General features: G+C 62.0%; 77 protein-coding genes, 2 rRNA genes and 2 pseudogenes (2 of these 81 running past the window's edge). 51 read left to right on the top strand and 30 right to left on the bottom strand.

Going from position 1 to position 115,343, the window contains the following annotated elements; genetic code table 11:
* The 3 genes in view from ACUN0G_RS23575 to lpdA are tightly spaced (at most 3 nt apart) and all read left to right on the top strand, a layout consistent with a single transcriptional unit that may run on beyond the window.
* Positions 1–916: the 3' portion of an alpha-ketoacid dehydrogenase subunit beta gene (locus tag ACUN0G_RS23575; protein ID WP_010166768.1), read on the top strand. It extends 143 nt beyond the left edge of the window; 916 of the gene's 1,059 nt are visible here — the last part of the coding sequence; its start codon lies beyond the left edge, outside the window; its stop codon occupies positions 914–916.
* Positions 917–2,200, top strand: coding sequence for a dihydrolipoamide acetyltransferase family protein (locus ACUN0G_RS23570; RefSeq protein ID WP_445574405.1), 1,284 nt, complete (start codon positions 917–919; stop codon positions 2,198–2,200).
* Between the two features lie 3 nt (positions 2,201–2,203).
* A complete protein-coding gene (gene lpdA, locus ACUN0G_RS23565; RefSeq protein ID WP_445574404.1) occupies positions 2,204–3,583 on the top strand; it encodes a dihydrolipoyl dehydrogenase in 1,380 nt (459 codons plus the stop codon).
* Between the two features lie 9 nt (positions 3,584–3,592).
* On the opposite strand, the pseudogene ACUN0G_RS23560 reads toward lpdA, so the two are convergent.
* Positions 3,593–3,688: pseudogene (locus tag ACUN0G_RS23560) on the bottom strand (outer membrane lipoprotein carrier protein LolA); the annotation flags it as partial.
* Positions 3,689–3,803: 115 nt separating this feature from the next.
* On the opposite strand from ACUN0G_RS23560, the gene ACUN0G_RS23555 reads away from it, so the two are divergent.
* Positions 3,804–4,823: a branched-chain amino acid aminotransferase gene (locus ACUN0G_RS23555; RefSeq protein ID WP_093207909.1), complete on the top strand. Its 1,020-nt coding sequence runs from the start codon at positions 3,804–3,806 to the stop codon at positions 4,821–4,823.
* Positions 4,824–4,975: 152 nt separating this feature from the next.
* Here ACUN0G_RS23555 and ACUN0G_RS23550 read toward each other — a convergent pair whose 3' ends face one another.
* Positions 4,976–5,872 carry a GNAT family acetyltransferase gene (locus ACUN0G_RS23550; protein WP_445574403.1) on the bottom strand — a complete coding sequence of 299 codons (897 nt, stop codon included), beginning with the start codon at positions 5,870–5,872 and terminating at the stop codon, positions 4,976–4,978.
* 285 nt (positions 5,873–6,157) lie between these two features.
* Between ACUN0G_RS23550 and ctlX the strand changes: the two genes are divergently transcribed.
* From ctlX to ACUN0G_RS23515, 7 genes are all read left to right on the top strand, one after another.
* Positions 6,158–7,084, top strand: a complete 927-nt coding sequence (ctlX, locus tag ACUN0G_RS23545; protein ID WP_445574402.1) for a citrulline utilization hydrolase CtlX — start codon at positions 6,158–6,160, stop codon at positions 7,082–7,084.
* A gap of 11 nt (positions 7,085–7,095) precedes the next feature.
* Positions 7,096–8,142, top strand: a complete 1,047-nt coding sequence (locus ACUN0G_RS23540) for an ornithine cyclodeaminase (protein ID WP_445574401.1) — start codon at positions 7,096–7,098, stop codon at positions 8,140–8,142.
* 356 nt (positions 8,143–8,498) lie between these two features.
* Positions 8,499–9,278 (top strand): ABC transporter substrate-binding protein, encoded by a 780-nt coding sequence (locus tag ACUN0G_RS23535; protein ID WP_167663064.1) that lies wholly within the window; start codon positions 8,499–8,501, stop codon positions 9,276–9,278.
* A gap of 172 nt (positions 9,279–9,450) precedes the next feature.
* Entirely contained in the window at positions 9,451–10,152 is a 702-nt protein-coding gene (locus tag ACUN0G_RS23530) for an ABC transporter permease (protein WP_076014275.1), read from the top strand.
* Positions 10,149–10,862 (top strand): ABC transporter permease, encoded by a 714-nt coding sequence (locus tag ACUN0G_RS23525; RefSeq protein WP_063028534.1) that lies wholly within the window; start codon positions 10,149–10,151, stop codon positions 10,860–10,862. Before ACUN0G_RS23530 ends, ACUN0G_RS23525 begins: the two co-directional genes overlap by 4 nt.
* 3 nt (positions 10,863–10,865) lie before the next feature.
* The gene (locus ACUN0G_RS23520) at positions 10,866–11,711 is read left to right on the top strand and encodes an ABC transporter ATP-binding protein (protein WP_445574400.1); all 846 of its coding nucleotides are present in this window, start codon (positions 10,866–10,868) and stop codon (positions 11,709–11,711) included.
* 12 nt (positions 11,712–11,723) lie between these two features.
* Positions 11,724–12,221: an Lrp/AsnC family transcriptional regulator gene (locus ACUN0G_RS23515; protein ID WP_003208571.1), complete on the top strand. Its 498-nt coding sequence runs from the start codon at positions 11,724–11,726 to the stop codon at positions 12,219–12,221.
* 117 nt (positions 12,222–12,338) lie between these two features.
* Here ACUN0G_RS23515 and ACUN0G_RS23510 read toward each other — a convergent pair whose 3' ends face one another.
* The 4 genes from ACUN0G_RS23510 to ACUN0G_RS23495 form a co-directional block, all read right to left on the bottom strand.
* Entirely contained in the window at positions 12,339–13,172 is an 834-nt protein-coding gene (locus ACUN0G_RS23510) for a TIGR03915 family putative DNA repair protein (RefSeq protein ID WP_445574399.1), read from the bottom strand.
* Complete coding sequence (locus ACUN0G_RS23505) at positions 13,169–14,389, bottom strand: putative DNA modification/repair radical SAM protein (protein ID WP_017476886.1); 1,221 nt, start codon at positions 14,387–14,389, stop codon at positions 13,169–13,171. Before ACUN0G_RS23505 ends, ACUN0G_RS23510 begins: the two co-directional genes overlap by 4 nt.
* 184 nt (positions 14,390–14,573) lie before the next feature.
* Positions 14,574–15,911: a lysine N(6)-hydroxylase/L-ornithine N(5)-oxygenase family protein gene (locus tag ACUN0G_RS23500; RefSeq protein ID WP_421553217.1), complete on the bottom strand. Its 1,338-nt coding sequence runs from the start codon at positions 15,909–15,911 to the stop codon at positions 14,574–14,576.
* Positions 15,912–16,039: 128 nt separating this feature from the next.
* Entirely contained in the window at positions 16,040–16,522 is a 483-nt protein-coding gene (locus ACUN0G_RS23495) for a sigma-70 family RNA polymerase sigma factor (protein WP_258346933.1), read from the bottom strand.
* 270 nt (positions 16,523–16,792) lie between these two features.
* Here ACUN0G_RS23495 and ACUN0G_RS23490 point away from each other — a divergent pair, with 270 nt between their 5' ends.
* From ACUN0G_RS23490 to ACUN0G_RS23480, 3 genes are read left to right on the top strand one after another with little or no spacing between them, the layout of a single operon-like run.
* Entirely contained in the window at positions 16,793–17,965 is a 1,173-nt protein-coding gene (locus ACUN0G_RS23490) for an efflux RND transporter periplasmic adaptor subunit (protein ID WP_258346934.1), read from the top strand.
* Positions 17,966–19,933, top strand: a complete 1,968-nt coding sequence (locus tag ACUN0G_RS23485; RefSeq protein WP_445574398.1) for a MacB family efflux pump subunit — start codon at positions 17,966–17,968, stop codon at positions 19,931–19,933. It begins immediately after the preceding gene.
* Positions 19,934–19,940: 7 nt separating this feature from the next.
* Positions 19,941–21,335 (top strand): efflux transporter outer membrane subunit, encoded by a 1,395-nt coding sequence (locus ACUN0G_RS23480; protein ID WP_445574397.1) that lies wholly within the window; start codon positions 19,941–19,943, stop codon positions 21,333–21,335.
* A 27-nt stretch (positions 21,336–21,362) separates the two neighbouring features.
* On the opposite strand, the gene pvdP is transcribed toward ACUN0G_RS23480, so the two are convergent.
* Positions 21,363–22,991, bottom strand: a complete 1,629-nt coding sequence (gene pvdP / locus ACUN0G_RS23475; protein WP_258346937.1) for a pyoverdine maturation tyrosinase PvdP — start codon at positions 22,989–22,991, stop codon at positions 21,363–21,365.
* A 172-nt stretch (positions 22,992–23,163) separates the two neighbouring features.
* On the opposite strand from pvdP, the gene pvdM reads away from it, so the two are divergent.
* The 5 genes from pvdM (at position 23,164) to ACUN0G_RS23450 (ending at position 31,153) form a co-directional block, all read left to right on the top strand.
* Positions 23,164–24,510 carry a pyoverdine-tailoring dipeptidase-like protein PvdM gene (gene pvdM / locus ACUN0G_RS23470; protein ID WP_445574396.1) on the top strand — a complete coding sequence of 449 codons (1,347 nt, stop codon included), beginning with the start codon at positions 23,164–23,166 and terminating at the stop codon, positions 24,508–24,510.
* A gap of 9 nt (positions 24,511–24,519) precedes the next feature.
* Positions 24,520–25,800, top strand: coding sequence for a pyoverdine-tailoring periplasmic protein PvdN (pvdN, locus tag ACUN0G_RS23465; RefSeq protein ID WP_445574395.1), 1,281 nt, complete (start codon positions 24,520–24,522; stop codon positions 25,798–25,800).
* A gap of 87 nt (positions 25,801–25,887) precedes the next feature.
* Positions 25,888–26,736 carry a dihydropyoverdine dehydrogenase gene (gene pvdO, locus ACUN0G_RS23460; protein ID WP_445575587.1) on the top strand — a complete coding sequence of 283 codons (849 nt, stop codon included), beginning with the start codon at positions 25,888–25,890 and terminating at the stop codon, positions 26,734–26,736.
* Between the two features lie 203 nt (positions 26,737–26,939).
* Positions 26,940–28,598, top strand: coding sequence for a cyclic peptide export ABC transporter (locus ACUN0G_RS23455; RefSeq protein WP_445574394.1), 1,659 nt, complete (start codon positions 26,940–26,942; stop codon positions 28,596–28,598).
* 95 nt (positions 28,599–28,693) lie between these two features.
* Positions 28,694–31,153, top strand: a complete 2,460-nt coding sequence (locus tag ACUN0G_RS23450; RefSeq protein ID WP_445574393.1) for a TonB-dependent siderophore receptor — start codon at positions 28,694–28,696, stop codon at positions 31,151–31,153.
* A gap of 75 nt (positions 31,154–31,228) precedes the next feature.
* On the opposite strand, the gene ACUN0G_RS23445 is transcribed toward ACUN0G_RS23450, so the two are convergent.
* The 5 genes from ACUN0G_RS23445 to ACUN0G_RS23425 all read right to left on the bottom strand — a co-directional run bounded on the left by ACUN0G_RS23445 (position 31,229) and on the right by ACUN0G_RS23425 (position 58,355).
* On the bottom strand, positions 31,229–32,188 hold the full coding sequence (locus tag ACUN0G_RS23445) for an alpha/beta hydrolase (protein ID WP_445574392.1): 960 nt from the start codon (positions 32,186–32,188) through the stop codon (positions 31,229–31,231).
* Positions 32,189–32,248: 60 nt separating this feature from the next.
* A complete protein-coding gene (locus ACUN0G_RS23440; RefSeq protein WP_445575586.1) occupies positions 32,249–42,631 on the bottom strand; it encodes an amino acid adenylation domain-containing protein in 10,383 nt (3,460 codons plus the stop codon).
* 138 nt (positions 42,632–42,769) lie between these two features.
* A complete protein-coding gene (locus tag ACUN0G_RS23435) occupies positions 42,770–50,686 on the bottom strand; it encodes an amino acid adenylation domain-containing protein (RefSeq protein ID WP_445574391.1) in 7,917 nt (2,638 codons plus the stop codon).
* Between the two features lie 2 nt (positions 50,687–50,688).
* Positions 50,689–57,216 carry an amino acid adenylation domain-containing protein gene (locus tag ACUN0G_RS23430; RefSeq protein ID WP_445574390.1) on the bottom strand — a complete coding sequence of 2,176 codons (6,528 nt, stop codon included), beginning with the start codon at positions 57,214–57,216 and terminating at the stop codon, positions 50,689–50,691.
* A gap of 155 nt (positions 57,217–57,371) precedes the next feature.
* Positions 57,372–58,355, bottom strand: a complete 984-nt coding sequence (locus ACUN0G_RS23425; RefSeq protein ID WP_421525071.1) for a TauD/TfdA family dioxygenase — start codon at positions 58,353–58,355, stop codon at positions 57,372–57,374.
* 189 nt (positions 58,356–58,544) lie between these two features.
* Between ACUN0G_RS23425 and ACUN0G_RS23420 the strand changes: the two genes are divergently transcribed.
* Together ACUN0G_RS23420 and ACUN0G_RS23415 are read left to right on the top strand one after the other, a co-directional pair.
* Complete coding sequence (locus tag ACUN0G_RS23420) at positions 58,545–58,796, top strand: type II toxin-antitoxin system HicA family toxin (protein ID WP_445574389.1); 252 nt, start codon at positions 58,545–58,547, stop codon at positions 58,794–58,796.
* Positions 58,793–59,149 (top strand): type II toxin-antitoxin system HicB family antitoxin, encoded by a 357-nt coding sequence (locus ACUN0G_RS23415; protein WP_258346946.1) that lies wholly within the window; start codon positions 58,793–58,795, stop codon positions 59,147–59,149. Before ACUN0G_RS23420 ends, ACUN0G_RS23415 begins: the two co-directional genes overlap by 4 nt.
* Here ACUN0G_RS23415 and ACUN0G_RS23410 read toward each other — a convergent pair whose 3' ends face one another.
* Positions 59,150–60,322: an MFS transporter gene (locus tag ACUN0G_RS23410; protein ID WP_445574388.1), complete on the bottom strand. Its 1,173-nt coding sequence runs from the start codon at positions 60,320–60,322 to the stop codon at positions 59,150–59,152.
* A 134-nt stretch (positions 60,323–60,456) separates the two neighbouring features.
* Between ACUN0G_RS23410 and ACUN0G_RS23405 the strand changes: the two genes are divergently transcribed.
* The gene (locus ACUN0G_RS23405; RefSeq protein ID WP_445574387.1) at positions 60,457–61,041 is read left to right on the top strand and encodes a TetR/AcrR family transcriptional regulator; all 585 of its coding nucleotides are present in this window, start codon (positions 60,457–60,459) and stop codon (positions 61,039–61,041) included.
* A gap of 888 nt (positions 61,042–61,929) precedes the next feature.
* On the opposite strand, the gene ACUN0G_RS23400 is transcribed toward ACUN0G_RS23405, so the two are convergent.
* The 5 genes from ACUN0G_RS23400 to ACUN0G_RS23380 form a co-directional block, all read right to left on the bottom strand.
* Positions 61,930–63,438, bottom strand: a complete 1,509-nt coding sequence (locus ACUN0G_RS23400; protein ID WP_445574386.1) for an MDR family MFS transporter — start codon at positions 63,436–63,438, stop codon at positions 61,930–61,932.
* On the bottom strand, positions 63,428–64,558 hold the full coding sequence (locus tag ACUN0G_RS23395; protein WP_445574385.1) for an HlyD family secretion protein: 1,131 nt from the start codon (positions 64,556–64,558) through the stop codon (positions 63,428–63,430). The genes ACUN0G_RS23400 and ACUN0G_RS23395 overlap by 11 nt, the downstream gene beginning before the upstream one ends.
* Complete coding sequence (locus ACUN0G_RS23390; RefSeq protein WP_445574384.1) at positions 64,555–66,003, bottom strand: efflux transporter outer membrane subunit; 1,449 nt, start codon at positions 66,001–66,003, stop codon at positions 64,555–64,557. Before ACUN0G_RS23390 ends, ACUN0G_RS23395 begins: the two co-directional genes overlap by 4 nt.
* 103 nt (positions 66,004–66,106) lie before the next feature.
* Positions 66,107–68,368, bottom strand: a complete 2,262-nt coding sequence (gene bglX, locus ACUN0G_RS23385; RefSeq protein WP_445574383.1) for a beta-glucosidase BglX — start codon at positions 68,366–68,368, stop codon at positions 66,107–66,109.
* Between the two features lie 110 nt (positions 68,369–68,478).
* Positions 68,479–69,222 (bottom strand): AraC family transcriptional regulator, encoded by a 744-nt coding sequence (locus ACUN0G_RS23380; RefSeq protein ID WP_445574382.1) that lies wholly within the window; start codon positions 69,220–69,222, stop codon positions 68,479–68,481.
* Positions 69,223–69,384: 162 nt separating this feature from the next.
* On the opposite strand from ACUN0G_RS23380, the gene ACUN0G_RS23375 reads away from it, so the two are divergent.
* The 6 genes from ACUN0G_RS23375 (at position 69,385) to ACUN0G_RS23350 (ending at position 74,851) form a co-directional block, all read left to right on the top strand.
* Positions 69,385–70,185, top strand: coding sequence for an SDR family oxidoreductase (locus ACUN0G_RS23375; protein ID WP_445574381.1), 801 nt, complete (start codon positions 69,385–69,387; stop codon positions 70,183–70,185).
* A complete protein-coding gene (locus tag ACUN0G_RS23370) occupies positions 70,178–72,004 on the top strand; it encodes a glycoside hydrolase family 15 protein (protein WP_445574380.1) in 1,827 nt (608 codons plus the stop codon). Before ACUN0G_RS23375 ends, ACUN0G_RS23370 begins: the two co-directional genes overlap by 8 nt.
* A gap of 137 nt (positions 72,005–72,141) precedes the next feature.
* Positions 72,142–72,603 carry a cysteine hydrolase family protein gene (locus ACUN0G_RS23365; protein WP_445574379.1) on the top strand — a complete coding sequence of 154 codons (462 nt, stop codon included), beginning with the start codon at positions 72,142–72,144 and terminating at the stop codon, positions 72,601–72,603.
* A gap of 265 nt (positions 72,604–72,868) precedes the next feature.
* The gene (locus ACUN0G_RS23360; RefSeq protein WP_445574378.1) at positions 72,869–73,501 is read left to right on the top strand and encodes a BRCT domain-containing protein; all 633 of its coding nucleotides are present in this window, start codon (positions 72,869–72,871) and stop codon (positions 73,499–73,501) included.
* Entirely contained in the window at positions 73,501–73,893 is a 393-nt protein-coding gene (locus ACUN0G_RS23355) for a VOC family protein (RefSeq protein WP_445574377.1), read from the top strand. The genes ACUN0G_RS23360 and ACUN0G_RS23355 overlap by 1 nt, the downstream gene beginning before the upstream one ends.
* A gap of 49 nt (positions 73,894–73,942) precedes the next feature.
* The gene (locus ACUN0G_RS23350; RefSeq protein ID WP_445574376.1) at positions 73,943–74,851 is read left to right on the top strand and encodes an alpha/beta fold hydrolase; all 909 of its coding nucleotides are present in this window, start codon (positions 73,943–73,945) and stop codon (positions 74,849–74,851) included.
* Here the strand turns inward: ACUN0G_RS23350 and ACUN0G_RS23345 are convergent.
* The 3 genes from ACUN0G_RS23345 to ACUN0G_RS23335 form a co-directional block, all read right to left on the bottom strand.
* The gene (locus ACUN0G_RS23345; RefSeq protein ID WP_445574375.1) at positions 74,829–77,024 is read right to left on the bottom strand and encodes an ATP-binding protein; all 2,196 of its coding nucleotides are present in this window, start codon (positions 77,022–77,024) and stop codon (positions 74,829–74,831) included. The two genes, ACUN0G_RS23350 and ACUN0G_RS23345, sit on opposite strands and share 23 nt — an antisense overlap.
* Positions 77,021–77,608 (bottom strand): biliverdin-producing heme oxygenase, encoded by a 588-nt coding sequence (locus tag ACUN0G_RS23340; RefSeq protein WP_445574374.1) that lies wholly within the window; start codon positions 77,606–77,608, stop codon positions 77,021–77,023. The genes ACUN0G_RS23345 and ACUN0G_RS23340 overlap by 4 nt, the downstream gene beginning before the upstream one ends.
* Before the next feature lie 131 nt (positions 77,609–77,739).
* Complete coding sequence (locus tag ACUN0G_RS23335; RefSeq protein WP_445574373.1) at positions 77,740–78,708, bottom strand: GlxA family transcriptional regulator; 969 nt, start codon at positions 78,706–78,708, stop codon at positions 77,740–77,742.
* 90 nt (positions 78,709–78,798) lie between these two features.
* Between ACUN0G_RS23335 and inhA the strand changes: the two genes are divergently transcribed.
* Positions 78,799–79,479 carry an isonitrile hydratase gene (gene inhA, locus ACUN0G_RS23330; protein WP_445574372.1) on the top strand — a complete coding sequence of 227 codons (681 nt, stop codon included), beginning with the start codon at positions 78,799–78,801 and terminating at the stop codon, positions 79,477–79,479.
* Between the two features lie 57 nt (positions 79,480–79,536).
* Here the strand turns inward: inhA and ACUN0G_RS23325 are convergent, their stop codons facing one another.
* Positions 79,537–80,166, bottom strand: a complete 630-nt coding sequence (locus ACUN0G_RS23325) for a LysE family translocator (protein WP_421553439.1) — start codon at positions 80,164–80,166, stop codon at positions 79,537–79,539.
* A gap of 441 nt (positions 80,167–80,607) precedes the next feature.
* Here ACUN0G_RS23325 and ACUN0G_RS23320 point away from each other — a divergent pair, with 441 nt between their 5' ends.
* The 14 genes and pseudogenes from ACUN0G_RS23320 (at position 80,608) to ACUN0G_RS23255 (ending at position 97,208) form a co-directional block, all read left to right on the top strand.
* Positions 80,608–80,910 carry a DUF6124 family protein gene (locus ACUN0G_RS23320; protein ID WP_445574371.1) on the top strand — a complete coding sequence of 101 codons (303 nt, stop codon included), beginning with the start codon at positions 80,608–80,610 and terminating at the stop codon, positions 80,908–80,910.
* Between the two features lie 176 nt (positions 80,911–81,086).
* Positions 81,087–81,350: pseudogene (locus ACUN0G_RS23315) on the top strand (hypothetical protein); the annotation flags it as partial.
* A 491-nt stretch (positions 81,351–81,841) separates the two neighbouring features.
* Entirely contained in the window at positions 81,842–83,281 is a 1,440-nt protein-coding gene (locus ACUN0G_RS23310) for an undecaprenyl-phosphate glucose phosphotransferase (RefSeq protein ID WP_421525433.1), read from the top strand.
* Positions 83,281–84,741 carry a mannose-1-phosphate guanylyltransferase/mannose-6-phosphate isomerase gene (locus ACUN0G_RS23305; RefSeq protein ID WP_421525432.1) on the top strand — a complete coding sequence of 487 codons (1,461 nt, stop codon included), beginning with the start codon at positions 83,281–83,283 and terminating at the stop codon, positions 84,739–84,741. The genes ACUN0G_RS23310 and ACUN0G_RS23305 overlap by 1 nt, the downstream gene beginning before the upstream one ends.
* A complete protein-coding gene (locus ACUN0G_RS23300) occupies positions 84,741–85,652 on the top strand; it encodes a glycosyltransferase family 2 protein (protein ID WP_063028458.1) in 912 nt (303 codons plus the stop codon). The genes ACUN0G_RS23305 and ACUN0G_RS23300 overlap by 1 nt, the downstream gene beginning before the upstream one ends.
* A gap of 29 nt (positions 85,653–85,681) precedes the next feature.
* On the top strand, positions 85,682–86,446 hold the full coding sequence (locus ACUN0G_RS23295) for a polysaccharide biosynthesis/export family protein (protein ID WP_258346971.1): 765 nt from the start codon (positions 85,682–85,684) through the stop codon (positions 86,444–86,446).
* 14 nt (positions 86,447–86,460) lie between these two features.
* On the top strand, positions 86,461–88,452 hold the full coding sequence (locus ACUN0G_RS23290) for a GumC family protein (RefSeq protein ID WP_258346972.1): 1,992 nt from the start codon (positions 86,461–86,463) through the stop codon (positions 88,450–88,452).
* Positions 88,452–89,642 carry a glycosyltransferase gene (locus ACUN0G_RS23285; RefSeq protein ID WP_445574370.1) on the top strand — a complete coding sequence of 397 codons (1,191 nt, stop codon included), beginning with the start codon at positions 88,452–88,454 and terminating at the stop codon, positions 89,640–89,642. Before ACUN0G_RS23290 ends, ACUN0G_RS23285 begins: the two co-directional genes overlap by 1 nt.
* Complete coding sequence (locus ACUN0G_RS23280) at positions 89,632–90,960, top strand: cellulase family glycosylhydrolase (RefSeq protein ID WP_445574369.1); 1,329 nt, start codon at positions 89,632–89,634, stop codon at positions 90,958–90,960. Before ACUN0G_RS23285 ends, ACUN0G_RS23280 begins: the two co-directional genes overlap by 11 nt.
* Positions 90,961–90,968: 8 nt before the next feature.
* Entirely contained in the window at positions 90,969–92,186 is a 1,218-nt protein-coding gene (locus tag ACUN0G_RS23275) for a glycosyltransferase family 4 protein (RefSeq protein WP_258346975.1), read from the top strand.
* Entirely contained in the window at positions 92,177–93,280 is a 1,104-nt protein-coding gene (locus ACUN0G_RS23270; RefSeq protein ID WP_258346976.1) for a glycosyltransferase family 4 protein, read from the top strand. The genes ACUN0G_RS23275 and ACUN0G_RS23270 overlap by 10 nt, the downstream gene beginning before the upstream one ends.
* Positions 93,281–93,282: 2 nt before the next feature.
* Positions 93,283–94,710 carry an O-antigen ligase family protein gene (locus ACUN0G_RS23265; protein ID WP_167665753.1) on the top strand — a complete coding sequence of 476 codons (1,428 nt, stop codon included), beginning with the start codon at positions 93,283–93,285 and terminating at the stop codon, positions 94,708–94,710.
* Positions 94,711–94,712: 2 nt separating this feature from the next.
* Positions 94,713–96,128, top strand: a complete 1,416-nt coding sequence (gene murJ / locus ACUN0G_RS23260; protein WP_445574368.1) for a murein biosynthesis integral membrane protein MurJ — start codon at positions 94,713–94,715, stop codon at positions 96,126–96,128.
* A gap of 15 nt (positions 96,129–96,143) precedes the next feature.
* Positions 96,144–97,208, top strand: coding sequence for an acyltransferase family protein (locus tag ACUN0G_RS23255; RefSeq protein WP_445574367.1), 1,065 nt, complete (start codon positions 96,144–96,146; stop codon positions 97,206–97,208).
* A gap of 113 nt (positions 97,209–97,321) precedes the next feature.
* On the opposite strand, the gene ACUN0G_RS23250 is transcribed toward ACUN0G_RS23255, so the two are convergent.
* Positions 97,322–97,903, bottom strand: a complete 582-nt coding sequence (locus ACUN0G_RS23250) for a DUF4174 domain-containing protein (protein WP_445574366.1) — start codon at positions 97,901–97,903, stop codon at positions 97,322–97,324.
* Between the two features lie 243 nt (positions 97,904–98,146).
* On the opposite strand from ACUN0G_RS23250, the gene ACUN0G_RS23245 reads away from it, so the two are divergent.
* Positions 98,147–98,362 carry an AbrB/MazE/SpoVT family DNA-binding domain-containing protein gene (locus tag ACUN0G_RS23245; protein WP_003208231.1) on the top strand — a complete coding sequence of 72 codons (216 nt, stop codon included), beginning with the start codon at positions 98,147–98,149 and terminating at the stop codon, positions 98,360–98,362.
* On the opposite strand, the gene ACUN0G_RS23240 is transcribed toward ACUN0G_RS23245, so the two are convergent.
* Positions 98,359–98,937: a GNAT family N-acetyltransferase gene (locus ACUN0G_RS23240; RefSeq protein WP_445574365.1), complete on the bottom strand. Its 579-nt coding sequence runs from the start codon at positions 98,935–98,937 to the stop codon at positions 98,359–98,361. The genes ACUN0G_RS23245 and ACUN0G_RS23240 overlap by 4 nt on opposite strands.
* Before the next feature lie 72 nt (positions 98,938–99,009).
* Positions 99,010–101,367 carry a DNA polymerase II gene (locus tag ACUN0G_RS23235; RefSeq protein WP_445574364.1) on the bottom strand — a complete coding sequence of 786 codons (2,358 nt, stop codon included), beginning with the start codon at positions 101,365–101,367 and terminating at the stop codon, positions 99,010–99,012.
* Positions 101,368–101,597: 230 nt separating this feature from the next.
* Between ACUN0G_RS23235 and ACUN0G_RS23230 the strand changes: the two genes are divergently transcribed.
* From ACUN0G_RS23230 to ACUN0G_RS23205, 6 genes are all read left to right on the top strand, one after another.
* Entirely contained in the window at positions 101,598–103,832 is a 2,235-nt protein-coding gene (locus ACUN0G_RS23230; RefSeq protein ID WP_445574363.1) for a TonB-dependent receptor, read from the top strand.
* Positions 103,833–104,027: 195 nt separating this feature from the next.
* Positions 104,028–104,909 (top strand): LysR family transcriptional regulator, encoded by an 882-nt coding sequence (locus ACUN0G_RS23225; protein WP_445574362.1) that lies wholly within the window; start codon positions 104,028–104,030, stop codon positions 104,907–104,909.
* A 122-nt stretch (positions 104,910–105,031) separates the two neighbouring features.
* On the top strand, positions 105,032–106,138 hold the full coding sequence (locus ACUN0G_RS23220) for a tartrate dehydrogenase (protein ID WP_445574361.1): 1,107 nt from the start codon (positions 105,032–105,034) through the stop codon (positions 106,136–106,138).
* Between the two features lie 2 nt (positions 106,139–106,140).
* Positions 106,141–107,589, top strand: coding sequence for an aldehyde dehydrogenase family protein (locus ACUN0G_RS23215; protein ID WP_258346987.1), 1,449 nt, complete (start codon positions 106,141–106,143; stop codon positions 107,587–107,589).
* A gap of 32 nt (positions 107,590–107,621) precedes the next feature.
* A complete protein-coding gene (locus ACUN0G_RS23210) occupies positions 107,622–108,380 on the top strand; it encodes an SDR family oxidoreductase (protein ID WP_445574360.1) in 759 nt (252 codons plus the stop codon).
* 27 nt (positions 108,381–108,407) lie between these two features.
* Positions 108,408–109,379, top strand: a complete 972-nt coding sequence (locus ACUN0G_RS23205; RefSeq protein WP_445574359.1) for a cyclase family protein — start codon at positions 108,408–108,410, stop codon at positions 109,377–109,379.
* A 49-nt stretch (positions 109,380–109,428) separates the two neighbouring features.
* Here the strand turns inward: ACUN0G_RS23205 and ACUN0G_RS23200 are convergent, their stop codons facing one another.
* The 3 genes from ACUN0G_RS23200 to ACUN0G_RS23190 form a co-directional block, all read right to left on the bottom strand.
* Entirely contained in the window at positions 109,429–109,896 is a 468-nt protein-coding gene (locus tag ACUN0G_RS23200) for an SRPBCC family protein (RefSeq protein WP_445574358.1), read from the bottom strand.
* 92 nt (positions 109,897–109,988) lie between these two features.
* A complete protein-coding gene (gene mrdA, locus ACUN0G_RS23195) occupies positions 109,989–111,881 on the bottom strand; it encodes a penicillin-binding protein 2 (protein ID WP_010166602.1) in 1,893 nt (630 codons plus the stop codon).
* 196 nt (positions 111,882–112,077) lie between these two features.
* Positions 112,078–113,493, bottom strand: coding sequence for an aldehyde dehydrogenase family protein (locus ACUN0G_RS23190; RefSeq protein WP_445574357.1), 1,416 nt, complete (start codon positions 113,491–113,493; stop codon positions 112,078–112,080).
* Positions 113,494–113,594: 101 nt separating this feature from the next.
* On the opposite strand from ACUN0G_RS23190, the gene ACUN0G_RS23185 reads away from it, so the two are divergent.
* Positions 113,595–114,485: a LysR substrate-binding domain-containing protein gene (locus tag ACUN0G_RS23185; RefSeq protein WP_445574356.1), complete on the top strand. Its 891-nt coding sequence runs from the start codon at positions 113,595–113,597 to the stop codon at positions 114,483–114,485.
* A 77-nt stretch (positions 114,486–114,562) separates the two neighbouring features.
* Here ACUN0G_RS23185 and rrf read toward each other — a convergent pair.
* Together rrf and ACUN0G_RS23175 are read right to left on the bottom strand one after the other, a co-directional pair.
* Positions 114,563–114,678: ribosomal RNA gene (rrf, locus tag ACUN0G_RS23180) — 5S ribosomal RNA — on the bottom strand.
* A 153-nt stretch (positions 114,679–114,831) separates the two neighbouring features.
* Positions 114,832–115,343, bottom strand: a 23S ribosomal RNA gene (locus tag ACUN0G_RS23175); it runs 2,382 nt beyond the window's last position.

Here is a 115,343-nt window from a genome sequence, read left to right as displayed (position 1 = left end):
CTTCGGCGGCGTGTTCCGTTGCACCGAAGGCTTGCAGAACAAATACGGCACCTCGCGGGTGTTTGACGCACCGATCTCCGAAAGCGGGATCGTCGGCGTGGCGGTCGGCATGGGCGCCTATGGCCTGCGGCCGGTGGCCGAGATTCAGTTCGCCGACTACGTATACCCCGCCACCGACCAGATCATTTCCGAAGCGGCCCGCCTGCGTTATCGCTCGGCCGGCCAGTTCACTGCACCGCTGACCATGCGCATGCCCTGCGGCGGCGGCATCTACGGCGGCCAGACCCACAGCCAGAGTATTGAAGCGGTGTTCACCCAGGTCTGCGGCCTGCGCACGGTGATGCCGTCCAACCCGTACGACGCCAAGGGCCTGCTGATCGCCTCTATCGAAAACGATGACCCGGTGATCTTCCTCGAACCCAAGCGCCTGTATAACGGCCCGTTCGACGGCCACCACGACCGCCCGGTAACCCCGTGGTCGAAGCATCCGCAAGCGCAAGTGCCGGACGGTTACTACACCGTGCCGCTGGACGTGGCCGCCATCGCCCGCCCGGGCAAGGACGTGACCATCCTCACCTACGGCACCACCGTGTATGTGTCGCAAGTCGCCGCTGAAGAAACCGGCATCGATGCCGAAGTCATCGACCTGCGCAGCCTGTGGCCGCTGGACCTGGAAACCATCGTCAATTCCGTGAAGAAAACCCGCCGTTGCGTGATCGTTCACGAAGCCACCCGTACCTGCGGGTTCGGCGCCGAGCTGGTGGCGCTGGTGCAGGAGCACTGCTTCCACTACCTGGAAGCGCCAATCGAGCGCGTCACCGGTTGGGACACCCCCTACCCGCACGCGCAAGAGTGGGCGTATTTCCCTGGCCCGACCCGAGTGGGCGCGGCTTTGCATCGGGTTATGGAGGTCTGAATGGGCACGCACGTTATCAAGATGCCGGACATTGGCGAAGGCATCGCAGAAGTTGAATTGTCGGTATGGCACGTCAAGGTCGGCGACCTGGTGGTAGAAGACCAGGTGCTGGCGGACGTGATGACCGACAAGGCCATGGTGGACATTCCTTCGCCGGTGCACGGCAAGGTGATTTCCCTCGGCGGCGAGCCGGGCGAAGTCATGGCAGTGGGCAGTATTTTGATCAGTATCGAAGTGGAAGGCGCGGGCAATACCAGGGAGTCGGCGTTGTCGGCGGTGGTTGAAGAGGTCGCGCCTGCACCGGCTCCTGCACCGAAAGTCGAAGCCAAGGCCGCGCCGGTGGTTGAACCCAAGCCGGCAGCCAAGCCTGCGGTGACGGCTGCGCAAGCGCCCGTGGCTCGCGAGGCCGATGACCGCCCGCTGGCCTCCCCGGCCGTGCGCAAACATGCGCTGGATGCTGGCATCCAGCTACGACTGGTCCAGGGTTCAGGCCCGGCCGGCCGGATTCTGCATGAAGATCTGGACGCTTACTTGCTCCAGGGTCCGGCGAAAAATTCCGGTGCCTCCAACCCGTACGCCGAACGCAACGACGAGCAGCAAATCCCGGTGATCGGCATGCGCCGCAAGATCGCCCAGCGCATGCAGGACGCCACCCGGCGTGCCGCGCATTTCAGCTACGTGGAGGAGATAGACGTCACGGCCCTCGACGAGTTGCGCGTGCACCTCAACGAGAAACACGGCGCCACCCGCGGCAAGCTGACCCTGCTGCCGTTCCTGGTGCGGGCCATGGTCGTCGCATTGCGCGACTACCCGCAAATCAATGCGCGTTATGACGACGAAGCCCAGGTCATCACCCGCCTCGGCGCGGTGCATGTGGGCGTCGCCACCCAGAGCGATGTGGGCCTGATGGTGCCGGTGGTGCGTCACGCCGAAGCCCGCAACCTGTGGGGCACGGCGCAAGAAATCAATCGGCTGGCGAATGCTGCGCGCAATGGCAAGGCCAGTCGCGATGAGCTGTCGGGTTCGAGCATTACCCTGACCAGCCTGGGCGCATTGGGCGGGATCGTCAGCACCCCGGTGCTGAACCTGCCCGAAGTGGCCATCGTCGGGGTCAACCGCATCGTCGAGCGGCCGATGGTGATCAAGGGCCAGATCGTGATCCGCAAGATGATGAACCTCTCCAGTTCCTTCGATCACCGGGTGGTCGATGGCATGGACGCGGCGCAATTCATCCAGGCCATCCGTGGCCTGCTCGAACAACCCGCCAGCCTGTTCCTGGAGTAACCCATGTCTCAAACATTGCACACCACCCTACTGATTATCGGCGGCGGGCCTGGCGGTTACGTGGCAGCGATTCGCGCCGGCCAGTTGGGCATCCCGACCATCCTGGTGGAAGGCCAATCGCTGGGCGGCACCTGCCTGAACATCGGCTGCATTCCGTCGAAGGCACTGATCCATGTTGCCGAACAGTTCCAGCAAACCGTGCACCACAGCCAGGGCTCGCCGTTGGGCATCGAAGTCGATGTGCCGACCCTGGACATCAGTAAAAGCGTGGAATGGAAAGACGGCATCGTTGACCGCCTGACCACCGGCGTTGCCGCGCTGCTGAAGAAACACAAGGTTCAGGTCATTCATGGCTGGGCCAAGGTCGTCGATGGCAAGACTGTCGATGTCGGCGACCAGCGCATTCAGTGTGAACACCTGCTGCTGGCCACCGGTTCGAAAAGCGTCAACCTGCCGATGCTGCCGATTGGCGGGCCGATCATCTCCTCCACCGAAGCCCTGGCGCCGAAACGCATCCCTAAACGCTTGATCGTGGTGGGCGGTGGCTATATCGGCCTGGAGCTGGGGATTGCCTATCGCAAGCTCGGTGCAGACGTCAGCGTGGTTGAGGCGCAAGACCGGATACTGCCGGCCTACGACGCCGAACTGACCCAGCCGGTGGCCGAATCCCTCAAGCAGTTGGGGGTGAAGGTGTTCCTGAAACACAGCGTCACTGGCTTTGAACACAACAGACTGCAAGTGCGTGACCCCAGCGGCGAGACGCTGTCGCTGGAAACCGACCAGGTGTTGGTTGCCGTTGGTCGCAAACCCAACACCCAGGGCTGGAACCTTGAAGCCTTGAACCTGGACATGAACGGCTCGGCGATCAGGATCGACAGCCGCTGCCAGACCAGCATGCGCAACGTATGGGCCATCGGCGACCTCAGCGGTGAGCCGATGCTCGCCCACCGCGCCATGGCCCAGGGCGAAATGGTGGCCGAACTGATCAGCGGTAAATCCCGCGAATTCAACCCGGCTGCGATCCCGGCGGTGTGCTTCACCGACCCGGAACTGGTGGTGGTCGGCAAGACCCCGGACGAGGCCAAGGCCGCCGGGCTGGACTGCATCGTGTCGAGCTTCCCGTTTGCCGCCAATGGCCGGGCCATGACCCTGGAGTCGAAAACCGGCTTCGTGCGGGTGGTGGCGCGCCGCGACAATCACCTGATCGTCGGCTGGCAGGCGGTAGGCGTGGGCGTCTCGGAATTGTCCACCGCCTTCGGCCTGAGCCTGGAAATGGGATCACGCCTGGAAGACGTGGCGGGCACGATTCACGCCCACCCAACCCTGGGCGAAGCGGTACAGGAAGCGGCGCTGCGGGCCCTGGGGCATGCATTGCACATGTAACGGGCGATCACACCCAACTGTAGGAGCGAGCTTGCTCGCGAAAAACCCGAGAACACCGCTGGGCACCAGGTTTCCAGCGTCATCGTTCACGACCTTCGCGAGCAAGCTCGCTCCTACAGGGGGTGCGAACGCACCGGGGAATGAAGTATTGTTGCGCCCATCCAGAAATAAACCATAAGCCTGCCTTCGACCAGGCGGTTGACAAAAGATAGAGGGTGTCATGGGTAACGAAAGCATCAATTGGGACAAGCTGGGTTTTGACTACATCAAGACCGACAAGCGTTTCCTCCAGACCTGGAAGGACGGCGCCTGGCAAGAAGGCACCCTGACCGACGACAACGTGCTGCACATCAGCGAGGGCTCCACCGCCCTGCACTACGGCCAGCAATGCTTTGAAGGCCTCAAGGCCTATCGCTGCAAGGACGGTTCGATCAACCTGTTCCGTCCGGACCAGAACGCCGCGCGCATGCAGCGCAGCTGTGGTCGCCTGCTGATGCCACAAGTGCCGACCGACGCCTTCATCGAAGCCTGCAAAGCAGTAGTCCGTGCCAACGAGCGGTTCATCCCGCCGTACGGCACCGGCGGCGCGCTGTACCTGCGCCCGTTCGTGATCGGCACCGGTGACAACATCGGCGTGCGCACCGCACCAGAGTTCATCTTCTCGATCTTCTGCATCCCGGTAGGCGCCTACTTCAAGGGCGGCCTGACCCCGCACAACTTCCTGATCTCCGGTTACGACCGTGCCGCACCGAACGGCACCGGCGCAGCCAAGGTCGGTGGCAACTACGCCGCCAGCCTGATGCCCGGTTCCCTGGCGAAAAAAGCCAACTTCGCCGACTGCATCTACCTCGACCCGGCCACCCACTCGAAAATCGAAGAAGTCGGCTCGGCCAACTTCTTCGGGATCACCCACGACAACAAGTTCGTCACCCCGAACTCGCCGTCGGTGTTGCCAGGCATCACCCGCCTGTCGCTGATCGAACTGGCCAAATCCCGCCTGGGCCTGGAAGTGGTTGAAGGCGACGTGCTGATCGACAAGCTGTCGGACTTCAAGGAAGCCGGCGCCTGCGGTACCGCTGCCGTGATCACCCCGATCGGCGGCATCGAGTACAAAGACAAGCTGCACGTGTTCTACAGCGAAAAAGAAGTCGGCCCGGTCACCCAGAAGCTCTACAAAGAGCTGACCGGCGTGCAGTCCGGCGACGTTGAAGCGCCTGCAGGCTGGATCGTCAAGGTCTAAGCAACCGGCTGCCAGCAACACCACAAAACCAATGTGGGAGCTGGCTTGCCTGCGATAGCGGAGTATCAGTCGACACGTTTATCGACTGGTCCACCGCTATCGCAGGCAAGCCAGCTCCCACATTTGGTTTCCAGTGTTTGGAAAACCGACGTTCAGGCTTTATCCGTCGGGATGTTTTCCAGGATCTTCTTGCCCATGCTGATCCGCGGCTCAGTGCCATAACCCAGCGCCTCATAAAACCCCATCACCGCATCATTGCCGCTGGTGATCTGCAGGTTGATCTTCATGCAGCCCAACGCTGTCAACGCCTGCTCCGCATGCCGCACCAGCGAAGCGCCCAGGCCCTGGCACCGATAATCGTGATGCACCGCCACCGAATACAGCCAGCCGCGATGCCCGTCGTAGCCGGCGAGAATGGTGCCGATCACCGCTTTCTTGTCGGTAGCCACAAAGAACAACCCATCGTTGACCGCCAGCTTCTTGTCGATCGCCAAGCCCGGCAGGTTGTGCGCCGCGTCATAACCAAATGCCGCCTGCCACAGCGCTACCACCTGCGCCCGATGCGCACGGTCCCGATAGGCGCCGATGGGATGACGGGATGACAACCCCTTCTCCATCACCAGCGTGCGCTCATTGCCATGGTAGACATCGCGCACCGTGTGGAACCCCAGCTTGGTGTAGAACGGCTCGGCGGTCAGGGAAGATGGCACATGCAGCGTCGTCACTCCCGCTTCCCGGGCGCGCAACTCGATTTCAATCATCAGCAAACGCCCGATGCCCTGCCCTTGCAGCGCCGGATTGACGAACACCGAACGCACCACATTGCCATCGAGAGCCGCTGTCGCGACGATGACTTTATCTTGCGTCGCCACCAGCACCGTTCGGCGAGCAAGCAGCCCCAGCACCGCCTCGGGGGTAAAGTTGCTCGCCACCCGCGCAATCACATCAGCCGGATAATCCCGGGCATTGCTGTCATGCAGGGCCGCCAGAATGACCTGGCTGATGCCCTCGGCATCGGAGGGTTGGGCGAGACGAACTTCAGTGGGCATGGTTTCTCCATCCAGACAAAAATACCTCAGGCAACACAATACCAATGTGGGAGCGGGCTTGCTCGCGAAGGCGGTGTATCAGCCACCGAATTTATTCACTGACCCACCGCTTTCGCGAGCAAGCCCGCTCCCACATTTTGATCTCCACTCACCCCTACAGCCGATTCGGCTGCTCCACCCCACTTTTCAGCTTTCCCGGCTGAGCCACCCCTTCAGTTCAGCCGGGATTCTTCCTTCACACCGCACAAAATAGCCTCACTGCCCAACCCATGGACCCGTGCACCCATGCAAACCACCAACACCGTCCTGATGATCCGCCCGGCGCACTTCGCCTTTAACCCGGACACTGCGATCAACAACCGCTTCCAGCGCGCGCCCCTCGACCCATTGGCGGCACAGCAGAAAGCGCTGGAAGAGTTCGACGGCTACGTCGACACCCTGCGCCACCACGGCGTGGAGGTGCTGGTGGTACAAGACACTCCCGCGCCCCACACCCCGGATTCGATCTTCCCCAACAACTGGTGGAGCAGCCACGCCGACGGCAGCCTGGTGCTGTACCCGATGGAAGGCCAGAACCGACGACTGGAACGCGACAAAGGCGTGCTGCAAGTACTGGAGCAGCGCTTCGCGATCCACAACACCATCGACTTCAGCCACCTCGAACAACAGAACATGTTCCTCGAAGGCACCGGCAGCATGGTCCTGGACCGCCAGCACCGCATCAGCTACGCCTGCCATTCCGGGCGTACCCATCAGGACGCCCTGCGCCAGTTCGCCGAACGTCTGGACTACCAGCTCTGCGTATTCCACGCCGTCGACCGCCACCACGCGCCGATCTACCACAGCAACGTGATGATGAGCGTCGGTCGCGACCTCTCCGTGGTGTGCCTGCAAGCCCTGCCCGATGACCTCGAGCGCCAGGCCCTGGAACGCTCCCTGCGGGACACCGGCAAAGACATCGTCGCCCTGGACTTCGATCAGTTGGAAGCCTTCGCCGGCAACATGCTGGAAGTCCACGACCGCGACGGCCAGCCGCTGCTGGTGATGTCGGCCAGCGCCTGGGGCTCGCTCAAGCCCGCCCAGCGCCAGCATGTGGAGCGCCACACCCGGCCGGTGGTGGTGAACATCGACAACATCGAACGCATCGGCGGCGGCAGTGCCCGCTGCATGTTGGCGGAAGTGCATCTGCCCGCCCGCCCCTCATTTCAATAAGGAGTCTTCCCATGACCCGCTATATCGACGTCAACGACTTGAGCTACCTGGTTTCGCAAAAAGGCCTGCAAACCTGCATCACCGAGATGGCCGAGTACATCCGCGCCGACTACCTGCGCTGGCAGGACTTTGAAAAATGCGCGCGCCTGGCCAACCACTCGCCCGAGGGCGTGATCGAGCTGATGCCGGTGTCCGATGCCTCGCTGTACGCCTTCAAATACGTGAACGGCCACCCGAAAAACACCCAGAGCGGCATGCTCACCGTCATGGCCTTCGGCGCCCTGGGCGATGTGGACACCGGCAAACCGGTCCTGCTGGCGGAAATGACCCTGACCACCGCGATCCGCACCGCCGCCACCTCGGCCCTGGTAGCACGCTACCTGGCCCGGGACAACAGCCGCAGCATGGCGTTGATCGGCAACGGCTCCCAGAGCGAGTTTCAGGCCCTGGCCTTCCACGCGATGCTGGGCATCACTGAAATCCGCCTGTTCGACATCGATGCCAAGGCCACCGCCAAACTGGCGTCCAACCTCAAAGCCTTCCCGGCGATCAAGGTGATCCTGGCAGGCAGCGTGGCCGAAGCCGTGAAAGGTGCCGACATTGTCACCACCGTCACCGCCGACAAGGCCTACGCCACCATCCTAACGAACGAGATGATCGAGCCGGGCATGCACCTTAATGCCGTCGGCGGCGACTGCCCGGGCAAGACCGAGCTGGACCGACGAATCGTCGAACGTGCCCGTGTGATCGTCGAGTACGAACCCCAAAGCCGCATCGAAGGCGAAATCCAGCACATGCCGGAAGATTCGCCGGTCACCGAACTGTGGCAAGTGATCAACGGCCAGGCCCCGGGCCGTGAAAATGCGCGCCAGGTCACCCTGTTCGACTCGGTGGGTTTTGCCATCGAAGACTACTCCGCCCTGCGCTACGTACTGGATGTGGCCAAGGCGCTGGACGTGGGCAGCGAACTGGAACTGGTGCCGGACCTGGCCGACCCCAAGGACCTGTTTGCCCGCCTGGCACAAGCACCGGCCGCACAGCAGAAAAAGCGCGCCTGAGACCGCTCTGGCCTGCTGCTTTGCGTGAGCAGCAGGCCGGAAAAACCTCACCGACAAGCCGATTTAGCGGGTGTTACAGCCGTTTCCGCTGTAGCTCGCGATTTAACAGCACATTCCGCGCGCCTCGGCGGGGGTAAACGACACAAAAAACGCACCATCTTGAAGCATTCTCTCTGGCAACAAACAGCCCAATGTGGCGAGGGAGCTTGCTCCCGCTGGAGTGCGTAGCGCTCCCAGGATTTTGAGGCCGCTACGCAACCTAGCGGGATCAACCTCCCTCACCACAAAAAGCCTCTTCACCTTAGCGTTCAGTTTTCTACTGCCCTGACATCAATTACAAAATATAGGGAATACACATGACTCCGCTCCGATCACTTTTCGCTGCGCTGCTCCTGCCATTGGCCGCCACCGCTGCCCAGGCTCAGGAATGGAAAGAAATCCGCTTTGGGGTCTTCCCCGAATACCCACCGTTTGAATCCGTCGCCGCCGACGGCAGCCTGCAAGGTTTCGACATCGACCTGGGCAACGCCATCTGCGCCAAGCTCGAAGTCAAATGCGTGTGGGTCCACAACGAATTCGACGGCATGATCCCGGCCCTGCGCGCCCGCAAGTTCGACGCCATCATGTCCTCCATGGCCGTGACCCCGGCCCGCCAGAAAGTCATCGACTTCAGCGACCGCCTGTTCCTCAGCCCGACCTCAGTGATCACCCGCAAAAGCGCCGACTTCGGCGACACCCCCGAATCCCTGAAAGGCAAACAAGTCGGCGTGCTGCAAGGCTCGCTGCAAGAGGCCTACGCCCGTGCACACCTGGCCAAGCTGGGCGCGCAGATCAAGGCTTACCAGTCCCAGGAGCAGAACTACGCCGACCTGCAAAACGGTCGCCTGGACGCTACCCTGACCGACAAGCTCGAAGCCCAGCTTAACTTCCTGTCCAAGCCTGAAGGCGCCGACTTCAAGACCGGCCCGGCCTTCAAGGACCCGACCCTGCCGCTCGACATCGCCATGGGCCTGCGCAAGAACGACAAGGAGTTGGTGGAGCTGATCAACAAGGGCATCGCCGCCGTCCAGGCCGATGGCACCTACACACAGATCCAGAAGAAATACTTCGGCGATCAGGACATCTACAACGAGTAAAAACAACGTTCCCTCCGTAGCAGCTGTCGAGCCCCTGCGAGGCTGCGTCGGCCACGCCGCCGTTCTCGAGCCAGACTAGGCACCGAGGCGCGCCTGACGCAGCCTCGCTGGGGCTCGACAGCTGCTACCGGGGGGCCGTGATGCGTTGTTTCACACCACAGAGATCTCCCCCGTGAATGAATTCCTCAACTTGCAAGGCTTCGGCCCGTTGCTGGCTCAGGGTGCCTGGATGACGGTCAAGCTGGCGTTCCTGGCGCTGCTGCTGAGCCTGTCCCTGGGCCTGATCGCCGCCGCTGCCAAGCTCTCCAGCGTCAAGCTGCTGCGGGTTCCGGCCACGCTCTACACCACGCTGATTCGCAGCGTGCCGGACCTGGTGCTGATCCTGCTGATCTTCTACAGCCTGCAGCTGTGGCTCAACGACCTGAGTGAAATGCTCGGCTGGGCCTACTTCGAAATCGACCCGTTCACCGCCGGTGTCATTACCCTCGGGTTTATCTACGGTGCGTATTTCACCGAGAACTTTCGCGGGGCAATTCTCAGCGTACCCGCCGGCCAACTCGAAGCCGCCACCGCCTACGGCCTGAGCCGCTGGCAGCGCTTTCGCCTGGTGCTGTTCCCGCAACTGATGCGCTTTGCCCTGCCGGGCCTGGGCAATAACTGGCTGGTGCTGCTCAAGTCCACGGCGCTGGTGTCGATCATCGGCCTGTCGGACCTGGTCAAGGCGGCGCAAAACGCCGGCAAGACCACCAACGACCCGCTGTATTTCCTGATCCTCGCGGGCCTGGTGTACCTGGTGATCACCACCCTCTCCAACCGCATCTTCAAACGCCTGGAACGGCGCTACAACGTGGGCATCAAGGGGATGGCGCGATGATCGAACTGATCCAGCAATACGGTCTGGCCTACCTGTTCACCGACGGCAATGGCTTCTCCGGAGTGGCCATGACCCTGTGGCTGTTCATTATCTCGGTGGTGTTGGGCTTCTTCCTGTCGATCCCGCTGGCGATCGCGCGGGTCTCGGAACACTTCTGGGTCCGCTGGCCGGTGGAGGTCTACACCTACCTGTTTCGCGGCACGCCGCTGTATATCCAGTTGCTGATTTGCTACACCGGCCTCTACGGCCTGGAGGTGGTGCAGGACAACGCCCTGCTCAACCAGTTTTTCCGCAATGCGCTGAACTGCACGCTGCTGGCGTTTGTGCTGAACACCTGCGCCTACACCGTGGAAATCTTTGCCGGGGCGATCCGCAACATTCCCCACGGCGAGATCGAAGCTGCCAAGGCGTACGGCCTGCACGGCTGGCGCCTGAACCTGTTCGTGGTAGTGCCCGCCGCACTGCGCCGTGCACTGCCGGCCTACAGCAACGAAATGATCCTGATGCTGCACGCCACTTCCCTGGCGTTCACCGCCACCATCGCCGACATCCTCAAGGTGGCCCGCGATGCCAACGCCGAGACGTTCCTGACGTTCCAGGCCTTCGGCATCGCGGCCCTGTTGTACATGCTGCTGTCCTTTGCACTGGTGGGCCTGTTTCGACTGGCCGAACGTCGCTGGATGCGTTTTCTTGTTCCTACCCGAGGCTAACCCATGAATCAGTCCGCGCAGGCCCTGGCCGCTTATCCCACCGATGTACGCCCCGCTACCCAACCGGTGGCCGTGGCAGAAAACGCCAACGTCAAACTCCAGGTCGAAGGCCTGCACAAACGCTATGGCGAGCATGAGGTGCTCAAGGGCGTCTCACTGAACGCGCGCAATGGCGACGTGATCAGCCTGATCGGTGCCAGCGGCTCCGGCAAAAGCACGATGCTGCGCTGCATCAACTTCCTCGAACAGCCGGACGCCGGGGTCATCACCCTCGACGGCATCAGCATCGAAATGCAACCAGGCCGCGCCGGCACGCGGGCGCCGCACCAGGCGCAATTGCAGAACCTGCGCACCCGCCTGGCCATGGTGTTCCAGCACTTCAACCTGTGGAGCCACATGACCGTGCTGGAAAACATCACCATGGCCCCGCGCCGGGTGCTCGGCGTAAGCGCCGTCGAGGCGGAAAAACGCGCCCGCCTGTACCTCGACAAGGTCGGCCTGCCGGGCCGGGTGGCGGATCAATACCCGGCCTTCCTCTCCGGTGGCCAGCAACAGCGCGTGGCCATCGCCCGGGCCCTGGCGATGGAACCGGAGATTATTCTGTTCGACGAACCCACCTCGGCCCTCGACCCTGAACTTGTAGGAGAAGTCCTTAAAGTCATACAGACGTTGGCGGAGGAAGGTCGTACCATGCTCATGGTCACCCACGAAATGGGCTTTGCCCGCCAGGTGTCCAGCCAAGTGCTGTTCCTGCACCAGGGCCGCGTCGAGGAACAAGGCGGAGCCGAAATCCTCGATCAGCCGAACAGCGAACGCTTGCAGCAATTTCTTTCCAACCGATTGAAGTGAACACCACACACCATGGATACCAAGGCCACCGGACCGAACGCCTCACCTGTGCTGGACCGCATCGATGAAGCCATCATCGACGTGTTACGGCACCAGGGACGCATCACCTACGAAAAACTCTCGTCGCTGGTGCACCTGACGCCCAGGCCGTGCCTGGAACGGGTGCGCAAGCTGGAGCGACGCGGGGTCATCCGGGGTTATGGGGCGATCATCGACGTGCAGATGGTTTCGCCGGGGCTGTCGTTACTGGTACTGGTGGCCCTCTCCAACCAGAGCGGGCGCTCGGCGCAGAAGGCATTCGAGGCATGCGTCAAAGCCTGCCCGCAAGTGTTCGAATGCCAACTGATCAGCGGGCCGTTCGACTACAGCCTGCGCATGCGCTGCCGGGACATGGAGCACTACCGCGTGCTGACGGAAACCTGGCTCAACAACGATGAATTGCACATTGATAAGTTGGTGGCGCATCCGGAATTGGCGGTCGTAAAAAACACCGCCACCGAACTGGCCTAATCCTCACTTCCCGAAACACTGAAGATCAAATGTGGGAGCTGGCTTGCCTGCGATAGCATCACCTTGGTGTAACTGAAACACCGAGTTGTCTGCATCGCAGGCAAGCCAGCTCCCACATTAACCATGCCCGCTTGAGATTTTTTTACCCGGCTTGGCCCCAATCATCTTCGCCTGCCCATCCCGCTGCTTGCCCGTACGCGCCTCGCTGATCAACCCTGGAATCAACTTGCCCTCCGGCAGATTCTTCCAGAACCGGCTCGGCAAATGCCCTTCCATCACCTTGGGGTTCAACCGCGCCGGGTTAAAGATATGGCTGTAATACGTCAGCCACATCGCACTGTGGGGATCCTCGACATTCTGCGCCAACGCCTGCCATTCCACCGGGCATTGCCGCCGATGAATCAACTGCTCCCCGTCGTAATAAACCCCGTCCAGCGGCGTCGCGATCATCCAGCGATGACGCCCCATGCGCCCGACAAAATGCTGACTGGCCACCTTCAAGATATCGTGGGCCGGCTCATGCCACGCCACGTACTCGGGCAACTCCGGCCCCGCCTCTGCCGGCAACGCGATAAACCGCACAAACGCATGCAGATGATGGGCCTCGCGCTGCACCTGCTTGATCCGTCGCTGCAACTCGCTGCCCAGCTTGTCCCCGGACATCATCGCCGTGCGGTCCCCATGGCTGACGCGCCACAACACCTCATACAACAAGCTCCAGCGCTGTTCACCGTGATAACACGCGGCGGACTCCAGCAGCTCCAGCAGCGCCTTGGGAATCCGTGCCTGGAACGGCCCGCACTCCGCCGGGTACTGCTCGTCCGTGGCAAACAGGTCCGCCACCTCGGCCACACCCCAACTCACATGGCTGGGGTCAATCTGATGGCTGAGCAACCAGCGCGCCTGCTCGCGCCAGGTGCTGAACAGGTTGTCGCATTCCAGGCTGATCATCCCCATAGCCCCATTTGCTGCGGCTGCGGACGGTCGCGCAGTTGTTCGCGCAGCAGCACGCTGGTGCTTTCCGCCTGTTGCGGATGGTAGTCACTGGTGATGAAAAACGGCTTGGCCTTGGCCAGCACGCAACGCATGCGCGCCAGGTCCTCGAAGCGGATCTTGCGCTGTCGGCGCAGGTCCACCAACCGTTGGGTGGTGCGCAGGCCAATCCCGGGAATGCGCGCGATCAAGGTCGGCTCGGCGCGGTTCAGGTCCAGCGGGAACACCTCGCGGTGCTCCAGGGCCCAGGCCAGTTTCGGGTCGATATCCAGGGCCAGGTCGCCCGGCCCTTCAAACAGCTCATTGGCACTGAACCCGTAGCTGCGCAACAGGAAATCCGCCTGATACAAGCGGTGCTCGCGCATCAGCGGCGGCGCAGCCAGGGGCACGCTTTTCGGGCTGTTGGGAATCGGGCTGAATGCCGAGTAATACACCCGGCGCAATTTGAAATTGCCATACAACGCCTCGGCACTGTGGAGGATGGTGCTGTCGTCGGTGTCATCGGCGCCGACGATCATCTGCGTGCTCTGCCCGGCCGGCGCGAAACGCGGCGCGCGGGGTTCGTTGAGCACGGTCTGTTCACCGGTGTAGATGGTCTGCATCGCCTGCTTGATCGAGACGATCTGCTTCTCCGGCGCCAGGGTTTGCAGGCTCTTGTCCGTCGGCAACTCGATATTCACGCTGAGGCGATCGGCATACCGCCCCGCCTCGGCAATCAGCGCCGGGTCGGCTTCGGGAATGGTCTTGAGGTGGATATAGCCACGGAAGTCATGCTCTTCCCGCAGGAGCTTGGCGACCCGCACCAACTGCTCCATGGTGTAGTCGGCCGAACGGATGATGCCGGAGCTGAGAAACAGCCCGCTCACGCAATTGCGTCGGTAGAAATCCAGGGTCAGGGTCACCACCTCCTCCGGGCTGAAGCGTGCACGGGGCACGTCGCTGGAGCGGCGGTTAACGCAGTATTGGCAGTCGTAGAGGCAGAAGTTGGTCAGCAATACCTTGAGCAAGGACACGCAGCGACCGTCGGGCGTATAGCTGTGGCAGATGCCCATGCCATCGGTGGAACCCAGCCCCGCCTTGCCTTCCGAGCTGCGCTTGGGCGCGCCACTGCTGGCGCAGGAGGCGTCGTACTTGGCGGCGTCGGCAAGGATGCTGAGTTTTTCGATCAACTGCATGGGGCTTCTACCGATACTGGTTTTTTGTACAGTATCAGCAGCAAGCCCCGGGGTTCAAGTGCCGTCTGTAGGAGCGAGCTTGCTCGCGAAAATCCTGAGAGCGTTGCGGGGTATCAGGTTTCCATCGTCATCGTTGACAACCTTCGCGAGCAAGCTCGCTCCTACAATGGGCAGCGGGCGGTCCTCAGCTGGCGGTCGCGAACAAGAGATCCTGCACTGAACGGCTCTTGCCGCGGGTGCGGTCGTGTTCGTACAGCGACGCGGCAATCTCGTCGGCACGGATCGGCAGGATCGACAGCAAGGTGTCGCTCAAGCCATGGCTGGCCTGGCTGAAACCCTGCATATAGATGCCGGCCTTGCAGCGCTCGTCAGTGACAATGCGGTAGTCGCGGCTGACTTCGAAGTCGCCCATGTATTCGGCCAACGGTGCCAGCAACTGGCGGTGCATCTGGCGCTCGTAACCGGTGGCCAGCACCACGGCGTCGTAATGATTGAGGCTGGTCTCGCCGGTGGCGTTGTTGCGCAATGCCAACTCGACGCCCAACGGCCCGGCGGTGGCTTTTTCCACGGTGGTCAGGGTACGGAACGCGTGACGGGCAATGCCGGAGACTTTCTGGCGGTAGAAAATCCCGTAGATGCGCTCGATCAGGTCCAGGTCCACCACCGAATAGTTGGTGTTGTGGTACTCGTTGACCAGGCGCTCGCGCTCACTGCCGTTCTGCTGGAACACCAGGTCGGTGAACTCCGGCGAGAACACTTCGTTGACGAACGGGCTGTCATCGGCAGGTTTTAGCGCCGAACCGCGCAGGATCATGTCCACCTGCACCGAAGGGAAACTGTCGTTGAGGTCGATAAACGCCTCGGCCGCGCTCTGGCCGCCGCCGATAATCGCGATGCGCATCGGTTTGCCGTCGACACACGGCTGCTGGGCCATGCGCGCCAGATACTGAGAGTGATGGAACACCCGCCCGTCGTCCTTGAGGGCCTTGAACGACGACGGAATACGCGGCGTACCACCGGCGCTGACCACCACCGAGCGGGTCGTACGTACGTGCTGCTCACCCTGGGCATCCCGTGAGATCACCCGCAATGCCTCGACCTGCTGCTGATGCAGGATCGGCTCGATGGCCAGCACTTCCTCGCCATAACGGCTTTGCGCCTGGAACTGCCCGGAGACCCAGCGCAGGTAGTCGTTGTACTCCATGCGGCACGGATAGAAGGTGCCCAGGTTGATGAAATCTACCAGGCGCCCGTGGGCTTTCAGGTAATTGACGAAAGAATATGGGCTGGTGGGGTTGCGCAGGGTCACCAGGTCCTTGAGGAAGGAAATCTGCAACTCACTCTGGGCCACCAGGGTGTTGCCGTGCCAGCGGTAGTCGGCCTGCTTGTCGAGAAACAGCACGTCCAGCTTGCCCTGGGCTTTCTCGCGCTCTTGCAAGGCAATGGCCAGCGCCAGATTCGAAGGGCCGAAACCGATACCGATCAGGTCGTGAACCGCGGGCGATGCAATTGCCTGTGTCATTCCAGTGTCCTCTGGATAAGCCCCGTGGCGTTGGGGGCGGGAAAGCCTCAGCGACCTGAAGGCAGTACAACAGGTCATGTGTTGATAGAAGACGAGGACAATGAAAAAAAATTTAGCTACCGCTGGAATCAGTGCGCATCCCACTCACGCATACGTGCCCGGCAATGCTTCATGGCATTGACGATATGTTTTTCCACCAGCGCGCGGGAAATACCCAGGCGTTCGGCGATTTGCAGGTGGGACATGCCTTCGAGCTTGCGCAGCAGGAAGCTGTCACGGCAGAGCGGCGGCAGTTCGGCCAGGGCGCGCTCGAGCATCTCCAGGCGCTGGCCGTGATCCAGGCTGTGGTGGGGCGAGGACAGCGAAAAACGCTCTTCGCTGTCGAGTACTTCCAGGGGTTCATCCTGATGCAGGGCGTTGCGCCGATGACCGTCAATCACCAGGTTCAGCGCCGTGCGATAAAGAAACGCCCGGGGCTGCTCGATCGGGACCTCACTGGCGCGCCCCAGCACCCGCACATAAGCGTCATGCACCACATCTTCGGCCACCTGACGGTTGCCCAGCCTGGCATTGAGGAAACACACCAGCTCGCGATAGTAGTTTTCCAACATGACTCCCAACCGCCTGGAGAGCGGCATTAGGTCCTTGAAATCGAAGATAACCGCCGTTTCGGTGACGCTGCTCGATGATGGCAGTTTGAGGCGTGTGTAATTTATAGTAATTCTCATCTAGTTTTAAAGAAGTCTTGCATCGACGGGCCATTTTTTCTTCGACAAGAGCTGTAACCACATATGTAACGGCCTAAATCTTCGGCCAATTCTCTCGTTTACCTGACAGCTTCCCGCACCTGCGGCCCGATCTTTCCTGGCTGGAACCTAAGCATGAAACGCCCTCGACCTGCCCGACGCGCCCTGCTTGTGGTCGCGTGCCTGATTCCTGTTATTGCTGTCGCTGCCTGGCAGGTCCTGCCACCGGGTCGGGACCGTCTGACGACCGTCACCGTGACCCGGGGCGATATCGAAAGCAGTGTGACCGCGCTAGGCACCCTACAGCCCCGGCGCTATGTAGACGTGGGTGCCCAGGCGTCCGGACAGATCCAGAAGATCCACGTCGAGGCGGGTGACGAGGTCAAGGAAGGCCAACTGCTGGTGGAGATCGACCCGTCCACGCAAAAAGCCAAGCTGGACGCGAGTCGCTATGCGATTGAAAACCTGCAGGCCCAGTTGCAGGAGCAGCGGGCCCAGCACGAACTGGCGCGACAGAAGTATCAACGCCAGCAACGGCTGGTGACGAGTAACGCCACGCGCGAGGAAGACGTCCAGACCGCCAAGGCCGAACTGAGCGCCACCCAGGCGCGGGTCGACATGTTCCAGGCACAGATCCGCCAGGCTCAGGCCAGCCTGCGCAGCGACGAAGCCGAACTGGGCTACACCCGCATCTACGCACCGATGTCGGGCACAGTGGTGGCCGTGGATGCTCGCGTTGGCCAGACCCTCAACGCTCAGCAACAGACGCCGCTTATCATGCGTATCGCCAAGCTTTCGCCCATGACCGTCTGGGCCGAGGTGTCGGAGGCCGATATCGGCCACGTCAAACCCGGCATGAGCGCCTACTTCACCACCTTGAGTGGTGGAGCACGGCGCTGGACCAGCACGGTGCGGCAGATTCTGCCGATCCCGCCAAAGCCACTCAACGAAACCAGCCAGGGCGGCGGCAGCCCTGCCAGTTCAAGCAAAAGCGGCAGCGGCCGGGTGGTGCTCTACACGGTGTTGCTGGATGTCGAAAACACCGACCATGCACTGATGGCCGAAATGACCACCCAGGTATTTTTTGTCGCCAGTGCGGCCCGCAATACCCTCACGGCGCCCATCGCAGCATTGCGCAGCGGCCCCACCCCAGACCGGCACATCGCCCAGGTGGTGGCGGCCAATGGCACGATCAAACGCCTCGAAGTGCGCACCGGTATCAGCGACCGGCGCCACATTCAGGTACTGGAGGGCTTGAACGAGGGCGATCACCTGCTGACCGGCACATCCGATGGCAAGGACGGCTGAATGCAAACGCCTCTGATCGAACTGCGTGATATCCGCAAATCCTACGGCGGTGACGACAGCCCCAAGGTCGACGTGCTGCGAGGCATTGACCTGTCGATTCATGCGGGCGAGTTTGTCGCGATTGTCGGCACCTCGGGCTCCGGCAAATCGACCCTGATGAATATCCTTGGCTGCCTGGACCGACCCAGTCAGGGTGACTACCTGTTCGCCGGCGAAAACGTCGCCCAACTCGACAGCGATGAGCTGGCCTGGTTGCGCAGGGAAGCTTTCGGTTTTGTATTCCAGGGCTATCACCTGATCCCGTCGGGCTCGGCCCAGGAAAACGTCGAGATGCCAGCCATCTACGCCGGCCTGCCGGCAGCCGAGCGTCACGCCCGTGCCGCTGCCCTGCTGGACCGCCTGGGCCTGGCCAGCCGCACCGGCAACCGCCCCCATCAATTGTCCGGCGGCCAACAGCAACGGGTGTCCATTGCACGGGCCTTGATGAACGGCGGGCACATCATCCTCGCCGACGAGCCCACCGGCGCCCTGGACAGCCAGAGCGGCGCGGAGGTCATGGCCCTGCTGGATGAGCTGGCAGGCCAGGGGCATGTGGTCATTCTCATTACCCACGACCGGGAAGTCGCCGCCCGCGCCAAGCGCATCATTGAAATCCGCGACGGCCAGATCATCAGCGATACCGCCCGACACGCCACCGCGGCCGATGCCCCCACAGGCGCCCTTCAGGCGGTGGACCTGCGCCAGCGCCTGGCCCTGGGCAGCGAGCACACCGGCGCCTGGAAAGGTGAACTGATGGACGCGGTCCGCGCAGCCTGGCGGGTCATGTGGATCAACCGGTTTCGCACGGCGCTGACGTTGCTGGGGATCGTCATCGGCGTGGCCTCAGTGGTGGTGATGCTGGCCGTGGGTGAAGGCAGCAAGCGCCAGGTCATGGCACAGATGGGCGCCTTCGGCTCCAACATTATTTACCTCAGCGGCCACACGCCGAACCCACGCTCGCCGCCTGGCATCATCACCCTGGATGACGTGGCCGCCCTTGCCGACTTGCCGCAGGTGCAACGCATCATGCCCGTCAACGGCGCACGGGCGACGGTACGTTTCGGCAACCTGGACCACGCAGCCTACGTGGGTGGCAACGACACCAACTTCCCGACTATTTTCAACTGGCCGGTGGTCGAAGGCAGCTACTTTACCGAGGCGGACGAACAAGCAGCCTCGGCCGTGGCGGTGATCGGCAAGAAGGTCCGGGACACCCTGCTCAAAGACGTTGCCGACCCCATCGGCCAGTACATCCTGATTGAAAACGTGCCCTTCCAGGTGGTCGGCGTACTGGCCGGCAAGGGCGCAAGCTCTGGCGACCAGGACAGCGACGACCGGATTGCCGTGCCCTATTCCGCCGCCAGCATCCGACTGTTCGGCAGCCGCAATCCCGAATACGTGGCCATCGCCGCCGCCGATGCGCGCAATGTCAAAGACGCTGAACAGGCCATCGACCAATTGATGCTGCACCTGCATGACGGCAAGCGCGATTACGAGCTGACCAACAACGCCGCGATGATTCAGGCCGAAGCCCGCACCCAGAACACCCTGTCGCTGATGCTGGGTGCGATTGCCGCCATCTCCCTGCTGGTGGGTGGCATCGGCGTGATGAACATCATGCTGATGACCGTACGGGAACGCACCCGGGAAATCGGCATTCGCATGGCCACCGGCGCCCGCCAGCGGGACATCCTGCGTCAGTTCCTGACTGAAGCCGTGATGCTTTCACTGGTGGGCGGCGTAACCGGCATTGCCCTGGCCCTGCTCATCGGCGGGGTCTTGATCCTCAGCGATATCGCCGTTGCATTTTCCTTCCCGGCGGGCCTCGGCGCGTTCGCCTGCGCGTTGGTGACGGGTGTCGTTTTCGGCTTTATGCCAGCCCGCAAAGCCGCTCGCCTTGACCCGGTCACGGCCCTTACCAGTGAATGATCGCCCCATGAAAGCGCAACTGTCCCTCCTCGCCGTCAGCCTGATGCTGGCGGCCTGCAGCAACCTGGCTCCTCCCGTCGACAGTGGTGTGCATGCGCCCGCCGCCTGGCAGTCACCCAACCCCGACACCACCCGCCAGGACACCCGAAAATGGTGGAGCAACTTCGGCAGCCCGGCCCTTGACCGGCTGGTGACCCAAGCCCAGCTTGGCAGTTACGACCTGGCGGCCGCGATTGCCCGGGTACACCAGGCGCAAGCCAGTGCCGTGATCGCCGGTGCGCCGTTGCTGCCCTCCCTGGTGGGCGGCGTGAATGCCAGCCGCCAGAAACTGCTGCGCGGCAAGGGCTACAGCCAACTGGATGTCGACGATGACAACAAGGCCGTGGACAGCTTTGGCGCGAGCCTTACCGCCAGCTACGAAATGGATTTCTGGGGTGGCCGCCGCGCCGCCCGCGACAGCGCAACACTTGGGGTGCGTGCCAGCGAATTCGATCAAGCCACAGTAGAACTGACCCTGCTCAGCGGCGTGGCCAACAGCTACACGCAAGCGCTGGCACTCCAGGAACAAAACCGGATCGCCGCGCTGAACCTGGCCAACGCGCGCAACGTGCTTGACCTGGTCCAGGCACGCTACACCGCAGGTTCGGCCACCGCCCTGGAGCTGGCCCAGCAAAAGAGCCTGGTGGCGGCACAGCAAAGGCAATTGCCGCAGGTGCAGCAACAGGCGCAGGAGGCTGTGATCACCCTGGCGGCCCTGCTCGGTGTACCGGTGCAGCAGCTCGACCTGGGACAACAACGCTTCGAACACCTCAACTGGCCGGGCATCGCCGCCGGGATTCCCAGTGAACTGCTCAGCCGCCGCCCCGACATTGCCAGTGCCGAGGCCAGACTTGCCGCCGCCCAGGCCGACGTGGTCGTGGCCCGTGCGGCCATGTTGCCCACCGTCCTGCTGGGGGCCAGCGTCGGCTCGGGCGCCAGCACCGCGTCAGACATTCTGCGCAGCCCGTTCTACAACCTCACCGCCGGGCTCACCGCGCCCATCTTCGACAACGGCCGCCTGAGGGCCGAGCGCGACAAAACCCTGGCCCGCCAGGATGAGCTCCTGCAACTCTACCGGGGCGCGATCATCAACGGGTTTGCCGACGTTGAAAAAGCCCTAAACAGCATCCACGGCCTCGACGAGCAGCGGCAGTGGCAGCGTGAAGAGCTGAACCAGGCGCAGAGCGCGTTTGAGATTGCCCAGAGTCGCTATGAAGCAGGTGCCGAGGATTTGCTGACGGTGCTGGAGACTCAACGCACACTGTATGCAGCGCAGGACCTGAACGTGCAATTACGACTGGCGCGCATGCAGGCGAGTATCGCGCTGTACAAGGCTCTGGGGGGAGGCTGGCAGGCACAGTGAAGCCCTGCCTGCCGCAAGGCTAACCGGTCAATCCCAGAAGGAACGTCCGAGGGACAGGTGCCGTGCATACCATGGGCGTTGCGGCACTCGACGGAACAGGTCTTTCATACTCTCATCCGCCTCGAAAATGATGCGCAGTGCCAGCTTCATGGTCTCCGGATCCATTTCTACCGAGGTGCCCACCTGCAGCCCGGGTGTCGTGCTGCACCCGTGCGTGGTGGGGCCGAGCCAAGGGTCACCCGCTTCGACCCAGCGCCCCGGCGCAAACCAGGGCACGCCATTGACCTCCATGCGCGTCAGTTCACCGGGATGAAAGCGCTCGTGAGCGCGAAACCAATCTTCCAGCCGATCGTCGATCCATCCGTGAAAATGCCAGAACACCGGATTCACATGGGAAGAAAAAGGATCCCCCAGGAAGTCGTTTTCGGCGATATACCAGCGCGGCGAGAAATCGGCCTGCCCCCTGGCAAAGGGTACCGGCGCGTTGTTGGACGGGTCACGCGGCACCGAGGCCCAGCGCATGTGCAACCAATCATGCAGGCCCAGCTCGATTTCGGAGCCGAACTGGCCAAGGGTCAGTTTCGACAAATAACGGGGGTCCCGGTACTGCGATTCCCAGACCTGAAAGTTGCTGTGGTAGGTCTCGGCGGACTTGATGTCACTGACCCACTGGCTATAGGTGTCGTCCCCTTCCGCCAGCCAGGTTGGCGGTAACGCGAACCCGTCATGGTTATCGAAATAGCGGGCAAACCCCAGTCGATCGCGCAACAACTCAGGCTGCGGCAAAGGAAAGTGACGCCAGGAGGGCAGCGCCTGCATCGAACGCGCCGTGGCAAGCATGTGCCGGTGCATGAAAAAAAAGTCGATTCCGGAGCCGTTTCGGTCCTTGTCCGGCCCGCGTGCGCCACGCTCCTGATCCCTGGGCCCCGGCTGCCAGCCGATACCGCGCAGGGCACCGCGCTTGTCCTCCGGCAACTTGTGCCATTTGTCCCGCGAGGCGTGCCACAACTGGTGGAACAGCCGATGCTGCGGAGCGATCAGCCAGGCGAGCAAGGTATCGTTCAGCCCGATCCGCTCACGGGCCTCGGGAAAGCGGCGTTTGACGGCCACAAAGCGCAGGTCCAGCTCGGGCAGCGCCAGGGCGCGATCCAGTCGCTGTACAGATCCGCTGAGGGTGCCGGGCCCGGCGTTGCCATAGGCTGCCCAAACTTCGTCCAGGCTCGCCTTGAACTCGTAGCCCGGTGCGCCATCGGCTGCATCGCTGCGCCCCACTCGCCAATACAGTTGGGCCGCGTTGCCCGGAGCCAGGTCGCCGACCACCTGGTAACGCGGCTCGGCATCACTGCGCAACGCCTCGGCGGTGTCGAGGACGCCTACCAGGCCACGCCCGCGCGGGGCAATATCGAGAAACAGTTCCAGCCCCTCGACCGGCAAACCCTCCAGGCCACCATCGGCGCCGATAAACTGAATGTCCCAGACCCCGCGCAGGCTATTGGCCAAATGCTGGCCGGCGGTGTCCGCCAACTCGACCGTCGCCTCTCCCGGGGTTTCGGGATGCGCCTGGCGCAATAGCTCGCGACGCCCATAGAACGCTGCCGGAACGGCTGCTCCGGTCAGCGCCAGACCCGCCATGAACCATCGTCGAGAAATCGTCATTGCCCTACCTGTGTCAGCCCTGAAGCAGGCTTTATCCAAGCTAGAACGTTCATGGCGCGAGAAAATTTAAGCCGCGCCCCTGCGGCTAAATTTTTTCGCCCGCGGCTCGTTCTTCCCAGATAGCAAAGGCCCCTGCGCCTGCATTTCGACGGTAGACCTGACTGAGATGGCGATGATTAAACCTCGTTCGAAAAAAGCCCTGTATATCGGCCTTCCACTGCTGGTAGCCGTGGCCGCCGGCGCGGCCTGGCTTGTCTGGAGCTACTCCTCCGGCTATCCCGTCAAGGTGATGAAGCAGGCGACGGAGTTGCAGGACCGCATCATTTCCTTCGACAGCCATATCACCGTGCCCTTGACGTTCGGCAGCGAGGGCAGCGAGGCCGACAAGGACGGCCCACGGCAATTCGACCTCGCCAAGGCCAACCGTGGACGCCTGTCGGGTGCTGCACTGACCATATTTGGCTGGCCCGAAATGTGGAACGGCAACAACGCCCCCCATAAGCCCACCGCCGGGTTCGTCGATGAGGCCCGCAACCAACAGGAAGTGCGCTACAAAATCATCACGGGCATGGTTCGCGACTTTCCCAACCAGGTGGGCATCGCCTACACCCCGGACGATTTCCGGCGCCTGCACGGTGAAGGCAAGTTCGCAATCTTCATCAGCATGCTCAACGCCTATCCCCTGGGCGATGACCTCGACCAACTGAACCTGTGGACGGCCCGTGGCATGCGCATGTTCGGGTTCAGCTATGTCGGCAACAACAGCTGGTCCGACTCATCCCGCCCGCTGCCCTTCTTCAATGACTCACCGGACGCGCTCGATGGCCTGTCGGATATCGGCAAGCAGGCCGTGCAGCGCCTCAACGATCTGGGGGTGATCATTGATGTGTCGCAGATGTCGACCAAGGCCCTGGAGCAGGTTGCACAACTGAGCCGCACGCCGATGGTTGCCTCCCACTCCGCGCCCCGGGCGGCCGTGGATATTCCACGCAACCTCAGCGACAAGGAAATGCAGCTGATCAAGCAAAGCGGCGGCGTCGTGCAGGTGGTCGGGTTCGGCACCTACCTGCGCCCACTGACGCAAAAGACCCAGGACAAACTCAATGCCCTGCGCGCACGGTTCGACCTGCCTCCCCTGCCTAACCTGCATGTCGCACTGATGCCCGGCGACCCGATAATCGCCGCCTGGCCCGAGCAGAAATTCGGCCAGTACGCCAGCAGCCTGTACGCGATCCTCGACGAGGAGCCCAAGGCAACCCTCAAGGACCTGGGAGATGCCATCGACTACACCGTGCGCAAGATCGGTATCGATCACGTCGGTATTGCTTCTGACTTCAACGACGGTGGCGGCGTGCAGGGCTGGGACAACGTCAGCGAAATTCGTAACGTCACCGCTGAACTGTTGCAGCGCGGCTACTCGGAAGCGGACATCGCCAAACTGTGGGGCGGCAACTTCCTGCGGGTCTGGGACCAGGTCCAACAAGCAGCCAAACCCGTCGCCTCCCTTTCTGCCAAGTGAACCGCCGCCATGACTGATCGCCGCACCTTTCTCAAACATGCAGGCATTCTGGCTGCCAGCCTGCCCCTGGGCGCAGCCCTCGAGGCCCGGGCCGGCACGGCACCCGTGGCCGCCGTCAATCCCGATAAATGGGCGCAGCTGCGCCAACTGTTTACCCAGGACCCGGACTACCTGCACTTCTCCAACTTCCTGATCACGTCCCATCCCAAACCCGTGCGCGAGGCCATTGAACGCCACCGGGCCGAGCTGGACCGCAACCCCGCGCTGGCCATGGACTGGGACCTGCAGCACACTTGGAAATGCGAAGCCCAGGTGCGGGACTGGGCCGGGCGCTATCTGCAGGCCAAGCCTGGGCAAATCGCACTCACCGGCAGCACCACCGAAGGCCTGGCGATGATTTATGGCGGCATTCATGTACGGCCTGACCAGGAGATTCTGACCACCGTTCATGAACACTATTCGACCCGCAACAGCCTGCAATTCCGTGTAGAGAAACAGGGCACCCAGGTGCGCAAGATCAAACTCTTCGATGACGCCCACCAGGTGTCGGCGGATGAAGTGCTTGGCTCGATTGCCAAGGGCATTCGCCCCAACACCCGCGTGTTGGGCATGACCTGGGTGCAGTCGGGCAGCGGCGTGAAGCTGCCCATCGGCGAGATCGGCAAACTGGTGGATGAGCACAACCGCGATCGCGATGAAAAGGATCGCATCCTCTACGTGGTCGACGGCGTGCACGGATTTGGCGTCGAAGACCTGGCGTTCCCGGACATGCACTGCGACTTTTTCATCGCCGGCACCCATAAATGGATGTTTGGCCCCCGAGGCACGGGGATTATTTGTGCCCGATCCGAGGAGCTCAAAGACGTCACCCCCACCGAGCCGACCTTTTCCCAGGACACGGATTTCGCCACCACCATGACACCCGGCGGTTATCACGCCTTCGAACACCGCTGGGCCCTGGACGAAGCCTTCAAATTGCATTTGCAACTGGGCAAGGCTCAAGTCCAGGCCCGCATCCATGAACTCAATGACTACCTCAAAAGCCGCCTGCAGGCCCACTCGTCCATCGAGCTGGTCACGCCTCGCAGCCCTGAGCTGTCAGCCGGGTTTACGTTTTTCCGGGTCAAGGGCCAGGACAGCGACAAGGTCGCCGCCTACCTGATGCACAACCGCGTCTTGGTCGATGCCGTGGACCGCGACGCCGGCCCGGTGGTGCGCAGCGCTCCCGGGCTGCTGAACAATGAAGGCGAGATTGATCGCTTCATGGCCGTGCTCGAAAAAACCCTGTAACCCGCCACTTCCCTTCTCCTATAGAGACGACACATGAACAGTGCCCCGCTCCCTACCCGCCAGCCCCGCTCGTTGCGAGCGCTGCTGATGCTGTGCCTGGCGACCCTGCTCGCCAACCTGGCGCCCCTGACTGCACACGCGGCAACCGCTCCAGCCCCAGGCAAGGTGTTCAAGGACTGCAAGAATTGCCCGGAAATGGTGGTGCTGCCCGCCGGCAGCTACCTGATGGGCACGCCGGAAGACGAGATCGGCCGTGAAGGCGACGAAGGCCCGCAGCACACTGTGACGTTCGCCAAGCCCTTTGCCATGAGCCGCTTCCATGTCACCGCCGCCGAACTGGACGCCTACATCCGCGAAACCGGAGTGCTGATCAAGGACGGTGATACGCGTCCGGGCCGCCTGTGCAAGGCCAGCAAGCCCAGCTACAAACAGGGGCCGCGCCAGCCGGCGGTGTGTATCGACTACTTCGAGGTCCAGGCCTACACCGAATGGTTGTCGAAAAAAACCGGGCAGAAATACCGCATGGTCAGCGAGGCCGAGCGTGAGTATGCCGCTCGCGCCGGCAGCACCGGATCATTCCCCTTCCCGTTCGATGACGAGGGCGAATACCAGATCAGCAAACATGCCAACACCTACGGCCCCAAGGATGGCTATACCTATAGCGCACCGGTAGGCAGCTACCCGCCCAACGCGTTCGGCATGTACGACATGCACGGCAACGTCTATGAGTGGGTTGCCGACTGCTGGCACCCCAACTACGAAGGGGCTCCTACCGACGGCAGCGCCTGGTTGACCGGTGGTGACTGCAACGACGCCCACATCCGGGGCAACGACTGGGGCGAGGCGCCGGTATTCTCCCGATCGGGAAACCGTAACAGCCGCGAGAAAAATGTAAGAGGTGATTTCCTGGGGTTCCGCGTCGCACGGGAACTCTGACCCTCAAAACCCTGTGGTGAGGGCTCCCGCCCCTCACCACTGCGCGTGCGCCGCGCGATGCTGCCCTAAATCCCGCACCACTCCCTTCGTCTATTCGCTAAGAACCCAGCAGGCCAGAAGCCTCCAGGCTTGCCTTGCGGATCGTTCGTGCCTGCCCGTTTCGGCCCGCAATTGCCGGGCATCCCCACACACAGGAAGATTTCATGACCAGCCAACCACGCGGCGCCATCAGCGAACTGTTCGCCCTGCTCAAGCCCTTCTGGCCCATTGTGACGCTCTCGATTGTGCTGGGCATGGTAGGTGGCCTCGCCATCACGACCCTGCTGGCGACCATCAACACCTCGCTGCACTCGGACGAAGGCTTGACCCAAGGCGTGGTCCTGCTGTTCGCCGGCCTGTGTGTACTGGCGCTGACCAGCTCGATCTTTTCCGATATCGGCACCAACTATGTGGGCCAGAAAATCATCGCGCGACTGCGCAAGGAGCTTGGCGAAAAAGTTCTGTCGGCGCCCATCGAACAGATCGAGCGCTACCGTAATCACCGGCTCATACCGGTACTGACCCACGACATCGACACCATCAGCGACTTTTCCTTCGCCTTTGCGCCCTTGGCCATTTCCCTGACGGTCACCCTCGGTTGCCTGGGCTACCTGGCAATGCTCTCGTGGCCAATGTTCCTGATCATGCTGATTGCCATCGTCATCGGCAGCGTTGCCCAGTACATCGCCCGGGCCCGCGGCATGAGTGGTTTCTACGCAGCACGGGAGCAGGAAGAAGAGCTGCAGAAGCACTACACCGCGATTGCTTCCGGCGCCAAGGAGCTGCGCATTCACCGACCCCGTCGCCATCGCATGAACGTGGACGGCATCCAGGCGGCGGCCAATAGCATCTGCGACACCCAGGTACGTTCGGTCAATATCTTCATCATTGCCAAGACCTTCGGCTCGATGCTGTTTTTCGTGGTCATCGGTCTCGCCCTGGCCTTGCAGGCTTACTGGCCGAGTGCCGACAAGAGCGTCATGAGCGGTTTCGTCCTCGTGCTGCTGTACATGAAAGGCCCGCTTGAGCACTTGATCGGCACGCTGCCCATCGTCAGCCGCGCTCAAATTGCCTTCCGGCGCATTGCCGACCTCTCGGAGCGTTTCTCTTCGCCGGAGCCGCACCTGTTGCTCAGCGACGCCGAAGCACCGAAAACCGTGGTGCACAACCTTGAGCTGAATAACGTGCGCTTTGATTTCCCTCCCGTGGAAGGCAGCGAACCCTTCCGCCTGGGCCCGGTGAACCTGAACATCAAGCAAGGCGACATCATTTTTATCGTCGGCGAGAACGGTTGCGGCAAGACCACGCTGATCAAACTGTTGCTGGGGCTCTACGCACCACAACAGGGTGAGGTGCGCCTCAACGGCCACGCCATCACAGCCGAGAACCGCGACGACTACCGCCAACTGTTCACCACGATCTTCGCCGACTATTACCTGTTCGATGACCTGGTACGCGACGACCTGCACATCCCCGATACCGCCAACCAATACCTGCAACGCCTGGAGATCGCCCACAAGGTCAGCATCAAGGACGGCGCTTTCACCACCACCGACCTCTCCACCGGCCAGCGCAAACGCCTGGCCCTGGTCAATGCCTGGCTTGAGGAACGGCCGGTGCTGGTGTTTGACGAATGGGCGGCTGACCAGGACCCGACCTTCCGCCGGATTTTCTATACCGAACTGCTGCCGGACCTCAAGCGCCTGGGCAAAACCATCATCGTCATCAGCCATGACGACCGCTATTTCGACGTCGCCGACCAACTGGTGCACATGCGCTCAGGCAAGGTCACGGCGCAACAGCAGGAAATTGCCGAGGTTTAATTTCCGGTTTTGCCGATGACGTGCGTCTCACTTGGTAACTGAGAAGTAATCTCACTAAGATCTCTCGTTCGTTGACCCTTAAGAGCACTCCAATAATGCCTGCACATCGACTTCGCCCCCACGTTCTGGCCATGATGATTCGCCACGCGCTCACGCCAAATCTGCGCGTTTGCGCGGCTGGCCTGGCAGGGCTTCTGCCCATGCTGGTACACGCCCAGGAAATGCCCTTCAACATTCCGGCGCAGTCGTTGAGCAGTGCGTTGCAGGCTTTCGGCACCCAATCCAACCTGCAAGTGCTGTATAGCCCGCAGGACCTTGAAGGCAAGCGCAGCACCGCCGTGCATGGCAACCTCGCCCCTTCTGCCGCCATCGCCACCTTGCTGCAAGGCAGCGGCGTGCATTTCCAGGTGCAAGGCTCTGCGGTGACCGTCAGTGCCTCGGCGGGTGGCGCGCTGGAACTGGGCGCGACCACCATCAATGGCCAGACACTGGGGTCGACCACTGAAAACAGCGGCTCCTACACCACCGGCGCGATGCAGACGGCCACCAAGTTACCCTTGTCCCTGCGTGAAACCCCGCAGGCGGTGACGGTGATCACTCGCCAGCGCATGGACGACCAGGGCATGCGCAGCCTCGACGATGTGGTCCAGGCGGCACCAGGCCTGCGCCTGTCCGCAGCGCGACCGGCCAACAGCGAGTTCTTCGCCCGCGGTTTCCCCATCAACAACCTGATGTTCGATGGCCTGCCCACGACCTACTCCGCCGACTGGGTCGCCACCGCCGACCTGGCCCCGTATGACCGTGTCGAAGTGGTACGCGGTGCCACGGGCATGATGCAAGGCGCCGGTGATCCTTCGGCCGCCATCAACATGGTGCGCAAGCGTCCTACCAAGGAGTTCCAGGCGAGCGTCACCGGCAGCGCCGGCAGTTGGGACAACTACCGCAGCGAGCTGGATGTGTCGGGGCCGGTCAATGACAGCGGCACCGTACGTGGTCGCTTCGTCGGCGCCTACCAGGACAAGGACAGCTACCAGGACTACGCCGGTCGCGAGCGCGGCGTGTTCTACGGCATCACCGAATTTGACCTCAACGACAGCACCACCCTGACCGTGGGCGCGTCTGATCAGAATGACAATAACAACATCAACTGGGGCGGTTTACCGGTGAACCCCGACGGCAGCAGCATGGGGTTCTCGCGCTCCAAGACGTTCGGCTACAACTGGTCCCACCAGGACATCGACAACAAAACCGTGTTCGCCGAACTGGATCACCGCCTCGACAACGACTGGCGCCTGCACTTTGGCGCGTCGAAAAACTGGTCCGACTTCAAGCTGCTGGGTGCAGTGCTGGAACGCAACAGTGACTACTCCTACCGGCAACGTGTGTTCAACCAGAGCCGCGACTACGACCAGTCCACCTATGACTTCTTCGCCAGTGGCCCGTTTGCCCTGTTCGGCCGCCAGCATGAACTGGTGGTGGGCGCCAGCAAGCGCCAGCTAAAGACCGAGGCCACCGGCGGCACGATCTTCTTCAACAATGTCGACATCAACAATTTCAACCCCAAGGGTCAGCCGAAACCCACCGTTCCCGACGTTTACTCCCTCAGCGAAAAGGTCAACCAGGAAGGCCTCTACGTCACGACTCGCTGGAATGTGGCCGATCCGCTGAAGGTGATTCTCGGCGCGCGCCTGGACTGGTACGACTCCGATGATGTCTACAACCAGATCAGCGACCAGTACTACACCTCGGGCAAAACCAAGGTGGTGCGTAACCTGACCCGCTATGCCGGCGTCATCTATGACCTGGACGACACCTACTCGCTCTATGCCAGCTACACCGATATCTTCCAGCCACAGAGCGAGAAGGACGAGCTCGGTGCCAGTATCAAGCCCATCACCGGCAAGAACTATGAAGTGGGGATCAAGGGCGAATACTTTGACGGTGCGTTGAACGCCAGCGCCTCGTTGTTCCAGATCGACCAGCTCAACCGCGCCGCTGAAGTGGCCGACTACAGCAGCTGCAAGGTCATTCCGATCGGCAGCTACGCTTGCTATGAAGCCGCGGGCAAGGTCAGGAGCCGGGGTATCGAGCTGGAGATCAACGGTGCGCTGACGCCGAACTGGCAAGTGGGTGCCGGTTACACCTACGCCCAGGCGCTGTACGAGAAAGATGCCGACAAGAACAAGGAAGGCACCCTGTTCGACACCGACGTACCACGCCACCTGTTCAAGGCCAATACCACGTACCACCTGCAGGGCGACCTGAACAAGCTGCGTATCGGTGCCAACGTCTATAGCCAAAGCGGTACCTATAACAAAGGCGTCAGCACCTTCAACGGCCAGCGTCAAAACTTCCACGTCGAGCAGGACGCCTATGCCATCGTCGGTTTGATGGCCGGCTACCAGGTCACCAAAAACCTGGACACCCAGCTGAACGTCAACAACGTGTTCGACAAAAAGTACTACCAGGGCATCGCCAGCAACTCCACCTGGAGCCCGTATGACGTCTACGGTGACCCGCGCAACTTCACGGTGACCGCCAAGTACACCTTCTGATAGCGGTTAAACGGCGTTAAAAAAAACCGCATCCCTGAGGATGCGGTTTTTTTATGCCCACCGTAAACCGGTGTGTCAGCCCAGGCGCTCGGCCAACGCCAGGACAATACGCTCCCGCGCTACATCGGCCTCATCAACGATAGAGCCCATGCGCAAGAAATCATGGGACATGCCCTCGAACACCTCCAGTTGCACCTGCACGCCCCCAGCCTCGAGGTGCCGGGCGTAGGCCACCGCTTCATCATGCAGCGGGTCGCACTCGGCCACGATCAGCAAGGCCGGCGCCACGTGAGCATTCACCTCGCCGAGCAGCGGCGAGAAACGCGGGTCCAGGCGGTCGGCCGGATCGTTCTGATACTGCTGGTAGAACCACTCCAGGGTGTCTTTTTCCAACAAGTGCCCAACCCCGTAGCGCTCCACCGAAGCACTGATGCGGCTGGCATCGGTCACCGGGTAAATCAGCACCTGCAGACACGGGCGCGGCAGCGCCTCCTGGCCAGCGAGGCTGCTGGCAAGCACCGTCGCCAGGCTACCGCCCACGCTGTCGCCAACGACCGCCATGCGCTCAGCATCGATACCCAATTCCCGCGCATTGAGCGCCAGCCATTGCCACGCGTCCTGGGCATCATTGAATGCCGTCGGAAACCGCCACTGCGGGGCCAGCCGGTAACCCACCGACAACACCGGCAACCCGCAGTCCTGAGCCAGGTTCCAACACAGGGCGTCGTGGGAGTCGAGACTGCCCACCACATAACCCCCGCCATGCAGGTAAAGCACGGCGCCACTCAGTTGGCTAGCGTCCAGTTCGGGCGGCCGGTACAACCGGGCCTCTACACGGTGACCATCGCGGGCCGTGAAGGTACGCGACTCGATAAAGGCCGGTTCATCGGCACCCGGGTCCATCAGTGCCGAGGATTGATCGAACTGGCGACGGGCTTCTTCCGGTTGCAGCTGGTGCATCGGCAGCGCTTTTCCGCTGCGACGGCCGCTTTCCACCAACTGGAGGTAAGCGGCGAGATCAGGATTAAGGGGCATGGGCAAGGTTTCTCCAGACAGACGCCGCCGGTGGCGGCGCCTGTCGACACAGGTCAAGGTTCAGGAAGGCTCGGCGACGATGGTCAAACCATCCAGGGCGTCTTCCAGTTCAAGCAACACCGACAGCTCCCTGGGCACCTGAAAGTGCCCGCAGGTCAGCGGGAGGCCAGACAGGTCGGGGCAACCGATCTGCCGGGCCAGCTCACGTTGTTCATCTTCACGCCCCGCCACCCACCAGCTCAGGGGGCGCGCCATGACTTTCGGGCAGTAATCCAGCTCGCGGGACAGCCGCTTGAGGGTACGGGCGCAGGCAAATACCTGCGCCAGCTCATCCACCCCCAGGCCTTGCGTGGCCGGCCGTTGGCTGAGGGCCTCACTGATCAGGGCACGCGCCAGCTGCGGGCTTTCCTGGCGGGTATCGCTGACATCCACGGCCCCCGCATCGGGAACCGTCGCCCGCAACAGCTCGCTCAAATCATCCAGCCAGTGGTCCTGCTGTTCGGCGTTGGCGGGTGACGGCACGAAGCTGTCGAGCAACGCGACAAACTCGACCGTCTGCCCCTGCTGCTCCAGCTCAGCGGCCATCAGCAGACTCAAGGTGCCGCCCAGCGACCAGCCCAACAAGCGATAAGGGCCTTGGGGCTGTTTGTCCCGCATGTAACCGACATAGTCCCGGGCCATGGCCACCAGCGATTGATCCTGCCAGCTCGGGTCCAGCAGTTGCCGGGCCTGGATACCGATCACCGAGCACTTGCCGTTCAGACGGCGTGCGAGCGGTTCATAGTCGAATACCGTGCCGAAACCGGCATGTACACAGAACAACGCAGGCGTGGCACCGAGCTCGGCATTGAGGGCCAGCAGCGGCACGTTCTTGCCAGGCACGGCGGTGAGCTGCGCAATGCTCGGCTTCTGGATCAGGTCCCGCAGGCGCAGGGTGAAACCGAACTTCTTCAGGCTGCGGGACTTGGCCACCACTTGCATGCTGAGGATCGAATCACCCCCCAGCTCAAAGAAGTTATCCGTTACCCCGACCCGCTCCACTTTGAGAATGGTTTGCCAGATATCCGCCATGGCCTGTTCCAACTCGTTGCGCGGTGCCACATATTCACTGCGTGCATCCGGCATCGGCAGGGCGTTGCGGTCCAGCTTGCCGTTGGGGTTGAGCGGCAGCCGGTCGAGCACGATCAATTGCGCCGGAACCATGTACTCCGGCAGCGCCTGCTTCAAGCGCTCGCGCAGTTGCTCAACGATTCCTCCGTCCTCATCGCCGTTAAGCGTGACGTACCCAAACAGTTGATTGCCGCCAGGCCCCTCACGCACCACGACGGCGGCATGCCCGACCTCTTGCATCTCATTGAGGCGAGCCTCGATCTCTCCAAGCTCGATACGGAACCCGCGAATTTTCACCTGATTATCCAGGCGACCGAGGTAGTCGAACGTACCGCTCTCGCGCTGGCGCACCAGGTCGCCGGTGCGGTACAGGCGGCCGCCCGGGGTAAACGGATCGGCCACGAAGCGCTCGGCCGTGAGCGCGGCACGGTTCAGATAGCCCCGTGCAACACCCTCCCCGCCCAGGTACAACTCGCCCGCGATACCCGCCGGCAGCGGGTTGAGGTCGATGTCGAGGACGTAGGCACTGCGTTGGCCCACACATTCGCCGATCGGCGCATAGATCGCCCCGCACGCCTGTCCTTCGGCAGCCTTCCAGATCAGTGGCGTGACCACGGTTTCGGTCGGCCCGTAGCCATTGATGATGTACTGCGGCTTCAGCGCCTCACGGGCCAGGGCATAACTGGCCTCTGGCACTGCGTCACCGCCAAAGCAGTAGATCCGCACCGGCGGCGGGTTGCCATCGAGCCGTGCGTGTTCGGCCAACTGCAACAGGTACACCGGCGGGAACGCTGCCACAGTGACGCCGTGTTGGTGCATGGCCTCGTAGGTCTGCTCGGGGGTCCAGAGCTCGTCGTCACGCAGCAACAGGCAACCGCCGTGCGTGAGCGTCGTGAGCCAGCGCTCGTGGGCACCGTCGAAGGCGAATGACATAAACAGCAACTCGCAGTCGGCGGGACTCATTTCGTAGCGCTCGCCCACCGCACGGCAATGCATCGCCAACGGTCCATGACTGACCACCACGCCTTTGGGCTGCCCGGTAGAACCGGAGGTGTAGATCACGTAGGCGAGGTTTTCCTCGTGCACCCGATGGGCTGGCGCGGTAACAGGCCACTGGCTGCCGTCCAGGCGGTCAAGCTCCAGCACATGCAACGCCGGGCTGATCGGCAGGCTGGCGGCGAGCCGCGAGTCGGTCAACAGTAACGCGATGCCGGAGTCCTGGATCAAATAGCTCAGGCGCTCACGCGGGTAAGCGGCGTCGATAGGCACATAGGCGGCACCCGCCTTGAGCACCGCGAGCAAGGCCACGATCATGGTTTCGCTACGAGGCAACGCCACGCCGACCCGTACTTCCGGCCCCACGCCTTCGGCGATCAGTCGATGGGCCAGTTGGTTAGCGCGGGATTCCAGCTCGGCGAACGACAGGCTTCGGTTACCGACCTTGACCGCCGTTGCGCTGCCCTGGTGCTCGGCCCAGTACTGGATGCGTTGGTGGACCAAAGGCTGCGGCAGGTGTTGGACTGGGGTCGGGGCGTACACGGCCGGGGTGTGCAGCAGGCCGAGATTGCCGACACGCTGGTCGGCGTTCGCGGACAGTGCCAGCAGCAACGTTTCCATGTTGGCCCGGATCCCTTCCACCGCCACGTCGCTGAAGCATTGGCGCAGGTACATGTACTCAATGGCCAGGTAGTCTTCCAGGGTCACCATCAGGTCCATCGGGAAGTCTGTCAGGCCGGCCCCGCCGACATCGCCAAAGCGCAGCGAATCATCCTTCCACTCCCGCAAAGTGCGATCCAGCGGTTGGTTTTCAAAGACGATGATGCTGTCGAACAAAGCCTGCCCGGAACGCCCGGCCCAACGCTGGATATCCCCCAGCGGCGTGTATTCATGGTCGCGCAGCTCCAGATTGACCCGCTGCACAGCCTGCAGCCACTGGCCCACACGGGCTTGCGGATCGACGTCGTGGATCACCGGTAACGTGTTGATGAACAGCCCCAACATGCTCTGCGCGCCCGGCAAGGCACTCGGACGCCCGGCCACGGTAGCCCCGAAGCACACACTGCGCTGGCCACTGTAACGGCTGAGCAACAACAGCCATGCGCCCTGTACCAATGTGTTCAGGGTGATGCGCTGCGCGGCGGCAAACGCCTTCAAACCCTGGGTCACCTGGGGTGTAAAGCGGCTGTACAGCGCTTTGTGCCCATGCTCGCGCTCGCCGCTGGCGAAGGCATCCGCCAGGTAAGTCGGTTCCTGGAACTCGGCCAACTGGCGACGCCAGAAGGTTTCGCTGATCACGCGGTCCTGCTGGCGCAACCAGCCAATGTAATTGCGATACGGCACCACAGGGTCCAGGGTTTGCCCGGAATATCGGGCCAACACTTCGCCCATCAACTGGGACGTGCTCCACCCGTCCAGCAGGATATGGTGGTAGGTCCAGATCAGTTGATAACGGTCATCCGCCAGGCGGATCAGCACCACACGCTGCAACGGCGCTTGGTCGAGGTTGAAGCCCCGCAGGCGCTCCTCCCGTGCCATGTCCTTGATCAACCCGTCCGTGGCCGCCTCATGGCGCCAGTCGAGTTCCGTCATCGGCAGGGCGACGTCGCGCAGGACGAATTGCAGCGGCTCGTCCAGGTCTTGCCAGAGGAACCCGGTGCGCAATACGTCATGCCGTTGCGCCACGTCGGCCCAGGCCTGGCGCAAGCGCTCCACGTGCAAGCCGTCGACCGACACGTTGAGCTGGTTGATGTACAGCTCGTCTTCAGGGTTGCTGTTCAGCCCCAGGAACAACATGCCCTGCTGCATCGGTGAAAGGCTGTACACGGCCTCGACCTGCCCATGAGGAAGGGGCAAGGCTTGCACCTGCTGCTCGCTCAACCCATGCAGGGTGACCGGCTGCGTATTGGCCTGGGCATGAACCGGGGTGACGTTGGCGGCCAGTTTCTCGATGGTCTGTTGCAGGAACAGATCCTTGGGCGCCATCTGCAAACCCGACTGCCGGGCCTGACTGACCACCTGGATGGAGATGATGGAATCCCCGCCCAAGGCGAAGAAGTTATCGGTGATCCCTACCCGGGGCAGGTTCAGCACGTCTTGCCAGATATCCGCCAACTGGCGCTCGATCGCCGAACGCGGGGCAACGTAGTCAACCAATGCCTGGCTGACATCCGGCGCCGGCAACAGGTTGCGGGCGAGCTTGCCGTTGGCCGTGACGGGCATGCCATCAAGGCTGATCAGGTGCGCAGGCACCATATAGTCCGGCAGCCCCTGGCCGAGGAAGCTTGCCAGCTCGCTGCGCAACGCATCGCCAGCCTGGCCCGGGGCACTGGTCACCGGTACAAAATAGCCAACCAGTTGCGTGCCCAATGGCCCGTCTACCGCCAGCACCACCGCTTCGCGAACCTGCGGATGCTCCATCAACCGCGCCTCGATCTCACCCAATTCAATGCGCAGGCCACGGATTTTCACCTGGTGGTCAATACGCCCGACGTAGTCAATGACGCCCTCCTCCCGGTAACGCGCCAGATCGCCGGTGCGGTACAGGCGGCCACCGCCCACCGGGTCGAAAGGGTCGGGTACAAAGCGCTCGGCGGTCAGGGCCGCACGTTGGTGATAGCCCCGGGCAAGGCCAATGCCCCCCAGGTACAGCTCACCGCTGACACCGCGTGCTGCGGGGTTCAGGCTCGACTCAAGAATATGGGTCTTGAGGTTATCGATCGGCCTGCCGATCGGCACGCTGACCCCATGCTCTTCGCCGCAGGTCCAGTGGGTGACGTCGATGGCTGCTTCGGTCGGACCATAGAGGTTGTACAAGGCTGCGCCAGGCAGACGGGCACGGGTCTGCTCCGACAGAGCCTTGGACAGCGCCTCGCCGCTGCAGATTACGCGGCGGATGCCACGACAGGCTTCCACCCCCTCACACGCCATGAAGGCCTGCAACATCGAAGGCACAAAATGCAGGGTGCTGACCTGGTAACGCACGATTGCATCGCGCAGGCGTTCCGGGTCGCGGTGTTCTCCTGGCTGGGCAACGGCCAGCCGCGCGCCGGCCATCAGCGGCCAGAAGAACTCCCAAACCGAGACGTCGAAACTGAAAGGGGTCTTTTGCAGCACCGTGTCATCGGCGCGCAAGGCGTAGGCCTTCTGCATCCAGTTGAGCCGATTCAGCAACGCCTCATGGGTATTGCCTGCTCCCTTTGGCCGGCCCGTGGAGCCCGAGGTGTAGATCACATAGGCCAGGTTGCCCGGTGCCAGCGACGGCTCGGGGTTACGGTCGCTGTAGCCCTCCAGCCAGTCTCCGTCCTGATCCAGGCAGACGGTTTGCACCGACTCGGGGACCGGTAATTGTTGCAGTAACGCGCTCTGGGTCAACAGCAAGCCCACCCCGCTGTCGGCCAACATATAGGCCAGGCGGTCCGACGGGTAATCCGGGTCGAGGGGCACGTAGGCGCCCCCCGCCTTGAGAACCGCCAGCAAGCCGATCACCATCTCCAGGCTACGCTCCAGGGCAACACCCACCAACACTTCCGGGCCGACGCCCAGCGCCTGCAGTTTGTGCGCCAGCCGGTTAGCCTTCTGGTTGAGTTGCGCGTAGCTCAGGGTCTGCTCGGCAAACAGCAATGCCGTGGCGTGAGGCTGCTGGCGTACCTGATGCTCAAACAGGCGATGGACATAGCGCTCACCGGGGTAGACGGCTTCGGTGCGGTTCCAGGTGCGAACGATTTTGCGGCGTTGTGCGTCGTCCAGCAGCGCGAGGTCTTCAACCCGTTGCGAGGGTTGCTCGATGACCGCCAGCAGCACGTTGCGCCAATGCTGCGCCAACTGCTCGATGGTGCCGGCGTCGAACAGTTCGCTGGCGTAGGTGAACGCTGCCGACAGGCCATCCTGATGCTCGACGGTGTCCAGCGTCAGGTCGAACTGCGTGCTGTGGGCTTGCCAGTCGAGGCCTTCGACGGTAAGCCCCGGCAATGGCTGACGGCTGCTTTTGGCATCGGTCAGGTGGTTGAACATCACTTGGAACAACGGGCTGTGGTTCAGGCTGCGCTCGGGCTGCAACACATCGACCAATTGCTCGAAGGGCAAGTCCTGATGGGCCTGGGCCTCCAGCGCTGTCTGTTTGACCTGTTGCAATACCTGGGCAAAGCTCACCAACGGTTCGAATTCGGCCTTGAGCACCTGGGTGTTGACGAAGAACCCGATCAATCGCTCGATATCACCCCGTGTACGGTTCGCCACCGGCACCCCGACACGCACCTCGGCCTGCCCCGAATAGCGGTGCAGCAAGGTCTGGAACGAGGCCAGCAACAGCATGAACAGCGTGACACCCTGGCGCTGGGCCAGGGCCTTCAGGTCATTGATCAACGCAGGTTCGAGGGTGACCGCCACTTGGGCGCCGGCACGACTGGGCGATGCCGGGCGCGCACGGTCGGTGGGCAACTCCAGCACCGGCTGCTCGCCGCCAAGTTTTTGCGTCCAGTACGCCAGCTGCCGGTCGCGTTCGCCGGCCTCCATCCATTGGCGCTGCCAGGCGGCGTAGTCGGCGTACTGGATCGGCAACGGGGCCAGGTCCACCGCCTGGCCCTGGCTGAAGCCGGCGTAGAGTTGCACCAGTTCGTCCACCAGGATCGGTGTCGACCAACCGTCAGTCACGATGTGGTGCAGGGTCAATACCAGCACCTGCTCCTCGTCGCTCAAGTGCAGCAAGCGTGCCCGCAGCAACGGCCCGTGCTCCAGGTCGAACGGCTGCTGCACCAGGGCCTGAACCCGCGCGGCCAACTGCGCCTGCCCGGCCAGGCTCTCCTTTTGCAGCACAAACTCGCCGGCCGGATGAATGACCTGCAACGGCGTATTGCCGTGCTGGGTAAACGTGGTACGCAGGGTTTCGTGGCGGCTGATCAATGCTTCGAATGCCCGACGCAGCGCTTCGCTGTCCAGAAGCCCGCTCAGGCGCAAGGCCGCGCTGATGTTGTAAGCGGCGCTGGTGGGTTCCAGTTGCCAAAGAACCCACTGCCGTTGCTGTGCGTAAGACACCGCAATGGGTTGGCTGCGGTCGACCGGGGTAATCGCCTGCACGCTGGCAGCGCTCGCTGCCCGCCCCGCCAGTTCGGCAAACCCGGCCAGGTCCTGGGCCTCGAACAGCCGGCGCAGCGGCACTTCCAGGCCCAGGCGCTGACGGATACGGCCGATCATCTGCGTTGCCAGAAGGGAATGGCCACCCCGCTCAAAAAAGTTATCACTCAGGCCAACTTGCTCGACCTTCAGCACCTGCGCCCAGATCTCAGCCAGCGCCAGTTGCAGCGGGGTGTGCGGCGCCACATAACTCGCTGGCGGGGCACTGCTGGCGTCCAGCCGCGGCAAGGCCTTGCGGTCCAGTTTGCCGTTGGGTGTCAGCGGCATTTTTTCTACAAAGGCCAGGTAGGTCGGCACCATGTAGTCCGGCAGCTGTTGTTTCAGGCAGATTTTCAGGGTTTGTCGCCAGGCATTCTGGGTCTCATCATCGGCCTGGTGGGCGCCAGGGTCGTGGCTGACCAGATAAGCCACCAACTGCTTGCCCAACGGCCCGTCGATGTCGATGACCACCGCTTCGCGCACGTATTCGTGAGCCTGCAGGCGCGCTTCGATTTCGCCGAGCTCGATACGGAACCCGCGAATCTTCAACTGGTGGTCGAGACGGCCGATGTACTCAAGCACGCCCTCCTGACGGTAGCGCACCAGGTCTCCCGTGCGATAAAGACGGCCGTTGCCGAACGGGTCCGGCACAAAGCGTTCGGCCGTCAGCCCGGGACGTTGCAGATACCCGCGGGCCAAGCCCTCGCCACCGATGTACAACTCACCACTGACGCCCACCGGGACAGCGTCGAAGTTGCCATCCAGCACATGGAACGTGGTGTTGCCGACAGGGCGTCCCAGCCAGACGTCGCTGCTGCGCTGCACATAGTGCACGCCCGACCAGATGGTGGTTTCCGTCGGGCCATACAGGTTCCACACATGGCCCGCCTGGGCGATCAGGCGTTCGGCCAACTCGGCAGTCAGGGCTTCGCCGCCGCTGAGGACTTTCTTGCCAGCCAGTGCCTGCGGGGGAGCGGCATCCAGCAGCATGCGCCAGGTGGAGGGGGTGGCCTGGATCACGCTGACGGCTTGCTCGTCGATCACCTTGAGCAGCGCGTGGGGGTCCTGGTTCTGCTGGTCTTGCAGCAGCACCACACAGGCACCCCGCAGCAGCGGCAGGTACAGCTCAAGGCCTGCGATGTCGAAGGATAACGAGGTCAGGGACAGCACACGGTCGCCGGCGTCGACGCCCGGACGTTCAGCCATGGTCCAGAGGAAATTCACCAGGGCGTCGTGGCGAATCGTCACGCCCTTGGGCAAACCCGTGGAGCCGGAGGTGTAGATCACATAGGCCAGGTTCGCCGGCAAAGCCAGCACCGGGAGGTTTTCTTCGCTGTAGTCACCCAACCAGCCGGGAGCCTGGTCCAGGCACAGACTGCTGACCGTGGCCGGCACCGCCAGTTGTTCCACCAGGCTGCCCTGGGTCAACAGCAGCTTCAGGCCGCTGTCGTTCATCATGTGCGCCAGGCGTTCACGAGGGTAGTTCGGGTCCAGGGGCACATAGGCACCGCCGGCCTTGAGGATCGCCAACAGGCCGACAATCATCTCCAGCCCGCGCTCCAGAGCCACGCCCACCAGCACCTCCGGGCCGACACCCAGGGCGCGCAGCTTGTGCGCCAGTTGGTTGGCCTGTCGATTGAGCTGTCGATAGGTCAGCGACTGCCCGGCAAAGGTGAGTGCACAGGCATCCGGAGTGGCTTGAACCTGTGCTTCAAACAGTTGCGGCACACAGTGTTCGCGGGGATAGGACGCCGCAGTGCGGTTCCAGCCCTCAACGATGCGCTGGCGCTCGTCGGCGGAAAGTAGCGGCAACTCGTTGATCCGCTGCGCAGGCTGTTGGCAAATGGCAGTCAGCAGGTTGTGCCAGTGCCGACCGAGCTGCTCGATGGTACGGGCATCGAACAGGTCGACGGCGTAGGTCAGGGAGGCCGACAGGCCGGCAGCGTGCTCGGTGGTGTCGAGGGTCAGGTCGAACTGGGTGGTATGACTTTGCCAGTCCAGCCCACTGACCGTCAGGCCCGGCAAGTTACGGCTGGTGTTGGCAACCTGGGTCTGGTGGTTGAACATCACCTGGAACAACGGGCTGTGGCTCATGCTGCGCTCGGGTTGCAGCGCCTCCACCAGTTGTTCGAAGGGCAGGTCCTGATGGGACTGGGCATCCAACGCGGTTTGCCGGACCTGTTGCAGCAAGTCACTGAATCGCAGCTGCGGATCGAATTCGGCCTTCAACACCTGGGTGTTGACGAAGAAGCCGATCAGGCCTTCGGTTTCACTGCGGGCACGGTTGGCAATGGGTACGCCGACCCTGATTTCGCGCTGCCCGGAATAGCGATGCAACAGCGCCTGGAAGGACGCCAGCAGCACCATGAACAAGGTCACGCCGTGTTGCTGCGCCAGGCCCTTGAGTGATGCAAGCAACGCCACGTCCAGATCCATCGCCACGCGCGCACCGGCGCCGCTGGGCACCGTCGGGCGCATGCGGTCGGCGGGCAGTTCCAGCACCGGCTGCTCGCCTCCCAGCTTCTCCAGCCAATACGCCAATTGACGCTCACGCTCGCCGGCTTCCATCCAGTTGCGCTGCCACAGGGCATAGTCGGCGTACTGGATCGGCAACTCAGGCAGCGTGACCGCCTGGCCTTGGCAGTGGCCGGCGTAAAACTGCACCAGGTCGTTGACCAGAATCGGCATCGACCAGCCGTCAGCAACAATGTGATGCACCGTCAATACCAGCACATGGTCCTGCTCACTCACCCGCAGCAAGTTCATGCGCAGCAGCGGGCCTTGCTCCAGGTCGAACGGCTGGGCGGTCTGTGCCTGCACGTACGTCTTGATCTGCCGGTCGAGGTCGGCGCCCGCCAACGGATCGACCTGCAAAGTGAAGCCCCCCGTCGGATGCACCACCTGCACGGTCTGGTCATCTTCCTGACGAAAGGTGGTGCGCAGCACTTCATGGCGCTCCACCAATGCCTGGCAACTGGCGCGCAGGGCATCCACATCCAGCACACCTTCAAGGCGCAGCGCGGCACAAATGTTGTAGGCGCTGCTGTCCGGTGCCAGTTGCCAGAGAAACCATTGGCGCTGCTGCGCGTAGGAAAGCAAAGGAAGCTCGGCACTGGCCCTTTTGAATATCGGGGTGAGCCCATAGAGGTTGACGCCCTGTCGCTTGAGCAAGGTGGCCAGCGCCTTGCGTTCCTTGGGTGACAGTGACTCTACGGAATCGAGCAATGCTTGCACTTGAACCTCTCCTACACCAATACCGGCTCAACGCCCGGGGGCACGCGGGGGTGTTGAACACATGAAAGAGCCGGACAATGTCCGGCTCCTTGAATGCTGCAATGTGGGAGTCAGGTGTCCCTCTCCCTCCTACAAAGTCAGCTCATCAATTTCCTCTGTAGTAAGACGTTTGAGGGCCTCCAAAGATTTAGCCAATTCGCTGTGAATCGTCTGACTCTGGTCCTGCTTGCCGGCAGCCACCTTGCTGAACGCGGCCAGGGTCGGATGTTCGAACAGTTCGCGCAGGCTGACCTCGATCGATAACTGCTCGCGCACACGCACCACCACTTGCACCACCAGCAGCGAGTGGCCACCCAGTTCGAAGAAGTTGTCACCCAGGCCTGCCTGCGGCACTTTCAACACATCGGCCCAGATGGCGGCCATCTGTTGCTCCAGCTCGGTCACCGGCGCTATATAGTCCGCCTGCAACTGGCTGGCCGAGGGCTGCGGCAGTGCCTTGCGGTCCAGCTTGCCGTTGGCGGTCAACGGCAAGGCAGGCAGCATCACCCACTGCGCTGGCACCATGTAGCCCGGCAGGCTGGCACGTACATGCTCCGCCAGCGCGGTACGCAGCTCGCCCAGCACCTGCGGGCCGGCCTCGATCAGCGCCGGGTCGCGAGGCACGCAGTACGCAACCAATTGCTTGCCACCGACACCTTCGACATCCACAACCACCACGCCCAGCAGCGCCTCGTGAGCCTGCAGGCGCGCCTCGATCTCTCCGAGTTCAATGCGATAGCCGCGAATCTTCACCTGGAAATCGGCTCGGCCTATGTACTCCAGCACCTCACTGCCAGGCTGTTGCCGGGCCAGGTCGCCGCTGCGGTACAAGCGCCCGCCGGGACGGCTGCTGAATGGGTCAGGAACGAAACTCAGGGCGGTGCGCACCGGGTCACCCAGGTAGCCGCGCCCTACTCCCACACCGGCAATATGCAGCTCACCCGTGGCCCGTGCCGGCATCGGCTCGAGCAAATCATTCAGCACATACAAACGGTTGTGGTCGGTGCGCGTGCCAATCGGCAAGTGCGTTTGCCCAGCGGGCTCCCGGACGCGGTACAGGGCCACGTCGTCAGAGCATTCCGCAGGACCATAGGCGTTGATCAACTCGATCTGCGGGTAGCGTTCCAGCCAGCGCGCAGCGAGTGCGGGCGGCATGGCTTCCCCGGTGGTCAGCAGGTAACGCAAGGCGGGCAACGCAACTGCGGGCAACTCCAATACCGCCTGAATCATCGCGGGGACGCACTCCAGTACGCTCACGCCGGTGGTGCGCGCATGCTCCAGCAACTGTTGCGGATCCTGGGCAATGGCATCCGGGATGATTTGCACCCTGGCCCCGCACAAGGTGGCGGTCAGCAATTGCCACACACTGATGTCGAAACTCTGGGACGCCGTCTGGGCAATCACATCCGCCGCACTCAAGCCCAGGTAAGGGATTTTGCTCAATTGGTTATTGAGCATACCGGCCTGTTCCACCATAACGCCCTTGGGCACACCGGTGGAGCCCGACGTGAAGATCACGTACGCCAGCAGGCGCCCGGCCTCCAATGGCAGTGCGCGCAACGGGTTGGTCTGCGGCGGTTGCGCCTGCACCTGCTCCCAGACGAGCAAGGCCGGTGGCTGCTCAAGCCCCTCGAGCAGCTGCCGGGCAAGGGTGTGGCACGCGCTGTCGCACACCAGCACCGACGCACGGCTCAGGCCCAGTACATCCGTCAGGCGTTTCAGCGGCAGGTTCGGGTCCAGGGACAAATAGCCCGCACCCGCCTTGAAGGTACCGATCACCATGCCCAGCAACGGCAGGTCGCGTTCACCCAGCACAGCGACCAGGCCATCGGCCTCGACGCCTGCCGATTGCAGGACCCGGGCCAATTGGGTGGACTGCACGTCCAGCTGGTCATAGGTCCAGCTACGGCCCTGGCAACTGGCGGCGATACGCTGGCGGTTGTCCGCAACGGTTGCGCCGAACAACCGGGCATAGCCATCGTTGAGTGACGCCGGCAGTTGATCGACTTCGGACACGCCGTGGCTCAGGCCCGGCAGTTGATGGAACGGTTGATCCAGCCCTTCGGCCAGCGCCAGCAACGTGGCCTGGAAATCAGCCAGCAAGGTTTCGATGGTCGCCGCGTCGAACAGACGCTGGTCATAGGACAAATGCAGGCCCAGCACTTCACCCGGGTACACCACCACCGTGATCGGGTAGTTGGTGTGGGTACGAGAGGTCCCGGCCTGGACTTTCATGCTCGCCGCCTGCACCCCCACGCTGGATTCCACCGGAGCGTTTTCGAACACGAACAGGCTGTCGAACAGTGGCTGCCCGGCGCCGATTTCACTGCAACCCTGGACAGTCACCAACGGCAGGTGTTCATGCTCGCGCAACCCCAGGTTATGTTCGAACAGTGACTGCAACCACGCCCTGGCACTCTGCGTGGACCCCGCTCCCGGCACGGCTACCCGCAGTGGAATACTGTTGATGAACAGCCCTACCGTCGCCTGCATTTCCGGGAACTCGATGGGCCGCCCCGCCACAGTGATGCCGAACAGTACGTCCCGTTCGCCGCTGTAACGTTGCAACAGCATCGCCCAGGCACCTTGCACTAAAGTATTGACCGTCAGTTGCGCGCTCTGCGCCTTCTGAGCCAATGCGGCACTCTGCTCGCGGCTGAAGTAGACGATCCGGTCGTCCACCGTCGCCTCGCCTTGTTCACGGTTGACGGTGTGGTCGAACGGCAACGGCGTCGGCCGCTCGAAGCCACGCAGGTTGTCCGTCCAGAATTGCTTGGAAGCACCCTGGTCCCACCCTTCGAGCAAGGCAATAAAATCACGGTAGCGCGAAGGCACCGGCAGTTGCACCGGCACGCCCTTGAGCAGCCCGTCATAGATTTTGAAGAACTCATCCACAATGCCCATTCGGCACCAGGCGTCCAACAGCACGTGGTGGTTGCTGAAGACGAAACCGAAGCGCTCCGGCGCCAACTGGATCAGGCGCAGGCGGAACGGTACTTCCCTGGCCAGATCAAAGCCCTGGTGCAACTCCTCCGCCAGCTCGGCAGCCAGCTTGCTTTCGTAATCGGCACTGTCGACGTGCTGCCAATCGTAGAAACGAATGGCCGGCTCCGGTCGCCGGTGAACGATCTGCACCATGCGCTCGCTGACATCCCAGCAGAATGAGGTACGCAGCACTTCGTGGCGTCCGACGACGAGCTTCCAGGCCTGCATAAAGGCCGGCACGTCAATGCCATGCTCCACCAGGTAGCAGTACTGCATCATGTAAATGCCCGAACCGGGCTCCAGCAAGGTGTGCAATAACAGACCTTCCTGCATCGGCGACAGCGGGTAAATGTCCTCGATGTCCCGCGCTGCCACCGGCAGGCGGTCCAACTGCTGCTGGGTCAGGCCGGCCAACGGGAAGTCCCCCGGCGTGACGCCTTGGCTGGTCTCGTCAAGGCAGTGTTCGATCACTTCCTTGAGTGCCTGCTCGTAGGCACTGGCCAGGCGCTGCACCGTGTCCTCGCGGAACATCTCGCGGCTGAAGGTCCAGTCCAGGGTCAGCTCGCCGTCATACACCTGGCCATTGATGCTCAGCCAGTTACCCAGCGGCGCATCGTCGCTCTGACGCTTGCCGGTGCCTTCGCTGGCCGGCACGAACAGCGCGCCCTGGTCCCGGGCGAAACTGCCGTCGAACTGCCCGAGGTAATTGAACGTCACCCGGGCTTCGGGCTGCGCGCGCAGTTGAGCGGCAAATGTCTCGGCACCGAGGTAACGCAGCACGCCGTAGCCGATCCCTTTGTTGGGCACCTGCCACAGTTGCTGCTTGATGTGTTTGATGCTCTCGCCGACCGAAGCCTGGGGCGTGAGCTTGACCGGGAACAAGCTGGTGAACCAACCGACGGTACGGCTCAGGTCGATGTCGTCGAACAGGTCTTCGCGACCATGACCTTCCAGGGCAATGCTCACCGCCGGCTGCCCGCTCCACTGGCACAGCACGCGGGCCAGGGCAGTCAACAACAAGTCGTTGACCTGGGTGCGATACGCCACGGGCGCCAGCTTGAGCAGTTTGTGGGTCAGGTCCTTGTCCAGGCGTGAAGAGACGCTGGCTGCGTGACGATTGGTCAACGCACCGTCGGCGAAGTCACAAGGCAACGCCGCGCTCCCCTGATCCAGCGCGTTGAGCCAATAATCACGTTCAGCCGCCAGAGCTTCATCGCCGGCATAGCGCTGCAGATTCGCGGCCCACAGTTTGAGCGAACTGGTCTTGGCGTCCAGGGTGATGGCGACGCCCTGGTTAGCCTGTTGATAGGCGGTTTGCAGGTCCTCCAGCAGCACGCGCCAGGAAACACCGTCCACCACCAGATGGTGAATCACCAGCAGTAGACGTTGCTGGCCGTCCGGTAGATCGAACAGCACCGCGCGCACCAACGGGCCCTCGTTCAGGTCGAGGCTGCCTTGGGCTTCATCGGCTGCATTGGGCAGGTGCGCAAGGTCATCCAGGGTGTTTTGCCAAAGGATGGGCTGAGGCGCACGGGCCCGGAGTTCCGCACGCCATTGGCCTTGCTGCTCGCTGAAACTCATGCGCAACGCGTCATGGGCCTGCACCAGCGCTTGCAATGCGGTTTCCAGGGCAGCCGGGGCCAGGCGTTCGGCGGGGGTCAGCAGCACTGACTGGTTCCAGCGCTGCCGCTGATCGACAGGCGTCTGGAAAAACCGCGCCTGAATCGGCAACAACGGGACGCTGCCATTCACTTCCTGCACCGGCCGTGGTGCCGTGGTGCGAGGTTTTTCCTCAACCAATTTGGCCACTTGCGCCAACAGACCGACGGTCTGCTTTTCGAACAATTGCTTGGGCGTAATCTTGATGCCCTGGCGTTTAGCCCGGGCAATGATTTGCAGGCTGAGGATTGAATCGCCGCCCAACGCGAAGAAGTTATCCGTGGTGCCCACCTGCTCAAGCTTGAGCACATCAGCCCACACACTCGCGAGCTTCTCTTCAATCTCGCCCACCGGTGCCACGTACTCGCGACTGACCACTTCAGGCTGGGGCAAGGCACGCTTGTCGAGCTTGCCGTTGAGGGTCAGCGGCAAGCGCTCGAGCAGCAGGAGATGGGCCGGGACCATGTAGTCCGGCAAGCGTGCCTGCAACTGCGGGGCCAATGTCGCAGCACTGATGCCCGGGGCCGCCACACAATAGGCAACCAGTTGCAGTCGGCTCGGATCACTTTCCAGGGCCTGCGCCAGGACCACCGCGTCCTGCACGCCTTCGAGGGTGCGTAACAGCTCGGCGATTTCCCCGGGCTCAACCCGGTAACCGCGAATTTTGACTTGCTCATCGGCACGGCCCAAAAACTCCACCCGGCCCTGTTCGACACGTGCCCGGTCGCCTGCCCGATACAGGCGCTCGCCGTGACGCGCCTGCGGGTCTGGCACAAAACGCTCGGCAGTCAGTGCCGCACGGCCCAGGTAACCCTGGGCAACGCCCTGCCCGCCCAGGTACAACTCACCCGCCACCCGTTCAGGCACGGGGTTCAACCCGCTATCCAGCACCCGCACCCGGCTGTTGGCCAACGGCCGACCCACCGGCACGGTGCGATAACCCTCGAGGTTTTCAAGCACTTCATGACTGAGAATCCCCACGGTGGTTTCCGTTGGCCCGTAATGGTTGACCACGCGGCAATCCGGATGCAGTTGACGCACCTTGTCGACCAATGACCAAGGGCACGCCTCGCCACCGACAATCAGCAGGCGCCGAGGCAGCACAGCACCCGCGTCGGCGGCCTGCAGCAGCCCCTGCAAGTGACTGGGCACAATTTTCAGCACATCCACCTGATGCTCGTTCATGTAGCTGGCAAAACTGTCCGGGTCGAAAGCATGGTCCTTGGTCAGCAGGTGCAACAGCCGGCCGCTGGCCAGTGCGCCAAACAGCATGGTGTGACCCAAATCCGCCGCCACGGTCGATGCCATGGCCATGCTCGCCCCCGCCGGTACCTGCAAGCGCTCCAGGACACCTTGCACATAGTTGGCCAGCATTTGGTGGCTGAGTACCACGCCCTTGGGTTGGCCGGTGGAGCCCGAGGTGTAGATCACATAGGCGGTGTGCTGGGGCAATACGTCGCGGCTCACGGCCGCGTCATTGCAGTGACTCCAGGTAGCCGGTTCGAAGGCCAATACCGGGCAGGCGTCCAGTTGCGCCAACCGCTCATCGCCAGAAGGACGAATCAGCAAGGCCGCAGCGCTGTCGACCAATAGCGTTTGCAGGCGTTCGGTTGGCTGGGCGCCGTCCAGCGGCAAGAAGGCCGCACCGGTTTTCAGCACCGCAAGAATGCTGATGACCCACTCAACGGAGCGCTCCTGGCACAAGGCAACCAGGCTGCCGGCGCCGATCCGCTGCTGACGCAGGTAAGCCGCCAACTGGTTCGACTGGCGCTCCAGCTGCGGGTAAGTGAGCATTTGGTTGCCACACCGCACCGCTGGCGTGTCACCCGCCATTTCCAGCGATTGCTGCCACAGGCTGAGAAAATCGGTGTGCGCAAACGCGAGCACGTCGCCATCCAGGGAAGCCGGGGCGGCGGGTGGATGGTCGAGCAAGCGACTGTCCGGGGCCTGTGCCAGTTGCTGCAGCAACTGCTGCAATGACTGGGCGATACGCGCAATGGTCGGCGCTTCGAACAGGTCTGTGGCATAGGTGAACCAGGCTTCGATACCGTTGGGGCTATCGCTGAAGTCAAACGCCAGGTCAAAACGTGCATCAGCACCGCTCAAGGGGAACTCTTCGACGCTCAACCCGCTCAACGTCTTGCGCGCGCCTGCGCTGCTGGCTTCGCCCGCAACGTTCTGGTTGAGCTTGAACTGGAACAGCGGGTTGTGGCTCAGGTTGCGCTCCGGCGCCAGGGCATCCACCAGTTGCTCGAAGGGCAATTCCTGATGGGATTGTGCGCCACCCACCACGTGTTTTACCTGCTCAAGCAGAGCCTGAAAGGTGGTGTATTCATCGACCTGAACCCGCATGACCTGGGTGTTGATGAAGAAGCCGATCAGCCCCTCCAGGTCCTTGCGATTGCGCCCGGCGTTCGGCACGCCGATGCGGATATCTGACTGCCCGCTGTAACGCGACAGCACCACGGCCAATGCCGAGAGCATCAGCATGAACAGGGTCTGGCCGTTTTTCTGCGCCAGCGCCTTGAGGCTTGCCGACAAGGCCGGCGCAATATCCGCCCGCAGCACGGCGCCCTTGTAGCTGGCCTGGGCTGGACGCGGGTGGTCCAGAGGCAACTCAAGTACCGGTTGCTCACTGCCCAGTTGTTGTTGCCAATACTGCAACTGACGCTCGCCCTCGCCCGCTTCCAGCCAGGCGCGCTGCCAGATGGCGTAGTCGGCGTATTGGATCGGCAACGGCGGCAGGTTCACCGCCTGCCCGGTCACCAGGCTGTCATAGCACTGCACGAAGGTCTCGACCATCAGTTCGCTGGACCAGCCGTCACTGACGATGTGGTGCATGCACACCGTCAACACATGCTCGTGCGCATCCAGGCGGAACAGTTTGACCCGCAGCAGCGGGTCGTTGAGCAGGTCGAACGGACGGCTCAGCTCCTGCTTGACCAGGGTGTCGAGCGTTGCACGGTCGTCCACGGCTTCGTGTTCCAGGGCAACGCTTGGGTGTGCGAGGATCTCCTGATAAAACTCGCCGTCCTGAGAGACCAGGCGCGTGCGCAGGGTTTCGTGGCGCTGCACCAGTTGGCTTAACGCCTGGTTCAACGCGTCGAGGCTCAGCTCGCCCTTGAGGCTCACGGCCATCGGGATGTTGTAGAAGGAGCTGTCGGGTTCCAGTTGCCACAGGAACATCATGCGCTGTTGCGCATACGACAGCGGGATGCGTGCCACGTCATGACGGGTAGCCGCAATCGGCAACAGCTTGAAGCTCTGGCCGGTGGCCTGCATTTTTTCCAGGATCTGGCGGCGCTGCTCCAGTGGCAGGCCGACGAAGCGCTTGGCAATCCGTTCAGCTGTAGTCTTATCCATGTTCAAGCCTCCGTCATTTCGTTCATCAGTTGCTCGATATCGGACAAGCCCGCTTCCGTCAGCGATTGGCCGGCACTTTCCAGGGTTCGTGAAAACTCACTCAAGACAGGCGTCTCGAAGATCTGGCGAATTGGCATATCGATGCCCAGTTGGGTGTTGATTCGGGAAATCGCCTGGGCCGCCAGCAAGGAGTGGCCGCCCAGCTCAAAGAAGTTGTCGTGCATGCCGACCCGTTCGATGCGCAGCACCGTGGCCCAGATGTCACACAGTTGTTGCTCAAGGTCCGTGGCCGGGGCCACGTAGTGGGCCTGCATCTGACGGGCATCCGGGGCCGGCAAGGCCTTGCGGTCGAGCTTGCCGTTGGGGGTCAGGGGCAACTCGGCCATCCACATCAGGTGCGCGGGCACCATGTAGTCCGGCAGGCTGCTTCTCAAGTCCTCGCGAATGCGCCCCAGCAACGCGGCCTGGACCTCGGCGTCGGCATGCAGGATGGCCGCATCGGTCGGCACCAGGTAGCCCACCAGTTGCTTGCCGAGCACGCCATCGATATCGATGACCAGGGCGTCGCCCAGCGCCGGGTGCTCCAACAGCCGCGCACTGATTTCCCCGAGTTCGATGCGAAAGCCACGAATCTTCACCTGATGATCAATGCGCCCGACGTATTCGATTACGCCGTCTTCAACGTAGCGTGCCAGGTCGCCCGTGCGGTACAGGCGACCTCCTGGGTGTTCGCTGAACGGGTCGGGGATAAAACGTTCCGCCGTCAGTGCGGGGCGGTGGTGGTAGCCGCGCGCCAACAGCCCGCCGCCGATCTGCAGCTCACCAATGGCGCCGGGAGCGGTCAGGCCCGCGCTGTTATCCAACAGGTAAATCGAGCGCCCGCCCAAGGCCTTGCCGATAGGCATCAACGCCGGCGGTGCCGAACTGCCTGGCGCCGCGAACGCCGTGCAGTCATGAGCGGTGACCGTAACGGTGGCTTCGGTCGGCCCATAGGTATTGAGCAACCGTACATGGCCCAGGCCTGCCTGTTTCCACGCCACCACACCTTCCGGTGGCATGGCTTCACCACCTGCGTGCAACTGGTGCAGGCGCCCGTAATCGCGCGGCCCCTTGGCGGCGAAGTCCTTGGCCAACATGAACCAGTAGGCAGTGGTCAGGTCGACCACGCTGATGTCCTTGTCGATCAATTCACGGTAGAACGTTTCGCTGTCCCACAACGCCGGCCCGCGTATCACCACCGAGGCGCCGCACGTGAGTGCGGGGTACAACTGCTCGACAAACCCATCGAAGTTGAAGGTGGCGAATTGCAGGATCCGGTCGCTCGCCGACAGGTTGAAAAACCCCAGCGAAACCTGGGCGTGCAGGCTCAGGGAGCCCTGATTAATCGCCACGCCCTTGGGCCGCCCGGTGGAGCCCGAGGTGTACATCACATACGCCAGGGACTGCGGGTCAACAGGCACCGCCAGATTGTCGCTACTGTAGGCGGCCAGCCAGTCGTCCGGCTGGTCGAGGCACAGGCTGGGCAGCCCCGACGGAATCGGCAGCCGGGACTGCAGGGCCGTCTGGGTCAGCAGCAGGACAATCGCGCTGTCCTCCATCATGTAGGCCAGGCGCTCACGGGGGTAGTCCGGGTCCAGCGGTACGTAGGCGCCGCCGGCCTTGAGGATGGCCAGCAGGCCGATCACCATGTCCAGGCTGCGCTCAACGGCAACCCCAACCAACACTTCCGGCCCCACACCCAGTTCACGCAGCTTATGGGCCAGGCGGTTGGCCTGGCGATTCAGTTCGGCGTAGCTCAGTTGCTCATCACCCATCAGCAGCGCCGGTGCCTGGGGCTGCTCGTGCACACGCGCTTCGAACAGGCGCGCCACGGCGGTATCGGCCAAGTGGGTGGTCTGTGTACCCTGGCACCAGTCGCGCTCAAGGCGTACCTGTTCCTGCGGCGAGAACAATGGCAACCGGTCGACGCTCACTTGGGGTTGTGCAGCCAGGGCGTGCAACAGGTTCAACCAATGTTCAGCCATGCGTTCGATGCGGGCGTGGTCAAACAGGTCGCTGGCATACACGAACGTCGCCAGTACACCGTCCGAACGCTCCACGGTATCGAGCGACAAATCAAACTGCGAGGTGCCTTCGATCAGGTCGAGTTCCTGCACATCCGCACCGATCAGGCTCTGCCCGGTGACCTGTTCACCCAGGTCGCGCATGTGGTTGTACATCACCTGGAACAACGGGTTATGGCCAAGGCCACGCTCCGGCGCCAACTCCTCCACCAGCACGTCGAAGGGGATGTCCTTGTTGGCCTGGGCCTGCAGGCTGGTTTCCTTGACCTGGGCCAACAGCTGATTGAAGGTCGCGGTAAAATCCACTCCGACCCGCACCACCAGGGTGTTGACGAAAAAGCCAATCAGGCCTTCCAGTTCCAGGCGGTTACGGTTGGTCACCGGCACACCGACGTTGATCTTTTCAGTGGCACTGTAACGCGCCAGCAGCAAGCCGAAAGAAGCCAGGAAAATGTGGAACAAGGTGGCATTGGCGCTCACCGCCAAGCGGCGCAAACCGGCCGCCAGTTCAGCGGGCAGGCGCACGTCAATGCGCCCGCCACGGTAGCTCTGGACCTGCGGCCGAACGCGGTCGGCGGGCAGTTCCAGCACGCTGAAGTCATCTTCCAGGCGGGCTTTCCAGTAGCCCAGTTGGGCCTGCATCTGCCCGTCGTTGAGGCGCTCGCGCTGCCACGTGGCATAGTCCGCGTATTGCACAGCCAGCGGCGCAAGCGCGACAGGCGCCTGCCCCGAAACCCGGGCGTTGTAGCTGGCGATGCACTCACGCACCATCACACTCATGGACCAGCCATCGGAAACGATGTGGTGCAGCGTCAGCAGCAGCAAATGCTCCTCGGCCCCGACTTGCAGCAGCTTGATACGCAGCAACGGGCCGTTCGCCAGGTCAAAGGGGCGCTGGATCTCCTCCTGCAATTTGAGCTCCAAAGCCTGGCCCTGCAACGCACCGATGAATTCCTCGGCGAGGGGCACCGAAAGGCTCGGCAGGACTTTCAGGCAGGGCACGCCCTGCTCTTCGACAAACACCGTGCGCAGGCTTTCATGGCGCGCCACCAGCGCATCGAATGCCGCGCGCAGCGCCAGCTTGTCCAGGGAACCGCTGACTCGCACGGCCATCGGCGTGTTGTAGGCCGAGCTCTGCGGGTGAATTTTCCAGAACAACCATTGCCGGTGCTGGGCATGGGACACCGCGAGGTTCTGCTGGCGATCGAGGATTCGAAACGGCGCGTCATCCGCACCGGCCTGGCCGGTGATCTCGGCGCAGAAACTGCGCAAGTCCTGGGTGTCGAACAGCAATCGCAACGGGATATCCAGGCCCAACTGGCGGCGCGCCCGGGAAACGATTTGCGTGGCCAGCAACGAGTGACCGCCCAGTGCAAAGAAGTTGTCGCCCAACCCCACACGCTCGACCCCGAGCACCTCTGCCCAGATACTCGCCATGAGTTTTTCATGGTCGGTGACGGGAGCCTCGTACTGCCGCTCATCGCCCGCAGCGCCTGGGGCCGGCAGACGGCTGGCGTCGACCTTACCGTTGGCAGTGAGGGGCATTTCATCAAGAAACACGATCTGCCCAGGGATCATGTGCTCGGGCATAAAGCCCCTGAGCGCCTGTTGCAGCTCGACGCCTGAAACTTTCAGGGCCTGGCTGGCAACCACGTACGCAACCAATTGCAGCGCATCGGGCACACCGGTGACCCGGACCAGCGCCTTCCTGACGCCCGGCAGCGCTTGCAGACGCTGCTCGACTTCGCCTGGCTCGACCCGATAGCCACGAATTTTCACCTGATGGTCCATGCGCCCGATAAACCGCAAAGCGCCAGTCGCGTCACGCCGCACAAAGTCGCCGGTGCGATACATCCGTGAGCCCGCCGGGCCATTCGGGTCCGGCACGAAGCGCTCGGCCGTCAGCCCCGGACGAGCAACGTAACCGCGCGCGAGGCCAACGCCAGCGATGTGCAATTCACCCTTGGCGCCGCCGAGTGTTGGCAGCAGGCTCGCGTCCAGTACCTGTACCCGGGCGTTATCCAGCGGGTCACCCAAATGAAGCGGTTGCCCGGCGACCAGCGGCGCCGTCAGCGCGCCCACCGTAGCTTCGGTCGGTCCGTAGTGATTGATGACCGCAAGCGCTGGAGAGAGCCCGGCAATCCGCACCAGCAAAGCCTCGGAGCAGGCTTCGCCACCGAGAACCAGACACTCGCGAGGCAACACTGCACCGCTGCCGCTGGCCGAAAGCATGGCATCCAGGTGCGACGGCACGATCTTCAGCGCATCGATCCGGTGTTCGGTCATATAGGCCGCCAATGCATCCGCATCCAGCACCCGCTCCTTGCTCAACAGGTGCACGGTCTTGCCATTGCACAGTGCACCGTAAAATACCGTGTGCCCAAGGTCCGCAGCCGGGGTGGAAGTCATCGCCAGGTTGTGGATGTCGGCCATCGGCAAGCGCCGCGAAACAGCCTGCACGTAGTTGACCAGTGCACCATGGGAAACCGCGACGCCCTTGGGTGTGCCAGTGGTGCCGGAGGTGTAGATGATGTAAGCCAGATTACCCGGCGCAACCTCAACGCAAGGTGCCGTACCCGGCAGATCCGCGATGCGGTCGAAGGCGATCGACTGTATGCCCACCGGCAACGCTTGCGCCCAATTCGAGGGGGCGAGGACGTGAACAATGCCCGCATCTTCAAGCATAAAGGCCAGGCGCTGGGCCGGCTGGTCAGGCTCGAGGGGCACATAGGCTGCACCGCACTTGAGAATCGCCAGCATGCCCACCAGCATGCCCGGTGACCGGTCGGCCACCACACCCACTGCCTGCTCCGGCACAACCCCTGCCGCCTGCAATTGCTGCTGCAACTGCCCGGCCTGGCGGTTCAGTTCACCGTAGCTGATGGCATGGCCCTCATGGACCGCTGCCACACGCTCGGGAAAATCCCGGGCAACCTGTTCGATCAAGCTGTGCACGCAGGTGTCCGGCTCGACGGCAAGCCCGTCCTGAGCCCGCGATTGCTCACCCAAGGGCCATTCACCGATGGGCAGTACGGTTTCCTGCGCCAGGCCCCGCAGCACCTGCACCCAATGCTCAGCCAGACGGGCAATGGTCGCCCGGTCAAACAGGTCGACAGCAAAGGTAAACGCCGCCTGCAACTGCCCGTCACTTTCAACGGTATCGAGGGCCAGGTCGAAGCGCGCCGTGGTCTTGGGCTGGGCGGATTTTTCCAACACCAGCCCGGAGCGGGTCTTGATGGTCTGGACGTCCGTCACGTTCGCCTGGTGGTTGAACAACACTTGGAACAAAGGACTGTGGGCGGTGCTGCGGTCAAGGTTGAGCACCTCCACCAGTTTCTCGAACGGCAGGTCCTGGAAAGACTGCGCCTCCAGCGCGCTGGCCTTGACCCGGCGCAACAGCTCAGCCGTATCGATCAATGGGTCAATGTGGGTGTGCAGCACTTGGGTATTGATAAAACACCCGATCAACCCCTCGACCTCAGTACGCTGCCGATTGGCTACCGGCACCCCTACGCGCTGAATGTTTTGCCCGCTGTAGCGGTACAACAACACACTGAAGGAAGCCAGCATCAGCATAAACAGGGTGACATTGTGTTTTCTGGCGACGCCCCTCAGTTGGGCAGCCAATTGCGGATCGATATCCACGGCGTACTGCTCGCCACGATGCCCCGGCACCGCAGGCCGTGGACGGTCGGCCGGTAATTCGAGGACCGGATGCTCGTCACCGAGCTTGTCCAGCCAATAGGTCAGTTGCCGCGCCTGCTCACCTGCTTCCAGCCAACTGCGCTGCCACAGTGCGTAATCGCGGTACTGAATGGGCAAGGCCGGCAAGGTTGCCGTTTCACCCGAACTGGCAGCATCGTAGAGCCGCACTAGTTCATCGATCAGAACCCCCATCGACCAACCGTCGGCGACGATGTGGTGCAACGTCACCAGCAACAGGTGTTCGTCATGGTTTTGCTTCAGCAACTTGATACGCAGCAAAGGCCCTTGAATCAGATCGAACGGGGCAAGGGCTTCGGCACGGGTGACCGTGTTGATCCGCCCGTCGCGGCCAGCGTCTTCGAGCGCTGAAAAATCGATGAATTCGACCCTGACCTCCCCGGCATCAAGGACGTGCTGAAGCACCTGGTCATCCTGCTCGCGAAACACCGTACGCAAGGTTTCGTGACGGCCCAGCAGACTATCGACAGCCTGCTGCAACGCTTGCCGATCCACCTCACCCAGCAACTTCACGGCCATGGGCAGGTTGTAGGCACTGCCGCGCGGGTCCAACTGCCAGGCAAACCACATACGTTGTTGCGCATAGGACAAGGCGTCCCGCCCTGCCACCTGAACATCGGACGCAATGGGAAAAAGCGAAAAGTCGACGTTCTCCGCTTTCAAGGCTTCAAGAAACAAATGCCGCTTCTGCGCAGGCAACTCGATAAAACGACGAGCGAGTCTAAGTGAATCTTGAGCGTTCATGCATTCCGTCCTTACTGATCTGCGGCCTGGCCTGCGGGCCAAGGCGTTTCCAGTAGAACGAGCAAGGGAGGGGCTAATTTAGACAGTAAAGCCGCTGGCCGATCACCTGCACGCAACGCCGCAGGGCGCTGCGCCTGGGCTCGCGAAGTCAGGGTTCAGCGAGGTTGCTCGCTATAACCTTGCGCCATGGCCACGACCACCTTCCGGGGCCCGGTAAAGGGCGAACGCGCGTGAGCGGCGAGCATGTTGTCGAGCATCAGCACATCCCCTGCCTGCCAGGGAAAACTGATAGCGCACTCGTCCAGCACCCGACGCACCTCATCCAGCACCTCGGTTTCGATGGGCGAGCCGTCACCGTAATAAACGTTACGGGGCAGATCCTCTTCATCGACGATATCCAGCAAGGTTTCCCGCACTTCCTCCGGCAGGTTGGAGACATGGAACAAATGCGCCTGGTTGAACCACACCCAATCGCCGGTCGACGGGTGCCGGGCCACCGCCTGGCAGGTCTGGCGCGTGCGCAACTCACCATCGTCTTTCCACTCCCACTCGATGGAGTGCGCTTGGCAATAGGCCTCTACCACACCCCGATCTTCGGTGTTGAACACCTGCTCCCACCCCACATCCAGGCCATTGCCATAATTGCGCACATACATCAGGCCCTTCTCGATAAAACGCTGGCGAACATACTCCGGCATTCGGCGGTACACCTCACGACTGTCGGCAATCGGCGTTTCGCCGCCGGTCTGCGCGGCAACCACGCTGTAGAACCAGATTTTCATTGGCCATTCAAGGGTGTAGGCCTGCTCGTTGTGCAGCGGAATGCTTTGATGCGCGGGGTACTCGGTAGAGGTGTACACACCTTGGGTGACGTTGCTGCGTGGTGTGGAGCCAAACTCATAGTTGAGCAACGGGTGACCGAATGCCTGGGCAAACTGGCGAAACGCGTCGACACCACCCACCTCAAAACCGCGAAACAAAATGCCGCCGGCCGTTGGCAGATGCCGTTCAACCAATGGTTGCAATTCGTTGAACACATCCATCAGTGCGAGACCAGGCTCCGGGGCCTCAATCAACAATGGCAAGCTGCCCCGCTCACTCAACAGAGGGGAGGCATTCAATTCCAGCAATAGGTCCATGTGGCTCTGCTCCAAAGGCACGTCGTCCCTATAAAACGAATCCGGAGGGGAAAAATTAGCGGGGGATTTGGGGCGCAGGCAACGGTGTCATCAAGGGTTACATCAAACACCGAGCGGCTCGGCGAGGCTGCCCTATCATTGACGCAACCCATCAATTGCAACTACATTTAGTTACAGGCAAGGATCGCCGTGTCGAAAAATGAAAAGCTGCTGGCCAAACTGCTCAATGAACAATCGGCTTTTACCTGGGCCGAACTGGTAACGCTGCTGCGGCGACTGGGCTACACGCAAATCGAAGGCGCAGGTAGCCGAGTCAGGTTCGACATAGGCGACCCCAGTGCAATGATCACCTTGCACAAGCCTCACCCCGGCAACGAACTGAAACACTACATTCGGCGCCAAATCATCGAACAATTGAAATCAGGAGAACTGATTCAGTGAACAACCAGCTGAAACACAAAGGCTACATCGGCTCCATCGAAGCCAGCCTCGAAGACAACTGCCTCTTCGGAAAGCTGCTTTTCATCAAGGCCCTGGTCAGCTACGAGGGGAAAACCGTCGCCGAACTGGATACGGCCTTTTGCACCGCCGTGGACGACTACATCGAGACCTGCATGGCCCTTGGGCAAACACCGGAAAAGCCCTGCAAGGGCTCGTTCAACGTGCGCGTCGGCCATGACCTCCATTTGGCCGCCGCCCTAGCGGCGACCCGGCAAAAAGTCACGCTGAACGACCTCACACGGCAAGCGCTGAACGAATTCCTGCAACATCGCGGCGCACTCGTTGCCGGGTAATCAGCCCAATCGCCGATACCCCAACACCGCCGCCCCAAGCACCACCGACCCCGCCGCCAGCGCCACCCAGAACCCACTGGGGGCGCCGAAGCGGTCGATCATCCAGCCGGAACTGGCGGCGCCAATGGCCACGCCGATGCTCAGGCCGGTGATCAGCCAGGTCATGCCTTCGGTCAAACGGCTCGGCGGGACGATTTGCTCCACCAGGGCCATGGACACGATCAATGTCGGGGCGAAGAACAGCCCGGAGATGAAGATCGCCGCCGCCAACCCGGGAATGTTCGTCACCAGCAGCAACGGCAACGTGGTGATCGCCGTGGCCACGCCGCAGTACAGGAACTGGCGCGGCAACGGCGCTTTCAACTTGAGTGCACCAAACGCCAGCCCGGCCAGGCACGAACCGATGGCGTACACCGACAGCACAATGCTCGCGGCGGCTGGCTGGCCTTGATGCTGGGCGAAGGCGACGCTGACCACATCCACCACGCCGACGATAACGCCCATGGCCATCAACAGCACCATCAGGATCAACACCGAGGGCGAGGCGATCAGCCAACGGCCGTGTTCGGCGTGGTGTTCATGCACCGGTGGTTCGGTCTGGCGTTGCAGCACAAAGGCGGTCACGCCCACTGCCAAAAACAGCGCGGCAATCAACGGCCCGGCTTCGGGGAACAACAGCACGCACAAGCCCACCGACACCGGCGGGCCGATAATGAACACCACCTCGTCGAGCACCGACTCCAGAGCAAACGCGGTTTGCAACTTGGGCTGGCCGCGATACAACTCGGTCCAGCGCGCCCGCACCATGGCCGACATATTGGGCATGCAACCGGCCAGGGCGGCGAAGATAAACAGCGTCCACGTCGGCGCCTGCATGCGGGTGCAGAGCAACAGCAGCAACAGCGCGCCGCCGCCGATGGAAGCGGCCACCGGCAACACCCGGCCCTGGCCGTAACGGTCCACCAATCGCGAGACCTGAGGCGCACAAAACGCGGTGGCCAGGGCGAAGGTGGCCGTCACCGCACCTGCCAATCCGTAACCGCCGTGCACTTGCGACAGCATGGTGATCAAGCCGATCCCGGTCATGGAGATCGGCATGCGGGCGAGCATGCCCGCCAATACAAAAGCCCTGGAACCTGGCGCCTGGAACAGCTCGGCGTAGGGGTTTGCCATGGTGTGTAACCTCTTCCTGAGCGCCCTGAAACTTGCTATTCGAGGTATTCGGGGCAAAATACATACGGTGCGTATGTGACAAATCATGCGTAACATACGCGTCGTATGTCAATCACCTATTGCGAGCCTTACCCATGAGCCGAGCCCGTGCCGACATGATCGAAGACACCCGCGCCCGCCTGATCGCCAGCGCGCGCCAGGCCTTCGCCACGCAAGGCTATGCCCAAACGTCGATGGATGATTTCACCGCGCGCGCCGGCTTGACCCGGGGAGCGTTGTACCATCATTTTGGCGATAAGAAAGGCTTGCTGGCGGCGGTGGTTGCGCAGCTCGACGGTGAAATGGATGCGAGCCTGCAGCGTATCTCGGAACAGGCTGATAATCCTTGGGAAGGGTTTTGCGAGCGCTGTCGGGTTTATTTGCGTATGGCTCAGGATCCCGAGGTCCAGCGCATCGTATTGCAGGATGCCCCGGCGGTGCTGGGCGCCACTGACCAGCAGCAATGCGTGGACTCGCTGCGCCAGCTGCTCGATGACCTGATGCAAGCGGGCCTCATCGTGCAGGCGTGCAGTCAGGCGCTGGCGAGGCTGATCAATGGCAGCCTGGTGAGCGCATCGTTGTGGATCGCCCAGGATGGAGACTCGGGTGTGCGGCTGGAAGAGGCTTTGCGAGGGCTGGAGTTGTTGTTGCGCGGGTTGAAGCCCGATGCCGTTCGCTGAACGAGTGCGGCGGGGGTGGTCAGGATCCAGGGCGGCATATCCGTTATTTAGGTAACGGCCACCTATGGTTCCGCTCTTACAGCGGCTCACTTTGGAAAAGCCCCAAAGTAAGCAAAGGGCTCTGCCCCGCCTGTCGGCACCTCGCCTAGGCTCGGTGTTCCCTCACTCCGGCATTGCTCCGCGGGCCGCCGCGACGGGCCATCCATGGCCCGGCGCGGCTAAACCGGCGTCCTGCCGGTTTACCCGCTCCGCAATACCTGCGTTCGGCCTCGGGCTTATTGGGGCAGTCAGATCAAAATCAAAAGCAAAAGCACAGCGGCCTACCGGCCGGCTTGAGTGTTAAAAGCAAAGCTGTTTTCTGTAGGAGCGAGCTTGCTCGCGAAAAACCTGAGAGCGCCGCGTTCATCCAGAATGCCAGCGTCATCGTTAACGACCTTCGCGAGCAAGCCCGCTCCCACATTTTTTGGACCGTGCCCGCTTTAGATTTTGATTTGGCTTTTAACACTCAAGCCGGCCGGGAGGCCGCTGTGCTCTTGATCTGCTTTTGATCTTGATCTTAGGCGCCCCGTTAAACCACGCTGGCCGAACGCAGGCTTTGGAGCGTGGGTAACCCGGCAGGACGCCGGGTTAGCCGCGCTGGGCCAAGGATGGCCCATCGCGGCGGCCCACGGTCCAAAGCCGGAGTGAGGGCACACCGAGCCTAGGCGAGGTGCCGAGTGGTGGGGCAAGAGCGTTTTGCTTACTTTTGCGCTCTTCAAAAGTGAGCCGCTGTAAGAGCGGAACCAATCTCAGTCATCACCCAAATAACGGATATGTACCCCGCCCCCAAAACCATAAAAAAACACCCCTGAACCATTGCGCTAACTTGAGTCCCCCACAGCACTGACCCTAGATACGCCGCAACATCAACGCCGCCACCGCACACGCCGCCAACGCCACACACGCCAGAAAGAACGCATCACTGTAGGCCATCAAAAACGCCTGATGGCGCACACTCTGGTCCAGCAGGTCCAACACCACCTGATGCTCCGGCAACTGCTCCTGCAGCACCCCGCCAGGCAAGCGCTGTTGCAGCACCGGGTCAAACAGCGTCACCGCCTCCCCGATCCGCGCCGAATGCACCCGCTCACGCACCACCACCAACTGCGCCAGTAACGCTGTTCCAACGGCGCCCCCCAGATTGCGCAGCATCGAGAACACCGCCGACGCCGACCCCGCCTGCACCTTGGCCAGCCCATGCACAGCGAGCACCGACAACGCCACCATGATCAACGGCTGACCAATCCCGCGCACCACAATCGAGGGCACGATCACATTGCTGGCGCTGTCCGCCGACAGGTGCGCGCCCATCCAGCAACCCAAGGCCATGATCGCAAACCCTGACGCCACCAGCATTTTGGCACTCACCCACTTCATCAAGCGCGGCAAAAACGGCGCCATGATCAATTGCACCAACCCATACGCAATCAAGCTCACGCCAATTTCACTGGCGTTGTAGTGCTGCAATTGCGACAGGTAATTGGGCACCAGAAACACCAGCCCGTAGGTGCTCGCGCCAAAGATAAACATCGCCACGCTGGCCACGCCAAAGTTGTAATGCCCCAACAGCCGCAGGTTGATAAAAGCATGCTTGCCCCATAACTGACGGGTCACGAAGCCGATCAATCCCACCACCGCCAACAACGTCATCCACACGATAAAGGGCGAGCCGAACCAGTCCTTGCGCCCGCCCTCCTCCAGCACGATCTGCAACGCGCCCAGCCCCAGCACCATGCAGCCGATGCCCAGCCAGTCGCCCTGGCGCAACAGGCCGAGTTTCATCGGCTGGCGGTCGATCGACCAGGCCACCGCCGCCAACAACGCAATCCCGGGGAACAGTTGCAGGTAGAAGATCCAGCGCCAGGAATACGCGTCGGTCAGCCAGCCGCCAATCGATGGCCCGGCGGCCTGGGCCACGCTGTTGGCCAGGCTGAACAAGGCCATGCCCAGCGGGATTTTGCTGGGCGGCAGCTCGGTGATGATCAGCTGGAATGACAAGGGAATCAGCACCGCCCCGGCCGCGCCCTGCACCACCCGGATCAGGATCATCACTTGCAGGTTGGGCGACAGCGAACACGCCACCGAGGCCACCAGGAATATCCCCGAGCCCCACAGCATCACCCGGCGCAGGGAAAACACCTGCACCAGCCACGCCGTGAGGGGAATCATGATGATTTCCGCCACCAGGTAAGCCGTGGAAATCCACGAGCCTTCCTCAAACGTCGCGCCCAGTGCGCCTTCGATTTCCGGCAGCGCGGCGCTGGTGACGTGCACGTTCATCCCGGCCATGAAGCAGCCGAACAGCCCGCCGATCACCGCAACCCAGGCGCGAAACGGCACACGCCCTTCAGCCTCCATGAACGTGCTCCTGGCTCGCGGCAGGACGGGTGTTGACCGTGGCGATGACCGACATGCCCGGCAGAACCCGCGACTCGCCGGGCTCCAGACGGATCTTCACCGGAAACCGCTGGACGATCTTGGTGAAGTTGCCGGTGGCGTTGTCCGGCGGCAACAGCGCGAAAACGGCACCGGAGCCGGGGGCGATGCTTTCCACTTGGCCGTGCCAATGCGCGCCGGCAAAGCTATCCACCGCGATCTCCACCGACTGCCCCGGCGCCATGTGCTGCAACTGGGTTTCCTTGTAGTTGGCAATCACATAGGCCTGTTCCACCGGCACCACCGCCAGCAGTGGCAGGCCGGGCATCACATACTGCTGGCGACGAACCTTGCGCTGGCCCACCACGCCGTCGAAAGGCGCGCGAATCTCGGTGTCCTTCAACGCATTACCGGCCAGGGCGAGATTGGCCTGGGCCTCGCCGATGCGCGCCTGATGCTCGACAATTTGCGCCTGCGCCTGTTGCCGACGCGCCTGCAACACCTGCAACTGCGCCTGCTGGCGCGCGACCTGGGCGCTGGCTTGTACCAGGGCCGACTGGGCCTTGGCCTGGCTGGCACTGACGGTTTCCAGGTGCTGGGCGCTGGCCACCTGTTGAGCGACCAACTCGCGATATCGCTGGTAATCGAGCCTCGCGCGCCGGGCCTCGGCCTCGCCGCTGCTCAACGCTGCCTTTGCCTGGGCAATGCGTTGCTGCTGCTCGCCCATTTGCGCGTCGAGGGTTTGCAGCGAGGCCTGTTGCGCCGTCGCTGCCGCCTGCGCCTGTTGCAGTTGCGCCTGGGCGCTGTTCAGGCGCTCGGTGAAATCCCGGTCGTCGATACGCACCAGCACATCGCCGGCCTTGACCGGCTGGTTGTCTTCCACCAGCACCTGGGCCACATACCCGGCGATCCGTGGGCTGATGGCGACCCAATCGGCGCGTACATAGGCATCATCGGTTTCTTCCAGAAAACGCCCCCACTGCCACCAATACCCGGCAAAGGCTGCCAGCCCCAGCAACGTAGCGAGCGATGCAGTGGTCACCAGGGCGCGACGATGGCGTTGCATAACGGTCAGGCGAATGGGTTCAACAGCCTGGTTCATGGTTTGGCTCCATTGACAGCGACAGATAAGGGGGCGGTTGGATCGTCATGCTGCCAGCCGCCACCGAGGGCCTGGAACAGGTCGATCTGGCGATTGATCAGGCGCAGGTCGGACTCGGCCACGCGGGCCTCAAGGCCCACCAGGCTGCGCTCGCTGTCCAGCAGTTGCAGGGCATCCAACGCGCCGGCGTGGTAGCCACGGGAGGCCAGGTCGAAGGCGCGGCGGTTGTTGTCCAGCGCGGCGGCCAGGGCCTCGCGCCGCTGCTGTTCGCCCAGGTACAAGGCCATGGCCTGCTCGACCTGCTTCAACGCGTTGAGCACCGTGCTGTCAAACCGCGCCAGGGCCTGGCGCGCTTCGGCCTGGCTCTGCTTGACCCGCGCCTGGGCGATCTGCCGATTGGGAAAACGCCAGGACACCAGTGGGCCGACGGAGTAAACCGTCGCGTAGCGGTCACCGAGTTTACCCAGGCTGCTGGCGGATGAACCGAGCATCGCGCCAAAGGTAATCCTCGGGTAAAGCTCTGCCCGGGACAGGCCCACCGTCGAGGTGGCCGAGTGCAGTTGCCCCTCGGCGCGGCGGATATCCGGCCGCCGTTGCACCAGTGCCCACCCCTCGCCCACTGGCAACGCAGCCTGCAATTGCGGGCTGTGGGCACAGCTGCGTGGTGTGACCTGCTCCGGCGGCAACCCGCTGAGCACGGCCAACTCATACAACGCGCTGCTGCGCCGAGCCGTGAACATCGGCAAGGGCGCGCGGGTTTCTTCCAGCAGGCCTTGCAGGCGAGTCAGGTCCAGATCCGTCGCCGCGCCAGCCTTCTGCAGCTTTTGCGTGACCGCGACGCTCTGCTCCAGCAACTGCACCGAGTGCGCCTGCACCTGCTCCTGCAATCCATACACACAGGCCTGGGCATACGCGCGGGCCGTCTGCGCGGCGACTGTCACCCGTAACTCGTCTTCCAGCGCCCGCGCCACCTGGGCATCCGCCCGTGCGGCGGCAATGCGATAACGCACCTCGCCCCACAGGTCGAGGGTGTAGCTCAGGGAAAACTCAGGCGTGTGGCTCCATTCGGCACCGGCATGACGGTGGGTGGCCTGGGCCAGGGTCTGGTCATCCCGGCTGCGACCGTAGGCCAGGCCATAGTCCAGAGAGGTAGACGGCAGGCGCTCGCCGTCGACCTGTTCCAGCCGCGCCAGCAAGGCGTCGACGTGGGCGGCAGCGGCTTCAAGGTCTTTATTCTGGCGCAAGGCCCGCGCCACCAGGGCGTCCAGCTGCGGGTCGCGGTACAGCTGCCACCAGCGGGCGGGTAATGGCTCGGCCGACTCGACGGATAGCCGCGGCGAGGGCTGCGCGGTGACGGTCGACGGCTGGCCGGACACGCCACTGCACCCGGCCAGCACACTCAACAGGGCGATGGGCATCCATGGATGAAAAGAAGGGCTGTGCATCACAAGGCTCGCTCAAGAAGGAGCCTTGCAGATTAGGCAGGTGGTCTGTCCGATTCGCCCGCGTCAGGGCCATGTGTCGTCGCTAACCGGACAATATGTTTGCTTAACGCAACTCGAAGCTTTGCTCCTGTACGTCCTGGGAGTCCAAGCCGATCTGCACCTTGAACTCGCCGGGCTCGGCAACGTAGTCCAGCTGGGCGTTGTAGAACTTCAGGTCGTTCTCATCCAGGGTGAATTCAATGATCCTGCGCTCACCGGCCTTGAGCATGATTTTCTCGAAACCCTTGAGCTCCTTGACCGGCCGGCTGACCGAGGCGACCAGATCACGGATATACAACTGGACAACCGTTTCACCGTCACGCGGGCCGGCATTGGCCAGCGTGATACGCGCCTTGAGTTGCTCTCCCTCGCGCAATACCGACGTTGACAACTGCAGGTCGGAAAGCTCGAACCGGGTGTAGCTCAACCCATAGCCGAAGGGATAAAGCGGGCCGTCGGGTTCATCGATGTATTGGCTCATGTATTTCCAGGGCGCAGCAGAATCAAACGGGCGTCCTGTATTCAGGTGGTTGTAATAGAGGGGGATTTGCCCGACCGACCGAGGAAAGGTCATCGGCAACTTGCCTGACGGGTTGTAGTCGCCGAACAGCACATCAGCGACCGCATTGCCGCCCTCCGTACCACTGAACCACGTTTCCAGCAGGGCGTCGGCCTGTGCCTGCTCCCGGGTCAAATCCAGGGGACGGCCATTCACCAGCACGATCACCAACGGCTTATCCAACGACTTCAGCGCACTGAGCAATCGCCGCTGACTGGCGGGCAGGTTGATACGCGCGCGACTGATAGACTCATCGTTGACGCTCCAGGGTTCGCCGACAACCGCCACGATGACCTTGGCCCGACGCGCCACCTCCAGCGCCTCGTCCAGCAGCGCCTCAGGCGAACGCGGGTCCAGATCCAAAGGCGTGTTGTAGTGTTTCAGGCGTTCGGACAACTGGGTGTCCGTGGTGAAATTCGCGCCCTTGGCATAGAGCAGCGGTGCCTTGCCTTCAACTGCACGGGCCAGGCCTTCGTAGATACTGACCACGTTCCGCTCGTCACAATCACCGCAATAGCTGCCCAGCAGGTCGCGCCGGCTTTTGGCAAAGGGACCGATCAGCGCAATGCTGTCCTGCTTGTTCAACGGCAGCGTCTGATGGGCGTTTTTCAATAGCACGAAGGTCTTGCGAGCAATGTACCGGGCGGCGTCTCGCTGCAGGCGCGTTGCAATGGGAGGCAACTCTGTGGGGTTGAGATTTCGATACGGGTTGTCGAACAGCCCCAAGTCATACTTCAGGCCCAGCACATTCCGGACAGCCTCATCCAGCGCCCCGACATCAACTTCCCCCGATGCAACCAATCCAGGCAAATACCTGGCATACGCGTCATCGCAGAGTTCCATGTCGACACCTGAGCGCACCGCCAACGCCGCAGCCTGCCTGACATCACGGGCAACACCATGAAAAACCAGCCCCTCAATTGCCCGGCAATCACCCAATGTCACGCCGTCAAACCCCCACGCCTGCCGCAGTACATCCTTGATCAGCCACCGATTGGCGGCAGCCGGAACACCATCGATGGTATTGAACGCAATCATTGCCATGCCTGCTCCGGCTTCGACTGCGGCGCGATACGGCGCAAAGTAATACTGGTACATGTTCGCCGTGCTCATATCGACGCTGTTGTAATCCTTGCCGCCTTCAACCGCCCCGTACAACGCGAAGTGTTTTACGGTGGCCATGAGGCTGTCGGCTGCGTGAGGATCATCACCCCGATACGCCCTGACCGTGACATCCGCGATACGAGAGGTGAGAAAAGGATCCTCACCATAGCCTTCCGATACTCGGCCCCAACGGGGGTCGCGGGTCAGGTCTACCATGGGGCCAAAAGTCAGATGGATACCTTCGGCGCTTGCCTCCCGGGCACTGATGCGTGCCGCGAGGGCAATTGCCGACAGGTCCCAACTGGCCGCGAGTGCGAGGCTCACCGGGAACACCGTGTGCAGGCCGTGAATCACATCCGCTGCGAAAAACAGCGGAATTTTCAACCGGCTGCGTTCCATCGCTACCTGCTGCAACATCCACCCATAAGGCGGTGACGGGACCCCACCGATACCGCCGATCAATCCATTTGCAATCCCTTCGCGGATACTGGCTCCGGTCCGTTCTCGGTCAATTCCAACCAACTCCAGTTGGCCGACTTTCTCGGCAACGGTCATCTGCCCGAGCAAATGCTCAATGAACGCAGCCTTTGTCGGCGGGACTTGCGCCACAACCTCACCGCCAGACAAGCCGACGAGCAGGCAAAGCAGCAGTTTTTTTCCCATGAGGCCCATCCTCTGGACACATCAGTGACTGCCTGTAGCGTTGAGGATTAAAGCGTGGGCGTCTACTGTCAGAACTCACAGGGAGCCAGACCGTTGGTCGTTGACCATGACTACCCAACCGGCCGGAAATGACTCGGCGGATAACCCAACGACTTGCGAAACATCGCACTGAACGCACTCGGGCTCTGGTACCCGTGCTCCAGCGCCACCTCCAGAATTGATACGCCCTGGGCCAACAGCTTCAAGCTCAAGGCCAACCGCGCGCGCTTGCGCCATTCACCGAAACTCATGCCCAACTCCCGCTGGAACACTCGGCTCAGGGTGCGGGCGCTCATGTTCAGGCTGTCGGCCCAGGATTCCAGGCTGCTGTCGTCAGAAGGGTTACGGATGAAATGCGTGCACAGCCTGGCCAGCCGTACTTCGCCGGGCACCGGCACGTGCATCGCCACCACGGGCGCGGCGAGCAGTTCCATGCGGATCAACTCGATCATGGCCTGCAGACGCGGGCTGTGGTGCCCGGCAATCTGCGTGGCGGCGACGATCAGTTCCCGCAGCAACGCCGACACTTCGATCACCTGACAGGTGCGCCCCAGCCCCGGCTCGGCCTCGGGCATCAGGAACAGCGTGCGCATATGCACCTCGCCGGCCATACGGATCTCGTGCGGGGTTCCGGCCGGCACCCACAGCGCATGCCCGGACGGCACCAGCCAACTGCCCTGGGCGGTGCTGACCACCATCACCCCGGACACGCCATGGATCAGCTGCGCCTGGGCATGGCAATGGGGGTGCACCACGTCGTCGTTGCGGTAATTGTCGGCATAGGCTTCAAGCCAGGGGCGGGGTTGGCGGTTCATCGGCTCAGGTCTCGCATCAATCAGGCGTTGATTCTAGCGAAAAGCCCTGTGGCAAAAACGATAGATATAGACAGCCATCGTCGCATTCCAGACAGCCGGTGAACTTGTGGACCACGCCATCAGTCAGCTAACTGGGCACTCTGAAAAAGGTTGGGTGGGGCAATGCGCATTTCGTTGGAGCAACAAGTGGCGCTGGTCACCGGCGCGAGTTCCGGGATCGGCGCGGGGGCCGCTAAGGCCCTGGCGGAGGCTGGAGCTGCCGTGGTGTTGAACTACAACGCCCAGGCGGCGCCGGCTGAAACACTGGCGGCGCAGATCAATGCCAACGGCGGCCGGGCGATTGCAATTGGCGCAGATGTGTCGAAAGAGGCGGATGTCGAACGCCTGTTTGCCCAAACCGTTGAGGCGTTTGGGCACCTGGACATTCTGGTGGCCAACTCGGGCATGCAGAAAGACGCCGCTGCCGTCGACATGACCCTCGACGACTGGAACGCCGTGATCGGCGTCAACCTCACCGGCCAGTTCCTCTGCGCCCGCGCCGCCTTGCGCATCTTCAATCGCCAGGGCATCCGCGAAGGCGTTTCCCGGGCCGCCGGGAAGATTATCCACATGAGTTCGGTGCATCAGGTGATTCCCTGGGCCGGCCACGTGAATTACGCCGCGTCCAAGGGCGGTGTGGAAATGCTGATGCGCACCCTGGCTCAGGAAGTCAGCCAGCAGCGCATCCGCATCAACGGCGTTGCGCCGGGGGCGATTCGCACGGCCATCAACCGCGCCGCCACCGAAGGCGCGGCCGAGGTGGAGCTTCTCAAGTTAATTCCCTATGGCCGCGTGGGTGACGTCGAAGATGTCGCCAATGCGGTGGTGTGGCTGGCCAGTGATGCCTCCGACTACGTGGTGGGCAGCACCTTGTTTATTGACGGCGGCATGAGCCTTTATCCGGAGTTTCGTGGCAATGGTTGATCTGAAAAACGAACCACAAAGTGCCATCGATGCCCACGGCATCATCGGCGACATGCGCAGCGCGGCCCTGGTGAATGACAAGGGCAGCATCGATTTTTTCTGCTGGCCGGAGTTCGACAGCCCGTCCATCTTTTGCTCATTGCTGGACTCCCCTGCCGCCGGGATCTTCCAGCTCACGCCGGACCTGCCCGACGCCCGCCGCGAGCAGATTTACCTGCCGGACACCAACGTGCTGCAAACCCGCTGGTTGAGTAATGATGCGGTGGTGGAAATTACCGACTTCTTGACCGTCAGTGAAGAAGTCGACGACCTGCCGATCCTGATTCGCCGGGTGCGGGTGGTCAGCGGCAAGGCGAGCATCCATATGCGCTGCGCAGTGCGTCATGACTACGCCCGCGCCCAGACCCGGGCCACTCAAGATAACGGCGACGTGTTGTTTGAGGCCGCAGACCAACCCGGCCTGCGTCTGACCAGCAGCCACGCCCTGCAGCTGGATGGCGACGCGGCCGTAGCGTCCTTTGAACTGGGCCAGGAAGAAGGCGCCGAATTTGTCCTCGGTGGGCTGGAAGATCCCCGAGTCACAAACGACTGCACCGACCTGTGCCTGGATCGCACCCTGAAGTTCTGGCGCGGCTGGATTTCCCAATCCAACTACCGTGGGCGCTGGCGCGAGATGGTCAATCGTTCGGCCCTGGCCTTGAAGCTTTTGACCTCGCGCAAACACGGCGCCATCCTCGCCGCCGCCACCTTCGGCCTGCCGGAAACACCCGGCGGCGAGCGCAACTGGGACTACCGCTACACCTGGATCCGCGACGCCTCGTTCACCGTCTACGCCTTTATGCGCCTGGGGTTTATCGAGGAAGCCAACGGCTACATGCGCTGGTTGAAAGGCCGGGTGGGTGACTGCTGCGATCAGCCGATGAAAATCAACATCCTGTACGGCATCGACGGCCGCCAGGAATTGCCGGAAACCGAGCTGAGCCACCTCAGCGGCCACGGCGGTGCGCAACCGGTACGCATCGGCAATGAGGCCTACGACCAGGTGCAACTGGACATCTACGGCGAGCTGATGGACGCCGTATACCTGGTCAACAAATACGGCGAAGCCATCTCCCACGAGGGCTGGAAACACACGGTGGAAGTAGCCGACCAGGTCTGCGAAACCTGGAACCACAAAGACGTCGGCATCTGGGAAATGCGCGGCGAGCAGCATCACTTCCTGCACTCAAGGCTGATGTGCTGGGTGGCGCTGGACCGGGCGATTCGACTGGCGTCCAAGCGCTCGCTGCCGGCGCCGTTTGCCCGCTGGGACCAGACTCGCCAGGCGATTTATGCGGATATCTGGAGCAACTTCTGGAACGAAGAACGCGGGCACTTTGTGCAGCATATCGGCAGCACGGCACTGGACGGCTCGATGCTGTTGATGCCGCTGGTACGCTTCGTCGCGGCGACGGACCCGCGCTGGTTATCAACGCTGGAAGCGATCCAGAAAAGCCTGGTGCGCGATGGGATGGTGTATCGCTACCGCAACGACGACAGCCAGATTGACGGCTTGCAAGGCACCGAAGGCGCGTTCGCGGCGTGCTCGTTCTGGTACGTGGAATGCCTAGCCCGGGCTGGGCAAGTGGAGAAGGCGCATCTGGAGTTTGAACAGTTGCTGCGCTATGCCAACCCGCTGGGGTTGTATGCCGAAGAGTTCGATAACCAGGCACGGCATTTGGGGAATACGCCACAGGCGTTGAGCCATTTGGCGCTGATCAGCGCGGCAACGTTCCTGGACCGGAAGTTGAGTGGGGTGAAGACGGTTTGGCAGCCTTGAGCCCGAGCACAATCTGAAGGCAGATGAGTAACCCTGTGGGAGCTGGCTTGCCTGCTCCCACATAGACCGCGCCAGACTTGGAGACGAGGTGCACCCGGTGCACAATGCGGGGTCCTTCGATCCCTGCCAGGATTCCAATGCACCAGGTTCTGCTGATCATCGACATACAACCCTCTTTCAACCCGCCGGACTGGCTGGTGAACGGCATCAACACCCTGCTGGCCCGCATGCCCTCAGTGGCCACCGTAGAGCGCCACGACGAAAGCATCACCCCGTTCGCCCGCCAACTCGGCTGGCAGCCGGCGCCCGACGACAACAGCCTGATCGCCGCCGACCACATCTTCATCAAACACGGCTACGCGCCCACGCCCGAGACCATCAGCCACCTCAAAAGCCTCGCGCCGGACCGAGTGCTGGTGTGTGGCATCCAGACTGACACCTGCGTACTCGCGGCCGGGTTTGCGTTGTTTGATGCGGGCCTGCAGCCAACGCTGATCAGCGATTTGACCGTGGGTTCGTCGCTGGATCGCTCGGGGAAACTGGGCGCGGATTTGTGGCGGCATCACTTCAAACACGTCATCAGCCACGCAGAGATTTAAGTCAGCCCCTCACTGTGGCGAGGGAGCTTGCTCCCGCTGGGTCGCGAAGCGGCCCCAAAAAGCTCAACGCCATCTAACTCAAAGAACACAGTCAACAAAACCTGGGGCTGCTGCGCAGCCCAACGGGAGCAAGCTCCCTCGCCACAGGTTATTTGGCAAACATCACAAGATGTGTGTATATCGGTTTCACCCTCAAGGCGAACCTTCGGCCCATGCTGAGTTGGACCGAGACCTGGCAAAGCACTGGCTTAAGGAGCAAGGACGCATGACCGATCTTCATCAGGAATTCGAACGCAGTCACCTTTACCACAAGACGCGTATTGATCGGCGCTCTGCCGACGCATTACTCGGCGTCACTGCCGGCCTGGTCGCCGACGGAAACATCAATCAGATGGAAGCAGAGTTTCTTAAGACCTGGATAGAAACCCATCTGCTCCAGTTGGAAGACCCGGTAGTAAACATTCTTTATCAGCGCCTTGCCAGCATGCTGAGTGACGGTGTTCTCGACGCGGAAGAGTCCGCAGAACTGTTGGAAATGCTGCATCAGTTTTCCGGTATCTCGGTGGGGTCACCTCAACGCCCCTCCTCTGTCAGCAGCCTGCCGCTGAACAATCCGGCTCCGACACTGGAGTGGCAGAACCGGACTTTTTTGTTTACCGGTGTCATGGCGTACGGGCCTCGCAAGGAATGTGAGTTACTTGTCGTAGAACGCGGCGGCCTTATCGGCAACTCGGTGAGCAAGAAGGTTCATTTTCTCGTGGTCGGGAGCGTTGGTAATGAACAATGGCTCCATAGCTCATATGGAACAAAGATCAAAAAAGCCGTCGAGTTAAGAAATAGCGGTATTCCGATCGCTATCATCAGTGAAACCCATTGGCAGCAGGTGTTATTCGGTTGATGCCCATCATCTCTATCCTGATCCACGTCCCCGACTGGCGCACCGCCACGCAGTGGTACGCCGCGGCCTTCCCTACGGCCACGCGCATCTACCATGAGCCCGACGATTTCGGTCACTTGGACGTGGACGGCGTTGCCATCGAAATCGTGAATGCAGACAACAAGGTCGCCAGCGGCGCGGCCGGGTCGGTGGCGTATTGGCGGGTGACGGACCTGCTTCACGAGGTACAGCGACTGGTCACGTTAGGCGCCACGTTGTATCGCGGGCCAATGGAAGTCGAGGGCGGCGAGTGGATGTGCCAGGTGCGCGACCCGTGGGGCAACTGCATCGGCTTGCGCCAGGCCGGTCTAGACAAGTCAAGCAATTGCAGCCTTTCGAACCACACTCGGTAACCGGTTTGGTCTACAGTTCCAACACGTTCCCTCCACCCTTGGAGCCTCCATGCCCACCCTCCAAATCCGCACGCCCATGCTCGATATCGCCTACGAAGCCCATGGCCCGGAAGGCGGTGAGGTGGTGATTCTGCTGCACGGCTTTCCCTATGATCCTCGCGGTTATGACGAGATCGCCCCGGTGGTCGCCGCACGGGGCTACCGGGTATTGGTGCCGTACCTGCGGGGTTATGGGCCCACGCGTTTTATCAACGATCAGGTGATGCGCTCCGGCCAACAAGCGGCGCTGGCCAAGGATTTGCTGGATTTCATGGATGCCCTGTCCATCGAAAAAGCCACGCTGGTGGGCTATGACTGGGGCGGACGCGCGGCGTGTATTGTTGCGGCGCTATGGCCTGAACGGGTGCGGGGGCTGGTGACGGGCGATGGCTACAACATTCAGGATATCGCTGCGTCGATCAAGCCTCGGGCGCCGGAAACGGAGCATCGGCTGTGGTATCAGTTTTACCTTCATACCCAACGGGGTGTCGACGGACTGACCGCCAACCGGCGTGAGTTCTGCCAGTTGCTGTGGGCGCTTTGGTCGCCGTCGTGGGCCGAGGGGCCACGCCTGTATGACAAGACCGCACCCTCGTTTGATAACCCGGATTTTGTCGAGGTGGTGGTCCACTCTTACCGTCATCGCTTCATGTACGCGCCGGGTGATCCGGCGCTGGAAAGCATCGAGCAGGCGCTGGTGCAGCCACCACCGATTTCGGTGCCGAGCATCTCGTTGTGCGGCGCGGATGACGGCGTAGGTCCGGCCCCGGTTGAAGATGACGACCTGGAAAATTTCAGCGGGTTTTATCGGCGTGAAATGTTGGCCGGCGTGGGCCACAACATTCCCCAGGAAGCGCCCCAAGCGACCCTTGAGGCGATATTCGAGCTGCTGAGCCTTAGCCCCCAGCCGAAATCCTGAAGCTGAACACGCTGCCCTGCCCCAACACGCTTTCAGCCCACAAGGTGCCGCCGTGGGCCTCGATGATGCCGTGGGAAATGTACAACCCCAGCCCGCTGCCAGTGGGGTTGCCCACGCGGGAGGTCCAGTAGCGTTCGAAGATATACGGCAACTGCGCCGGGTCGATGCCGACACCGTTGTCGCACACCCGGAACAGCACCTCATCGCCCGCGGCCTCGGCAATCACCTCGATCACACCGCCTACCGGGGTGAATTTCAGGGCGTTGCCCAGCAGGTTGGAAAACACCTGGAACAGTCGCTCAGGGTCGGCCTGCACACTCAGCCCGGGCGCGGCGCTCCAGCTCAGGTCGACACCCTTGGCTGCCGCCAGCGGCTGCCACATCGAGCAAATCTGTTCCTGAGTCGCCGCCACATCGAGCGATTGCAGCGAAACGCTGTAGCGCCCGGCCTCGATACGCGAGATATCCATCAGGTCTTCCAGCAGGGTGTTCATGCGGGACGTCGCGTTTTGCATGGTTTCAATCGCGGTGGCGAGACGACGATTGGCCTTGCTGCCGTCAGCGGGCACCAGGCTGCGCATCATGCCGCATTGCATCAGCAGGATGGTCAGCGGGCTGCGCAGGTCATGGGAGACCACTGCCACCAGTTCATCACGCGCCCGTAAGGCTTCATGTTCACGCTGGACCTGGCGCGCAAGGTCATGCTCCAGGGCATTGCGCCGCAGGCTCTCCACCGCCAGCAACGCCGAGCGTGACCAGTACAGGGCCTTGCCGTCGACCTGCTGTTTCCACAGCTCGAACGACAGGCGCGGGCTCAAGGTCGTGCCACCCGGTTCCTGATGTTTGACCGGCTGGCCGCTCCACTCCACCGTGGACTTGACCTCCGGGCGAAACCACATCACGGCGTTGTCTACCGGCTTGGGCAGGCAGAACGCCAACAGGCCGCTGGCGTGGGCCTGATAGGCCGCCGCCGGGGGGAAATCCACAGACAGTTGATGGCTGTGCACCACGCCTTTGCCCTGCCCGCGCACCCACTGGTACAAGGCGTGGATTTCAGCCCGTTTGGGGCAAACGCCGAACACATGCAGACGCTCTTCCACCAGGATCGCCAGGCCACCGGCGGCGGTCAGGCTCAGCAGCGTTTGCGCATGCGGCAACAGGCTTTCCATCACATCGCACTGCACCCCCGTCATGGCAGCGACCAACGCTTCGACCATGGCGGCCTTGTCGCGTTGTTGGCGGCGCTCCTGCTGTTCCTGGAGCAACGTGATCTGCATCGACAACAGCTGGCCGATGCTGGTGCAGGCGGTGCGCAGTTCGTGAGGCACACGCAACGGCTCACGGTGGCCACAGGTGATCAGGCCCCAGAGCTGGTCGTCCTTGAGCAGCGAAATGCTCATGGAGGAACGCACGCCCATGTTCTTCAGATAGTGGCAGTGCACCGGCGACACGCTGCGCAACACGGCGAAGCTGAGGTCCAGGGGCTGGCCGGTGTCGGGGCGCAGCGCCGGCAGGATCGGCACCGGCTGGTACTCGGCGTCGGGAATCACGCGGATCCAGTTCAGCCGGTACAACTCACGAGCCTGGGGCGGGATGTCCGAAGCGGGGAAACATAATCCCAGGTACGGCTGCATGCCCTCGCTGAGGGCCTCACCGATGACCTTGCCATGGCCTTCCTGCTCGAAGCGGTACAAGGTGACCCGGTCATACCCGGTGAGGCTGCGAATCTCGGTGACGCAGGTCTGGTACAAACTCTCGAGCGTCTTGGCGGACTGCAAGCGGCGCATCGTGCGGGCGAGTTGCCCGACGGCGCGGTGCTCAAGGGTCATGGCCCGCTCCAGCTCGAGAAACAGCAGGCCTTGATGACGATGCAGAAGGATGTCGTAGGCGTACCCATCAAGCGTCAGTTGATGCACCTCATCTTCGTCGGCGTCCAGGTCTGCCAGGGCACGGCTCACCTGCGCTGCGGCCTTGCTACCCAGCACGCTGGCCAGCGCCTGGCCCGACGCACTTTCCGCGCCCAGGCCCAGGGCGACGGTCAGGTTGCTGCTGGCTTGCAGTACCTCAAGCGCCGGCTCACTCAGCGTCAACAACAAGCCGTGGGGCTGGATCGATCCGGGAATGTGGATGGGCTCGTTGGCGCAGTCGTCTATCAGCGTATCGACCGTGCTCATCGCAGCACTCCGCAATGGTCCAGCCACTGCTCGAAACAGGTAAAAGTCGACTCGGCGACGCTCACCGCCTCCAGGCGTTCGGTCGGAATTTGCAGAGGGTAAAGGCACTCGAGGAAGCGCTGCCACAGAGCGCTGGTTTGCGCGCCGTACACATTCATGAATGCGCCGCCATTGGTGGAGCCCACGCCAATCTTGATCTCGATCAGGTCACGCAACACCTGGCCGCCGAGGGTTGCGCCTTCCAGCACGTAGAGGGCGCCCAAGGCCTGGGCCACGTTGGTGATGGCGGGCAGTTCGGAGCACAACGGCAAGGCGTCGATCTGCGAGTTTTCCAGGCCCAGCGCCCGCAAATCAGCCTGCAAGTACGGGGTTTTGCTGCGCCGTCCCCATTCCAGGTCAGGGATGATTTCACCCCACGGCGCCAGGGCTCGCTCCAGCGGCTGATAGAAGCCGTAATAGGCGCTCATCAGCTCGCGGTACAGCGCCAGGTCCATGCGGGAAAACGGCAGACGGGTATCGAGGCGTCGGTGCAGCGCAGCGGTCGCCGCGCGTAGTTCGACAAGGACAGGAGGTAGTGAATTCATGAGCTGTGCGCACGCCGGGAAGGTTCAAAACCGCGACGTAGAGGCCTGGGATCAAGACACTGCGCAATGGACTGTGAGTAACATAGCACCTTGATACAAAAACGTACCTATTCGTTCAAACAGGCTTCGCTTCAACCGGGTGAGGAAAACCGTTCGCGGTAGGCCTGGGGCGTGATCGACACCGCCCGCAGGAAGCTGCGGCGCATGGTTTCTTCGCAGCCAAAGCCGCAGTGCACGGCAATACGTTTGATCGACGCGCTGCTGTCCGCCAACTGCCGGCGGGCGGTTTCCACACGGATCAATTCGACGGCCCGCGCTGGCGTCTGGCCGGTTTCGGCGCGGTAGTGGCGCACGAAGCTGCGCTCGCTCATGCCCGCTTGGGCGGCCAGTGTGGCAACGTTCAAATCGAGGGTCAGGTGTTCGGCGATCCAGGCGTGCAGCTCCGCAAAACGGCTACCGCCCTTTTGCAGGGACAACGTCACGCTGAACTGCGATTGCCCACCGGGGCGCTTGAGAAACACCACCAGGTGCCGCGCCACTTCCAGGGCCACGGCGCGGCCCAGGTCCTCTTCCACCAGTGCCAGGCACAAGTCGATGCCGGCAGTCACGCCGGCGGAGGTCCACAGGTTGCCCTGCTGGATGAAAATCGGGTTGGCCTCCACCGTCAGTTGTGGGTATTTGCGCGCGAGTTCTTCGCAGCGGGTCCAGTGAGTCGCCACGCGGCAGCCGTCGAGCAAACCACTGGCGGCCAGCAGAAAGGCGCCGGTGCACACCGAGGTGATGCGCCGTGACCGGGTGGCTTTTTGCCGAACCCAGTCCACCAGCGCCGGATCTTCGGCGGCCCCGTACACGCCCCACCCGCCCGCGATCACCAGCGTGTCGCACGGCGCATCGGCGGCCGGCAACGGCTCGGCCACCAGGGCCAGGCCCGCCGAGGTCATCACCGGCTCGGCCTGGGCGGCAATCACACTGACCGCATAGGGCAACGGCAAACCCTGCTGGCGCGCCAGGTCATTGGCCGAAGCAAACACTTGCAAGGGTCCGGTGACGTCGAGGACCTGCACATTGGCAAAAGCGAGCACGTTGATGATTCTGGGCATGATTGGCGTAATTCGTGGGCTCAATGGCGTATGCGCCAGAGCCTAGGTGACTAGAGTGAAGCCGTCCATCCCTTTTTCAGGCGTATTCCCATGACCTTGCAGATCGGCTTTTTGTTGTTCCCCGGCATCCAGCAACTCGACCTCACCGGCCCCTACGACGTGCTGGGTTCGCTGCCGGACGTGAAACTGCACCTGGTGTGGAAGGACCTGGCGCCGGTCACCTCCAGCACCGGGTTAGTGTTTACCCCCAGCACCAACTACGACGAGTGCCCGACGCTGGATGTGATCTGCGTGCCCGGCGGCTCGGGGGTTGGGGCACTGATGGAAGATGAGCAAACCCTGGCGTTTCTCAAGGCACAAGCACAAACCGCACGTTACGTGACCTCGGTGTGCACCGGCTCCCTGGTACTGGGTGCGGCGGGCTTGTTGCGCGGGCGTCGGGCAACCACTCACTGGGCCTACCACGACATGCTCGCCCCGCTGGGCGCGATCCCGGTGCAGGAGCGCGTGGTGCGTGACGGCAACCTGTTGACCGGTGGCGGGATCACCGCCGGGATCGACTTTGCCCTGACCCTGGCGGCCGAGCTGTACAGCGAAGCGGCGGCGCAACTGGTGCAGTTGCAGATTGAATACGCCCCGGCGGCGCCGTTCAATGCAGGCCGGCCGGAAACCGCGCCGCCGCATGTGCTGGAGGAAGCCCGCAAGCGCACCGCCGAGTCGCGCAAGACTCGGGGCGAAATCGTGGCACGGGCGGCGGCGCGGTTGGGTTAAGCACTCGCCCCTCGTTGGAGATCACCGCGTGATAGCCGCCGTATTCACGGCGGGTTGTCACGTCGGGCGAGACGTCAGCGCCAATCGCACGGCCAGCACCATCAGCACGGTCGCCAGGCCCCATTTCTGTAAGCCTGCGCTCCCCGGTTTGCCGGCAAAAAACCGGCTCACCGCCCCGCCAAAAATCCCCAATACGGCATGAAACACACCGCTGATCAGCGTCAGGATGATCCCCAGTTGCACCAATTGCAGCGCGATGGGGCCCGCCTCGGGGCTGACGAATTGCGGCAGGAACACCATGAAAAACAGCAACGCCTTGGGGTTGAGCAAACTGTTGAGCATCGCCCGCACAAACACCCGGCCCAGCGGCACTCGGACGACGTGGGCCGTGTCCAGGGCGGGCTTTTTTTGCAGGGTCTTGAACACCAGCCACAGCAGGTACAACACCCCGGCGTAGCGAATCAGGTCGAAGGCCGGCGGCCAACTGGCGACCAGTGCAGTCACGCCGGTCGCGGTCAGTGCTGTGAGCAGCAGGTCCGCCACACTGATGCCCAACCCCGACGCCACCCCGCCACGCCAGCCATAGGTCACGCCGTGGCTGATGACGAAGGCCATGTTCGGCCCCGGGGATAACAACAGCAGCAGAACTGCACCAGAGAAAACAGCCAGGGTTGCGAGGTCGATCATGCTCAAGCCATCCGCAGGGAAAGCTCGTAGATTAGTCAGCCTGCCTGAGGCACACAAAAAATTGTTCTGGATACGCTTTGCACGGGTCCGGGTGGCCTTGCCAGGTTGGGAAAATTCGCGAGGCCATTCGGATATGAATAAAGGGCCAGCAGGCTAAATCCCTTTGATTTGCGGGACGTTTCCTAGACAATCTTTCGGCCTTGTGCCTGCCGGAACCGGTGGCTAGTCTTCGCCCCTTCACTGCTCATCAGTGAACGGGTTTAGTCGCCCGAACCTTCACAAGGCGCATGGTTTCATCATGAGGTTTTATGGTGGCTGTGCGCAGGGCACCTTCGGGTGCGCCGGATTTTCCTTGTGGCCGGTCGACTAACCTGCGTACAGCCGCCACCCATCGTTTAGTCGCGACGGGGGCCGGCTCCTGGTCTCATAAGGAGTTACATCATGAATAAAGCCGTCCCCGACCCACCCAGCGACCTGCTCCAAAATCGCGCCGCGTTCAATCGCGCACTCGAACACTACCTGCCTTCCCAGGGCTTCCACACCGTCAACGAAGACCTGAGTTTCGAAGACGCCCTGCTCTACACCGCGAGCCTGCTCAGCAGCGCCTCGGCCACCGCCCTCGACTGTGGCGAACTGCTACAAAGCCCCGAGCGGGCGAAGTTGTTGGCGGTGTGGCATTTGCTGGAAATTGCCAAGACCACTGTCGACCGCTCGATTGAGTGTTTGCACCTGCGCAAGGCTTAGCCCCAACGCGCTCAACTTTGTGGGAGCGGGCTTGCTCGCGAAAGCGGCGTATCCGTCAGCACATAGCTTGACTGGAAAACCGCTTTCACGAGCGACCTTGATCCAGAACCGACCTACACCAAAGTAAGAAGCATCCGACTACTCACTTCTCCTCCGCTCCCCTAGCGTGCCGTGTCCTGAAGGTCGTACTGGATTTGCAAGAACAATGGCGCCCGGGTGGCTGGATACCGATTCGGGTCAAGTACGACCCACCATTCGCCGACACCCCCGAATGGCGTACCCGATCGCGGAACGTAAACCTGGGCGGCACCTCTTACTGGCAAGCTGGAAACAACTACCAAGTAATGCTGGTGGTTAATCGCTTCAAGGATCACCGCAATCCTGAGCAAGAGCGCTACCTCATCAAGCTACAACTGGCTGAACCGTGGGTGCAGCCATGACCCGCTCCACCTTCCGGGCAACCCAATTTTGAAAAGTAATCCTCAAGCTTAGTACCACTCAAAAGAGGTGTCGGATTCAAATCCTCACCACTCGTCGCTTGCCCCCAAAAACCCCCGCATCCGACCTCCGTCAAAAAAAGGTTTTCCTCAGCCGCAGGAAATTTCCCAAATTTGTTCCTACACTCCAAAACGCCAGCATTTTGTTCTCGAAAACCCCAAGAGCCCGACCAAGACAGTCAACAATCTGTCACGTCGAGCAGTAGATAATGTTTCTAAAGCGATACCCTTATAAAAAAGTCAAAACCTTGACGAACAGAGAAAAGAGAACCATCATTTAGCCATTACCCCGCAAATTCCCTGCAAATAGATAGGTAATTGCGTATTACCCAGCGAAGCAAGCCGTTCGTCTGGCGCCACTTATAAAGCAAGCCCTGCCTTTATGGATGAGCAGCCGAACAAGGAAGCCCTGGTGTGCAATGAGGGATGTTTTTATGCGCGAGAAGTCGTCAGTCGACAGCCTGTTTTTGACCCGGGCCGGTTTTATTGAATTTTTTGTCGTTTTCGTAAAGTTGATGCACGGTCTCACCGCTGTTTTTCCGGCACTGATCCTGCTGTTTTATCCGGAACCGATGGCCACTGAACTGCGCGCCCATTTTCTCGGCTTGCTGCTGTTCTTCGCAATCATGACGATTATTTTGTTCCAGGCCATTGGGGTGTACTCCGAGGAGTTGTTCAGTAACCGCCTGCGGTTTCGCACCATGCTGGTGGCCTGGTCTTCGGCGTTTTGCATCCTGCTGTTCATGTACCAGATTCTGCTGATGTTCCCGCAGTTGAGCCCGCGCAACCTGGCGTTCTGGTTTGTCACCAGCCTGGCGTTGTTCGGGCTGGAGCGGATCGTGATGCTGCGCCTGTTTCGCAACCTGATGGCCAACGGCAAATACCTGCAACGCACGGTGATCCTCGGCTTCACCGACACCGCCGTGCACGTGGCTGACCACTTGCAACGCAACGGCGATATCCGCTCCGGCCTGATTGGTTTTATCGACGACCGCACCGAGCGCATCCCCAAGGAATTGAGCAACCTGCCGCTGCTGGGCAACACCCGCGACCTGGAAAAACTGATCCGCTCCGAGCAGGTCAACCAAGTGATGATTACCCTGCCCTGGGCCGCCGAACAGCGGATTAACGGGCTGGTGAAGCGCCTGCGGCAGATGTCGGTCAACGTGATGCTGGTGCCCGACATGGCCGCCCTGCGTTATGGCCACAGCCGCATCACCGATGTCGGCGGCATCTTGATGTTCAACACTTCCCACGTGCCTTTGCGGGGTTGGTCGCCGTTTATCAAGCGCTGCGAAGACCTGATTCTGGCGACCCTGGGCCTGGTGGCGTTGTCGCCGATCATGCTGATCACGGCGATTGCCATCAAGCTCGACTCCAAGGGCCCGGTGCTGTTTCGCCAGAACCGTTTTGGCTACAACGACAACGTGATCCGGGTGTTCAAGTTCCGTTCGATGTACGCCGAGATGAGCGACTTCAACGCCGACCGCCAGACCACCCGTGGCGACCCGCGCATCACCCGCGTGGGCCGGATCATTCGCAAGACCAGCATCGATGAGCTGCCGCAGTTGTTCAACGTGCTGCTGGGCAACATGTCGATGGTCGGCCCGCGCCCCCACGCCACCGCGACCAAGGCCGCCGGCGTGCCCTACGAAGTCGCCGTCAGCGAGTACAGCTCACGGCACCGGGTGAAACCGGGCATCACGGGCTGGGCGCAAATCAACGGCTATCGTGGTGAAACCGACACCCTGTTCAAGATTCAGAAACGCGTTGAGTACGACCTGGAGTACATCTCGAAGTGGTCGGTGTGGTTCGACTTGTACATCGTTTTCATGACGGTCCCAGCCGTCCTTTCGACCAAGGAAGTCTATTGATGAACACCCTCAACGGCTTGATTCCCTGCATTATTTCCGGTGGCTCGGGCACCCGGCTGTGGCCGGTGTCACGGCAGAACATGCCCAAGCCTTTCATGCGCATGCGTGACGACCAGAGCCTGTTGCAGAAGACCTTCCTGCGGGCCAGTCACTTGCCGGGCGTGGAAAGCGTGCTGACGGTGACCAACCGCGAGATGCTGTTTCGCACCCTGGATGACTACCGCGTGGTCAACAAGACCCACCTGGCCCTCGACCTGCTGCTGGAGCCATTCGGGCGCAACACCGCCGCTGCGATCGCCGTGGCCGCCCTGCACGTGCAGGAGAATTTCGGCGGCGAGGCGCAGTTGCTGGTGATGCCTGCCGACCATCTGATCCTCGATGAAAGCGCCTTCGCCGATGCCGTCACCCAGGCCCGCGAATTGGCAGAGGCCGGCTACCTGGTGACGTTCGGCATTCAGCCCGACCACCCTGAAACCGGCTTCGGCTATATCGAACAAGGCGACGCACTGGGCCAGGGTTTCCGGGTCAAGCGTTTCGTCGAGAAGCCCGACCTGGCCACCGCCCAGGGGTATCTGGACGGCGGCAAGCACCTGTGGAATGCCGGGATGTTCTGCTTCAAGGCAAGCACATTGCTCGACGAGCTTGCGCTGCACGCCCCCGCCGTACTGGACGCCGCGAAAGCCGCCCTCGACCACAGCCACAGCCTGAATAACAACAACTGCCGCCAGCGCGAATTGAACGCCGAAGGCTTCGGGTCGGCGCCGGATATCTCGATCGACGTGGCGCTGATGGAAAAATCCGCGCAAGTGGCCGTGGTGCCCTGTGACATCGGCTGGAGTGATATCGGTTCCTGGGACGCAGTGCGCCAGCTCACTCCGAGCGACGCCAATGGCAACCAGGTCAACGGTGAAGCGATCCTGCACGACGTGCACAACTGCTACATCGACTCGCCCAAACGGGTATTGGGCGCAGTGGGCGTGAGCGACCTGATCATCGTCGACACCCCGGACGCCATCCTGATTGCCGACGCCAACCGCAGCCAGGACGTGCGCTACATCGTCGCCGAGCTCAAGCGCCAGAACCATCCGGCGTTCAGCCTGCACCGCACCGTGACCCGGCCGTGGGGCACCTACACCGTGCTGGAAGAAAGCAGCCGCTTCAAGATCAAGCGCATCGTGGTCAAGCCACGCGCCTCGCTGTCGTTGCAGATGCACCATCACCGCAGCGAGCACTGGGTAGTGGTCAGCGGCGCAGCGATGATCACCAACGGCGACCGTGAATTCCTGATCAACGCCAACGAATCCACCTACATTCCGGCCGGGCACAAACACCGTCTGACCAACCCCGGCATCATTGATCTGGTGATGATCGAGGTGCAGAGCGGCGAGTACCTCGGGGAAGACGACATTGTTCGTTTTGACGACATCTACGGCCGGGCTCCGGCCGAAGTGAAGCAGTGATGCGTACCGCCCTGATCATCCCGACCCGCAACGCAGCCAGCCACCTCGACCGGCTGCTGCCGGCGCTGCGCATGCAGACCCTGCAACCGGACGAAACCCTGGTGGTCGACAGCGCCTCCAGCGATGACACCGTGGCGCGCTTTCGCGAGTTCGGCGTACGGGTCGAAGTGATCGATGCCAAGGATTTCAACCATGGCGGCACCCGCCGCTGGGCTAGCGAGCAAGTCGACGGCGACGCGCTGATCGTGATGACTCAGGATGCGATCCCTGCCGAGCCCGAGACCTTCGCCAACCTGGTGGGCGAGCTGGAACTGGACCCGCTCAACGGCGTCGCCTATGGCCGCCAGCTACCGCACCCGGATGCCGGCGTGCTGGGCGCCCAGTCACGCCACTTCAACTACCCGCCGCAAAGCCGCAGCAAAAGCCTGGCGGATGCGCCGGAGTTGGGGATCAAGACCTGCTTCAGTTCGGATTCTTTTTCGGTGTACCGGCGCAGCGCCCTGCAAGCCGTCGGTGGCTTCCCCGCGGATGTGATCGGCAGCGAGGACGCCTACGTCGCCGCCCGCATGCTGCTGGAAGGCTACAAGGTGCGCTACGCCGCCACCGCCCTGGTCTATCACTCCCACGATTACCGTCTCATGGATGAGTTTCACCGCTACTTCGACATTGGCGTGTTCTACGGCCGCGAGCCGTGGATCCGCCAGGCTTTTGGCGATGCCGGCGGTGAAGGTAAACGCTATGTACTGGCTGAGCTTCGAGCATTACGCGAAGCCGGTGCATTGCACCGCGTACCCGAAGTACTGGTGCGCAGCGCGTTCAAATTGCTCGGCTACCGGCTGGGCCATCTGGAGCGCCAGCTCCCCCTCGCCCTCAAGCGGCGCATCAGCATGTTCCCCGGTTATTGGAGGTGAGCATCATGACCTACAGGAAGACCCCTTTGATGAAACGAACCTTGCTCGTCCTGGCCATGATGGCATTGGCCGCCTGCAATACGCCCGCGCGGATCGTCGCGCCCGATGGCAAGACCGTGGACGAGGGCAAGCAGGCCCTCGATCGCATGGCCCAGTTGCCGCCGGCGGTGGAGCGGATCCGCATCGGCGACCAGCTGCGGATCGTCCGCGATGCCGGGGAAATGCCGACCCTGTCGGCGTTCAACGTCAGCACGATTTATGAGCTGACGCTGTACACCGTGCAGAACGACGGCAAGATCAACTACCCCTTCCTGGGCCCGATCCAGGTGGCGCGGCGCACGCCGGCGGAAGTCGCCGCCGAGCTGAGCCAGAAACTCGCACCGGTGTATCGCGAGCCTCGGGTGACGGTGAATATCAACCAGGCGCCAGGTAACACGGTGATCGTCGGCGGCGCGGTGTTCAACCCGTCGGCGATCTCCATCGCCACGGCCCCGACCATGGAGCAGGCGATTCTCGGTGCCGGCGGCGTCAGCCCGGTGGGCAACGCGAGCATGGTCGCCCTGCTGCGTGAAGATGGCCAAGGTATCTATCACGCTTACTTCCTGGATTTCAGCCAGTACCTGAAGAACGGCGCACTGGGCCGCAAGCCCGTGGCGCTGCAACGCGGTGACGTGGTGTTTGTACCCAAGTCCAACGTCGGCGAACGGATCCAAGGCGTGGACACTTACCTGAACCAGCTGATTCCCTTCACCAAATCCATTGGTGTGGGCTACAGCTACACCACGAACCACTAAAGGAGCGACATCCCATGATCGAGATCCGTTCTTTTCGTGATCTTCTGCGTCTGTTCTTCATCTTCAAGCACGAGTTCAAACTGGCGGCGATTGCCGCGCTGGTGATCATTTTGCTGGGGGCGTTCCTGCTGCCGGCTAAGTATGAATCCACCGCGCGGTTGCTGGTAAAACCGGGGCGTGACTCGACGATGCCGATCGAGGTCGACAACCGTCAGCCGATCGTCATGCCGAGCACCCAGCGCGACCCGATTGTCGACGAAGAGCGCTTGCTGACCGGGCGCCCCATCGTGCGTGCAGTGGCCGAGCATTACCTGGAAGTGATGGACAAGATGCAGCCGCCGGAAGGCGTGTGGAAACGCACCAAGTGGTACGTCAAAAAAGGCATCAGCGCCGTGTTTGACGGTGTGCGAGTGGTGCTGGAAACCGTTGGTATCGTCGAAGAAACCACCCCGGTGGAACGCCTGGCGAAAAGCCTGGAGAAAAACTTCGAAGTGACCCATGCCATCGGCTCTACGGTGATGGACATCAGCTTCCGTTGGGATGATCCGCAGATCGCCCAGGCGGTGGTCAAGGATTGGGTCGAGACCTACATCGACGAGCGCACCCAGGCGTTGGGCCGCAAGAGCCTGTACGCGTTCTATGAAGGCCAGGTGTCTTCAAGCGCTGCCCAGATCAAGAGCTACAAGGACCAGATCCTCACGCACTTGAACCAGATCGGCGCATCGAGCATCACTGACCGCCTGGAAGACTTGTCCGAGCGGATCAACGTGCTGCGTGGCGAAGTGTTCAACTCCACCCGCCTGATTGCCTCGTCTGACAGCGCCATCGAAAGCACCCGCAATCAACTCAAGGGCCAGCCCAAAGAGGTGACCACGGTTCGCCAGATCGCGTTGAACCCGCAGCAACAAGACTTGCGTCGCCTGCTGAACCAGAAGCTCCTGGAAAAAGCCGACATGATGCGTACCTACACGGATAACGCGCCGCCGGTCAAAGCCCTGGATGCCTCGATCCGTGCCATGCAGGCCCAGGTCGCCGGTGAAAGCGACACGGTGCAAAGCTCGGAAAACCGTGCGCCAAACACCCTGGAAATCCACCTGCAACGGGTGCTGCTGGATGAGACCAGCAACAACCTGGCGCTGCGCACTCAACTGACGCAACAGCAAAAGCAACTGACGGAACTGGAAGCGCAACGCAAGGACGCCCTGGCCATTGAGCCGGAACTGGCGCGCCTGGCCCGTGAGCTGAGCGGCACCGAGAAAAACTACGCGCTGTATGTCGACAGCCTGGAGAAATCGCGGATCGACCGTGAACTGGACAAGAGCCAAATCAGTAACATCGCGGTGATCGAAGAAGCCACCCTCAACCCTGGGCGCGTCTTCCCGAAAACCCTGTTGATGCTGTTGCTGGCAATCCCGTTCTCCATCGTGGTCGGGCTGCTGGTGATCTACCTGTGCTACCTGCTGGATCAGCGGATCCACGACGGCGGCCTGGTGGAAGGCAAGTTCGGCCTGCCACTGTGGACCACGCTGCCGGAACTGGACACCAGTACCGCGCAAAGCACCAACGCCTTCAACGCGAGCATTTATCGCCTGTATGGCTTGCTGCCGCTGGAGCGTATTGCCGAGCAGGGCCTGACCCTGGGGCTGACCTCGGCGCGACACGGTGAAGGAGTGAGTTTTGTGGTCGAGCAGTTGCGCCAGTTGCTGGAAGAGAACGGCGTGCGGGTACGGGTCGGCGGGATTGAGCCGGCCGTTCCGGGCGAAGTGGTGTTGCTGGATGCCTCGGCACTGCTGGACAACCGCGATGCGTTCATCAACCTGCGCCGTGCCGACCTGATTGCGCTGGTCGTAGAAGCGCAAAAAAGCACGGTACCGGTGGTGGAACATGCCCTGTCGATCCTCACCACGGCGTTCGGCAAGGTCGATGGCATCATCATCAACCGCCGTAAGTTCGAGGTGCCGGTCAAGGTGCTGAAAACCATCGCCAAATACCGGGGTTCGTTCTGATGCGCATCGCCCTGCTCGCTCCCCTGCCGCCGGAAAAGAATGGGATCGCTGACTACGCGAACCATTTCAAGACGGCACTGGAGCAATTGGGCGTCGATGTGATCACGCCCTTGACGGGCGTGGTCAGCAGCACGGCGTCGATCAAACAGGCGATTGCCGGTTTCGACTGGCAACGTGTTGACCTGGTCCACGCCGAGCTGGGCGGTGGGCGCCTGGGGGAATTTTTGGCCCTGCGCGAATTGCGCAAGGCCTACCCTGCGCTGCCACTGACTGCCACGGTGCATGACCCGGAACGCATGGTCTGGCGGCGCGAGCAATTGCCCTTTCCGCTGAACCTGCTGGCATCCTTGCCCAGCCCATTGCCGCAGGCGGCGGTGGTGCTGGCCGATCCCATGACCCTGCGCGAAGAACGTCACGTCGCCCAGGGCCTGACCCGGCTGGTGACCCTCACTCGCCTGGGCGCCGACTGCCTGACGGCGCGCATGCAATTGCCCGCCGGTAAGGTGGCGGTGATCAACCACGCCAACCTGGATATCCCGCCCGTGGCCTTGCCGCCACTGGACACGCTGCACCTGCTGTATTTTGGTTTTATCTACCGTGGCAAAGGCATCGAAGACCTGTTGCAGGCCCTGGCCGCCGTCTTTGAAAAAGCCCCCGAATTGCGTGACCGTGTGCGCCTGACCCTGGCCGGTGGCACTGCCGCCGAAATGGCGTTTGGCGCGGGCGGCAATTACCTGGAGCAGTTGAACAGCCAGATCGCCGAACTCGGCCTGGCCGGCTCCATCGACTGGCGGCTGAATTTGCCGGCCAGCGAGATCCCGCAGACGATCCAGGCGCACCATGTGATGGTGCTGCCGTATCGCGAATCGAAAAAGCTCGGCCTGTTGGGCCGCCAGCGTGGCACCAGCGGTGCATTGTCATGGGCTGCCGCCTGCGGGCGCGGCGCGATCACCTCCGATGCCCGGGCGTTTGCCGAGGAAGTCGCCAGCGGCAACGGCGCCATCTATCCGCAAGGCGATGTAGCCGCCTTGAGCGAGCAACTGCTGCTGCTCGCGCGCAATCCGCAAATGGCCAGGGACTGGGCCGAGCGCGCCGCAGCGATTGGTCGTGAACGGCTGTGGCCGTTGACGGCGCAGAAGTTCGCGACACTGTTTAGTAAAGCCATTGCAGGAGGCAACCATGGCACGTAAACGGACTTACCTGGCGACCCTCGTGGTCGTCGCCGCACTGGGCCTGACCGCCTTTCTCTGGGGCCGCCCGGCGGATGCCGAGAGCCATGTGCTCAAGGGCAACAAAGAGATCGTGTGGAAAGATTTTCTGGGGGTGAACGCGCAGTTCCTGTGGTTCAGCCCCGAGCGTTATCAGAAGCAGATCGACCGCCTCAAGGCCCTGGGTCTGGAATGGGTGCGCCTGGACCTGCACTGGGACCAGCTGGAAACCGCCGAGAACCAGTACAACGTGGCGCCCCTCGATGAGCTGGTGAACAAGCTGCAGCAGAACCAGATCAAGTCGGTGTTCTACCTGGTGGGCTCGGCGAAGTTCATCACCACCGCGCCGGCCTCTTCGCCCTACCAGGACCAGTTCCCGCCCAAGGACCCGGCCGTTTTCGCCCACCGCATGGCGTTGCTGGCCCAGCGTTACCCCAGCGTGGACGCATGGCAGGTGTGGAACGAGCCGAACCTGTTGGGTTTCTGGCGCCCCGTCGCCGACCCGGCCGGCTATGCGAATCTCTTGCAAGTCACCGCTGCCGCGCTGCGGGTGGTGAACCCGAACAAACCGGTGGTGACGGCCGGCATGGCGTTCTTCAGCGAAATGCCCAACGGCCAGAACATGCTCGACGGGCTGCTGCAACTGGGCCTGCCAAGCCTGAACACCGTGGTGTCTTATCACCCCTACACCCAATTGCCCGAAGGCAATACCCCGTCGAAACTCGACTTTGTCGAAAAGACCAGCGCCCTTAACCAGAAACTGCGGGCGGCCGGGGTCAAGACCCTGTGGAGCACCGAGTGGGGCTGGTCGAACTATAAAGGCCCGAAAGAGGTGCAGGACTTCATCACCCCTCAAGGCCAGGCCGACTACATCGTGCGCCGCATCGCACTGATGAGCGCGCTGGATTTCGACAAGATTTTCCTGTTCACCCTGAGTGACCTGGACCAGCGTGCCAGCGTGCGCGACCAGAGTTATGGCTTGCTCGACATCGACACCAATCCCAAGCCGTCGTATACCGCCTTGAAGAATTTCCTGCAGGTGAGCGGGCCCAAATTGACCCCGGGCGATCCGCCCACCGCCGACCAATTGCCCGACGGCCTGTTCAGCATCGGCTGGACCCGTGCCGACGGGCGCAAGGTGTGGTTCTTCTGGTCGGCCCGTGGCGGCAACGCGCACTTGCCGGGCCTGACCACCGCCACCTTGTACGACCCATTGCGCAGCACCGAAACACCGTTGAGTGGCACCAATGGACTGGATGTACCGGTCAAGCCGAACCTGCAAATTCTGTTATGGGATTGAAGCCACCCATGCGCATCCTCTGGATCCTGCCCTACTCGCCTTGGCCCGCTACCAGCGGTGGCAAGACGCGCCAGTTTCATTTGCTGCGCAGCCTGGCTGCGCGCGGGCACCGGATCACCTTGCTGCTGCATGACAAACATGCGGTTTCGCTGACGGATCGCCAGGTGCTGGAAGCCTTTCTGGAACAGCTGATCATCCTGCCGCGCCGCCCGCTGCGCAGCCTGAAGACCTTGCTGGCCGGGCTGTTTGCGCCCTACCCGCTGCTGGCCAGTGTGAATGGTTTGTCGGGTGAACTGCAGGACACCTTCGAGCGATTGCTGACCGAGCATTGGGACGTGGTGCAAATCGAACACACCTACACCTTCCAGCCTTACGAAGCGGCATTGGCCCGTCGCTCCCAGCCGTTTGTGCTGACCGAACACAATGTGGAATCGTCCCTCGGCGCCGCGACTTACGACCGCCTGCCGGGCTGGGCGCTGCCGTTTATTCGCTACGATCAATGGCGCTACGGCCGCTGGGAACGTCGGGTGATGCGCCAGGCCGCGCAAGTGGTCGCGGTGACTGACGCCGATGCCCAGACCCTGGCGCAGATTGCCGGCAAACCGGTGCCGGTGGTGGTCAACGGTGTGGATTGCGCGCACTTCGCCGCCGCCCGCCCTGACCCCGCGACCCGCCGCGTGCTGTTTCTCGGCAACTACGAATACGCGCCCAACGTGGATGCCATCGAGTGGGCACTGGATGAAATCCTGCCGAAGGTCTGGGCCCGCTGCCCCGACGCACGCATGAGTGTCTGCGGCTTCGGCATGCCGGAAAGCTGGCGCGAACGCTGGAAGGATGGGCGCATCGAGTGGCAAGGCTTTGTGCCCAACCTGCTGGCCCTGCAGTCGAGCTGCTCAGTGTTTTTGGCGCCGTTGCGCCATGGTGGAGGCTCCAAGCTCAAGGTGCTTGAAGCCTTGGCCGCCGGCCTGCCGTTGGTGAGTACCGACCAGGGTGTGTCCGGGCTGGATGTGGTGGAAGGCCTGGACTACCTCGGCGGCCAGACCGCCGACAGCCTGGCCGACGCCGTGGTGCGCCTGCTGCAACAGCCTGAAGTCGCAGCACCGATGGGCGAAGCCGGTCGCGCCTATGTGCGCCGCGCCCATGACTGGAGCGTCGCTGCCAGCCAGCTGGAGCAGGTGTACGCCCAACTGTCGCCCCTGAACCAAAAGGAGCCGGCATGCGCGTAGGCCTCGATTACCGTACCGTCGGCACCTCGCCGCAATCAGGCATCAGTCGCCAGGTATACGCCCTGGAAGATGCCCTGCGTGCCATGCCCGGCATCGAGCTGGAACGCTTTACCGTCGCGCCGCTGGGAGATGAACTGCGCCTGAACGCCCATTGCCCGGACTGGGGCTGCGCCAAGACCGCCATGCATCAACCCCATCAGCGCCTGCGTTTCGAGGCGGGATTCTTGCCCAAGGCCCTGCGCGATGAGCGCATTGATGTGTACATCAGCACCTTCAATATGGGCCTGCCGCTGCCACCCAAACCCAAAGGCCTGCGTACCGTGGTGCTGCTGCATGACCTGTTTCAGATCACCCTGGACAACTACCACGCCAATCGCCTGAAGGCGATGATCTACAAAGCCAGTGATCGCCTGTCCATCACCTATGCGGTGCACACGGCGGACCGGGTGTGGACGCCTTCGCAGTACAGTGCCGATGAAACGGCGCGGCTGTTTCCCAAGGCGGCCGGCAAGATTCGGGTGTTGCCCAATCAGGTGGTCGGGTTTGCCGGACTGCCGGCAGACCTTTCGGCCCGGCAACTGCCCGAGCGCTATTGGCTGCTGGTGGGCACCCGGGAATTGCGCAAGAACGTGCCCTTCCTGGTGGACGCCTGGCAGCAGGCGCGCAGCCAATCGCCGAGCGTGCCGGAACTGGTGCTGGTGGGCAGCCTGGAGCATTTGCCCGAAGCACAGCGCAACTACCCCGGCATACGCGCATTGAGCGGCGTTTCCGATGCCGAATTGCACGGGCTCTATCGCAACGCCTCGCGCCTGTGGCAGCCTTCTTATGCCGAAGGCTTTGGCTTGCCGGTGATTGAAGCCCTGAGCGTCGGTACCCCGGTCGCGGTAGCCAGCGGTACCTCGCTGGACGAAATCACCCCGCCCCTGGCGCCACGGTTTTCACCCACCGACGGTGCGGCGCTGGTGCAATTGATGCTGCACCTGGCCGACCAACCCGTCGAACAACCGCCTGAACAGTTACGCAGCTGGGCCGAACGTTTCAACCACCAGGCCTACCGTCGGCGCCTGGCCGAACTGATCGAGGAATTGAATTGAGAATCTCACTGGGTAGCCTCGTCGCCATCGTCTTCGGCCTGCTGTTTGGTGGGTTGATCCTGTTCCTTTCCCCGGCCAAGGCCGTGCTGGCGGTGATCGGCCTGGCCGCTGCCGTGACGATTTTGCGGTTCCCGTTCTGGGGACTGCTGCTGTTCGCCCTGGTGGCGACGTTCATGCCCTACTCCACCCTCAACCTGGGGATTCGCAGTACGGTCAGCGAGGCGTTGATTGCGCTGACGTGGGCCGCGGTGATCTGGCACGGCTTCCTCTCGCGCCTGCCGGCTGCGCCACCGCTGTCCCGGCGCCCTACCGACCGCATGTTGATGTGGCTGATGATCTTCACGGTGGTGCCGTTTATCGTCGGCCAGGTGAGCATTACCGCCGAGGCCAGCGGCCTGGCGAACTGGTTGCGCTGGTTGCTGAACCTGTCGGTGCTGTTCCTCGCCGCCAAGCTGCTGGTTGAGCAGAAGAACCGCGAAGCGCTGGTGATTGCGCTGTTGCTGGGCACCCTGGCGATGCTGGTGATGTCCATCGGCGTGTTTATCCGCTCACGCTCGGCCTCGGGCATGTTGCCGATCCTGACCCTGATGAATTACGGCAGCCTCGACACCCTGTCCCTGGGCCTGGGCGCCATGGCCTCGCGGATGGGTTCGCCGTGGATGCACCCCAACGCCACCGGCGGGATCATGGCCTTGCTGCTGCCGTTGGCGTTCTGCTACGGCATCACCAACACCGGCTGGAAACGCGGCCTCGGCCTGGGTGTTGCCTGCCTGGGCGCGGCGGCCTTGCTGTTGGCCAGTAGCCGAGGCGCGATGGTCAGCCTGGCGCTGGTGCTGATCTGGATGGCGTCGCGGCGGGTGCCGTATACCGGGCGCTTGCTGATGATCGGCGTGGCATTGGCCGTGGCGCTGGTGCTGTCGTACCCACCGTTGCAGGAACGTCTGGCGACGATCTTTTCGACCCAGAACGCGAGTACCGAAGTGCGCTTCGACGAATACCGGATGTTCCCCCAGGCCGTGGCCAGTTACCCACTGGGCATTGGCTTCAAGGTTGACCCGCCGGTGCCGGGCACGCACCTGCTGGGGATCTCCAACCTGTGGCTGAACTTCGTCTACAAGACCGGCGTGATCAGCATGCTGCTGTTTATCGCCGTGACGTGGCGCTGGTGGCGTGAGTCCCGGCCGGAAATCGGCCCGATCCGCCTGACCAAGGACAACGCGATCTGGCTGGGCAGCACGGCGGGGATTCTGTCGGCACTGGTCAGCGGCTTTTTTGACCACTACTTCAGCTTCGCTCTGGTGATGATTGCGCTGTTCTGGCTGATGGTGGGGATCAACGTGCTGGAGGCGCGGCGACTGTTTCCGGCGCGGCTGCCACAGGCCAAGACCGTGTCATATCGCAAGCCTTTGCTCGATAGCGTCGGACCCTAGGCATGCTCGGATCGGCGTTCTGGTTGACCCTGGCAACCCTGCTGGGGCTGTGCCTCGGGTTTGCCCGTGAGTGGTTGTTGGTAGCCGCGTGGGGCGCGGGCGAGCGCAGTGATGCGTTTCTGATCGCGCTGTTTTTGCCCGAAGCCTTGCGTATGTCGCTGGCCGGTGGCGTGCTGAGCGCCGCCGCCCTGCCGCTGTACCTGCAACGCAAGGACGGCGAGCGCCTGGACTGGCTGGCGGTGCTGTTCCCGGCGCTGCTGTTGATTGCCCTGGTGACCAGCCTGCTGTTGACGCTGCTGGCGCCGTGGCTGGTGCAACTGCTTGGCCCGGGTCTGGCGGCAACAGCTACCAGCCTTGCCAGCAGCAACTTGCAGATCCTCGCCTGGAGCGTGCCGGGGTTGATGCTGCATGCGCTGTTCAGTATTCCGTTGCAGGCCAGCGAGCGCTTTGTGGTCGCGGGGCTCGGTTCGTTGCTGTTCAACCTGCCGCCGGTGACCTACCTGGCCCTCGCCGGCACCGCCACGCAACCGCACTCGCTGGCGTTGGCCTGCCTCACGGGCAGTTTGCTGATGCCCCTGGCGCTGTTGCCGTCGATGTTACGCCTGGGCTGGCGGCCTTGGCGGCTGCGGGCTTCGACCCTGGAATTGCGCGAGCTGGGTGGGCGCATCGGCCCGTTGCTGCTGAGCAATGGCGCCAGCCAGGGTCTGGCATTGATTGAACGGTTGGTGGCGTCGTTGCTGGGCGAAGGCGCCGTGACCTGGGTCAACCTGGCCCGCAAGCTGATGAACTTGCCACTGATTGCGCTGATGAGCCTCAACCAGGTGCTGCTGGGCATGATGAGCCGGCGCCAGGGCGACGAGCGCCTGGCCCTGCTCAAGCGTGGCCTGGAAACCGCCAGCCTGCTGACCCTGCCCGCCGGCGTCGGCCTGGTCGCCGCGGCGCCGAGCCTGGTGGCGTTGCTGCTGCCCAAGCAGTCGGTGGATTCGCCGTTGCCGCTGCTGCTGGCCTGGTTTGCCGTGCCGCTGGTGTTCGGCGCCTGGAACGCTTTGTTGGCGCGTTATGCCTACGCCGCCGGCGACACCCGCCAGCCGCTGCGCTGCGAGTTGCTGGGCAGCCTGGTGAACGTGTTGCTGCTGGGTGTGCTGCCGTTTGTGTTTGGCCTGGCGGGCATCCCGCTGGCCGCCCTCGCCGGCGTGCTGTGCACGGCGTTGCTGCTGATGCAACGCCAGGCCTTGCTCGGCGCCCTGCCCTGGAAAGGGCACTGGTTGCTGAGTGGGCTGGTGATGGGCGTGGCGGCGTTGGTGTTGTTTCGGGTTCAAGGTATTTGGCTGCAGTTGGGGTTGAGCACCCTGGCTGGGGCCGTGGTGTTGCTGGGCATGGGCCTGTGGCTCAAGCCGTGGCGCAAGGCAGATTTATAGAGTGGGAGCAGTCAGGTGAAAAAACGCTGGATTCAAATGGATATTGCCAAGGGCATTGGCATCCTGATCATTGTGTTCGGGCATGGTTGGTTCGTGGAGCATTCCCCGAATTTGCTGTACCCGATACTCGCGGTCTTTATCCTGCCGCTGTTCTTCTTCCTGTCCGGAGTGTTCTTCAAGCCCGAGCAGCCCTTCGTCGAAATGGCGGTGCGCAAGGCCGATGCCCTGCTCAAGCCGTTCTTCACCACGATGCTGGCGTACGTATTGGTGCGCGATATCCTGCGCGGCCAACCGCTGCTGCCCGACATTGGCGGCGTGCTGTACGCCTCGGTGGATACCCTGCCCTGGCAGGCCTTGTGGTTCTTGCCACACTTCTGGGCGGCGATACTGTTTGCCTGGGTGATGCTGCGGCTGATGCAACGCCTGGGCCTGTCCCTGGTGTGGAGTTGCGTGGTGGTGGGCGTGCAGTTGCTGCTGGGGGTCTGGACCCTGGACTGGTTCTGGCAGGTACCGATCACCGTCGGCGGCCAGACCTGGACGATGCCGGGGCTGCCCTTCAGCCTGGATGTCACATTGATCAGCAGTACCTATTTCATCCTCGGTTATCTGCTGCGGGACGTGCTGCGCAAACACCAGAGCTCACTGCTGAGCATGGTGGTGGCGCTGGTGGTGTACTTCGCGATTTTCATCCCGACCTGGGACACCATGGACCTGGCCCAACGGCGCTATGACCATTGGCTGTGGACCAGTGCACTGGCGGTGACCGGTGTATACGTCTGCTGGGCGCTGGCCGGGTTGATGATGACCTCTGCGGTATTGACCCGCGCGATGACCTACATCGGCCAATCGACCCTGATCCTGTTGATTTTCCATGGCGAGATTCAGCACAAGACCATCGCCCTGCTGCAGCATCTGGGTCTGCCGGATGTGGCGGCGGCGTTTATCGGGCTGGTGGTGGCGGTGGTGGTGCCGTTGATGATCGGCGAGGTGATCAAGCGGGTGGCGTTCCTGCGGTTCTTCTACTTCCCGTTCCCGGTGCGCAAGGCGCCGGCGGTGGCGGGTGAGAAGCCTGGAGTTTGAGACCTGATGTGGGAGCTGTCGAGCTTTAGCTAGGCTGCGATGGCATCACCGCGGTGTGCCTGAATTACCGAGGTGATGCTATCGCAGGCAAGCCAGCTCCTACAGAAAAACGCTCAATCATCCAGTGCTGGTTGTGGCGCTGGGTGCTTGGTGTTTTTGCCCGCCTTGGCGCCAGGCTTGCCAGCTGCAGGGGCAGCGGGCTCAGGTTCGGCCGGGGCGGCAAGCTCCTTTTCAGCCTGGGGCATCTGATCAATCGCGCTGAAGAAATCCGCCAGGTTGAGGGTATCCGGTGGCACGGTCTTCTCGAGTTTTTTCTCGCCGTCCTTGCCCATCAGAATCACTTTGGTGCCACTGCCGGCACCCAACTTGAGTGCGCGGATCAGCGCGTTGGTTTCAGGCGGGGCGAGCTTCTTGTTGTCCTTCGGGTCCTTGGCGAACTTCTCGCCTTCGGCGCCGATGCCGCCGAAGGATACGGTGTAGAGCACCATGCTGCGCTCTTCAAAGGACTGCTTGTTGGCAGGCTCCTCCAACTGTTTCTTGAGGGTGGCCAACGTCGGGTTGCCGGAGTCGAGTTCCACCACCACCAACGGGCGTGACTTGCCCAGGTCCTGCTTGAGCGGATTGATATCATCCGCGGCCAGCAGCGGCCCCGTAAAAGCCATCAAGGTAGCCAGGGTCAGCGACCGGATGAGCATGCACACCTCCTTTGAATTCCATGCAGGGTTCTTGAGTTTCATGTCTGCGACAGTCAAATTCAAGGATGATTCCTACGCCAGCTTCAGAAAGCGTAGGTCAGGACGCCCGCGACGCAAGGCGTTTAGCCACCTCAGGCCTCATTGTTTCTTCTGATTGCGGATACCCATCGTGACCATTGCCAGGGCTCCTGCTGTGCTTGAGGTGTTAGGCTAGGCCGTTCAATCGTTCAACGGGAAGCCATCATGCACAGTAAACGCGTCACGATCGAAGACTGGGACGGCGACGGCGCCATTCGCCTGCCGGACGAAGCCTTGCAGGAATTGGGGCTGGATGTGGGCGACACGCTGTACATCGTCGAGACCTATGTGGGCACGCAGAAAGGGTTCGTGTTGTCGACCACACCGAAAATTGCCGACCGGATGGATGAGCTGGTGGAAGAACTGAGCCACAAGCCCTAGCGAGCCAGCCTGGCCAGCAACCCCGCCTTCACCTGCGGCCATTCCGGATCAATGATGCTGAAGCGCACCGAGTTGCGCTTGCGGCCATCGGGCATGATGCGCTCGTGGCGCACGATCCCTTCCTGTACCGCGCCAAGGCGAAGGATCGCGGCCCGGGACTTTTCATTCAGTTCATCCGTCGTGAATTGCACCCGCACACAGTCCATGACTTCAAACGCATGGGTCAGCAGCAACAGCTTGGCCTCGGTGTTGACCCCGGATTTCTGCACCGACTGGCTGATAAACGTGTGGCCGATCTCCAGCTTGCGGTTGACCCGGTCAACCTTCCAGAACCGGGTGCTGCCCACCACTTCACCGGTGTCACGGCGCACGATCACAAACGGGATCATGGTGCCCGCTTCACGCCCGGCCAGGGCAATGTCCACGTACTTTTCGACGGTGTCGGGGCCCGGCACGTTGGTCACCTTGAGGTTCCACAGTTGCCCGTCGGCGGCGGCCTGTACCAAGGCGGCCGAGTGTTCGCGTTGCAGGGGGCGGAGTTCGACCGTGGTGCCGGTCAGGGTGATTTCAGTCATGGGAGTGCTGCGCCGTCTGGTGGTCGTCAGTGGCCAAGATTGCAGGCTCTGGCCACTGCAAGGCAAGCCGTTTTAGAACAAGCCCATCTGGCCACCCACCAGGGTGCCGAAGTCGTCATTCACAAACGGCAGGATCGCATCCGCCACCGGTTGCAGTTGCCGGGTGACGTAGTGGTCGTAGTCGATCGGTGCCTGGCGCACTTCCAGCGGTTCGGGGCCGTTGACGCTGATCACGTAGCTGATCCAACCACCGTTCTGGTACTGGCGCGGGCGACCCTGGCGGTCGTTGTATTCGTCGGCCAGCCGCGCGGCACGCACGTGGGGCGGCACGTTGCGTTCGTAGTCGCCCAATTGCCGGCGCAGGCGTTTGCGGTAGATCAGCAGTTCGTCGAGCTCACCGCTCAAGGTGCGGCGTACGTAGTCACGTACGTAATCTTGATGAGGCTGGCGGTGGAAGATCCGCTGGTAAAGCTCCTGCTGGAATTGCCGAGCCAGGGGCGACCAGTCGCTGCGCACGGTTTCCAGGCCTTTGTAGACCATTTCTTCGCTGCCGTCGGCACGGGTGACCAGCCCGGCGTAGCGCTTCTTGCTGCCCTCCTCCGCGCCGCGAATGGTCGGCATCAGGAAACGGCTGAAGTGGGTTTCGTATTGCAGTTCCAGGGCGCTTTGCAGACCGAACTCATTCTGCAGGCGTTCACGCCACCAGGTGTTGACGTGCTGCACCAGGTCCAGGCCGATGCGCGTGGCGTCTTCCTGGGAGTGGGCGCTGCCGAGCCAGACGAAGGTGGAGTCGGTGTCGCCGTAGATCACTTCATAGCCGCGAGCTTCGACCAGTTCGCGGGTCTGGCGCATGATCTGGTGGCCACGCAAGGTGATGGACGACGCCAGTCGCGTGTCAAAGAAGCGACAACCGCTGGAACCGAGCACGCCGTAGAAGGCGTTCATGATGATCTTCAGTGCCTGTGACAGCGGGGCATTGTGTTCGCGCTTGGCTACTTCGCGGCCTTCGGAAACCCGCGCCACAATCGACGGCAGGCAATGCCGGGTGCGGGAAAACCGCGCGCCGCGAAAGCCTTCCACCGACTCGCTGTCTTCCGGGTGGCGCAAGCCTTCAATCAGGCCCACCGGGTCGATCAGAAAGCTGCGGATGATCGACGGGTAAAGGCTTTTGTAGTCGAGCACCAGCACCGATTCGTAGAGGCCCGGGCGCGAGTCCATGACAAACCCGCCGGGGCTGGCCTGGGGTGGTTTGTCTCCCAGGTTCGGCGCGACAAAACCCTGGCGGTGCATCAGCGGCATATACAGGTGAGTAAACGCTGCCACCGAACCACCGTTGCGGTCCGCTGGCAGGCCGGTGACGCTGGCTCGTTCGAGGAGGAATTTCAGCAGTTCGGTCTTCTCGAAAATCCGCGTGACCAGCTCGCAGTCCTTGAGGTTGTAGCGCGCCAGTGCGGGCTTGTCCTCGGCGAACATGCGGTTGATTTCGTCCATGCGCTGGTACGGCGTGGAGATCGATTTACCTTCGCCAAGCAAGGTCTGTGCGACGTTTTCCAGGCTGAAGGATTCGAAACTCCAGGTGGCCGAGCGCAAGGCTTCGATGCCGTCGATGATCAACCGTCCGGCTGCCGCCGCGAAGTAGTGATTGCGGCTGCCATGCTCGCGCCAGCCCATGGCATCGCCACCACGGCCCAGCAGCAGCGGCACGTTCAGGCGCTGCGCATGTTCGTGCAGCACGCGAAGGTCGAACTGCACCAGGTTCCAGCCGATGATCGCGTCGGGGTCATGGGTGGCGAGCCACAGGTTCAGGCGTTCGAGGAGTTCGGCGCGGGTGTCGCAGTAGTCGAGCTTGAAGTCCACTGCGTCAGTTTTGTTGGGCGGGCCGAGCATGTACACCTGGCGCTCGCCGCAACCTTCCAGGGCGATGGAATACAGGTCGCCCTGGGCGGTGGTCTCGATGTCCAGCGACACCAGCTTGAGTGGCGGGCGGTAATCCGGCGCGGGTTTCATCTGCGCCTCCACCAGCATGCCGCCCTCGCCCGCCGTACCGCCAAACCACACTGGCGCGGTGATGAAGCGTTCCATCATGTAGCGATCAGGTGGGCGCACATCGCCTTCATAGACGTCGATGCCGGCTTTGCGCAGGCGCTTTTCCAGGTCCATCAATTGGCGATGTTGTTTGGTGTAGAGGCCCAGCACCGGGCGATGGTGGAAGTCGCAGAGCGCCAGGTCGCGCAACTCAATACCGCGCTCGCCCTTGAGCTGCAGCTCGGCGGGCTTGCGATGGGCCTGGGGGATGAACATCACGGAGGTCTGCACCGGCAAGCGCACACACCTGGGGCCCTGATCGGTGGCCAGCCAGAAACTGACCTCCGTGCCCGCCGGGGTGTCGCGCCAATGCCGGGTCAGGACAAACCCCTGCTGTAAATCCACCTTGCCGCACCTCAAGAATCGCTTTCAGGGCGTGATTCTACTCGGCCTGTGACAAGGCGCGGCGATTTAACCGAAATCGCCTACGCGCACGCAGACAACAATCTCACAAACTTGTTGCAGAACATTAATGACAATTACTATCATTCGCACCGGAGTCGTATCCGCGCAGCGAGGACGCGCAACGTTGTTGCCCTTTTCCTCACATTGACGGTTCGCCGTCAGGATCGACCATGCCCACCTCCATCCGTTTTGCTGTGCCGTTTCGCCCGACCCTGCTCGCCCTTTGCTGCTCCCTGAGCCTCACCGCTCACGCCGCCACTCCAGAAACCCCGCAGGATGCGAACAACAGTCAGGACGGCAAGGCTCTGGAATTGGGTGCCACCACCATCAGCGCCGACGCGCCGACGCCCAACGCCCTGCCCCCGGTGTATGCCGGCGGCCAGGTCGCTCGCGGCGGGCAACTGGGGGTGCTGGGCAATCAGGACATCATGGACGTGCCCTTCAGCATGTCGTCCTATACCGAAAAACTGATTCGTGACCAGCAGGCCGAAAACGTCGGTGATGTGCTGCTCAACGATTCATCCGTGCGCCAGGCATCGGGTTACGCCAACCAGGCCCAGGCTTTTGTGATCCGTGGCCTGCCGCTGAACGGCGACGACATTTCGTTCAACGGTTTGTACGGCATCCTGCCGCGCCAGATCATGTCCACCGACGCCCTGGAACGGGTTGAAGTGTTCAAGGGCCCCAACGCCTTTATCAACGGCGTGACGCCCGGCGGCTCCGGGATTGGCGGCGGTGTGAACCTGCAACCCAAGCGCGCCGATGATGTTCCATTGCGTCGCTTCAGCACCGACATCAGCAGCGACGGCCGGGTCGGCGAGCACCTGGATATCGGCCAGCGCTTTGGCGAAGACAATCGCTTCGGCGCGCGGGTGAATATCTCCCAGCGTGAGGGTGATACCGGGATTGATGACGAGAACCAGCGCTCGAAGCTGTTTGCGGTTGGCCTGGATTATCGCGGTGATGCACTGCGCTTGTCGGGGGATTTTGTCTACTCGAAACAGCAGATCAATGGCGGGCGCAACACCGTGCTGCTTGGCCAGAACCTGACCCATATCCCCAACGCACCTTCGGCCGACACCAACTACGCGCCGAGCTGGGGCACCAGCAGTCTGGAAGACACCTTCGGCATGTTGCGCGCCGAGTACGACCTCAACGACAACTGGACGGCTTATGTCGCCGGCGGTGCCAAGCACACCAACGAGATTGGCCGTTACTCCTCGGTCACGTTGAATGACACCCTGGGCAATGCCACCGTCAGCGGCTCGCGCATCGCCCACCAGGAAGACAACACCAGCCTGATGGCAGGCTTGAACGGCAAGTTCCAGACCGGCTCGGTCAGCCACAAGCTGAACCTCGGGTTGACCGGGATCTGGGCCCAGACCCGCAATGCCTATGACTTTGACTTCACCGGCCACGCCAGCAATATCTATAACCCGGTGGACGTTGCCGAGCCGGTCAAAGGCAGTTTCGTGGGCGGCGACCTGAACGACCCGGGCATCACCGCCAAGACCTTCGCCCGCAGTGCGGCGGTCTCCGACACCCTGGGCTTTATGGATGATCGTTTGCTGGTGACCGCCGGCTTGCGTCGCCAGGAACTGGTGGTTCAGGGCTTCGCCTACGGCACGGGTACTCGCACCGCCAATTACGACAAGTCGATCACTACACCGGTGTACGGCCTGGTGTTCAAGCCGTGGGACCATGTGTCGTTCTATGCCAACCATATCGAAGGCCTGGCCCAGGGCCCGACCGCTCCCCAGACAGCCGGCACAGCCCCCATCAGCAACGCCGGCCAGGCCTACGCCCCGGCGCGCTCGAAACAGACCGAGGCCGGGGTCAAGGTCGACATGGGCACCTACGGCGCAACCCTGGGTGTGTACCGCATCGAGCAACCCACCGATGGCTACTCACAACTCAGCGCCGACGGTTTAAGCGCCACCTATGTTCGACAGGGCGAGCAGGTCAACAAAGGCGTGGAGCTCAACGTGTTTGGCGAGCCTATCGCAGGGCTGCGCCTGTTGGGCGGTGCAACCATCATCCACACCGAAGTCAACGGCACCCAGAACGGCGCCAACGACGGCAATCGTGCCATCGGCGTACCGAGCTTCCAACTGAATGCCGGCGTGGACTGGGATGTACCGGGCCTGCAAGGCGTGACGGTGAACGGTCGGATGCTACGCACCGGCGGCCAATACGCCGACGCGGCCAACAACCTCAGCCTGCCCGCCTGGAACCGCTTCGATGTGGGCGCCCGCTACACCTTCAAGGTGAACCAGCGTGACGTCACCCTCGGCGCCACTGTGGAGAACGTCGCCAATACCAAATACTGGGAATCGGCCCTCGGCGGTTACTTGACTCAAGGCGACCCGCGCGTGGCCAAGTTGTCGGCCAGTATCGACTTCTAACCCCAGTCAATGGGGGAGCTGGCTTGCCTGCGATGCAGGCACCTCGGTGTGTCAGATGCACCTCGGTGATGCGATCGCAGGCAAGCCAGCTCCCACAGAAAAGCAGATCTGCCTTCATCCGTGTTGTTTGCCGGACATTGGACAGCCGAACGCCAACTGCGTAGTTTCCCAACCACTGCGCACAAGGACTCCGGCATGTCCCCCGACCTCACTTCCATCGAGCTGTTCCTCAAGGCGGTCAAGCTGGGCAACCTGTCCCGGGCGGCCGAGCACTCCCATCTCTCCCTCTCTGCCGCCAGCCGGCGCCTGTCGCTGCTGGAGCAGCACTTCAAGGTCGCCCTGCTGACCCGCACCTCCACCGGTGTTTCGCCGACGGCGGCCGGCGAAGTGTTGGCCCAGCATGCGCAGTCGATCCTTCGGGCAGTGGACAGCATGCACGCCGATCTCGCCGACTACGCCAAGGGCGCCACAGGGCGGGTTTGCCTGTACGCCAACAGTTCGGCGATGAGCCAGGAACTGCCGCGCCAACTGACCCAATGGAACACCTTGCATCCGGGCATCCGCCTGGATATTCGCGAGGAGCGCAGCCGGGAAATTCTCCAGGCCGTGCGTGACGGCGTGGCGGATGTCGGCATCGTCACGACCCGGCCCAGCGAAGAGTTGCGCTTTGTACCCTACTGCCAGGACCGCCTGTGCCTGATCGTGCCCCATGATCATCCGTTGAAAATGCGCCATGCGCGCTTCGAGGATTTGCTCGGCTATGACTTCGTCGGGCTGGAGGACAACGCCGCCATCACCCCGCTGATTACCGAAGCCGCCGCTGCGATTGGCATGCCGTTGCGGTTGCGGATGCAGGTGCGCAGTTTCGAAGCGGTGTGCCGCTTGATCGCTGCCGGCCAGGGCGTGGGCGTGCTGCCACAGGGCGCCGTGCAGATTTTCCGCAAGGAGATGGCCTTGCGCTTTATCGAAATCGACGACGCCTGGGCCAACCGGCAGATGTACCTGTGCATGCGCAAGGAGCAGCCTTCGCTGACCAGCCTGGCGTTGTTCGACTACCTGAGCGCCAACCCTGCATAAACCTTCGGCCTTCGAATTTTGCGAAGGCCGATTCCACAATGAGCAATTCCCCTGTTGTAACAGCTGTGCCAAGAATGCCCTCGCCAGACCTTCCTATAAAAAAACAAGACAGGAGACACGGCGTGTCCCAATCCCACACCCGCCCCACCCACCGCATCGCCGTGATTCCCGGCGACGGCATCGGCCGCGAAGTGGTGCCCGAAGGCCTGCGGGTACTTGAGGCCGTCAGCCGGCGGTTCGGTATTCACTTTCACTTCGACCACTTTGCCTGGTGCAGCGAGCATTTCCTGGCCCACGGTACGATGATGCCCGACGACTGGGCCGAACAGATCGGCAGCCATGACGCGATCTTCTTCGGCGCTGTCGGCGCGCCGGACATCATTGCCGACCACACCGCCGTGTGGGAGTCGCTGCTGAAGATCCGCCGCCAGTTCGATCAATACGTGAATATCCGCCCGGTGCGTCTGATGCCTGGCGTGCCCTGTCCGCTGGCCGGCCGTGTGCCGGGAGACATCGACTTTATCGTGGTGCGGGAAAACACCGAAGGCGAATACTCCAGTGTCGGCGGGCGCATGTGGGAAGGCACCTCGCGGGAAATCGCAGTGCAGGAGTCGATCTTCTCCCGGGAAGGCGTGGACCGCGTGGTGGATTACGCCTTCAAACTGGCGCAACAGCGGCCCCGGAAAAACCTGGTGGCGGCGACCAAATCCAATGGCATCTCCATCACCATGCCGTTCTGGGACGAGCGGGTGAACGAGATCGCCCGGCGCTACCCGGACGTGAAGACGGCCAAGTTTCATATCGACATTCTGTGTGCGCACTTCGTGCAGCACCCCGACTGGTTCGATGTGGTGGTGGCGTCCAACCTGTTCGGCGACATCCTTTCCGACCTTGGCCCGGCGTGCACCGGCACCATCGGCATTGCGCCGTCGGCCAACCTGAATCCGCAGCGGCGTTACCCTTCGCTGTTCGAGCCGGTGCACGGCTCGGCGCCGGACATCGCCGGGCTGGGGGTGGCCAATCCTATCGGGCAGATCTGGTCGGCCGCACTGATGATCGAGCACTTGGGCGACGGTCATCCGCTTTACCAGGAAGCCGCGGCGGCGATCGTATCCGCCATCGAAACCGTGCTTGCCGAAGGCCCGCGCACCCGCGAAATGGGCGGCAACGCCAGCACCGTCGAAGTGGGCCGCGCCATCGCCGAATGCGTCGCAGGGAACAGGAGTTGAACATGACCAACGCACATTACATCGCTAATCAATGGCTGGCATCGACCTCGCTGGAAGACATTCCCGTGATCGACCCGAGCACCGGCGAAACCTACTCGAGCATCGCCCGTGGCACGGCCGCCGATATCGATGCGGCGATCCGCGCGGCGCGCCTGGCACTCGGGGAAACCTTCGATGGCCCGTGGGGCACGTTATCTGCCGTGGAGCGCAGCCGCCTGCTGGCGAAGCTCGGCGTGGCAGTGTTGGACCATCATGAGGAACTGGCGCAGATCGAAGCGCGAGACACCGGCAAGGCATTGAAAGTCGCCCGCGCCGATGCCACTGCCCTCGCCCGCTACTTCGAGTACTACGCCGGTGCCGCCGACAAACTGCACGGCGAAACCCTGCCGTATCAGGCTGGCTACACCGTATTGACCGTACGCGAACCCCATGGCGTGACCGGGCATATCATCCCGTGGAATTACCCGATGCAGATTTTCGGTCGCAGCGTCGGCGCTGCGTTGGCGGCGGGCAATGCGTGTGTGGTCAAGCCGGCGGAAGATGCCAGTTTGTCGTTGCTGCGCCTGGCGGAGATTGCTGCCGAGGTGGGCTTTCCGGCTGGCGCGATCAATGTGGTGACCGGTTATGGCTATGAAGCGGGCGCGGCGTTGTGCGCACACCCGGGCATCGATCACATCTCGTTTACCGGCTCCACTGCCACCGGCACCGCCGTATCGAAAGCCGCCGCCGAGCGCCACTGCCCGGTGACGTTGGAGCTGGGCGGCAAGTCGCCGCAACTGGTGTTCGCCGATGCCGATCTGGATGAAGCGTTGCCGGTGCTGGTCAATGCCATCATTCAGAACTGCGGGCAAACCTGCTCAGCCGGCAGCCGCTTGCTGGTGGAACGCAGCATCTACGAAAGCCTGCTCGCGCGCCTCAGCCAGCGTTTTTCCGAGTTGCGTGCCGGGCCTTCAGCGCTGGACCTGGACATGGGCCCGCTGATCAATCAGAAGCAGCAACGCCTGGTGCGGGAGTTTATTCGCGAGGCCGAACTGGCCGGGATCACCGTCGCCGCACGTGGCACGGTGGTGGCCGAGGCTGGCAGCGGCGGGTATTTCCAGGAGGCGGTGCTGTTTCGCGATGTGCCGCCAGACAGCCGCCTGGCGCAACAGGAAGTCTTCGGCCCGGTGCTGGCCGTGATGCCTTTCGACGATGAAGCCGAAGCGATTCGCCTGGCCAACGGCACCGAGTTCGGCCTGGTGGCCGGCGTGTGGACCCGCGACGGCGCGCGGCAAATGCGCCTGGCGCGCACGCTGCGTTGTGGCCAGGTATTCATCAACAACTACGGAGCCGGTGGCGGCGTTGAACTGCCATTCGGCGGCGTGAAGGCCAGCGGTTATGGCCGGGAAAAAGGCTTCGAAGCGCTGCTGGGCTTTACCACCTTGAAGACCATTGCGATCAAACACGGTTGATTCCTCACAACAACAAGAACGGAGAACACACCATGCGTTTAGCCAATAAAGTCGCGATCGTCACCGGCGCCGGCTCGGGGTTTGGCGAGGGCATCGCCAAGACATTTGCCCGCCAGGGCGCCAAGGTCATCGTTGCGGACATGAACGCCGTGGGCGGTCAGCGAGTGGTCAATGAGATTGCCGAAAGCGGCGGCCATGCGCACTTTATCGAGGTCAACGTGACCAACGATGAAAGCATGGGCGCGCTGCTGCGCGGCACACTGGAGCAATTCGGTGGGCTGGACATTGTCATCAACAACGCCGGTACCACCCACCGCAACCGGCCGATGCTGGAGGTCGATGAGGCCGAGTTCGACCGGGTATTTGCAGTCAACGTCAAAAGCATCTTCTTGAGCGCCAAGCATTTTGTGCCGCACTTTCGCGGCCAGGGCGGCGGCGTGTTCGTCAACATTGCCTCGACGGCAGCGATCCGCCCGCGCCCGGGACTGGTCTGGTATAACGGCAGCAAGGGCGCAGTGGTGGTCATGAGCAAGACCATGGCGGCAGAGTTGGGGCCGGACAATATCCGCGTCAACTGCGTGAATCCGGTGGTGGGTGCCACAGCATTGCTCAGCGAATTCATGGGCGTGCCGGACACCCCGGAAAACCGCCAGAAGTTCATGGCGACCATTCCCCTGGGGCGCTTTTCCACCCCGCAAGATGTGGCCAACGCCTGCCTGTACCTGGCGTCGGACGAAGCGGCGTTCATCACCGGCACCTGCCTGGAAGTCGATGGCGGGCGCTGCGTGTAACTCACTCTCACAGGGACCGGAATTGCTATGTGTGATCTTCATAATAAGAACGAGCCGAACACCCGGGAATTGCTTGAAGGCCTGCCAAAGAATTGGGGTAAATGGGGACCGGACGACGAAGTCGGTGCCCTCAATTACCTGACTGAAGCCGAAGTGCTGCGAGGCGTCGCCTCGGTGCGACAGGGCAAGACCTTTACCCTGCAAGTGCAGATCGGCCACCCGGGCGGTGACCCGATGTGGCCCGCGCGCAACCCGTCGATGCGCTTCAACACCCTCGACCACAGCCATTACCACTTCGGCAAACAGCCGCACATGACCGGTGGCGCGGCGTATTCCGACGACGTGATCTTCATGCAACTGCAAGGCTCGACCCAGTACGACGCCCTCGGCCACGCCTGGTACGACAATCAACTGTGGAACGGCTACGACGCCCAGACCACCGTCGGCAGCATGGCCAAGGCCAGCGTATTGGCCATCGCCGAACGCGGCGTGGTGGGCCGTGCGGTGCTGATCGATATGGCCCGCCATCGCGGCAAGAAATGCCTGGGCCGTGGCGAAACCTTCAACCACCTGGACCTGCTCGACGCCGCCAAGGCCCAGGGCGTGACCATTGAAAAGCGCGACATCCTGATCATCCGCACCGGTTCCATGGGGGCGTTTTATGAGCTGGGCAAGACCGAGTTCTTCAAGGACCTGATGGAGCCGGGGCTGACCTACAGCCGCGAGCTGGTGGAGTGGTTCCACGCGATGGAAATCCCCAACCTGGTGACCGATACCATCGCCAATGAAGTGATCACCGACCCGGTGTCCGGGGTGCAGATTCCGCTGCATTGCGCACTGATGCGCAACCTGGGGATCGCCTTCACCGAGATTGTGTTGCTGGAGGAACTGGCCGCCGATTGTGCGGACGACGGCCAGTGGAAATTCCTCTACACCGCCGCCCCGCTGAAGATTGTCGGGGGCAGCGGCGCACCGGTGAATCCGGTGGTGATCAAGTAGACGCTCAATCTCAGTGGCGAATTTGCGAATCGCGAACTCGCCACTGGACTCAAGGCCGATGGGATTTCGCCAGGTACTCTTCGATGTTATTCATCTGATCGTCCCAGCCTCGGGAGTTCTTCTTGTAGGCCTTCTGGCGGCGAGCGTCCGGGATCGCATCGAAACCTGACTCCACCACCCGCAACAAGATGCCTTCGGCGTGATCCTCAAGGGTGAACTCCACCAGTGTGGGCGTTTCGGCGTCGTAATCGACATCCTTGTCTACGGCGTAGGGATGCCAACTGAAAGAGAAGCGTGTTTGTGGCTCAAGGCGCTCGATTTTGGCTTTCCACACCACATGCTCGTAACCGGGATAAGTAATTTGGGCTTCGATGGCCCGGCCCTGGGCAAACTGCTTGCCCTTGAGAGCGATGCCAAACCAGTTGCCGAATTGCTCGGCGTCGGTCAGCGCATCCCAGACCCGTTGACGTGGCGCGTTGAGCAGGACTTTACGTTTGATTTCATTTGATTCGTGCATGAGACACCTCCTGTATTGACAGTAGGCGACATCGACCAATGCGCAACCTTTGACAAGGTATAAGGCATGAACAGCGTCATGCCCGGAAGACCTCAGACGTGGGGATCACCCGGCGCCTTACTGGGCGTCGCGTATTGCGGCTTCAAATGGCCTTCCTGATCGAGCAACCAGGCATCCATGATCTGCCGCACCACCGGCCCTGCGACTCGGCCACCGGCCTCACCGTTCTCGATCATCACCGAAATCACGATCCGCGGGTGCTCCGCCGGGGCGAAACCGACGAACAAGGCGTTGTCACGGTTGCGTTCCAGGGTCTTGAGACGGTTGTAACGCTCGCCCTGCTTGATCGCCACCACCTGTGCGGTACCACTCTTGCCGGCAATCCGGTATTGCGCGCCGGCTGCAGCCGCCCGGGCGATACCTCGTGGGTCGTGCATCACCAGTTGCATGCCGTGGTTGACCTGTTCCCAGTCGCGCGGGTCTTTGAGGACAACGTTGGGCATCGGGTTTTCATCCACTGGCGCCACGCCATTGATGGTCTTGGCCAGGTGCGGGCGGTTCCACACGCCTTTGTTGGCGATCAACGCAGTGGCCTGGGCCAGTTGCAGCGGGGTGACCTGCATGTAGCCCTGGCCGATGCCGAGGATCACGGTTTCACCCGGGAACCACGGTTGGCGTCGGGTGGCGCGCTTCCAGGCCTGGGATGGCATCAAGCCGGCCGACTCTTCGAACATGTCGAGGGAGACTTTCTGGCCAAGGCCGAACTCGGCCAGGTAGTCGTGCAGGCGGTCGATGCCCAGCTTGTGGGCCAGGTCGTAGAAGTAGGTGTCGTTGGAGCGCATGATCGCTGCGTCCATGTCTACCCAGCCGTCGCCGCTGTGGTTCCAGTTGCGGTATTTATGGTCGAAATCCGGGAGTTGGTAATAACCCGGGTCGAACACGCGGGTCTGGGCGGTGACTACACCGCTGTCGAGGCCGGCGATGGCCACTTCCGGCTTGATCGTCGAGCCCGGTGCGTAGAGCCCCCGCAGCACGCGGTTGAACAGCGGACGATCAAGAGAGTCGTGAAGCGCTGCGTACTCCTTGAAGCTGATACCGGTGACGAACAGGTTCGGGTCAAAGCTTGGTTTGCTGACCATCGCCAGGACTTCGCCGGTTGCCGGGTCGAGAGCGACCACCGAACCCCGACGGTCGCCAAGGGCTTCTTCGGCAGCTTCCTGGAGCTTGACGTCCAGGCTCAGGACAATGTTTTTGCCGGGGATCGGGTCGGTGTGCTTGAGCACTCGCAGGACGCGACCCTGAGCGTTGGTTTCAACTTCTTCATAGCCCACGTGGCCATGCAGCTCGGACTCGTAGAAACGCTCGATCCCGGTTTTACCGATGGATTGCGTGCCCCGGTATTCCACTGAATCGAGAGCCTTGGATTCTTTTTCGTTGATCCGGCCTACGTAGCCAATGGAGTGGGCAAAGTGCGCACCCAGCGGGTAATGGCGGACGAATTGCGGCTCGACATCCACGCCAGGCAGGCGGAATTCGTTGACGGCCAGCACGGCGATCTGTTCTTCGGTCAGCTCATAAAACAGCGTGACGGGGACGAAGGGATGACGCGCTTGCTTGAGCGCTTTATCAAATACGCCACGGTCCTCGGCAGGCAAATGCAGGAGGCTGACGATGGCGTCCAGCTCACCCTTGAGATCGGTCGTACGTTCGCGGGTGATGGTCAGGTTGTAACTGGGACGGTTGTCGGCAAGTACTACACCATTGCGGTCATAGATCAGGCCGCGCGTCGGTGTAATCGGTAGGACGTGGACGCGATTGTTTTCGGAAATGGTGGAGTGATAGTCGTACTGCACCACCTGCAGGAAGTACATCCGGCCTACCAGGGCGCAGGTGATGCCGATGACCAGCAGCGCGCAGGCCAGCAGCCGCTTGTTGACCAGGCGGTTTTCTTTTTCGTGGTCCTTGATCGGTATCGGTTCAGGCATTTCTACAGCATCTCGTTGAAATAAGGTCGACGCCGCTTCCTGCGGAGAATAATCAGTCCCTGTGAAAATGTGCTGCACCATACCAAAAATGCGGAAACACTTTGCATCGATTTCCCTGAACGGTGTGCTTATAGGGCCTGTTCATGCCCTTTGGTTTGGGACGTGGACCTTATTCATACGTTTTCATGCTGAGGAATCAGCTTAGGATGGACTTGGGCTCCAGAAAGGCTTCCAGGCCAAATGTGCCGTACTCGCGGCCAATACCCGATTGCTTGAAACCGCCAAACGGGGCCAATGGCTCATGGGCTAGGGTATTGATCAGGACTCGGCCGGCATCGATACGGCTGGCCAGATTGCGGGCGCGTTCGGGATTTGAAGACAGGATGTACGCCTGGAGGCCGTAGGGGGTGTCGTTGGCTATCGTCAGTGCTTCCTCCTCGGTCGCGTAGGTAATGATCGATAGCACCGGGCCGAAAATCTCCTCGCGAGCGATGGTCATTTGATTGGTCACGCGGCTGAATACGGTGGGTCTCACGAACCAGCCCGCCGTGATGCCTTCTGGCAGACCGGGGCCTCCCGCTAGAAGGTGAGCGCCCTCCTCGATCCCGATCTGAATGTAGCGCTGCACGCGCTCCCATTGTTTAAGGCTGACCATGGGGCCCACGGCCGTGGCTGGATCACGAGGATTACCGGCTTGTACTTTGGTCACTTCCTCGATCATCAGCGCTTCGATTTCAGCCAGGCGACTTTCAGGTACCAGGATTCGGGTGCCGGCGATGCAGGCCTGACCACTGTTCATGAAGCCGGCCTGGAGAGCCAGGGGCACGGCGGTTTTGAGATCCGCATCATCGAGAATCAGCACCGGTGATTTTCCGCCTAGTTCCAGGGTGACGCGCTTCAGGGTCTCGGCGCCGGTGCGCAGGATGGTTTTGCCGACAGTCGTTGAGCCGGTGAAGGAGACTTTTGCGATGTCGGGATGGGCGCTCAACACGGCACCTACGGTTTCACCACGGCCGGTGACGATGTTGAACACGCCCGCGGGCAGCCCCGCTTCATGGAGTGCGCGGGTGACGATGGAGGTCTGGATTGCGCTCATTTCACTGGGTTTGATCACCGCGGTACAGCCGGCGGCCAGCGCCGCAGCGAGCTTGGCGCAGATAAAACCGGCGTTGCTGTTCCAGGGCGTGATCAAGCCGGCCACACCCAACGGCTGCATGACCACCTCGGCAATGCCGATACGTCGGGAGAAGTTGTAGTTCTCCAGAACCGAAGCGGCATCCTGCAGGACGCTGGCCGCGTGCTTAGCCATCCATCGCGCACGGGAAACAGGGGCACCGTACTCCTCGATAATCGCGTTGGTGAGTTCGTCCTCAATGGATTCAACGGCAGCGTGCATGCGTTTTAGATAGCCGATGCGTACGTCTTTCGAGCTGTGGGATAACTCGGTAAAAGCTTGCTTGGCGGCAGCGATGGCATCCAGGGCGTCCTGTTCATTGGCCAATTGAACCTGGCCGATACGCTGGCCTGTGGCGGGATTGAACAGGTCAAAAAGCTCTTCGCCATGAGGAGTTACAAAAGCGCCGTTGATATAGATCTGGTTGATGCGTTGCATAGGTCCTCCGGGACGCTGAGCTAGTGCGTCCTACGGTAAGTCACTATGATTGAGCTGATAAGCCGTACAAATCGGCATGAGTTGATGAGTGATTCAGGACAATGAACACATCCGGACTGAATGAACTGGAAGCCGTATTGGCAGTGGCGCGCCATCGAAGTTTTCGTGCGGCGGCGACTGAGTTGAATGTGTCGACGTCGGCGCTAAGTCACTCTATTGCAGGGCTTGAAGCGCGGATGGGGGTGAGGCTGTTCAATCGCACAACCCGCAGTGTGTCGTTGTCTGAAGTGGGCGCAGAGTTTGTCGAGACGATCACTCCGGCACTGTTGAGCATTCGCATTGCTCTGGAACAGGCGGGAAATCGCAGTGCGGAGCCGAGCGGTACTTTGCGCCTGAATACCTCAGCAGGTGCCGCAAAGCAGGTGATGCCGCTGTTGCTGGAGTATTTGCGGCGCTATCCGCGGATGAAACTGGATATCGTCACTGAAGGGCGTCTGGTGGATATCGTTGCGCAGGGGTTTGATGCGGGGATTCGTCTGGGCGACACGGTTCCTCAAGACATGATCGCGGTCGATATCAGCCAGGCTCAGCGTTTTGCGGTATTGGGCAGCCCGGAGTATTTTGCCAACCACCCAGTCCCCGTCAGCCCGACAGATCTACGGGCCCATCAGTGTATTCGCAGCCGAATGCCTGGCGGTGCGATCTACCACTGGGAGTTTGAGCGTCATGGCGAAGCTATTGCCGTAGAGGTGTATGGGGCTTTGACCCTGGATAATCCGACGTTGATGCTTGAGGCAGCCAGGGCGGGACTGGGCTTGACCTATCTTACGGAATGGAATGCCGCCGCTGATTTAGCGAAGGGGACGTTAGTGCGTGTGCTGGAGGAGTGGACGCCATCGTTTGATCGTCTGTGCCTCTATTATCCAGGAAGACGTCATGTGCCGGCTGGATTAAGGGCGCTGATCGACTTGATCAGAGAGAAAGGATTTTAAACGGCAACGCAGTGAGTTTTCGACCGCCCAAAACAAAACCCCTGATCGCGTTAGCAATCAGGGGTTTCGGAATTTAATCTTGACGATGACCTACTCTCACATGGGGAAACCCCACACTACCATCGGCGATGCATCGTTTCACTGCTGAGTTCGGGATGGGATCAGGTGGTTCCAATGCTCTATGGTCGTCAAGAAATTCGGGTACTGAGTCGTGACCAGCTGGCCTCGCTTCAGCAAATTGGGTATGTGATAGCTTTCGGTGTTTGTGAGTATCTCGAACTTTCGGTTCGTTTCGTCTTCACACACCGCAATCTGGTCTCTTCGACGCAAATTGCTTGGGTGTTATATGGTCAAGCCTCACGGGCAATTAGTATTGGTTAGCTCAACGCCTCACAGCGCTTACACACCCAACCTATCAACGTCGTAGTCTTCGACGGCCCTTCAGGGAACTCAAGGTTCCAGTGAGATCTCATCTTGAGGCTAGTTTCCCGCTTAGATGCTTTCAGCGGTTATCTATTCCGAACATAGCTACCCGGCAATGCCACTGGCGTGACAACCGGAACACCAGAGGTTCGTCCACTCCGGTCCTCTCGTACTAGGAGCAGCCCCTCTCAAATCTCAAACGTCCACGGCAGATAGGGACCGAACTGTCTCACGACGTTCTAAACCCAGCTCGCGTACCACTTTAAATGGCGAACAGCCATACCCTTGGGACCGGCTTCAGCCCCAGGATGTGATGAGCCGACATCGAGGTGCCAAACACCGCCGTCGATATGAACTCTTGGGCGGTATCAGCCTGTTATCCCCGGAGTACCTTTTATCCGTTGAGCGATGGCCCTTCCATACAGAACCACCGGA

Source organism: Pseudomonas sp. 32A (genome assembly GCF_052682255.1).
Note: the sequence above shows the minus strand (reverse complement) of the source record. Positions and strands in the feature narration are given on the sequence as shown.

Coding starts and splice junctions, on each gene's coding strand:
- ACUN0G_RS23290 (WP_258346972.1), top strand. CDS start 86,461: ATGATCGAGATCCGTTCTTTTCGTGATCTTCTGCGTCTGTTCTTCATC.
- ACUN0G_RS23375 (WP_445574381.1), top strand. CDS start 69,385: ATGCGCATTTCGTTGGAGCAACAAGTGGCGCTGGTCACCGGCGCGAGT.
- ACUN0G_RS23390 (WP_445574384.1), bottom strand. CDS start 66,003: ATGCACAGCCCTTCTTTTCATCCATGGATGCCCATCGCCCTGTTGAGT.
- ACUN0G_RS23355 (WP_445574377.1), top strand. CDS start 73,501: ATGCCCATCATCTCTATCCTGATCCACGTCCCCGACTGGCGCACCGCC.
- ACUN0G_RS23360 (WP_445574378.1), top strand. CDS start 72,869: ATGACCGATCTTCATCAGGAATTCGAACGCAGTCACCTTTACCACAAG.
- ACUN0G_RS23335 (WP_445574373.1), bottom strand. CDS start 78,708: ATGCCCAGAATCATCAACGTGCTCGCTTTTGCCAATGTGCAGGTCCTC.
- ACUN0G_RS23185 (WP_445574356.1), top strand. CDS start 113,595: ATGAACACATCCGGACTGAATGAACTGGAAGCCGTATTGGCAGTGGCG.
- ACUN0G_RS23245 (WP_003208231.1), top strand. CDS start 98,147: ATGCACAGTAAACGCGTCACGATCGAAGACTGGGACGGCGACGGCGCC.
- ACUN0G_RS23485 (WP_445574398.1), top strand. CDS start 17,966: ATGCAAACGCCTCTGATCGAACTGCGTGATATCCGCAAATCCTACGGC.
- ACUN0G_RS23380 (WP_445574382.1), bottom strand. CDS start 69,222: ATGAACCGCCAACCCCGCCCCTGGCTTGAAGCCTATGCCGACAATTAC.
- ACUN0G_RS23215 (WP_258346987.1), top strand. CDS start 106,141: ATGACCAACGCACATTACATCGCTAATCAATGGCTGGCATCGACCTCG.
- ACUN0G_RS23210 (WP_445574360.1), top strand. CDS start 107,622: ATGCGTTTAGCCAATAAAGTCGCGATCGTCACCGGCGCCGGCTCGGGG.
- ACUN0G_RS23225 (WP_445574362.1), top strand. CDS start 104,028: ATGTCCCCCGACCTCACTTCCATCGAGCTGTTCCTCAAGGCGGTCAAG.
- pvdN (WP_445574395.1), top strand. CDS start 24,520: ATGACTGATCGCCGCACCTTTCTCAAACATGCAGGCATTCTGGCTGCC.
- ACUN0G_RS23495 (WP_258346933.1), bottom strand. CDS start 16,522: ATGTTGGAAAACTACTATCGCGAGCTGGTGTGTTTCCTCAATGCCAGG.
- mrdA (WP_010166602.1), bottom strand. CDS start 111,881: ATGCCTGAACCGATACCGATCAAGGACCACGAAAAAGAAAACCGCCTG.
- ACUN0G_RS23325 (WP_421553439.1), bottom strand. CDS start 80,166: ATGATCGACCTCGCAACCCTGGCTGTTTTCTCTGGTGCAGTTCTGCTG.
- ctlX (WP_445574402.1), top strand. CDS start 6,158: ATGCAAACCACCAACACCGTCCTGATGATCCGCCCGGCGCACTTCGCC.
- ACUN0G_RS23320 (WP_445574371.1), top strand. CDS start 80,608: ATGAATAAAGCCGTCCCCGACCCACCCAGCGACCTGCTCCAAAATCGC.
- ACUN0G_RS23400 (WP_445574386.1), bottom strand. CDS start 63,438: ATGGAGGCTGAAGGGCGTGTGCCGTTTCGCGCCTGGGTTGCGGTGATC.
- ACUN0G_RS23270 (WP_258346976.1), top strand. CDS start 92,177: ATGCGCGTAGGCCTCGATTACCGTACCGTCGGCACCTCGCCGCAATCA.
- pvdP (WP_258346937.1), bottom strand. CDS start 22,991: ATGACGATTTCTCGACGATGGTTCATGGCGGGTCTGGCGCTGACCGGA.
- ACUN0G_RS23230 (WP_445574363.1), top strand. CDS start 101,598: ATGCCCACCTCCATCCGTTTTGCTGTGCCGTTTCGCCCGACCCTGCTC.
- ACUN0G_RS23550 (WP_445574403.1), bottom strand. CDS start 5,872: ATGCCCACTGAAGTTCGTCTCGCCCAACCCTCCGATGCCGAGGGCATC.
- ACUN0G_RS23450 (WP_445574393.1), top strand. CDS start 28,694: ATGCCTGCACATCGACTTCGCCCCCACGTTCTGGCCATGATGATTCGC.
- lpdA (WP_445574404.1), top strand. CDS start 2,204: ATGTCTCAAACATTGCACACCACCCTACTGATTATCGGCGGCGGGCCT.
- ACUN0G_RS23205 (WP_445574359.1), top strand. CDS start 108,408: ATGTGTGATCTTCATAATAAGAACGAGCCGAACACCCGGGAATTGCTT.
- ACUN0G_RS23285 (WP_445574370.1), top strand. CDS start 88,452: ATGCGCATCGCCCTGCTCGCTCCCCTGCCGCCGGAAAAGAATGGGATC.
- ACUN0G_RS23435 (WP_445574391.1), bottom strand. CDS start 50,686: ATGGATAAGACTACAGCTGAACGGATTGCCAAGCGCTTCGTCGGCCTG.
- ACUN0G_RS23310 (WP_421525433.1), top strand. CDS start 81,842: ATGCGCGAGAAGTCGTCAGTCGACAGCCTGTTTTTGACCCGGGCCGGT.
- ACUN0G_RS23510 (WP_445574399.1), bottom strand. CDS start 13,172: ATGATCAGCCTGGAATGCGACAACCTGTTCAGCACCTGGCGCGAGCAG.
- ACUN0G_RS23430 (WP_445574390.1), bottom strand. CDS start 57,216: ATGAACGCTCAAGATTCACTTAGACTCGCTCGTCGTTTTATCGAGTTG.
- ACUN0G_RS23250 (WP_445574366.1), bottom strand. CDS start 97,903: ATGCTCATCCGGTCGCTGACCCTGGCTACCTTGATGGCTTTTACGGGG.
- ACUN0G_RS23410 (WP_445574388.1), bottom strand. CDS start 60,322: ATGGCAAACCCCTACGCCGAGCTGTTCCAGGCGCCAGGTTCCAGGGCT.
- ACUN0G_RS23520 (WP_445574400.1), top strand. CDS start 10,866: ATGAATCAGTCCGCGCAGGCCCTGGCCGCTTATCCCACCGATGTACGC.
- ACUN0G_RS23515 (WP_003208571.1), top strand. CDS start 11,724: ATGGATACCAAGGCCACCGGACCGAACGCCTCACCTGTGCTGGACCGC.
- ACUN0G_RS23535 (WP_167663064.1), top strand. CDS start 8,499: ATGACTCCGCTCCGATCACTTTTCGCTGCGCTGCTCCTGCCATTGGCC.
- ACUN0G_RS23405 (WP_445574387.1), top strand. CDS start 60,457: ATGAGCCGAGCCCGTGCCGACATGATCGAAGACACCCGCGCCCGCCTG.
- pvdO (WP_445575587.1), top strand. CDS start 25,888: ATGCTGTGCCTGGCGACCCTGCTCGCCAACCTGGCGCCCCTGACTGCA.
- ACUN0G_RS23275 (WP_258346975.1), top strand. CDS start 90,969: ATGCGCATCCTCTGGATCCTGCCCTACTCGCCTTGGCCCGCTACCAGC.
- pvdM (WP_445574396.1), top strand. CDS start 23,164: ATGATTAAACCTCGTTCGAAAAAAGCCCTGTATATCGGCCTTCCACTG.
- ACUN0G_RS23395 (WP_445574385.1), bottom strand. CDS start 64,558: ATGAACCAGGCTGTTGAACCCATTCGCCTGACCGTTATGCAACGCCAT.
- ACUN0G_RS23455 (WP_445574394.1), top strand. CDS start 26,940: ATGACCAGCCAACCACGCGGCGCCATCAGCGAACTGTTCGCCCTGCTC.
- ACUN0G_RS23555 (WP_093207909.1), top strand. CDS start 3,804: ATGGGTAACGAAAGCATCAATTGGGACAAGCTGGGTTTTGACTACATC.
- inhA (WP_445574372.1), top strand. CDS start 78,799: ATGACCTTGCAGATCGGCTTTTTGTTGTTCCCCGGCATCCAGCAACTC.
- ACUN0G_RS23490 (WP_258346934.1), top strand. CDS start 16,793: ATGAAACGCCCTCGACCTGCCCGACGCGCCCTGCTTGTGGTCGCGTGC.
- ACUN0G_RS23480 (WP_445574397.1), top strand. CDS start 19,941: ATGAAAGCGCAACTGTCCCTCCTCGCCGTCAGCCTGATGCTGGCGGCC.
- ACUN0G_RS23500 (WP_421553217.1), bottom strand. CDS start 15,911: ATGACACAGGCAATTGCATCGCCCGCGGTTCACGACCTGATCGGTATC.
- ACUN0G_RS23190 (WP_445574357.1), bottom strand. CDS start 113,493: ATGCAACGCATCAACCAGATCTATATCAACGGCGCTTTTGTAACTCCT.
- murJ (WP_445574368.1), top strand. CDS start 94,713: ATGCTCGGATCGGCGTTCTGGTTGACCCTGGCAACCCTGCTGGGGCTG.
- ACUN0G_RS23445 (WP_445574392.1), bottom strand. CDS start 32,188: ATGCCCCTTAATCCTGATCTCGCCGCTTACCTCCAGTTGGTGGAAAGC.
- ACUN0G_RS23370 (WP_445574380.1), top strand. CDS start 70,178: ATGGTTGATCTGAAAAACGAACCACAAAGTGCCATCGATGCCCACGGC.
- ACUN0G_RS23295 (WP_258346971.1), top strand. CDS start 85,682: ATGAAACGAACCTTGCTCGTCCTGGCCATGATGGCATTGGCCGCCTGC.
- ACUN0G_RS23540 (WP_445574401.1), top strand. CDS start 7,096: ATGACCCGCTATATCGACGTCAACGACTTGAGCTACCTGGTTTCGCAA.
- ACUN0G_RS23340 (WP_445574374.1), bottom strand. CDS start 77,608: ATGAATTCACTACCTCCTGTCCTTGTCGAACTACGCGCGGCGACCGCT.
- ACUN0G_RS23300 (WP_063028458.1), top strand. CDS start 84,741: ATGCGTACCGCCCTGATCATCCCGACCCGCAACGCAGCCAGCCACCTC.
- ACUN0G_RS23425 (WP_421525071.1), bottom strand. CDS start 58,355: ATGGACCTATTGCTGGAATTGAATGCCTCCCCTCTGTTGAGTGAGCGG.
- ACUN0G_RS23505 (WP_017476886.1), bottom strand. CDS start 14,389: ATGCAGTTGATCGAAAAACTCAGCATCCTTGCCGACGCCGCCAAGTAC.
- ACUN0G_RS23365 (WP_445574379.1), top strand. CDS start 72,142: ATGCACCAGGTTCTGCTGATCATCGACATACAACCCTCTTTCAACCCG.
- ACUN0G_RS23570 (WP_445574405.1), top strand. CDS start 917: ATGGGCACGCACGTTATCAAGATGCCGGACATTGGCGAAGGCATCGCA.
- ACUN0G_RS23345 (WP_445574375.1), bottom strand. CDS start 77,024: ATGAGCACGGTCGATACGCTGATAGACGACTGCGCCAACGAGCCCATC.
- bglX (WP_445574383.1), bottom strand. CDS start 68,368: ATGGGAAAAAAACTGCTGCTTTGCCTGCTCGTCGGCTTGTCTGGCGGT.
- ACUN0G_RS23525 (WP_063028534.1), top strand. CDS start 10,149: ATGATCGAACTGATCCAGCAATACGGTCTGGCCTACCTGTTCACCGAC.
- ACUN0G_RS23240 (WP_445574365.1), bottom strand. CDS start 98,937: ATGACTGAAATCACCCTGACCGGCACCACGGTCGAACTCCGCCCCCTG.
- ACUN0G_RS23350 (WP_445574376.1), top strand. CDS start 73,943: ATGCCCACCCTCCAAATCCGCACGCCCATGCTCGATATCGCCTACGAA.
- ACUN0G_RS23280 (WP_445574369.1), top strand. CDS start 89,632: ATGGCACGTAAACGGACTTACCTGGCGACCCTCGTGGTCGTCGCCGCA.
- ACUN0G_RS23200 (WP_445574358.1), bottom strand. CDS start 109,896: ATGCACGAATCAAATGAAATCAAACGTAAAGTCCTGCTCAACGCGCCA.
- ACUN0G_RS23305 (WP_421525432.1), top strand. CDS start 83,281: ATGAACACCCTCAACGGCTTGATTCCCTGCATTATTTCCGGTGGCTCG.